Here is an 89,999-nt window from a genome sequence, read left to right as displayed (position 1 = left end):
CCGATCTGCACCGCGGCCGCCGCCCGCATCGCCCGCGCCATCACGAGGCCGCCTCCCCCGCGCCCGCAAGCGACGCGCCCGCGTTGCCCGCCGCGTCGAGGCCCTCGGCCGCGCCGAACGAGCCGCCGCCGAGGAAGGCGTCGTCGCGATCGTGCACGAAGTCGTAGAACGCCTGCTCGATGCGCACCCAGCCGCGCCACCCGGGATGCACGGTGTCGCAGAGGAAGTACTTCTCGTACTCGCAGGTGGAGAAGTCGGCGTAGGCCGTGCCCGCCGCGTCGGCGATGCCGCGCACGCGCTCGTAGTACGCTTGCCGCTCGTCGGCGGAGACGCCCTCGCGATCGTACCAGGCCCCGTGCACCGGCAGGATGACCACGAGCGGCTCGATCCCCGTCTCGCGGCACACCTGGAGGAAGCACGCGAGGTCGGCGTACTCCTCGTCGGCCTGCGAGAAGGTCTGGCCGCGCTCGGCGTCGTAGCCGGAGTTCTTCTGCCAGTACGCGTCGTAGACGCCGTAGTCGTTCGTGGTGCAGGCGGCGTCGCCCGACGCGTCGGCTTCCTCGAGCAGCGCGTCCCAGTCGGGCTCGCCGGTGGGCTCGCCCGCGGCGCGCACGGCGCTCTTGAGCGGCGCCTGGTTCACCACGCTCGGCAGCTCGGAGCGCAACCGCAGGTCGTCGGCCGCCGTGCGCACCGCGTCGTTCACCGCGTCGAGCGGCGTGTCGCGATGCGCCGACGCCGTGGTCTTCGCGTCCACGCCCAGCTGCTCCACGCGCGAGCGCACGTAGGCCTTCGTCTCATCCGAGATGCTCGGGTTGTCCGCGAACTGGCGGTACAGCGCGTAGGAGAACTTCGAGGCGAACTTGCCCTGGTCGCCGTTGCCCTTGAAGAACCACTGGGGCGACACGACGATCATCGCCTTTTTGTTCTTTACCTGGCTGCCGTACGCGCCGACGGCGATGGCCTGCCACAGGCTCTGGTCGTACGCCTCGCCGACGTAGGTGAGGTCGACGCCCGTCACGTTCTCGCCGAGCACCTGCTGCGGGCATTGCGCCACCTTGTCCTTCGAGATGTAGAATTCCGACGACCCGAACGCCAGGTAGCCGTCGTCGCTCATGGTGGCCAGCGTGAACGCCGTGCTCTCGGACTTCATGCCCGAGTACACGTAGTCGTACAGGCGCGCGGGGTCGTGCGCGGTTTGCGCGGGCAGCAGGGCGTTCGCGCCCGCCAGCACGAGCGCCGCCGCCAGCAGCCCCGCCAGCACCGCGCGCAGGAGGCGCATGCCCGACGGAGCCGCGCCCGGGGTGTCCGACCGGTTCGCCATGGTCGCCTACAACCTGATCTCCACCTGGTGGATGATGAGGTTCACCGTGTTCATCTCGGCACGCTCAACCTCGGTGGGGGCGATGAACACGCCGAACTCGTCCTCGATGTCCACGAGCAGCTCGATGGCGCCCATCGAGTCGAGCAGCCCGAGCGCGAACAGGTCCTCGTCGCGGCGCACGCGCACCTCGTCGTCGCCGCACACCTCCTCGAGGATGTCGAGCATCTTCCCCTCGAGCTCCTCGTGCGTCGTATCAGCCATGGAACGCTCCTTTCACGAGCATCGTGATCTGCCCCGAGAACAGCGCGAACCCGAACATCACCAGCTGCAGCGTGACGAACCAGGACAGCGCCTTGAACGCGGGGTCTTTCCTATGCGCCTTGTAGAACTTCGACTTCTTCTGGAACGCCTCGGTGCCGGCCAGCAGCAGGCCGTGGAACAGGCCGTACAGCAGGTAGTCCGCCGTGAGGCCGTGCCAGGCGCCCATGAGGGCCATGTCGAACACGAAGCCCCAGCATGCGACAGCCAGCCGGCTGTCGAACCAGCGGCGCTTCAGCGCCAGGCGCGAGAAGCGCATGAACACGAAGTCGCGCAGCCAGAACGACAGGGTGATGTTCCACCGGTTCCAGAAGTCCTTGATGTCGACGGAGGCGAACGGGGCGCGGAAGTTGCGCGGCGTCCGGATGCCGAAGCAGTAGCTGGCCCCCATGGCCATGAGGCTGTATCCCGCGAAGTCGAAGAACAGGTACAGCCCGTACACGTACGCCGTCTGCACCTGCGCGCCCAGCTCGGCCAGAAACGGGCCCGAGCCCCAGGCCGCCGGCGCGTAGAACCGATGCAGCCACGCGGCCACGACGAAGGTGTACACGAGCCCGACCAGCAAAAGCAGGATGCCGCGCGCCAAGAGGCCCGCGTACTCGTCGCGCGAGCGCACCGCGTGCGCATCCTCGGCGAACCGGCGCGACCGGTCGATGGGGCCCGAGGTGAACACCGGGAAGAACAGGAGGAAGTACAGGTAGTCGAACAGGCCGAGCTCCTCGATGATGCCGTCGCGCACCTCGAACAGCACCTGCAGCGCCTTGAACGTGATGTAGGACACGCCCATGAAGCCCAGCAGGTTCTGGTCGAACACCGCGCCGACCTTCGCCGAGAGAAGCGGCGCGAGGATGAGCGCGAACGCAACGGCGAAGCGCTTGTTCGAGCGCGGGCTCGCCAGCACCCAGCGCGTCGAGAGCACGGCCACCGCCACGAAGCACAGCGCCACGGCCAGCCCGGGCAGGTCCTTGCAGAACAGGCACGCCAGGAACGCCACCGAAGCGGCCATGCCGTAGCGCGCGAGCGGCTTCTCGCGCAGGCCGAGGAAGGCGGCGCCCGCCACAGCCAGCGCCAGCAGCGCGAAGAAGCTCGGATCGGCGTAGAACGTCATCGATGCTCGCCATGCCTCATGCCTCGGCCAGCGCCTTGCGGTCCACCTTGCCGTTGCAGGTGAGCGGCAGCTCGCCCACGAGCGTCACCGCGCGCGGCACCATGTAGCCGGGCACGCGCTCGGCGAGCCGCGCCTTGATGAGCCGTGCGATCTCGAAGTCGGTGCCGGCCGGGCGGTCGCGCAGCACGACGCACGCCTTCAGGTACGCCACGCGCTCGCGGCGGCGCACGGGCACCACGGCCGCCTGTTTCACGAGCGGCAGCGCGCCGAGGTTCTCCTCCACGTCCTCCAGCTCGATGCGGAACCCGTTCACCTTCACGAGCGAATCGAAGCGGCCGTCGCAGTACAGCATGCCGCTCTCGTCGAGATGGCCCGCGTCGCCCGTGCGGTAGGCGCGCGCGGGCGAGCCGTCGGCGAGCGTCGCGTCGAAGAAGGCTGCGGCCGTCTTCTCGGGGTTGCGGAAGTAGCCCTTGGCCACCGTGTCGCCCACGATGACGATCTCGCCGGTCCGCCCGGCCTCGCACGGGGCGCCCGTCTCGGGGTCGACGATGCGCAGCTCGGTGCCGGGGCGCGCCGCGCCCACCGGCAGCGGGCGCTCGCCGGCGAGCTCGGCGTCCCCGATCTCGACGTAGGTGACCGCCACCGTGGACTCGGTGGGGCCGTACGTGTTCGCGATGCGGGCGCGGGGGAAGCGCTCGCGCAGGGCGGCGGCCGTGGAGCGGCGCAGGGCCTCGCCGCAGAACAGGAACAGGCGCACGTCGGGCAGCAGCCGCTCGTCGAAGCTGCGGTCGACCAGGCACAGGTCGGCGAACGACGGCGTGGACGTCCACACCTCCACGCCCGAGGCGCGCAGGTCGGCGAACAGCGCCCGCAGGTCCTCCGTTTCCTCGCGCTCGACGGCGTGCAGGCAGCCGCCCGTGGACAGCGCGCCCACCACCTCGTACTCGGACAGGTCGAACGAGTACGGCGGTTGGTCGAGGAACACGCGCCCGCCCTCGCCGATCACCGGGAAGGTGCGCACCCAGTCCATGAAGCGCGCGACGTTGCGCGCGCTCACCTCGATGCCCTTCGGGCGGCCCGTGGATCCGGACGTGAAGATGAGGTACTGCGTCTGCTCGCCCGCCACCCAGCGCCCGCGGTCGGGCGCGCGCACCGGGCAGGGGGCCGACGCGATCGCGCGCACGTCCACGATGCGGCCGACAGGCACGCAGCCGCGCAGCGCCTCCGGCAGCGGCACCGTCGCCGCCAGCAGCGGCGCGCCCAGCTGGGACACGATGTCCATGAGGCGCGCGACGGGCATCTCCGTGTCCACCGGCACGAACGCGTGCCCGCTCTTCAGGCAGCCCAGGAAGCCGGCCACCATGAGCGGCGCCTTGTGCCCCAGCACCACGACCGGCTCGCGGTCGTCCGTGCGCGCCGCCAGCGTCGCGGCGATGGCGTCCGACAGCTTCCACAGCTCCCCGTACGTCATCGTCGTCCCGTCGGCCGCGCGGTAGGCGGGCGCCTGCGGACGCAACCGCACCGCTTTCTCAACCGAAAGCAAGAATCCGTTCTCCTCTGCCATCTACCACCGCCCCGTCTCTCTCGTCGTGGTTGAAGCCCGGCTGCGTTCCTCAAGCGGGCGGATCAAAGATAGGACCCGATTATGGAAGCGCTGTTGCGGCCACAGACTCCTGACAGAACGGTCACCGGCCCGTTACGGAATGCACGCAAACCTCACGGTTCTCAGCCCTATACTGGTTGGGGGTTCCGAAAGCGACGGAGGTGCCATGAAACCCACCATCTACCTGGATGCGGACGCGTGCCCGGTCACGGCCGAGGCGCTCGCGGTCGCGCGCGCGTGCCAGGTGCCCGCCGTCATCGCGGGCAACTCGACGCAGAACCTGGCGCGCCATCTGCGGCGGGGCGACCCGCGCACGCCCACCGGCGGGTTCTGGGTCGACACGCTGCCCGTAGGCGTGGGCGCGGACGCGGCCGACTTCGCCATCATGCAGGAACTCCAGCCCGGCGACATCGTGGTGACGCAGGACATCGGCCTGGCCGCCATGGCGCTCGGGCGTCGCGCGCGGGCCATCGGCGTGCGCGGGCGCGTGTTCACGCTGGCCACCATCGACCTCGACCTGCACATCCGCCACGAGGAGAAGAAGGTGCGCCGGCAGGGCGGGCGCACGCGCGGCCCCGCCCCCTTCGAGGACGACGACCGCGAGCGCTTCGCGGCGAACCTGCGCCGCCTCGTGGAGGAGTCGCTGCGCGACGGAGAACGAGAGCACTAGCTGGCGAAGGTTCCTTCTGCAAAATCACCGATTTCGGCGCATCGACGGGATCTCGAAAGGCCCGTCGCAAAACCATTCCCCTCGATACCGTTTCCACCAGGACTTTCGACTAGGGCTTCCGAATCAATACGAGGCACGGGGCGTTCCCCGACTTGCCACAACGCCGAAATCGGTGATTTTGTAGCGCACATGCGCCTCAGTGAAGGCCGGGAGCCCTTCGGGTCCCGAGAGCCGGCGCATCATGCGGCGGGCATGTTCTCCCCAGTAGCCCGACGAGGCGTCGTCGTTGCCGACGATCGCCTTCGCGCGCAGCACGCCCTCGGCCGGCAGGTCGAAGAACCCGATGACCGCCCCGCCCATTCCCCGCTGCAAGCCCTTCATGCCGTGCGAGCGCCGCTCGACGAACGCTTTCCGATACGCGCGGTCCGGTGCCGTCCTCGACGAAGCCGCCCTAGTTCGCGCAGAGCGGGAACCCGCCCTCCCCGACGCCCGAGGCGACCGAGCCGGCGATGCCGCGAGCACTGCGACGAGCGCGCCTGCCAGCGCGGGGCACGCGCAGGCGGGCGGCTGCATGCCGACTTCCCCGTCGTTACGACTCGTCGCCGTCTTGATCGGCTTTCAACGCCTCGAACGCCGCCTTCATGGTGGGGTTCTTCCTGGTCAGGCGCTTGATGGTGAGGTCCTGGGCCTTGTTGTTCGCCAGGCGCAGGTTGTTCTCGGACGACACGAGCGCGTCCTTGGTCTTCTGCAGGTGCAGGATGGTCTTGTCGATCTCGTCGATGGCCGTTTGGAACTTGCGACTGGCCAGGTCGTAGTTGCGCGCGAAGCCCGCCTTGAACGACTCCATGGACTCCTCGAAGTTCGTGATGTCGATATTCTGGTTGCGCACGACGGCCAGCTCCGCCTTGTACGCCATCGAGTTCAGCGCCGCATTGCGCAGGATGGAGATCATCGGGATGAAGAACTGCGGCCGGATGACGTACATCTTCTCGAACCGGTACGACACGTCCACGATGCCCTGGTTGTACAGCTCGCTCTCCGGTTCGAGCAAGGTGACCAGCACCGCGTACTCGCACCCCTTCTTCGTGCGGTCGGCGTCGAGCTTCTTGAAGAAGTCCTCGTTCTTGTGGCGGTAGGCCGACTCGTCGGACTCGTTCTTCATCTCGAACATGATGGAGACGATCTCGTTTCCCTCCTCGTCGCGCTCGCGGAAGATGAAGTCGCCCTTCGAGCCCTCCGACGCGTCGTTGTCCTTCTCGAAGTACGCGCGCGGGAACGCCGTGGCGCGGATCTTGTTGAACTCAACCTCGCAATGCTGCTCGAGCGACTCGCCCACGAGCTTGGTGGACAGACGCGCCTTCATGTCCTTGTAGCGCTCGATCTCGCCCTCCTTGTAGGCGATGATGTCGTCCTTAGCCTTGAGCTCGATGGCCAGCTGCTCCTTGAGGGCGCTGGCAACCTGGCACTTCTCGGCATCCTTGAGCTTGACCTGCGCCGCAAGCTCGTCGCGCTCGCGCTCGAGGGCCGAGCGCGCCTGCTGGACCGCCAGCTGCTTCTCGGCCTCGTTGGCGCGCTGCTGCGCGGACAGGCGCTGCTCGAGCTCGGCGATGCGGGCGTCCTTCGCCGCCGCCGCGTCGGCCAGCGCCCGCTCGCGCTCGGCCTGGGCCAGGCGCGCCTCGCTCTCGCGCTCGCGCGCCGCCGCCTCAAGGCGGGCCTCCAGCTCGGCGATGCGCGCCTCCTTCTGCGCCGCCGCTCCCTGCGCATCGCCGAGCGCTTGGGCCACGGCGAGCTCCACCGCCTGGCGCTTCTCGGTTTCCAGCAAGTCGGCGTGGCGGCGCACCTCCTTGTCGAACTCGGCGTCGCGCACCTGCTTGAGGATGGCCGCGAAGCCGGCCTCGTCGATGGTGAACATCCCGCCGCAATGGGGGCACTTGATCTCGTTCATGCTCTCTCCTTCTCGCGTCCCGACGATTCTACCGCATCCGCCCGCCCCTGGCAGTCCCACGTCCGGAACACTCGTCGAAGCCTCCGCCGTCGGGCGCGGCGGGAGGGGCGGGAGCGCATCCCGCATGCGCCCGTCCGGAGCGGATTTGTTTCAAAACGTTTAAATAATCATTGTCATCACCCTTCGCACCTTATAATGAGGGCATGTGAAAATTCCCCGAAGGAGGTTCCCCCACCATGAGCTACGTCGATCGCGTCATCGAGCAGGTGAAGGCCAAGGATGCCGAGCAGCCGGAGTTCATCCAGGCCGTCACCGAGGTGCTGAAGTCCCTGGAGCCGGTCATCGAGTCCAACCCAGCCTACGAGAAGGCGGGGCTGCTCGAGCGCATCGTGGAGCCCGAGCGCGTCATCATGTTCCGCGTGCCGTGGGTCGACGACGAGGGCAACGTGCACGTGAACCGCGGCTACCGCGTGCAGTTCAACAGCTGCCTCGGGCCCTACAAGGGCGGCCTGCGCCTGCACCCGTCGGTGAACCTGGGCATCATCAAGTTCCTGGGCTTCGAGCAGATCTTCAAGAACAGCCTGACCACGCTGCCCATGGGCGGCGGCAAGGGCGGCTGCGACTTCGACCCGAAGGGCAAGTCGGACCTGGAGGTCATGCGCTTCTGCCAGAGCTTCATGACGGAGCTCTACCGCCACATCGGCGCCGACACCGATGTGCCGGCCGGCGACATCGGCACGGGCGCCCGCGAGGTGGGCTTCATGTTCGGCCAGTACAAGCGCATCAAAAACGTGTGGGAGGGTGTGCTCACCGGCAAGGGCCTGTCCTACGGCGGCTCGCTCGCCCGCACCGAGGCCACGGGCTACGGCCTCATCTACTTCGTGCAGGAGTACCTGAACTGCCATGACGACTCCTTCGAGGGCAAGACCGTTGCCGTGTCCGGCTCCGGCAACGTGGCCATCTACGCCACGCAGAAGGCCCAGCAGCTCGGCGCGAAGGTGGTCACGCTCTCCGACTCCACCGGCTGGATTCACGACCCGGCAGGCATCGACGTGGACCTGGTCAAGCAGATCAAGGAGGTCGAGCGCGGCCGCATCAGCGAGTACGCGAAGCGCAAGGAAGGCGTGGAGTACCACGACGGGCGCGGCGTGTGGAGCGTGCCCGTGGACATCGCGCTGCCCTGCGCCACGCAGAACGAGCTCTTGCTCGAGGACGCGAAGCAGCTCGTGGCGAACGGCTGCCAGATCGTGGCCGAGGGCGCGAACATGCCCACCACGATGGACGCCACCGACTACCTGATGGAGAACGGCGTGGTGTTCTGCCCCGGCAAGGCGGCGAACGCCGGCGGCGTTGCCACGTCCGGCCTGGAGATGTCGCAGAACTCCGAGCGCCTCTCCTGGTCGTTCGAGGAGGTCGACGCCAAGCTGCAGGGTATCATGAAGAACATCTACCACGCGGCCGACGACGCGGCCAAGGAGTACGGCCACGAGGGCAACTACGTCATGGGCGCGAACATCGCCGGCTTCAAGAAGCTCGCCGACGCCATGATGGCCCAAGGCATCGTGTAGCGCGAAGCACGAACCTCGCAAGCGAGCGCCCCTGTCCGAGGACGGGGGCGCTCTTGCATTCGGGAGTGCGACCGGAGCAATCCGGCCCCTACGCCCTACGAGGCCTGCAGCACCTTGGCGGACACGACGTTGCTAGGGGATATGAGGATAGCGCCCACCGAGCCGACGGCCGGGGCGTCCACGTAGAACGTGCCGTCGATGGTCTCGCCCATGACGAACAGGTCCTCGTCCTGGGTGGACACCACGATGTCGATGCCCGAGACGTCTTCGGCGTACTCCTTGTCGGGCGTGACGAGCACGATGAAATCGACCTTGTGGCGCTTGAAGTAGGCGATCTGCTTCTCCAGCACGATGGTGGACGTGGGCTCGGCGATGCCGAAAACGCCGAAGCGGTGCCCGCCCTTCTTCAGGATGACGCCCTCGCGGTACGCGTCGAGGTCGACCGTGTCGAGCGAGAACACCGTGGCGCCCTTCTCCTCGTAGCCTTCCTTTGCCTCCTGGGCGCTGAGCGTCTTCTTCTTCGAGCCGAGCAGGCTCTCCCCGGCATCCGTTCCCGGGGCGGACGCGGTCCCTGCCGTGCCGGTGGCGTCTTTGCCGCCGGACGACCCTGGGGCATCCGGCGAGCCGGCATCGGCCTCCTTGCCGGCAGCCGCGCCTTCGGCCGATTCCTTGCCGTCGGCCGCGTCCCCAACCGCATCGCCCGCGCCCTTCCCGGCCACCGGTTCGACGGCAGTCCCCGGGTACACGATGGCGGTGTAGCCGTCCATGCTTCCGAACGTGTCATCCAGGTTCGATGCCGCCACGTTCCAAGAGTGCCCTGCCACCAGGTACCATCCCAAGCCGCACAGGCTAAGGACGATAAGGGCCAGGAACACGAAGAGCGCTATTTTCTCGCGAGATTTCACCGACATAATGCTCAGCATTATACCGTGCCGCATTGAGGCCGTCCCCCAGATGGGCAACCGACAGAATTTCGACAGCTACGCGCTCCCGCCGACGCGGGCGCTGCAAGGGACGACGGCGCGACCGCTCGCCCGCCTACACCAGCTTCTCGTAGGCGATGCGCTCGGGCGTGCCCGCCTCGGCATGCGCGATGTAGATGACGCCGCATTCGGCGTAGCCGCTCTTCTCCAGCAAACGGCGCATGGGCAGGTTGCCAGGATGCGTGTCGATGCGCACGCTCTCGCATCCTCGATCGCGCGTCAGCTCCTCGGCGCAGGCCAGCAAGAACGAGGCGGCGCCGCGCCCCTTGCACGAGGCCGAGACCGCCACGCGGTGCACCACGCCGTAGCACGCATCATCCGAGCGCGTGTTGGTGAGCCATGAGCCCCGATCGATCAAGTCGTAGTCGCGTTCGCCCGAGAAGCCCACCATAGCCGTGGCCACGACGTCGCCTTCGTCGCCGACCACGACGTAGGACTCTCCGCGTGCACGATCGGCTTCGATAGCCTCGCGATGCGGGTACCCGCCCTGCCACTGGTCGATGCCGAGCTCGGCGAGCGCGCGCCGGCCGTCGGCGAGGATGTCCATGATGCGGTCGACGTCCGACGCGCGGGTTGAGCGGAATTGCACGGGGATGTTCTCTTTCTTCTCAAAGGAGCCGTTCGAAACAAAGCGTCGACCCGCAGGTCGCAGGGGCGCCTTGGGGCGCGGTCAGAGGATTGCACGGCCGGCGGGGTCGCCCGCCTTCACCACAGGCGCTCGAACGCGGCGCGGCGTCTCTCACGGCCCAGGCGGTCGCGCAGGACAGCGGTGCCGCAGGACGAGAAGCCGTACTCCATGAGCAGCGCGCGCATGGGCTCGTTGCCCTCGTACACATCGCAGCGAAGGCTGCGCTTGCCGGCAGCCTTCGCGAGGCGCTCGGCCTCGCCCAGGATGAACATGCCCACGCCGCGGCGGCGCGCCTCCGATGCCACGCACACCCAGTGTAGGGCCGCATACGGGGCCTCCCCGGCAGGAGGCTCGGCAGACTCGGTGAGCCAGTCCGCGCCCGAGGAACGGCCATAGGCCTCGTCTCCGCGCGGATCGACGGCAAACACGCCGATTATGCGCTCGCCGCCGGCCTCCTCGTCGCCGGTGCGCTCGGGCACCGTGACCACATGGGCGGTGCCCCAGTCGATGGCGCGCATGACGCGGCGCTCGGAGGGGTACTTCTTCGACCCCTTCTCCTCGATGCCCAAGGCGGCCAGCGCCTCGTGGCCGTCTTCCAGCACCTCCTGGAAGCGCACGAAGTCGTCGTGCGTGGCAGGACGGGAGCGATAATAGCCCAGAAGCGAGGCGCGTCCCTCGAAGGGCGGCAGGTCGTCGGGCGAGCCGTCCAGGCCGCCCTCGCCCTTCGCGGGCGCCTCCTCGCGCTGCGTCACCAAGAGCACCATGACCACGATCATGGCGATGCCCGCCACGTCCACCGGCGTGGCGGGCGTGCCCAGCCACACGGCCGAGATGACCGTTGCCGACACCGGCTCGACGCAGCCCACGAGGCCGGCACGCACCGGGCCGGCATCGGTGATGCCCTGCAGGTAGAACAGGTACGCGGCGAACGTGCCGATGATCACCATGGCACCCATGACGCCCACGAGCTCGGGCGTGATGTCCACGGGGATGCTCCACGGCTGCACGAACACGGTGGCCACCGTGCCCCCCAGGAGCATGGCCAGGCCCGTGACGATGAAGCTGCCCCACTTCGCCAGCACCTTGCCGGGAAGCAGCGTGTAGGCCGCCAGCGCGAATGCCGACACGACGCCCCACATGAGCCCCTCGGCCGGTATGGCGAGCGCGCCGATGTTGCCCTTCGTGGCGATGAGGAACGTGCCGCCCAGGGCGAACACGAGGCCGAACAGCTCGCGCGGCTTCGGCCAGCGCCGCACGCGCACGCACACGATGAACATGATGACCACGAGGCCCAGGCGTTCCAGCACGGTGCCCGTGCCCGCATTCGTGTAGGAGATGGCCGACAGGTAGCTCATCTGGGTGAGCAGCACGCCGAACATCGAGAAGGCCGCGATACGGAGCAGCGAGCGCTTGTCGCGCAGCACGGCGCGCAGGCTGCGCCAGTTCTTGAAGAGGCACGCCACGAGGAAGATGAGGGCTCCCAGCAGCAGGCGCACGCAGGTGATCCACGCCACCGGCACCCCGAGCTCGCTCGTCATGAGCTGGGCGCAGGTTCCCGAGAACCCCCAGCAGATGCCGCCGAGCGCCGCGAACGCGATGCCGCGTGCCACATGGCTTTTCCTGGGCGCCGCCTGCGCGATTGCCGCCTGACCGGCCATGGCCCTCCCCCTCTCCTTGTCTCGCGGGGCTTTGCCCCCCTTGCATCCATCAGCGCATTGTCCCACGGAAGCCCACCACGGTAAAGAGGTTTGGCGAGCCTTTTGCGTCGTTTTTGATCATGCGCCCAAAACCGGGCGCAGACGGCCCTTGCCTACAGAAGGCGCTCGTAGGCCACCCGGGTTTTCCGGCGGCCGAACACGTCCCTCATGGAGAGGATGCCGCAGCGCGCATAGCCGTGCTTCTCCAAGAGCTTCTGGATGGGCACGTTCCGCTCGTACACGTCGGCGCGGATGCTCCGGCGCCCGCCTGCGCGCGCGATGCGGCCCGCCGTCTCCAGGATGAACTGACCCACGCCGCGCCGCCGCGCCGCGGGCGCCACCGAAACCCAGTGCAGTTCGGCGTAGGGTTGGGGCTGTTCGTCCGTGTCGGTGAGCCAGGCGCCGTCGATGCCCGCCGCATAGTTCTTGTCGGGCGAGAACGACACGGCGAACACGGCTATCATATGCCCATGCGCGTCCTCCACCACGTGCGTCGTGCCGTTCTTTATGCTGTGCATGAGGCGGCGCGCCGAGGGGTACTTCTTGCGCCCCTCGTCGATGCCGAGCGCGGCGAACGTCTCGTGCCCGGCATCGAGCAGGGCCGACACCTGGTCGAAGTCCTCGCGCACGGCGGGACGGCTCGTGTAGTAGCCCAGCACCGAGGCGCGGCCGGCGAACAACGGCGGATCGTCGTAGGCGACCATGCCGGCGGCAATCGGCTCCGCGACCCCGTCTGCGGCCCGCGGCTTCTTCTCCCGTTCGGTCACGAGGAAGATCATGGCCACAATGAGGCCGCAGCCCGCCAGGTCCCACACCGACACGGGCGTATGCAGCCAGAACAGGGCCAGCACCATGGCCGACACCGGCTCGACGCAGCATAGCAGGCTGGCCTTCACCGGGCCGGCGTCGGCCACGCCCTGCAGGTACAGCATGTAGGCGCCCAGCGTGCCCACGAGCACGATGGCCACGAGCGCCGCCAGCGCGCCGCCCGAAAGCTGCACCGGAACGGCCCACGGCTGCACGACGGCCGACGCCGCCGAGCCGCCGAACAGCATGGCCAGCCCCGTGACCAGCATGGCGCCCCATTTCTTCAGCACGCGCACGGGCATGAGCGTGTAGAAGGCCAGCGCCACGGCCGACACGAGCCCCCATCCCAACCCCTCGGGCGGGATGGCCAGCTGGTCGATCTCGCCCTGCGTGGCAATGAGCAGCATGCCGCCCAGGGCGCACGCCAGCCCCAGCGCCTCCCGCACGCGCGGCAGGCGCCGGGCGCGCACGCACACGTAGAGCATGATGAGCACGAGGCCGATCTGCTCGATGGTGGTGCCCACGCCGGCGCTCGTGTACCTGATGGCGTTCAGGTAGCTCATCTGGGTGAGCAGCACGCCGAAGACGGCGAACAGCGCGATCTGCACGAGCGAGCGGCGGTCGCGGAACACAGCCACGAGGTCGCGCCAGTCGCGCACTGCGGTTAGGAACAGGAAGAACACGGCGGCGATGACCATGCGCACGCAGGTGATCCACTCCGCCGGCGCGCCGTAGTCGTTCATGAGCAGCTGCGCGCAGGTGCCCGAGAAGCCCCAGCACACCCCGCCCGCCAGCGCGCACACGATGCCACGCGCCATATGCCGGCCTCCCGCCGGAGCCCCTGCCGCCTCTGTCACCTGCACCCGCTCCCCTCGTTGTCCGCTGGATTCCCGGCCGGAAAAGGCCGCAGCGCATTGTCGCACGAGCACGCGGGCAGGTAAAGGAGGCATTCGGTAAGATTACCGTAAATTAGCGGGCGCTACGGGAAGCCCCCGTCACCGTCCCCCCGCTGCACCGATCTTCTCGACCAGGTCCTTCCGGTTGTTCACGCCCAGCTTCAGGTATATCCTCTTGCGGTGCGTGTCGACGGTGTTGATGGACACGCACAGGCTCTCGGCGATCTGCCGGTTGCTGTAGCCGAGGGCGAGCAGCTCGCAGACCTCGCGCTCGCGTGCCGTCAGGGGGCTGCGGTCGCGCCGTTCGAGGCGCCATGCGGGCTCCGGGATGTTCAGGTCGGCGATCTCCTGCGTTATCCTCTGCGCAAGGGCGTCCAGGCCGTCGCCCACGAGCCTCCTTTCGCGCATCCCCCCGAGCAGGCGCGTCATGGAGATGCCCTCGTTGACGAACGCCTCTATCTCGCCGGTGTCCCGGGCTAGCTCCAAGGCACGCAAGACCGCATGCGAGGAAGGCCCCTGCAAGCCCTGGGCGTAGAGGACCATGCCCTTGGCGACGAGCGCGGAGAGGAGGAGCCCGTAGCGCCCGCTCTCCTCGAACGCCCCGGCAAGCCGGTCGAGCGATTTCCCCGCCTCCTCCACCTGGCCGCTCGCGAAACGGAAGCGCGCAAGGGCGAGCGCGATCAGGTCGCCGATAAGATCCGCCGAAGCGGGGTTCGCGCCCCTCAGCGCCCGGACATGGTCGGCGGCCTGGTCGATGTTCCCGGCGTCTATCTCGATCATCGCCAGGTACACGAGGGCTATCAGCCGCGGCCGCTCTGCATGGCTCCTGTCGCAGAGCTGCAGGATCGAGCAGGCCGTGTCGGCGGCCTCCCCCATCCTGCCCTGCGCGCGCAGCGCCAAGGCGAGGCCGCACCCCGCCTCGGCGAAAAACTCGATCCCCGAAGAGGGGCCGAGGGAGCCGAGACAGCGAGAGTAAGTCTCCTCAGCGCGTGCGAACTCCCCTCTTTTCCGCATGACCGTCGCCTCTATCACCTCGGGGAGGACCTCGAGCTCGTCCATGCTGGAGAAGCCGAGGCCGTCCCTTGCCCTCCAAGCGGTCTTCTCGGCACTCCGCAAGTCCCCCGCATCGATGCGCTGTCGCGCTGCGAAGTAGCAAAGCACCGAGCATGCGGGCCTGTTACCCTGGCCCGCGGCTACCTCCAAGCAGTTTTCGAGGTAATCGATTACTCTTGCGGGCTCCTTCTCCCTCGCCACGATGCACCCCGCCGCGTTGTACACCAGGCTGGCGAGCACTCCCGGGTCGCCCTGGCCGCAGCTTAGAAGCTCGGCCACCATATCCTTCCCCGCCCGGATATCGCCGCTGTGACCGCAGCAAAGGGAGAGCACGGCCAAGCGTTCCGCCTCAAGCTGGGAAGCATCGGGGGAATCCACATCGGTAAGGCTTTCCGACATCTTCACGAAACGTACGGACTCCTCGACCGAGCCGGCCTTGGCGAGCACCCATGCCTGGGCTATGCTCAGCTTCGGGGATGATTCGAGGACGTGACGCGGCAGCTTCGAGAGCACCTCGCCGAACACGTCGAAGCGGTTGTCGAACATGAGCGAGAGATGATGCTCGCCGACCAGGTCTTCGAGCTCGTTCCAAAGGGCCGCCTTGCACAGGCAGTCGATCGCCTGCCCCACATGGTTATGGTTCTTCAGGTAGGCGCTGGCCCTCTTGCACAGCCCCCTCACCTCGGCGCGATCGAGTTTCCTGAACTTCGATTGCAGGTACTGCGACCAAGGGCCCTGCGCCTTGTACCAGCGCCTCTTGCCGTCCACGGTCACGAGGACGCCGGTTTTCGCCGCGATCGACGCCAGGACGCCGTCGCACCCCTCGGCTTCAAGGACATCGTCGCAAAGCGGCGGGCTCACTAGGTCGAGGAAGGACGTTTTCACCAGAAGGTCCCGCTCCCGTTCGGAGAGCGCCGCCAAGAGCTCGTCCAGCAGCGAGAGCCGGCCGCATGCAGCAGAATCGGGAACCTCGCCCATGCGGGGCCGCGCCTCGGCAAGGCAGCGCACCGCCACGTTCAGGGCCGGAAGCCGGCCGCCGGCCGCCCGGACCGCCGTGTCGAGGATGCTTTCGGGCACCCTTGCGTCCTCCCCGAGAGAGGAACGGAGGAACCCCGCGGCCGCCTTATCGTCCAGCACGAGCTGCTCCGCAGTGACGAGCGCGGCCATGTCGTCGAAATCCGGAACCGGGCTCGCTGCTGAGAGAGAGGGCGCTTCCTGGCTGCACACGACGAGCTTGTACCCGGCCGGCATGTAGGCGATGAGATAGCTGACGAGGCGGTCGACCGGGCCGTTGCTCGCAGCCTCAAAGTTGTCGAGTACGAGTACGTTCCTGCCGCAAGCCGCCGGCAGGCCGGCACGTTCGATGGCGACTACCAGGGCGCCCGGAACCGCATCCGGCCCGCCGTCCCCCAGCACCTCGCAAAACTGCTGCCGCACGTCCGGGACGAAAGCCTCCAAACCGGCAAGGAGCAGGCTGCAGAACCGCGCGTAATCGCTGTCGTCGGCATCGAGCCTGACCCACGAGACGCTCGTCGGCGTACCGTCCTCGGACTGCCTCGCATGCCTTTCCCAGGCGGCGACGAGCGAGGTCTTGCCGCAGCCGGCAGGGGCCGCGAGGATGAGCGAGTTCTTGTCTAAGGCCCTTTCCACCAGCTCGTAAAGCTCGCCAAGCGGGTAGAGGCGGTTGGGAAGGCGCGGGGCGCGGAGCTTCGTCGAAGGGAATACGCCGGGATCCGTTCGCAATGCGGAAAGGTTCTCCATAAGCCGAGCCTCGCTGACTCCTTCGTGCAAACCCTGCGTTTCCCACCGGCTTTCCCCGACATGCCGGGCATTCACTTCATAGCGGCGGAAAGGCCGTTCGTCTTTACCCGAACCTCTTTTCAGGATTCTACCACACCTTTTGCCGCGTATTTCGGTCATGGATAGAAAAGGGCGGGTGCCGCCCGCAAGTCGGCGACACCCGCCCGCAACCGCTGCGCGAGGTTGTTGGATGGAAAGCGCGCCGGCCTACGCCCTCTCTCCCAGCTCCTTGACGGCGTCCTCCTCCATCTTCGTGAGCTCCTTGCTCTTCTTGGCGCCGAACAGCATAAACGCAGCCGACACGAGGATGAACGCGGCGCCGACGATCAGCGCGCCGTCCCAGCCGAAGGCCGAGCCGCCCACCGCTGCGAGCGCGGGGACGCCGATGGCGTCCATGACGGTCTTCGCCAAAAACGCGATGCTGTAGAGGGCGGCGAAGTAGGCGGGGCCCAGGTACTTGGACACGGCAGACGTGAAGCACACGGGTGCCGAGCTCAGGGCGGCGCCGAAGAAGAAGCCGCCGATGTAGAGCACCGCGACGTTGGCGCCGAAGAGCACGATGAGCAGGAGGCCGCAGGCGGCGAGCACGTTGACCACGACGTAGGTGATGCGCGGCCCGATCCGGTCGATGAAGTAGCCAGACAGGAGCTTGCCCACACAGCCCGCGATGGAGAGGAACGTCATGAACACGCCGGCCGTCGCCAAGTCGAACCCGGTGTAGACGATGTAGGTGGGAAAGTTCTGGAACACGCCCTGCTCACCGATGCCGATCAGGCCGAAGCTGAATATGATGGCCCAGAACGTGAAGGTCTTCACCGCCTGCGAGCGATTGAGTCCGACCACCTTGACCGCGCCGGCGGTCTCCTCGCTCTTCACCTGCGCCGCCTCCTCCTCGGTCATCCCATCGGGGTACAGGCCGACGTCCTGCGGGCGGAACTTGATGAGGAACGCCGAGACCAGAAGCACGACGAACGAGATGAGACCTAAGATCAGCGGGGCGTTCTGCCAGCTGCCGGCGGCGGCCAGCACGGCAACCAGGTTCGTGGTGATGAGCGAGGCGGGGAACGTCGCGCAGAGCGTGATGCCGGTCGCGAGGCCGCGGCGCTTGACGAACCAGTTCGCCGGTATCGACGTGATGAGCACGAAGCCGCCGCATCCGTTGCCGATGCCCATGACGGCGTACGCCAAGAACACCATCCACAGCGAGTCGACGAAGCCGAGTATCAGGAACCCGCCCGAGTACATGACCGCGGCGATCAGCAGGCATCCCTTGATGCCGATACGGGAGACCAGGCCGTTCACGGCGAGACCAGCGACCCCCGACACCACGAGGTACACCGAGAATCCCAAGCTCACGACGGAGGCCTCGGCTCCCAGCATCTCCGTCATGGGAATGCGGAGCATGCTGAACGAGTACAGCCCGAACCCCTGAGTGACGATGCACACAATGAAAACGAGGAACACCTGGATCCAACCTTGGGTAAAGAACTTCCCCTTTGCTTTTTCTGACACGATATCATCCCCTCTCTGGGTGAGCACTATCCTGACAAGAGGCCCGATCGCACACGCACGACCTCAGAAGGACCAGGATGTTTCGGTAAAAATCGGATTCGGCCGTAGCGGACGCGCGGTCGCAGAAAAAGGGGACCCATCTGTCCAGATGCCCCTCTTTGAACGCCGAGGCCTCCGACAGCGCCCCGTCCCTCTCCGCGTCTCGCCCCGCCTCCTGGGCGAGGCGTGCCCGATCGTACAGGAAGGCGAGAAAGCGCAGCTCGTTCGAAAGATGGTCCTCCGGCTCGCCGTCCTCCTGCCCCGCAGCGTAACCGCCCGCTCGATACAGCTCGCGCACCTCGTCGCGGGCCCCCTGCATGAGAAGGCCCCCTCCGTCGGCATACAGCGACTCGTAGGGCAGGGGCGCGCCCAGCCGCGAGCTCGCGAACAGGGCCGTGTACTCCACCCTCAGGTCGCGCGCCGCGCCGTCGTCGGCGAGCGCGCGCCTCCGGTCCCGCTCGACGGCCTCCCTCGCCCGCTCGACGGCCTCGCCCATGCCGTCGAACGGGGCGAAATCGAGCGATTCCAGCGCCTCGCGGTCGGCGACGTTCCAGAATATCCGGGCGAGCAGGCGCAGACGCTCGGCCTGAGCCTTGCAGAAACCTTCCCCGAGGGCATCATGGTTCTCCATCGAAGCCCCTCCTTCCCTGTTTCCGGCAGGCCGGGGGCAGAGGCCCCGGCCTGCCGGCGTGCCTGCTAGCGGGCGCGCAGCCCGTCCATGTCCTGCCACCGCTTCGAGCTCAATAGGTAGTAACAGGAGGGCTCGTTGCCCGTCTCCAGCTTGAGCTGGTGGACGCTGTCGCCCATCGCTGCGAGAACCTGCGATATACCGCTCTCGGGATCGTCCACGTCCCCGAACATCCACGCGTTCGAGTTGCAGGCGAACGCGCAGGCGGGAGCGAGCCCCTGATCCACGCGGGAAGCGCACATATCGCACTTCCCCACCGTGTTGTCGCGCTCGTTGTAGCTGATGGCGCCGTAGGGGCAGGCGTCCATGCACTCCTTCCCCCCGCAGGCGGCGCAAGGTGCCGTGTCGATGACGACGATTCCGTCCTCGCGCTTGCGTATCGCCTGCTCGGGACAGGCCGGAACGCAGGAGGGCTTTCTGCAATGCTGGCACATCACCGGGATGAAGTACGTCTCCGCATCGGGGAACCCGCCGGTGGTGGAGGTGTACGTGCGTACCCAGAACGCGCCGAGGTCGACGTTGTTCTCCTGCTTGCACGCCCCCATGCAGCCGCGCGTGTCCATGCAACGGTCAAGGGATACGACCAAACCTAGCTGCGTCATTTTGCACACTCCTCCGGGGTCATGGGCATGAGCGCCTCGAGCTGCTCGCGCGTGATCTCGGGCCGGTAGCGCGCGATATCCTCCTCGGTTGCCTTGTAGATACGGCATATCTGCGAGCGGTACCCGCCCGATCCGGTCTCGGGGCAGTTGTTCTCCACCTCGATCAGGGCCTCGGTGTTCCACTCGAAGGCACCGTGCAGCTCCTCCTCCACGGTCTTCTCGGGACGCCACCACGCGTGCTGGGAGTACGAGACGATGCCGGGGGCGACCATGAACCTGAACGACACCTTGCCCATGATCTTGTTGTAGGGGGCGCGCCCTCCCGTGGGCGGGGACTCCACCCATATCCAGTCGTTCTCGGCGACGCCGAACTGCGCGGCCGTCTCCGGGTTGATGAACACGTCGGGCGTCCTCGTCATCTCTCGCGTCCAAGGCAGCTGGCGGAACTCCGAGTGGAAGAAGCCCGCCTGCCGCTTGCCGTACGATCCAACCAGCGGAAAGTCCTTTGCGAGGTCGGGGCGCGACAGCGGGGACTCGGCCGGCTCGATGTACACCGGCAGGGGCGGGTAGCCGCACTTCTGGTGGATCGTCGAGAACAGATTCGCCTTGCCCGTGTCGGTGGGGAACTTCCCGGCTATCAGGAAGCGCTCCGTAGACGGCGGCGTGTCGGCACCAGGGACCGCCACCACGCGACGCTTGAGCACGTCCTCGAACGGCATGCCCAAAAACTCGCGGGACAGGAGGTCGCGTTGTCCGTCGATGGTGTCGGCGGGCCAGAACTTCCCGTACTCCCCCGCCCAGTGGTTGGTCCACTCGTGGTTGAGGCGGCCCTCAACGTAGCGCTTGTCGTACTTGCCAAGCGCCTTGGAGAGCATCGCGCCGAAATCGTAGTCGTGGCGCGCCTCGCAGAGGGGCTCGACGGCCTTGTTGTAGGCCTGGTGCAGCGGGCTCGAGCCGCCGCCGGTGCCGAAGTTGAGGAAGTTGCGCTCCATCCAGGTGACAGCGGGCAGCACATAGTCCGCCATCTCGGCCGTCGGGGTCATGACCACGTCCGTGACCACGTGCAGCTCGATCTTCGTCTCGTCCTCGAGCAGCTTGAGCCAGCGCGCGAGGGTGGGATCGTGCATGAGCCAGTTGGACGAGATGGCTATGATACCGTGCACGGGATAGGGACGGCCCGTCTCCGCCGCCTCCATGACGCTCGTGAGGTCGGGGAACAGCATGGCGCCGTCGGCATTCTGCGGACGGATAGGCTGCCACTTCACCATCTCCTCCCAAGCGTAGCCGCAGCCCACCCGGTGCGTGTAGTAGCCGAGGCGCTTGCGTTTCTGCTCCAAGGGCAGCCCATCGGCCCAGGAAAGATCGAGCTCGCTGGGGAAGGCATGCGGCGTCACCGGGTAGAAAGCGCCGAGCACATTGCCGCCCGCCACATCCACGCTGCCGGTGATGATCTTCAGCACGTTGATGGCGTTCACGTACTGCGAGACGTTCGTGGACATGTACTGCATGCCCTGGTTGATGTCGACGGGTTTGAGCGTGCCGATCATCGTGGCCACGCGCTCCACCTGGTCGGCGGGAACGCCCGTGATCGACTCGGTGTGCTCGGGCGTCCATTCCGCGACGTTGTTCGCGAGCATCTGGAAGGCCGGGATACAGGTGATCTTTCCTCCGCGCGTGCAGAGCTCCACTTCGTGCTCGCCAAACAGCGCGGGCATGATGGAGTCGGGCAGGTCGGCCGCCGGCGACTTCTCGGTCGAGGTCTTGTTCTCCTCGAACAGCTCCACCAGATGGTCGTAATGGGCCTTGCCGGAGGGGCCGCCCTCCCACTGGATCTCCTCGGCGTCCCAGTACTTCAGGCGGTCCTCCTTCTCGTCCCACACCATGAAGCGCTTGTCGCTGCCGCCCTCCACGATGTCGCTCTCGAGCAGCAAACCGCCCGTGTCGCCCCGCACTAGGAAGGGGGCGTTGCTCCAGCGCACGACGTAGTCCTTGTCGTAGAGACCCTTGTCGATGATCACCTTCGCCATGCCCATGATCAAGCCGACGTCGGTGCCGGGACGCACGGGGACCCACTCGTCCGCCTTGCTGGCATAGACTCCCTGGACGGGATCCACAACGATGAGCTTCATGCCGTTCTCTTTGTTCGCCATGATGGTCTGCGCCTGGATCGGCCACGCGTAAGCCTGCTCGGCGGAGAAGCTCACGTGGCATTTCGTCGCAGCCGAGCCGCCGCCGGTCGCCGTGTAGAACCCGTAGTTGACCTGCTCGTGGAACTGCGGCAGGTAGCAGACCTGGATGGCCCCGTAGTAGTTGTTGGGGGTGCCGATGGTCCGAGCGATGCGGTGGGCGACCCATCCCATGTCATGGCGCCCGGTGCGTCCCGGGAGCACGAACGTCTCCGCGCCGTGCTTCTCCACCATCTCGTGTATCTTGGCCGCGATCTCGTCGACGGCCTGATCCCACGAGACGCGCTCCCACTTCCCCTCGCCGCGCTTCCCCGCTCGTTTCAGGGGGTAGCGCAGGCGCGTCGGGCTGTACTCGAACTGGATGGCCTCCGAGGCCCTCACGCATGCCTTGCCCATGTTGGGCGGGCCGAGCTTCGGGTCGCCTTCGACCTTGACGGCGCGCCCGTCCTTCACCGTCACCCACACAGGGCAGTTCAGGTGGCAGGATCGGCAGCCGGCGTAGACTTTCCTCGTCTCGCCGTCGATGCTTGTCTGAGCATTCTCCACGTTCTCATCCTCCGTTCCTCGTGTTTCGATCGCTTGCCTTGCGATGCGGCGCCCCGCAGCGGGCCCTCGCCGGTGCTATGCCGACAGGCCTTCCGAGGCGGACTGCAATCACCCCATCGGAGCCGACGGCGCGCCCGGTGCCTTCGGGGCGCTCGGCGCTTTCGGCGCGCCTGGTGCCTTGGGTGCACCTGCCGGGGCGGCGAACCCCGGGGCGGCGGCGTCGGGTCCTTCGAGCTCGGCCCCGCACTTCTCACAGATAGCCGCATACTCCAAGTTGTCCGCGCCGCACTTGCGGCAGGTATTGGCCTGGGCCTTCACGTCTGCAGGTCTGAAGCACATGGTCTCCTCCTTTCTCGATTGCTGTCCTCCTGTCGAGAAAGTATAGGAAGCGCCCGGGCATCTGAAACCACCGGAAACACGTGACAAGGGGTGGTGATCTTTCCTTGGAGACGACGGGGCCCCTGCGGAAGCGTTGCTGCGCCGCAGAAAACGAAGCGGCGAGCGCCAGGCGCTCGCCGCTTCGTTTTCTTCTGTTGCCAGCGTGCCGTCCGAACGGGGACGGCGTGCGCCGGGGAGCCTACGCCTCCAGCATCCTCTTCACGAAGGCTCCCGTGTAGCTGCCCTCGACCTCGGCCACTTCCTCGGGGGTGCCCTGGGCCACGATGGTGCCGCCGCGGTCGCCGCCCTCGGGTCCCAGGTCGATGATGCGGTCGGCGCACTTGATGACGTCCAGGTTGTGCTCGATGACGAGCACCGTGTTGCCGGCGTCCACGAGGCGCTCCAACACCTCCAAGAGCTGGCGCACGTCCTCGAAGTGCAGGCCGGTGGTGGGCTCGTCCAGGATGTAGAACGTCTTGCCGGTCTGGCGGCGCTGCAGCTCGCTCGACAGCTTCACGCGCTGCGCCTCGCCGCCCGAGAGCGTGGTGGCGGGCTGCCCCAGGCGGATGTAGCCCAGACCCACGTCGTGCAGCGTCTGCAGCTTGCGCTTGATGCCGGGGATGTTCTCGAAGAAGGCCAGCGCGTCGTCCACGGTCATGTCCAGCACCTCGGCGATGTTCTTGCCGCGGTACGTGACCTGCAGCGTCTCGCGGTTGTAGCGCGCGCCGCCGCACACCTCGCAGGGCACGTAGATGTCGGGCAGGAAGTGCATCTCTATCTTGATCTGGCCATCGCCCTTGCAGGCCTCGCAGCGGCCGCCGTTCACGTTGAAGGAGAAGCGCCCCGGCCCGTAGCCGCGCGCCTTCGACTCCTGCGTGCTGGCGAACAGCGCCCGGATGTCGTCCCAGAGGCCTATGTAGGTGGCCGGGTTCGAGCGCGGCGTGCGCCCGATGGGGCTCTGGTCGATGTTGATGACCTTGTCGATCTTGTCCAGGCCGGTGATCTTCTTGTACTTGCCGGAGCGGCGGTGCGCATGGTTCACGCGGTTCGCGAGCGCCGGTGCCAGCGTGTCGGTGACCAGCGAGCTCTTGCCCGAGCCCGACACGCCCGTGACCACGGTGAGCGTGCCGAAGGGAACCTCCAGCGTCAGGTTCTTCAGGTTGTTCTCCGAGGCGCCCGTGAGCTTGAGCGACCCGCGCCGCGGCTTGCGGCGCTTCTCCGGGACGGGGATGGTGCGGCGGCCCGAAAGGTAGTCGGCCGTGAGCGAGCCCTCGAACCTCACGATCTCGTCGGGCTTGCCGGCCGCCACCACCTCGCCGCCGTGCTCGCCCGCGCCCGGGCCCATGTCGATGACGTAGTCGGCGCTGCGGATGGTGTCCTCGTCGTGCTCGACCACGATGACGGTGTTGCCCAAATCGCGCAGGCGCTCCAGCGTGGCGATGAGCCGCTCGTTGTCGCGCTGGTGCAGGCCGATGGACGGCTCGTCCAAAATGTAGAGCACGCCCATGAGGCCCGCGCCGATCTGCGTGGCCAGGCGGATGCGCTGCGCCTCGCCGCCCGAGAGCGTGGCCGTGGCCCGTTCGAGCGTGAGGTAGTCCAAGCCCACGTCCACCAGGAAGCGCAGGCGCGCCTTGATCTCCTTCACGATGGGACCGGCGATATGCTCTTCGGAGCCGTGAAAGGCCAGGCCCTCGAAGTAGTCGAGCGAATCGGCCGCGCTCATCTCGGTGACATCGTGGATGGACTTGCCGCCCACCGTCACGGCCAGGATCTCCGGCTTCAGGCGCTTGCCGCCGCACGTCTGGCACGGCACGATGGCGAAGTACTCCGACAGCTTCTCGCGCTGGTTGTCGGACTGGGCCTCCTGGTAGCGGCGCTGCACGGCGGCGAGCGCCCCTTCCCACTCGATGTACCAGTACGTCTCGCGCCCGTCCACGGTCACGTAGTCCACGCGCACCTTGTCGTCGCCCAGGCCGTAGAGCAGCGCGTCGGTGGCCTTCTTCGGCATGTCCTCCCACGGCGTGTTTTCGTCGGTGCCCATGTGCTTGGCCACGGCGCGCAGCACCTGCGGGTAGTAGTTGCCCGTCTTGAACGGCGCGATAGCGCCCTCGGCCAGCGTGAGCGAGGGGTCGGGCACCACGAGCGAGGGATCCACCTCCTCGCGGCTGCCGATGCCGAGGCAGTCCGGGCAGGCACCGTAGGGGGCGTTGAACGAGAAGTCGCGAGGCTGCAGCTCGTCCATGGAATGGCCGTGCTCGGGGCAGGCAAGCGCGAGCGAGAAGATATGCTCGCCGGCGCCGAGGCCGCCCGTAGCGCCGCTCGACTTGCCGCCGCCCTCGCCGAGCGGTTGCCCGTCCTCGCCCAGCACCTGCACGAGCACGCGCCCGTCGGCCAGCTTCGTGGCCAGCTCCACCGCCTCGGCGATGCGGCTCGTGGCGCTCTCCTTCAGCTGCACGCGGTCCACCACCACGTCGATGAAGTGCTTGATCTTCTTGTTGAGCGTGAGCGGCTCGGCCTCGAGCTTCACGATCTCGCCGTCGATGCGCACGCGGCTGAAGCCCTCCTTCTGCAGGTCGGCGAACAGCTTCGTGAACTCGCCCTTGCGTCCGGTGACGACCGGGGCCATGATGATGGCCTTCGCATCGGGAGCGAGCGCCAGTATCTCGTCGGTCACCTGGTCGGTGGTCTGCTTGCGAATGACGCGCCCGCACTCAGGACAGTGAGGCACGCCCACGCGAGCGAACAGCAGGCGCAGGTAGTCGTATATTTCGGTGGTGGTGCCCACGGTGGAACGCGGGTTCTTGCTCGTGGTCTTCTGGTCGATTGAAACGGCCGGTGACAGGCCGTCGATGCTGTCCAGGTCCGGCTTGCTCATCTGCCCCAAGAACATGCGCGCGTAGCTGGAGAGGCTCTCCACGTAGCGGCGCTGGCCCTCGGCGTACATCGTGTCGAACGCGAGGCTCGACTTGCCGCTGCCTGACAGACCCGTGATGACCACGAGCTCGTCGCGCGGGATGATGAGGTCGATGTCCTTGAGGTTGTGCTCGCGGGCACCCTTGATGACGATGGCGTTCTGTCCCATGTGGCTTATCGCTCTTTCTCTTGCGCATCCGCAGCCGGCAGCCGTGCCCCGGCATCGCGTGCCGTGGGTCGCAAATTAGGCTACCGGGAAACTATCATTTCCGTGCAATCGTTCATTCTAGCGCAGCGCGCGGAAAGAGCCAGCGAAAACATACGTTCGTGTTCCAGCGTTCAAACGATGCGCACAATTCGTTCGCTTTCCTACGCTGCAGCGTGCCGGAGGGGGGCAGCGGCACTGCCCTCTAGTTCAGCCGCGAGGGTGACGCAGGACGCGGGATGACGCATCATCCCGCATCATTTGCCCCGAAAGAGAAGCTCCCTCTAACGGAGCGTTCCCGTCAGCCGTGCGCGCTCCACCATCTCGTCGAAGGGCAGCGCGGGCGCGTAGAGGTAGCCTTGGAAATAGGAGCAGCCGAGCGTCTTCAGCACGTCGCGCTGCTCGGCCGTCTCCACGTACTCGGCCAGAACCGTGAAGCCCAGGTGCTCGGAGAGGTCGGCGATGGACGAGACGATCTCGGCGTAGCGCTCGTTCTCCATGACGCCCTTGGCAATGGTCCCGTCGAGCTTAACCACGGAGAACACGCTCGTCTCAAGGTACTGGAACGAGGTGCGGCCCATGGAGAAGTCATCGATGGCCAGCGGCATGCCCGCGTCCGCAACGCGGCGCAGCAGGTCGTGCGCGCCCGCGTCCCACAGCAGCGCCTCGCGCTCGGTGGCCTCCACCACCACGCGGCCAGCATCGAGCCCGCGGGCGCGGAAGGCGTCGATGACGAAGCCGACGGCCTCCTCGTCCTGCAGCATCGTGGCCGTGGCGTTCACGCTCACGCTGAAACCCGCGTCGAGCTCGCCCGCATGCGCGAGCGCCTCCGCAGCCTGCGCGTCGGCCAGCGCCCGCTCGAACACGGCGCGCTCGAGCTCGCCGCCCGCACCGGCCTCGCGTGCCAGCTCGATAACGAGCGGCGGGTAGAGCCAGCCGTACACGGGGTGCTCCATGCGAAGCAGGGCCTCCGCGCCAACCGCGCGGCCGTCAGCGTCGAACTGCGGCTGGTAGCGCAGCTCGAAGGCCCCCGCGTCCACGGCGGCCCGCACGTCCTCGGCGAGCGAGCGGGCCACCGCGCCCAGCGAGCCCGCGGCCGTCACGAGCTCGACCGAGCGCCCGGCGCGCTCGTCGTCCTGGAACGACGAGAGCAGGGCATCGTACTGCACCCGCGCGTGGGCGTCGGCCAACCGCTCGTAGCGGCGTAGGAACGGCAGGTAGAGCACCGTGCCCAACGCGATGCACGCAAGCTGCAGCACCGCGCCGGCGGGCGAGCCCGTGGCCACCCAGCCGCCCACGAGAGGCGGCGTGGTCCACGACACGTCCACCACCACGGGCGGCACGAGCCCGGCCGCCATGGCTGCGTACGACACCACCATGTTCACCAGGGGCACCGCGATGAACGGCGCGAACAGCGCCGGGTTCCACACCACCGGCAGCCCGAACAGCATGATCTCGGATATGTTGAAGCACATGGGCACGGCCGCGAACGCCGAGAGCCGCCGCGCGCTCGTGCGGCGGCCGAACAGCAGGATGGCCGCGAGCAGCGACAGCAGCGCGCCGGCCCCGCCGATAGAGGCGAACACGTCCAGGAACGTCTTCGTCACGATCTGCACTGGCTCGCCGCCCGCCGCGAGCGCCGCCGCGTTGGCGGCCATGCCGGGCACGAACACGCTCTGCGCCACGCCGTCGAGCATGTTGCCGCCGTGGATGCCGAAGAACCACATGACGTTGTTCAGGAAAAGGTACAGAAGCCCGCTGCCCAACGTGGCCGTGGCCAGGGGGAAGAGCGCGCTCACGCTGTCGAAGAACAGCTGCTCGATGCAGCTCGAGCCCGAGAGCGCCGCCACGGCGGCGTTCGCCGCGCCGAAGAGCGCGATGACGGCCGCGATGGGCAGGAGGCCCGACACGGCCTGGTTGAACACGTTGTCCAGGCTGTCGCCGTACAGCCGCCGGGTGCGGCGCAGGCGCACGAGCCGGCAGTACAGCACCGACGAGGCCAGCCCGCACACGATGGCGATGAACAGCGAGCGCGTGCTGAGCACGATGGGATCGAAGCCCTCGGTGCCGAAGCCCACGGACATGAGGTAGGCCGCGAGCGCGGCGAAGGGCGCGCCCTGGACGAAGAAGCCCCCGAAGCGCTCGGCGCAGGCGTTGGCGTAGCGCAGCGCCACGGCCACGGACACGTAGAGCGAGAAGATGCCCATGGTACCGTCGTACACGAGGTCGAGCAGGCCCTCGACGCGCGGCGCGCCGGCGAGGGCGTCCTGGTAGGGCGCGAGCGGCAGGTTGAGGAAGATGAGGCAGAACGACCCCACCAGCAGAACGGGGATGGTGAGGATGAGCCCTTGGCGGATGGCCTGGAACGCCATGACGTCCTCCAAGCGCGCGAACAGCGCGTCAACCTTGTCGAGCATGCCCGCCCTTCCGTCCCGTCCTCACCGTTTCGTCGAGGCCATTGTACCCCGAACGGAGACAACGGGCGGCGTGAACGGATACGTTCGGGAAACAGATCCGCGGCGCACGCGGACGTTCAGCGGCCCAGCAGGTGCCGCACGGCCGCCACCGGGTGCCTCCCCAGCATGCGCGGGCCGGCGTAGCGCATGACGGCACGGATCTCGTCGCGCTTCTCGGGGGCATAGCAGTGGTTGCCGCATTCCTCACAGGAGGTCTTGACCTCCATCTTGCGGCAGCGCTCGGTACGCAGCACCGCGTAGGCATCGATGGCCGCGCAGTCCGCGCACACGGCCTCGCCGCAATGGGCGCGCTCGGTGCGAGCTGCGGCGTCGTGGTTGCCCGCGCAGTAAAGCGCCACCATCTGCGAGATGGTGCGCTTCTCGCGCACGCGGCGCTTGGCGGTTTTCGGCGAGTCACCCATGGCGAACATGGTAGCAGAACCGCCGCCGCGCCGCGAGCGGGATTTCCCCGCGACGCGACGGGCGGCGGCTCGGGCGGAGCAGCGCGCGGCGGCCCCGCCCTACCCCACGAGCTTCTTGCCCAGCGAGGCGCGGATGATGCCCTTGCTGGCGAAGTACGTGACCGCGAGGTACGCCCCGTACACCACCGCCACCAGCACGGCGGTCATGAGCGCAGGCTCGAGCACCGACACGCCCAGCTGAGAGATGACGGAGTCGCTGATGACGCCCACGGCGCACACGGTATGGCACACGGCCACCGCCAACGGCACGAGGAAGTACACGAGCACCTGCGCGCGCAGCGACCGGACGATCATGCGGCGGTCGCAGCCTATCTCGGCGAGCACCCGGTAGCGCGGCAGCGAGTCGCTCGCCTCGGACAGCTGCTGGATGGCCAGGACGGCCGCCGTGGCGATGAGGAACACGAAGCCGATGTAGAGCGCCAAATACGAGATCATGAGGTTCATGCCGCCCGACTGCACGAGCACCTCCTCGGCCGTGAACGACAGCGTCACGGGCCAGGGCTTCGGGCTGAACTTCCAGCCGGATGCCGCCACCTCCGGGTTGGCGGGCGACGCCTCGGCGAGCACCTGCTCGAGCAGCTTGTCGCCCTCGGCCCGGTCCGTCCGATACATGAGGTTGAGGATGCTCTGCTCGGGAACGGCGCCTTGGGCGCGCAGGCCGGCGATCACCGCATCGGGCACGATGAGCTCTGCCCCGCTCGCGGAGAATGTGGTGTCCTCCATCGGTTGGCTGCGCAGCTCGCCCGAGGACTCGAGCACGCGCCCGCCTGCGACCACCGTCTCGCCCTTGCGCGCAAGCGACTCGGAAAGCGCCTTCATGGCGTCGAGCGTGTTGTTCACCGCGTAGCCGTCCTCGCCCACGTCCACGGTCGGCCGGCCCGCAAGCTCTGCGAGCGCGTTGAACTGCGAGACGCCGATGAGGGTGACGCCCTGGTTGTGCAGGGCCTCGTTCTGCTTCGCATTGCCCGTGTCCTGACCGTAGCGCCCCATGAGCTCGCCGTAGGACGTCTCGTCGCTCACGAAGGCGTCGATCTGAGCGGACTTCGCCACGAGCTCGTCCCACGTCGGCGAGGCGTCGGCCAGCTTCGCGGCGATATCCCAGCCGTAGGCCTCCGCGTCGGCCTCGATGGCGGCCGCCTTCTCGTCGGCCACCTTCTGGTACTCGCGGTCCTCCTCGGTCATCTGCGCGAGCGCCTCGGGGTCGTGCGTGCCGCCCTGGTTCAGGTACACGTTGGCCGTGAGCGTGGCGTCGTAGACCGTGCCGTCCTCGATGTTTCCGCTGAAGGCGCGCGCCAGCCCCATGCCGGTGGAGAACACGGTGAGCGAGAAGAACAGCATGACGCACACCACCGAAAGCGACACGAACGCCGTGTTCACCTTGCTGGCTATCTGGCGCATCGTGAACATCATGAGGCCCTTGAAGTACACGCCGCGCGTGCGCTCGATCACCGCGATGGCGAAGCCGGCAAGCGACCAGAAGAGCAAAAACGTGCCGACCACCATGAGCGCCGTGGCCTTCCAGAACCCGTCGTCGAACTCCAGAAGGCCGTTTTCGACGAGCGTGGCGTACGCCCATGCGATCAGGCCCACGGCCGCAACGAACCCGGCGAGGCTGATCCACGGGTTGCGCACGCGGAAGCGCGCGTTCTTCGAGCGGGCGGAGAGCAGGTCGATGAGCTTGTAGCGGCGGATGGACACGGTGTTGAACAGGGCCGTCACCGCGAAGATGAGCGCGAAGCACACCAGCGTGAGCAAAAAGGCGTCGAACGAGAATATGAAGCGGTACTGCGTCATCTCGATGTTGAACAGGCCCGCCGTGACGAACGACATGCCCTGCGAAAGCGCGAACCCGAGCGCCAGGCCCACCACGAGCGACACGAGGCCCACCACCGCCGTCTCCATGAGCACGATGGCCGACACGCTGCGGGGATTCATGCCCAGCATGAGGTACGTTCCGAACTCCTGCTTGCGCCGCCTGATGAGGAAGCCGTTCGCGTAGAGCACGAGGAAGCCGAGCACGCAGGCGATGAGCACGCTGAACATGCCGAGGAACTGCCCCGTCAGCGAGAAGACGCTGGCCGAGGCCGTGTCCTCGAGGTCGAAGAGAATGGACTGGCTCGACACCGAGTTGAACGCGTAGAACACCGCCACGCCGAAAACGAGCGTGACGAAGTACACGCCGTAGTCCTTGACCGAGCGGCGGATGTTGCGGAAGGCGAGTTTAGCGAGCATCGCGCACGTCACCGCCCAGGAACGTGACCACTTCCATGATCCGGTTGAAGAAGTCCTTGCGCGAGGTGTCGCCCTTGCGTATCTCGTTGAACACGGCGCCGTCCTTGACGAACAGGATGCGGCTCGCGAACGAGGCGGCGTAGGAATCATGCGTGACCATCATGATGGTGGCGCCGAGCGAGGAGTTCATCATCTCGAGCGTCTCCAGCATGACGGTGGCGCTGCGCGAGTCGAGCGCGCCCGTGGGCTCGTCGGCCAGCACGAGCTTCGGATCGGCCACCATGGCGCGGGCGGCGGCGATGCGCTGGCGCTGGCCGCCCGACATCTGGTAAGGGTACTTCCCCAGCACCTCGGACACGCCGAGCGTGGCCGCGATGGCGTCCACCTTGGGTTTCACCCGGCCGGTGGGCTCGCCCTTCACCGTGAGCGCGAGCGCGATGTTCTCGAAGCCGGTGAGCGTGTCCAGCAGGTTGGAGTCCTGGAAGATGAAGCCCAGGTCGTCGCGGCGGAACTTCGCGAGCGCGCGGGAGCGCAGCCCCGTGACGTCGCGCCCGTCGACGAGGATATGGCCGCTCGTCACGGTGTCGATGGTGGCCACGCAATTGAGCAGCGTGGTCTTGCCGGAGCCCGAGGGCCCCATGATGCCCACGAACTCGCCCGGCATCACGTCGAAGCTGATGTCGCGCACCGCCTTGGTGACGGAATCTTTGCTCCCGTACACCTTCTCTATCTGGCGAACCGACAGGATGGGCCGGGAGCCGGACGCATAGGCAGCCGGCGCCTGCTGCGCGCAAGCCGCCGACGGGGTCGCGTAAACTTCGGTCATGGCAAATCTCCTTCTCTCGGGGTCTGCCAAGATAGTACGTCCGCGGCGCCGCACCCGCCATCGAAGAGGCTTACCGCAACCTTACGAATTTGCAAGGGTGGGGCGCCCGTGACAGGGTGCGACAGGGGGATGGGGGTAATATCACGTCCCCTGATGCCTTCCAAAGACGCCAGGAGCAGGGGGAATGCGACATTGTCCGCGTCCCTCTGCCACGCCAAACGAGACATCATCCCCGTCCCCGCGTCTCACCAAACGGAGACGTCATCCCCGTCCCCGCGTCTCACCCGACGTCCCTGCGCCTGCGGTCGTGCGGAAACGCGAGCATGACGCGGGTGCCGGTGCCCTCCTCGGAGGCCAGGCCCACGCCGAGGCCCATCTTCTCGCAGAGCGTGGCCACCAGGTACAGGCCCATGCCGGTGGCCGAGCCCTGGGCGCGGCCGTTCTCGCCGGTGAAGCCGCGGTCGAACACGCGCGGGACGTCCGCAGCGGGAATTCCCCGCCCGTTGTCGGCGATCTCCAGCACGGTGCGCGCCGCGCTCGTGCCCGCGCCCTCCTCGCGCGCGGTGAAGCGCACGGCAGTCGCGCCGTATTTCGCCGCGTTCACCACGACCTGCCCCAATACGAAGGAGAGCCAAGAGGCATCGGCAAACACGGAGACATCGTCCCCCACCTCGATGGACGGGATGGCGCCGTGCTCAATCAGGTAGCGCGCGTTCTTCTTGCAGGCCGCTCGCACGGCCTCGGCCAACGGCAGCTCGCGAATGGCGTAGTCGCGCGCGAGCGAGGTGGAGCGCGCATAGTAGAGCGCCTGCTCCACGTAGGACTCGATACGGTCCAGCTCGGCCTTCAGCTTCGCAGCCACGCCCCCGTGCAGGTCGGCCGCCATGAGATGGGCGGCGGCTATGGGCGTCTTGATCTCGTGTATCCACAGCTCGATGTAGTCGCGGTACGACTCGGCCTGCCGCCGATGGAACGCCACATCGTCGGCCGCGGCCTTTCCCACCGCCTCGAGCGCCTCGTGGGCCAGATGCCCCTCGAGGAAGCCGGGATCCTCCACGAGCTCCGAGGCGAAGTAGGTGCTGTCGAGGCCCTCGACGATGCGCGCGAGCTCGGTATAGAAGCGGCGTCTGCGCACGTAGCCGATGCCGAGCACCACCGCGCCGCACAGCGCCACGAAACACGGCACGAGCACCGTGGCGTCCGTGCCCACGCCCAGCACCGCCAGCATGCCGGCCACGCCCAGGCAGCACAGCACGCCCACGCCGATGGCCGCGAGGTTGTCGCGCAGGTAGGCGGACAGGCTCATGGCAGCGCACCGCCCATCAGACGAGGTAGCCCTGCCCCCGGCGCGTGGCCAGGAAGCCTTCGGGCACGCCGATGGAGGCCAGGCTCTTGCGCAGCCGGTTCACGTTCACCGTGAGCGTGTTGTCGTCGATGAAGGCGTCGGACTGCCACAGCTCCATCATGAGCTCCTGGCGCGAGATGATGGCGCCCTTGTTCTCCATGAGCAGGTGCAGCACGCGGAACTCGTTGCGGGTGAGCTCCACCCCGCGGCCCTCGTACTCCACGCGGCTTTTCGCCACGTCCAGCACGACGCCCTTGTGCTCGATGCGCGCAGGCGGCTCGGTGCGCGCCGCGCGGCGGAGCACCGACTGGATGCGCGCCAGCAGCACGGCGGGGTTGTAGGGCTTCGTCACGTAGTCGTCCGCGCCCAGGTTCATGCTCATGACCTCGTCGAACTCGTTGTCCGACGAGGTGAGCATGACGATGGGCACGTCGCTTGCGCGGCGCAGGTCGCGGCACACGGCATGGCCGCCGTCGCCGGGCAGCTTGAGGTCCAGCAGGACGCAGTCGGGATCGGCGGCCAGCGCCTCGTCGGCAATGCGGTCGAACGCCGTGCTGGCCAGCGCAACGTGCCCCTGCAGCTCCAGCAGGCGCATGAGCTCGCCGCGCAGCGCCGCGTCGTCCTCCACGACGAATATCCGGGCCACGGGGCCTCCTTCGCACTCGGTTTCTCGCACCGCGCCTCGGGGCCGATGCCATGGTTCGCCCCTCATACTATGGCAAGGGGGCGCGAACGCCCCCGAGCCGTAACCGTTTCGTCAACGTGCCGGCAGCGAACCCGTTGGTTTCGGGCGGTGCCGGCACCGCTTCCTCCGAATGGCGCAACGATGCGCGCCGCAGCAGCTCTGGCAGACCGGCCGGTCAGCCGCGCTTCGCGTAGGTGCGCGGCAACAGGGGGCACCCCGGCTCCACGTTCATGAAGTAACGCAGCAGGAAGGTGAGGCCCGCCACCGTGAGCGCGATGCCCAGGCCCGTGTAGAAGAACGCGATGAACCAGTCGGGCACGAGCCCCGACATGCGCAGGCCGATGCCGCCGCCCATCATGATGGCCATCATGATGTAGCCCTTCTTGTCGAAGAACTTCAGGATGTTCGTCTTGGCCTCCTCGTAGCCGCCGATGCGCTTGGCGTGCTTGCCCACCATCTTCTGGAAGATGCGCGAGTGGAACAGCACGAAGATCACCGCCGAGCCCACGAGGAGCGCCCAGATGACCCAGCCCCAGTCGTGCCGGTAGGCCGTGAGCCCGATGTTGGCGATGTTCGCGCCGGCTATGGCCCACACGATGCCCGCTACGAGCATGAGCTTGTTCGTTGAGATCTTGAGCATTGCCATCACCTTTCCCCGGCGGCCGCCGCGGCCGCCCCTTCCGTGCTGCGCGCGGGGGGCTCCAGCCTTCCCGCGCCGTCTGCCGCATCTTCCGCACCCAGCGCGTCCGGTCCATAGAGCCCCGCGCGCAGCAGCGCCGAGAGCACGCGGCAGTCGGGCTCGCCCGCGCACAATCCGGCGATCATGCTCTCGAGCACGAATGCCACGAGCTCGGCCGGCTCGATGCCCGCGCGCCCGGGGTCGGCCTGCGCGTCGGCCTCCAACATGCCCCGCATGCCGGCGCGTATATGGTCGAACGTCGCGGACTCGCGCATCTTGCCCTCGTCGCGTCCTTGGATGGACAGCGCGCTGATCTGGGGCAGCCAGTCCGAGCGGAACGCTGCGAGCGCCGAGGACATAGCCGCGTAAACCCGGCTGACGAAGGCGTCGAAGCGCTCCCCCTCCACGATGAGGCACAGGTCCTCGTGGAAGGCGCGCTGCCAGAACGTGCCGATAACCTCCACCAGGAGGTCGTCCTTCGTCGGAAAGTAGTTGTAGATCGTGCCCACGGACACGCCGCAGGCCTCGGCCACGCTGCGGATACCCAGGCCCGCCAGCCCGCGCTCCTCCGCCAGCGCGTAGGCCGCCTCGGCTATCGCCGCCCGATCGATGCCCTGCCGCGCCATGGCCGCACCTCCCATCATTCTTTGAACCTCGTTCATTTTGCTTATCCCATTATAGCGGGGCGCTAGAACAAGGCAAGCGGTTTATGAACAATGTTCATAAACCGCTTGCGAAAGGTGGGGCGCCCCGCTGCGCGAGAGCAAGAGGGCCGCACGGTGCGAAAAGGCGGCCCGTTGCGCGGCAGGTCGGCACCGGTACGAGGCCGAGCGGCCTCGCAGAACCAGCACGGGCCCGCTCGGAGCCGGGCCATCGTGCTGCCGGCTGGGAGCTGCGCAGGCCGGCACGAACCGCGGATGCAGGCTGCCGCTCCCGACGGGGTCGTCCTTCGCGGCAGGCAGGAGAGCCGCTACTGGTCCAGGCCCTGCTCCGCGGCCGCGGAGCTCACGGCGCCGTCGGCGTTGGATTGGAGTATCTCCAGCTTCGAGGGCCGGAAGTCGGGACCGTCGCCCGAGCCGCTCATGACCACGATCTGGTCGGCCGAGACGGTGGGGTCGTCGACGACGGCGCCGGACTCGTCCACGATGACGACGTCGCCCTTGTTGAAGGTGACTTCGTCCTCCTGGGCCTCGAACTTCTGCAGGCCCTCGCCGTCCGCGGCGCTCAGGTCGCCCAGGACAACGGTGATCTCGTCGCCGTTCACGCCCATGACCTGGCCATAGTAGACGACGTCGCCCTGGCTGCCCGTGTTCTGCTGCTCGGATCCGTTCTGCTCCTGCTGCTCGGTCGAGTTCTGCGAGCCGTTGTCGTTCGAGGAGCCGCCGTCGTCGGTGGCGCACCCGTGCAGAAACGGCGTCATCGCCAGCACGCCGGCCAGAACCATGCCCATCATTCTCATCTTGCGCTTGTTCATAATCGTGTCCCTTCGACGCAGGTGTCCGCGCGACGAGGCGCGCGTGGTATCGGGTTCCGATTGTGAGGGACATCGGCGCCGTGCGCGAGGGGTTCCGGGCAACCGTCAGCCGTCGGTCACGGCGCTGCAACCTTCGCGCAAGGAGCGTCTCGCGGAGCGGAGAACCGCTGCGCAAGGGGCCGTGCGATCAGCCGCGCGGGTGGGCGCGACGGTGCACCTGCTTGAGGCGCCCCGGCGAGAGGTGGGTGTAGACCTGGGTGGTGGACAGGCTCGCATGCCCCAGCATCTCCTGCACGCTGCGCAGGTCGGCCCCGCCCTCCAAGAGGTCGGTGGCGAAGGTGTGGCGCATGTCGTGCGGCGAGAGCGTCTCGTCGAGCCCGGCCGCGCGCAGGGACTCCTTGAACATCTTGCGGATGGCATCGGTGGTCATGCCGTTGCCGCGGGTGGACACGAAGAAGAACGGGCACTCCTTCTCCTTGAGCAGCCGGGGGCGCCCGAGCAGCTGGTAGGTGCGCATGGAGGCGAGCGCCAGGTCGTGCAGCGGCACGATGCGCTCCCTCGCCCCCTTGCCGAACACCTTCACCTGGCCACGCTCGAAATCGACGTTGTCTGCGAGCAGGCCCGACGCCTCGGACACGCGCGCGCCGCACGCGTACAGGAACTCCAGCAGCGCCAGGTTGCGCAGGTCGGCGGGCGACTGCTCGCGCGGGTTGCCGACTCCGTCCCGCTTGCCGTGCACCGAGAGCAACCTCGCCATGTCGGCTGGGCGGATGACGTGCGGCAGGTCCTTCTGCTTGCGGGGGCCCGAGAGCACGCTCGCCGGGTCGCTGTCGCACACGTCCGTCACGTTGAGCCAGCGGAAGAAGCTGCGCAGCGCCGAGAGCCGCCGGTTGACGGTGGTGCGCGAGTACTGCGCGCTGTCGAGCTCGCCCAGGTAGCGGCGCAGCTGTCGATGGGTGGCCGCAAGGGGGTCGATGCCCTCCCGGGCAGCCCAGCGCACGTAGTCCATGAGGTCGATGCGGTAGGCACGCACCGTATGCACCGAGGCGTTGCGCTCTACGCGCAGGGCGTCGCAGAAACCCTCGACGAGGGATGCGGCGCGCGGATCGCATGCGGGCATGCCGTCGTCGGGCACGGGCACGGCGTCAGGCACGGGAGCTGCCTTCTGGCAGGCCTTCGACCGGCGCATCAGCGGCGGGAGCCGTTTTCGGCATGAGGCCGCGGTCCGCAAGCTGGGCACGGTAGGCCGCGAGCGCGTCGGCGCCGCGGGCGGCGTAGGCGGCGTAACGCTCGCGTTTGTTGCGCACATGCTCCGCCAGCGGCTCCATGATGCCGAAGTTCACGTGCATCGGTTGGTAAGCCCTCGTCTCGGGGCTCGTGGCGTAGGCCAGAAGCGCGCCGAAGGCCGTCTCGCGCGGCAGCGGCGGCAGGTCGGTCCCCGAGAGCTCGGCCGCCACGGCCAGCGCGGCATGCAGGCCCGAGCGCAGCGCCTCGCAGTACCCCTCGGTGCCCGCGAGCTGGCCCGCCACGAACACGGGCGCGCCCAACGCGGCGGCCCCGGAAGCCGTGAGGCGCAGGCTGGCGTCGAGCAGGCGCGGTGCGTCCAGGAACGTGTTGCGGTGCATGACGCCGAAGCGGGCGAACTCCGCATGCTCTAAGCCGGGGATCAGGCGAAACACCCGACGCTGCTCGGAAAACGTCAGGTTCGTCTGGAAGCCCACCAGGTTGTAGCACGTGCCGTGCGCATCCTCGGCGCGCAGCTGGAGCGCGGCCCAGGGGCGCCTCCCTGTGCGCGGGTCGGTGAGGCCCACGGGCTTGAGCGGGCCGAAGCGCGGGGCGTCGAGGCCCTTGCGCGCGATCTCCTCTATGGGCTGGCAGGCCTGGAACAGCTCGCGCGTCTCGAAGTCGCGCAGCACGACGCGCTCGGCGGCCACGAGCTCGGCGGCGAAGGCCTCGTACTCCTCGCGCGTGAAGGGCGCGTTCAGGTAGTCGCCCGCCCCGTCGGACCCGTCCTCGTAGCGGCTCTGCCGGAACAGGCGCTCCCCGTCCAGCGAGTCGGCCATGACGATGGGCGCGGCGGCGTCGTAGAACGCCAGGTGGCCGGCGCCGGCGACGCGGGCGAGGTCGGCGGCGAGGGCACCGGACGTGAGCGGCCCCGTGGCCACCACGAGCGCATCGGCGCCGCGGGCCTCCTCGGCCAGGCTTGCAGCCTCCCCGCGCACGAGGTCGACCAGCGGGTGCCCTTCGATGAGCGCCGTGACGTCGCGGGCGAACGCCTCGCGGTCCACGGCCAACGCGCCCCCGGCGGGCACGGCGTGCCGGTGCGCGGCGGCCAGCAGGTGCGATCCCAGCGCCTCGAGCTCGGCCTTGAGCATGCCGGCCGCGCTCTCGGGCTTGGTCGACTTCAACGAGTTCGAGCACACGAGCTCGGCGCACGCGCCGGTGGCGTGCACGGGCGTGGGTGTGCCGGGGCGCATCTCCACGAGGCGCACGCGGAAGCCGCGGTCGGCAAGCTGGAGCGCCGCCTCGCTCCCCGCAAGGCCGGCGCCGAGTATGGTCACGTTGTCAGACATGCCTGCAAGGATACCAAACCTCGGAGCCGCGGGAAACGGCAGGCGAGAAAAACCGGCGGATCGCCGGAGGGGCGCAGCGCACCGGGCGCGCCAGGCAGGCGCCCGGTGCAGCCGGCCAGAAGCGGATGCCGCCTGCGCCGCTACCCGACAGGCGTGCTGAACTCGTACAGATCGTCCGGCCCGAGGTCTTGCCCGCCCGGCCATCCTACAAACCAGCCGTCGTATTCCAGGCGGGCGGTCTTGAAATAATCGACATCGGCGAGCTTCCCCATGAAGGTGCCTGAAATATAAGGCTTCACGTCGAAGCGCTTTCGCTCCCCCGTCTTGTATTCGAGCAACAGAGAATAATCATCAAGCGGCGTCACGGCCGCGAGCCGCGGCTCGCTTGGTTTCGGTCCCACAACCAAGCCGTCAACGATAACGTCATCCCACATGGCATCCACCACCTAACGAAGCGGATCGATCCTGAACACATCTTCCTTGCGCATCAAGAGGAGCCAATCGGCTTCGAGCTCTTCGCGATGCAGCACCATCCAAGCGCGCAGCAACGCCATCTGGCGCCGAGGAAGGCTTCCGGCCAGCACCTCGCCGTCGAAGTCGAGAGCAGCACTGCACTCGGCATAGCTCGCATGCACGTGGGGCACATGATGCCGCTCGTCTTTCTCGCAGTGCATCATGACTATTATACCGAAGAACATCGAAATCGTGGGCATAGCCTCATCATCCCTTCGTCCGCGATCACAATCCGAGGTTGACCCGATGCCCCTCACCCTGCCGGCCCCCAGCGGCCGTCGGGATAGCGGGCGACGAGGCCCATGCGCTCGGCCTCCACGAGGCGCTCCATGAGCCAGGCGCGCGGCTCGGCGGAGCCGCAGGACGCGCGGGCCACGGCATAGAGGTCCTCCATGCCCAGCGGCTGGGCGGCGAGGGCCGCGGCCACGGGGTTGGCAGCGAGGGCGGGCGGGCGCATCCCCGCACGGCCCGCGGCGCCGCCCGCCGACGCGGCCGCCCCGCCGCCGGCATCGCCCGGGCCCCCGACGCCCGCGCCGGCGGCTGCCGCATGCTCTCCCGCAGGCGGCCACTGCTCCTGCCTCAAACATCCGAATAGGGAGAACAGGGCGTCCTCGAACGTCTCGTCGTCCACGACGGGCAGCGCCCCCTGGTACAGCAGGCGGTTCGCGCCGCGCGACGAGGCCGCCGTGATGGCGCCGGGCACCACGAGCACGTCGCGGTTCGCCGCGAGCGCCTCGTCGGCGGTGGAGAACGTGCCCGACGGCAGCCCGGCCTCCACGATGAGCACGGCCCGGGCGAGTCCCGCGATGAGGCGGTTGCGCTGCCGGAACATATAGGGCCGCGACTTCCGGTCCCACGGCTGCTCGGACGCCACCGCCCCGCCGCCGTCCACGATGCGCTGGAACAGGCCCGCGTGCGCCGCCGGGTACGGCTCGTCGCAGCCGCCCCCGAGGAACGCCACCGTCGGCGAGCCCTCCGCTAGCGCGGCCTCGTGGGCCGCCGCGTCGCATCCGCGCGCACCGCCCGATATCACCACGACGCCCCGCCGCGCCGCCGCGCCGGCGAAGCGCCGGGCGCAGCCCGTGCCGTAGGGCGTCGCCTTGCGCGCGCCCACCACGGCCAAACCTTCTTGGAGCGCCGCCGGGTCGCCCACGACGTAGAGGCGCCGCGGCGGGTCGGGAACGCGCGCGAGCGCCGCAGGGAAGGCGCCGTCGCCGGGCAAAAGCTCGAAGCGGGGACCCCTCAGCCGCATGCTCCCACCCCCTCCCGCAAGCGGAACGCCAGCGCCTCGCACAGGTGCCCCCGCCCCACCGACGCCGCCTCCTCCATATCCGCGATGGTGCGCGCCACCGCGAGCGTGCGCATGATGGCGCGCCCGCTCATGCGGGCAGCCCGCGCCGCGTCCTCGAAGAAGGCCTCGTCGGCCGGCGCGAGGGCGCACGAGCGCACGAGCGTCTCCGGCCCCTCGCCGCCGCCGGCGCGCGCCCGCCGCCACGAGGCGTACTCGCGCGCGCCCCGCACGGCGGCGCGCATGTCCTCCGACGATGTTCCGCCGCCCGTCCCCAGCACGTCGCGCGGCGCCGAGCGGCGCACGTCGACGTGCAGGTCGATGCGGTCCATGAGCGGCCCTCCGATGCGGTTCTGATAGGCGCTCACCTGGGCCGGCGTGCACGTGCAGGCATGCTCGTCGTCGCCGAAGTAGCCGCAGGGGCACGGGTTCGCAGCCGCCACCAGCATGAAGCGCGCCGGGAACGACACGTTGCCGTCGGCCCGCGTGACGGTGACGCGCCCGGACTCCATGGGCTGGCGTATGCCCTGCAGCACCGAGGGCCGGAACTCGGGCAGCTCGTCCAAGAACAGGACCCCTTGGTGCGCGAGCGATACCTCGCCCGGCCGCGGCGGCGTGCCGCCGCCCACGAGCCCGGCGGTCGTGGCCGAGTGGTGGGGGCTGCGGAAGGGTCTCACGCCGCCGAGCAGGGCGCCCATCTCCTCGCCCGCCACCGAATGGATGAGCGCGGCCTCGAGCGCCTCGTCCTCCTCGAGCGGCGGCAGGATGGAGGGCAGCCGCGAGGCAAGCATCGTCTTGCCCGAGCCGGGCGGCCCCATCATGAGCACGCCGTGGCGGCCGGCGGCGGCCACCTGCAGCGCACGCTTCGCCATGTCCTGGCCGGCCACGTCGCGGAAGTCGGGCGCAGGCAACGTTCGGGAGGGTCGCCGGGGAGCGAGGGCGGGGAACTCGCCGGTGCGGAAGTCGGCGATCGTGCGCACGGCACGCTGCTCGAGGCCGTCGATGGCCACAAGGCGCTCCGGCGCGTCCGCGCAGACGAGCGCGCATCCCAGGTCGCGCGCGCACAACGCATAGGCCAGCAGGCCGTCCACGGGCCGCACGGCCCCCTCCAGCGAGAGCTCCCCCACGATGAGCGCGCCCTCGGCCAGACGCGGGTCCACCTGCCCCGTGGCCGCGAGCAGGCCCACCGCGATGGGCAGGTCGAACCCCGACCCCGTCTTGCGCAAGGCACCGGGCGCCAGGTTCACCACCACCCGCTCGTTCGGCATGGAGAAGCCGCCGGCCCGCAGGGCGGCGCGCACGCGCTCGCGCGCCTCCTGCACGGCGGCGTCGGGCATCCCGACGATGCAGAACGCGGGCATGCCGCTGCCCACGACCACCTCCACGTCCACCGGCACGGCCTCCACCCCGCGCAGCGTCGCGCCCTGCACGGCAAAGCGCCCGAACACGCCGCTCACCCTGCCGAGAACGCGCCGATATGGTGCCGTATGAACGCCCGGTCGGGCGGCACCACCACGATCGACACCACGTCGAAGCGCACCGGCACGTCCACCACGTCGTAGTCCACTAAGAACAACGCCGCGATGCGCTCGTAGCGACGGCGCTTGCCTGCATCCACCGCCTCGGACGGCAGGCCCTTCTCGGTGTTCGAGCGCGTCTTCACCTCCACGAACACGAGCGCCTCCCCGTCGCGCGCGATGATGTCGGCCTCGCCCGCCGCGCATGTCCAGTTGCGCTCGACGATGTCGTAGCCGCGCCGGTCCAGGAATCGCGCCGCCGCATCCTCGCCGCGTCGGCCAAGCTCCCGGTTACGGCAGCCGATCGCCTCGGCGCCCCCGTCGTCCTCGGACCGCTCCCGCTTCGGCTTCGCCTTCGCGCGCGGCTTGCGGCGCTTGGCGGAAGCCCCCGCCGGGCGCTCCCCCTCCCCCTTCACGGCGCTCGGTTCCTCCTGCAGCCGCTCCTGCACAGCCGCCGTTCCGTTCTCGTCCATTCGTCGCCCCTTTCTTCTCTAGGGGCATCATAGGGCCGCAACCTTGCCGGGGAACCGTCGCGAAGGCCCGCTCGGAACCGCCCCGATCATGCACGGCCCTTGCACGGCAGCCGCACGAACCTGGCGCGCTTCTTGCGCGGATATGGCAGAAAACCGGCGGAAATTCGGCAGCCGGCCGATGCGGGGACAACTCCGCAGGTGGAACACGCAGGAGCGCTGGCCGGCACCTTGTGCGCCGGCGGCAAGAGGGGCGCGCACGATGGTGGAAAACCGCGGAGCGCGGTAAGGGCCGCCGGAGCGATATGCGCGGGAGCGTCGGCTCGGCGAGTATCCGGGCAGGATGCGGGCGCCCTAGAACAGGGTCGGCTGCGTGAAAGCCGTGCAGAATGTGGCGCGGTGGAGGGGGGTGAGGCCGAAGCGCTTGATAGCCTCGATATGGGCGGGGCTCGCATAGCCCTTGCAGGAATCGAAGCCGTACTCGGGGTAGTCCTCGGCGTAGCGGCACATGAGAGCGTCGCGCTCCACCTTGGCCACAATGGAGGCCGCGGCGATCGACGCGCAGCGGCAGTCGCCTTTCACCACGTTCACCTCGCGGTCGTCGAGGCGCAGCGGGTTTCCGTCGAGCAGGACGACGTCCGGGCGCACGCCCGCGGCCTCGATGTGCGCCACGGCCCGCCTGAACGCGGTGACGAGCGAGGCCGTCATGCCCGCGGCATCTATGTCGGCCGCCTCCACGTACTCCACCGTCCACGCCACGGCCACCCGCTTGACCTCGAGGGCGATGCGCTCGCGCACCTCGGCTTTGAGCTGCTTGGAGTCGTTGAGGCCCTCCACCGCGGGCTCGAGGGGGAGCACGACGGCGCCCACCGCGAGCGGGCCGGCGAGCGGGCCGCGGCCCACCTCGTCGAGCCCCACGACCACGCCGGCGCCGCGCCCCTCGGCGAGCGCACGCTCGAACGCGTACAGCGAGGCCAGCCTCTCGCGCTCGGCCTGCTCGGCCTCGATCCGACGCCGCGCCACCTCAACGGCGTCGCGCACGCCCTTGCGCGTGTCGGCCACGAGCGCGCGCTCGAGCACGGCGAACTCCCGTGCATCCGCCTCCTGCAACCGCTGCCTTATCTCGGCGACCGTCGGCCCCATGCGCCCGCACGTCCCTTCTCTTCCGCGCGCCCGCCCCCGCGGCCGCGCCCGATCCCGTCTCCCCCATGATAGCAAAAGCCGCCCAACCGGACGGCAGAAGAACACGGCGAGCACAAGCACCCCCCCCCTTTCGCGCGCAGCGCGAAAGCAAAACACCCAGGTTGGCGTGGCAAGACAGCGAGAAGCCCCCTCGTGCCGATAATCGGCCCGTTTCGCGGCTGAGCGTACTTCGGTACGCGAAGGCAAGCGAAAAAGGGCCGAGGATCGGTGCGAGGGGGCTTCGCAGCGTCGAGCAGTTACGGCGGCCGGAGGCCGCCGTAACCTTACCTGAAGGACTTCTCCTTGATCTTGGCAGCCTTGCCCACCTTGTCGCGCAGGTAGTACAGCTTGGCGCGGCGGACGTCGCCCTTGCGCATGACCTCGATCTTCTCGATCTTCGGGGAATGCACGGGGAACGTGCGCTCCACGCCGATGGAGAAGCTGACCTTGCGCACCGTGAACGTCTCGCGGCTCGAGGCGCCGTGGCGGCGGATGACGTCGCCCTGGAACACCTGGATGCGCTCGCGGCTGCCCTCGACGATGCGGTAATGGACCTTCACGTTGTCGCCCACGTTGAAATCGGGGAGGTCCTGCTTGATCTGCTGCTGTTCGATAGCGCGAATGATGTCCATGTTCGTTATCCTTCTATGCGTTCAGATTGAATCTCGTATCGTGTTCTGTGGAAAGACACAATTGGACAGTATACTGCCCCACGCCCGCTCGCGCAAGGAAAAAAGCGCTGTCTTCCTGCATTTTTTCCCGAAACCGCCCCGTACTCCACGCAAATCCCAGATTCGGCGCGCCCTGGGCTCATCGTTTCACCGCGGGCACCGCCGAGCCGCAACCCGGACGCGGGGCGCGGGACGTCCCCGGCGGAGGCCGCCGGGCGGGCCCGCGCCGCCTCACACAAGCGAGAGCAGCGCATAGGAGGCCACGCCCGACACGGCGCACCACAGAAGCGACTTCGTCCTCCATGCCACGAGCGCCACGACGCCGGCAGCCAGAAGCGGGGCGGCGGCCGGCCAGAGGCCCGCGTCGAACATGCCGGGCGTCAGCAGGTCGTTCGCCACGAGCGCGGCGAAGGCGGCCGGCGGGATGAACCCGAGCGCCCTCTCCACCCCCTCCGGCAGCTGCCTGCCCTTGAGCGCGAACAGCGGCACCGTGCGGCACACGAGCATGGTGACGGCGCAGCATGCGAACACGACGAGGAAGTCGCCCCAGCCCATCGGCTCCATCAGCCACGCTCCTTCACCCAGGTGAACGCCAGCGCAGCCGCAACGCCCGCGAGCGCGCCCACGAGGATGGCCGGCCCCCCGAGCCCCACGGCCTTGCAGGCGAACACGCCCGCGACGGCCACGGCAGCGGCCACGAGGTTCGCCGGCGTGGGCCTCTGGGTGACCAGCAGGCAGACGAAGATGGAGGTCATGGCGAACGCCGCGATGGCCAACGGCACGCCGATGGCGTTGCCCACGAGCACGCCCGCCACGTTCGAGAGCGCCCAGGAGCTCTGCGAGAACAGGTTCACGAGCGTGGCGCGCCCCACCGACCAGTCGCCCGCCTCGAACCTGGCCGTGTTCACACCGTAGCTCTCGTCGGTCACGGTGGCGGCGAACAGGAACGCCAGGCGCTTCCTCACGCCCTTGCACGCCGGCGCGAAGGCGGCGGAGTACAGCATCTGGCGCGTGTTCACCAGCGACACGCTGGCGACGATGGAGGCCAGGGGCGAGCCCGCCAGCCACATGTTCGGGATCATGAACTGCCCGGCACCCGAGTAGAACAGTGCCGAGAGCAGGAACACCTGCAGGGCGTTCAGGCCGATGGAGGCGCACAGGATGCCGCAGGGAATGCCGATGGCCACGTAACCCAGCATGATGGGCAGCGCGGCTGAGAGCGATTGTCGTATGTGGTCCCCGGAAAGCACAGCCTCCCGATTATACAAGTTCCGCGCCCACGATCAACGGGTATCTTGATCGCGGCAGGGCGTGGCAGAGGGCGTGGCAGAGGGACGGGGATAATGTCACGTTCGCGGGAGCCTCACCGCCTCCGAGCGCGTCGGGGAACGTGGCGTTATCCCCGCCCCTCGCCAAACCGGGACGAGCCCCGGGCAAACGCCGGCAGGCAGGCCCGATCGGGGCCGCGGCGCCTAATAATGCACGGAGTGCGGGATGAACAGCTGCTGGAACAGGTTCTTGGCGAAGCGGTCGGTCATGCCGGCCACGTAGTCGGTCACGGCACGCAGATCGTCGCCCTCGGCGATGGCGCGGTACTCCTCGGGCACTTCCTCCGTGTGCGCCACGTAGTAGTCGAACAGGGCGCCCACGAGGCGCGTGGCCTTGTCCACCTCCGCCATCACGACGGGCGCCGTGTACACGCGCGCGAACAGGAACGCCCTCAGCTCCATCATGGCATCCCACACCGAATCGCTCATGCGGATGTCGTCGCAGGCGGCCGACGTCTCAACCATGTCCATGACGAGCGTCTGGATGCGCGAGGAGTGGTCGGGGCCGAGCACCGCGTGCGTCGTGTCGGGCAGGTCGCCCTCGGACAGGATGCCCGCGCGGATGGCGTCGTCGATGTCGTGGTTCACGTAGGCGATGCGGTCGGCCGTGCCCACGATGCGCCCCTCGAGCGTCTCGGCCCGCAGGTCGCCGGTGTGGTTGAGGATGCCGTCGCGCACCTCGGGCGTGAGGTTGAGCCCCTTGCCGCCGTTCTCGATGCGTTCCACCACGCGCAGGCTCTGCTCGTTGTGCCGGTAGAGCGCCTCCGCCTCGGGCGAGGCGGGGTCGATGCCCCGATGGCGGGCGATGCTGCGCGCGAGCGCCTCCTCGCCGGTGTGGCCGAACGGCGTGTGCCCCAGGTCGTGCCCGAGCGAGATGGCCTCGGTAAGGTCCTCGTTCAGCCCGAGCGCCCGCGCGATGGTACGCGCGATCTGCGCCACCTCGAGCGTGTGGGTGAGCCGGGTGCGGAAATGGTCTCCCTCGGCGGCCAGGAACACCTGCGTCTTATGCGACAGGCGTCGGAACGACTTCGTATGGAGGATCTTGTCGCGGTCGCGCTGGTAATCGTTGCGCAGGATGTCGGGCTCGGCCGAGCGGGCGCGGCCCTCGCTCTCGTCGGCGAACGAGGCGTCCGGCGAAAGCGCCTCGTGCGCCTGCTCCTCCTGGTCTTCGCGATGGATGATGCGCATGGCGGACCTCCTTGCTCGTCGTAGGCGCCCTCAGTATACCAGCTTGCCCGGCTCGAACACGCCGCGCTCCGTGACGATGCGGGTGATCAGGGCGGCGGGCGTGACGTCGAATGCCGGGTTCCACACCTCCACGCCCGGCAGCGGCCGCGGCAGGACCTCGGCGGGATCGCGCTCCTCGATGGGGATGCCCGAGCCTTCCGGAAGCGTCGGGTCGATGGTGGACGTGGGCGCGGCCACGTAGAACGGGATGCCGTGGTGCCGCGCGAGCACGGCCACGCCGTACGTGCCGATCTTGTTGGCGGCGTCGCCGTTGGCGGCGATGCGGTCGGCGCCCACGAGCACGGCGTCCACCCGACCGGCGGCCATGAGGCTGGCAGCCATGTCGTCGCAGATGAGCGTGCAGGGGACGTTCGCCCGCGACAACTCCCATGCCGTGAGGCGGGCGCCCTGGCCCACCGGGCGCGTCTCGTCGGCGTACACGCGCTCCACCTTGCCCTGCGCTGCGGCCGCGTACACGATGCCGAGCGCCGTGCCGTAGAACGCGGTGCCCAGGCTGCCGGCGTTGCAGTGCGTGAGGATGCGGGAGCCGGGCGCAAGCAGCTCGGCGCCGTGGGCGCCGATGGCGCGGTTCACGGCCTCGTCCTCGGCCTCCATGTGCTTGACCTCGTCGAAGAGCTCGTCGGCGACCAAGGCGGACGGCGCCCCCGACGCCACGGCCCGGCGCGCCCGAGCCACGGCGCGGCGCACGCCCCAGGCCAGGTTCACGGCGGTAGGACGTGCGGCAGCCACCTCGTCGGCCACGGGGCCCAGCTCCTCCAGGAAGCATGGCCCTTCCCCTGCGCATCCGCGCGACGTGGCGTGCGCGGCGCCGACGTTGCCCGCCCACAGCGCCACGGCGGCCGCGCCGGCGATGCCGAGGGCGGGGGCGCCGCGCACGGCGAGCGACTTGACGGCGTCCACCACGACCCGCCAGTCGCCCGTGCGCTCGAAGGCGAGCTCGCCGGGCAGGCGCCGCTGGTCGATGTAGGCGAGGCGGGGCCGCCCATCGCCGTCGCGCTCGAGCTCGACGGTGCGCGGCAGATTCTCCAAGCAGAGGGGCTGGCTCATGGGGCATCCTTTCTTCATCGCTGCCATTCTAGCGCATAGAGCCTGCAAAGGGGCGCCGGCGCGCACGTAAAGGCTCCGTGACCGCGGCGTGACGGTTCGGCGGACGGGCGAGGGCTTCGGGTATCGTGGGCCCTGTGCGCGCCGAGCCGTGCGCACGCGGAAGCGCCACCGAAAGGAACCCTATGGAACCCCGCACCACGCCCTCCCCTGCCGCGCCCGAGGGCACGGCCGCCGCAGCAGCCCCCTCCCCGCGCGCAGAGGCCGCGGCAACCCCCTGGCACGCAAAGCCCACCGACGTCGTGCTCGCGGCGCTCGAGACCTCGCCGGACGGCCTGACGGACGCCGAGGCACGCCGCCGCTTGGCCCAGAACGGACCCAACGAGCTGGCCTCGAAACCGCCCAAGACGCTCGGCGCCATGGTGCGCGAGCAGCTGGGCGACCCCATGGTGCTCATCCTCGTGGTGGCGGCCGTGCTCTCGGCGCTTTTGCGGGAGTGGGCCGAGGCGGGCATCATCTTCGCCATCGTGGTGGTGAACGCCGTGATAGGCATCGTGCAGGAGCGCAAGGCGCAGTCGTCGCTCGAGGCGCTGCGGTCGCTCTCCGCGCCCACGGCCCGCGTCGTGCGCGGCGGCGCCGAGGAGATCCTGCCCGCCCGCGATCTCGTGCTGGGCGACGTGGTGCTGCTGGACGACGGCAGCATGGTGCCCGCCGACCTGCGCCTGCTGGACTCGGCGAGCCTGCGCGCGCAGGAGGCCTCGCTCACCGGCGAGTCGGTGCCCTCCGAGAAGGACGCCGATGCGGCGGTCGCCCCCGGCGCGCCGCTCGGCGACCGCTCCACCATGGCCTTCGCCACGTCCATCGTCACGGGCGGGCGAGGACGGGGCGTGGTGACAGCCACGGGGATGGGCACCGAGGTCGGCCAGATCGCGGGGCTTTTGGAGGGCGACGAGGAGCTGGACACGCCGCTCAAGCGCAAGCTGGCCTCGTTCGGCAAGCTGCTCACCATCGTGGGCGTGGCGGCCGCGCTGGCCGTGGTGGCCATCGGCCTGGCCTACGGCCGGCCGTTCGTGCCGCTTCTGCTGCTGGCCGTGTCGCTGGCCATCTCCGTCATCCCCGAGAGCCTGCCCGCCACGGCCACCATCGTCATGGCGCTGGGCGTGCAGCGCATGGCGCGGCACGAGGCGCTCGTGCGGCGGCTGCCCGCCGTGGAGACGCTCGGCGGCGCCACCGTCATCTGCACGGACAAGACCGGCACCCTCACCGAGAACCGCATGAGCGTCGTGCGCGTGGCGCTGGGCCCGGACCTCGACCGCGACACGGCCCAGGAGCCTGCCGCGGCGCTCGCGGCGCACCCCGCGCTCTTCGGCGACCTGGCGTTCGTGGCGGCCCTCTGCAACGACGCGAGCTTCGCGGAGGGCGAGGAGGCGCCCGGGGCCGCGGGGAACGGGGGCGCGGAGGGCGAACGAGGCCCGACCGAAGGCGGAAGGCCGCCTGCTGCTGCCGCCGACGGCACTGCCGCCCCGGACGCCGTGATAGGCGACCCCACCGAGGGCGCGCTGCTCGTCATGGCGCGCGATATAGGCGTGGACCCGGCGGCCCTGCGCGCATCCTACCCGCGCCTGGCCGAGCGCCCCTTCGACTCCGACCGCAAGCGCATGGCCACCGTGCACGAGCGCGAGGGCCAGGTGGTGGCGGCCGTGAAGGGCGCCCTCGACGGCCTGCTGCCCCGCTGCGCCTTCGTCATGGACGACGACGGGCCGCGCCCGATCACCGACGACGACCGCGCGCATGCGATCGAGGTGGCGGCACGGCTCTCCGACGAGGCCCTGCGCGTGCTGGCCTTCGCCACGCGGGCGCTTCCCGCCGTGCCCGGCGACGAGGAGGACATCGAACGAGAGCTCGTGCTCGTGGGGCTGGTGGGCATGATGGACCCGCCGCGCCCGGACGTTCGTGCGGCCGTGGACACATGCCGCACGGCCGGCGTGCGCACCGTCATGATAACGGGCGACCATGCCGCCACGGCCCGCGCCATCGGCGAGGAGCTTGACATCTACCGCCCCGGCGACCTCGTGGTCACGGGCGAGGAGCTGGAGGAGATGGACGACGCGGCCCTCGACGACGCCGTGCGTCGCGCCAGCGTGTTCGCCCGCGTGTCCCCCTACCACAAGCTGCGCATCGTGCGCGCGCTCAAGCACGACGGGGAGGTAACGGCCATGACGGGCGACGGCGTGAACGACGCGCCCGCGCTCAAGGCCGCCGACATCGGCGTGGCCATGGGCATCACGGGCACCGACGTGGCGAAGGACGCCGCCGACATGGTGCTTCTGGACGACCGCTTCACCACCATCGTGTACGCGGTGCGCGAGGGGCGGCGCGTGCACCGCAACATCCAGAAGGTCGTGCAGTTCCTCGTGGCCGACAACCTGGCCGAGATCGTGGTGCTGCTGGCCGCCGTGGCCCTGAACTGGAACGCGCCGCTCACAGCCGTCATGATCCTGTGGGTGAACCTGGCCACGGCGACGCTGCCCGCGCTGGCGCTCGGCGTGGAGCCGGCGAGCCGCCACATCATGGAGCACCCGCCGCTGCGCGCGGGCACGCTGCTGGAGGGGCGCCAGGCGCGCCGCGTGGTGTTCCAAGGGCTGTTCGTGGCCGCCTTCGCCCTGCTCGCGTTCGTGGTCGGGCGCGAGGCGGGCGGCGACGCGGTCGGGCGCACCATGGCATTCGGCGTGCTGGCCTTCTCGCAGGTGCTGCGCGCCGTGAACCAGCGCTCCGACACCGACCCCGTATGGGACCGCGAGGGCGGCCGCAACCCGCAGCTCGCCTGGGCCGTGGCCGCCAGCACGGCGCTCATGCTCGTCGTGCTGCTCGTGCCGCCCGTGCGCGAGGCGTTCGGCGGCGCGGCCATGGACGCGTGGCAGTGGGCAACGGTGCTGGGCCTGGCCTTCCTCTCGCTCGTGCAGACCGAGGCGGCGAAGGCCATCGGACGCTGGAGGGCGCGGCGCGGGCAGGGGACGGCCGGCCTGCGGGGCTAGCCTGCGGGCGGGCGCGACACGGGCGGCCCGCCGCCCCTCTCCAGCAGGCGCCCCGCATCCGGACGCGGGGCGCACGATCGTCTATACTGGGGCCTGACGGGCGCGGACGCCGCATGGCGGCCGCGCTTCCTGGGAAGAGGCGTTGGAAGGGGAAGCTGATGGACGGTACCGGGTTCTCGTGCTTGAGCTGCGCCGGCGAGGCGTGCGAGTTCCAGACGGGCGGCAACCCGCCGCAGTGCGTGGAGAGACTCGTAGACGAGGCCATCCACGATGAAGTGCACGCGCGCTACCGCGAGCCGGAGAACCACCGCATCATGCAGGCGGCGGCGCTCACGAGCGAGCGCTGCGCGAACCTCACCCGCGTGCAGGAGACCATGGAGTTCGCCGCGCGCATGGGCGCCCGCAAGATCGGCATCGCCACCTGCACGATGCTGCTCGACGAGAACCGCACGCTGCGCAAGCTGCTGGAGCGCGCAGGCTTCGAGGTGTTCGGCGTGGCCTGCAAGGTGGAGGGCAACCGCCGCGCCGACCTCGGCCTGGCGCCCGCCGCCGGCGGCGGGGAGGGACCGGTGCTGTGCAACCCCGTCATGCAGGCCCGCCTTCTGGAGGAGGAGGGCACCGACCTGAACATCGTCATGGGCCTGTGCGTGGGACACGACACGCTGTTCTACCGCCACTCGCACGCCCCCACGACCACGCTCGTGACGAAGGACCACGTCACCGGTCACAACGCCTGCGCCGGCCTCTACGCATCCAAGTCCGTGTACCGCCGGCGCCTGAACGAGACCGTCGACGCCTGCCGCGAGGGCGGCATCGCGCAGGTCTGACCCTGTTTCGACCTTACGGATGCGGCAAGGCGGAGGCTCCGGTACCGCTCGATGGCCCTTGCATGGGTTTTCGGCGAACCGCCTTCCCTCACGGTAGAATATCGTTTCAACGATGAAAGAATCCGAGACGGAGGAGGTGCGGAATGGAAGACGGCGGCGAGGACCTGGCGCTCGACTCCACCTTCTTCGTCGCGTTCGACCTCACCCACCGCGCGCTCAAGAGCGGCCTCGCGGCGGCGAGCCCGCTCAACGTCACGCAGTACCGCATGCTCGTGAAGCTGCTGGCCGCGGGCCCTGACGGCTTCGCGCAGTCCGACCTGGGGCGCCTCCTCGACCTCAAGCCCAACGTGGTCACGCAGGCGCTGAACGCGCCCGAGGAGGCCGGTTTCGCCGAACGCCTGCGCAGCGAGGGGGCCGACGGCCGCACGCGCACCGCGCGCGCCACCGGGGCCGGCGAGGAGCACGTCGCCCGCGCAAACGTCTCCATCGTCGAGCGCCTCTACGCACTCTTCCCCACCGAGGACGCCGACCACCGCGCCATCCTGGAAGCGTCCATCGCCGCCGGCGCGAGCATCGACCTGCCGCTCTCCGGCGACGTCGCCTCCCGCTTCGCCGCCTCGCGCGCCCTCGTGTCGCTCGAGCTGGTGAAGCGCGCGATGGAGGGCGCCCTGCGCCGCGCGGCGGGGGCGCCGCTCGCCGAGTGCCGCGTGCTCCAGCGCCTCGGCGAGGTGGACGAGCCCCTGCGCGTGGGAGACCTCGCCACGCAGCTGCAGATGAGCCCCGTGGCCGTGGCCCGCGCCGTGGACGGCCTGGCCGGGCGCGGATGGACGCAGCGCCTCGCCAGCCCGAGCGACCGCAAGGCCGTGTTCGTGGCAGCCACCGACGAGGGCGCGCGCAAGCAGAAGGTCATCGCCCGCACCGTCGACGCCCTCGCGCGCACGCAGCTATGGGCGCGCCTCGACGAAGACCGGCGGCGCGCCCTCGCCCGCACCTGGCGCGTCGTCATCGCCGACGTCCAGGCGCGCAAGGAGCTCGACCGCAAGGCCGCGCTCGAGCTCCTGCAGCCCATCGAGTGACGTCCCGAAGGGGGACGGTCCCCATTGGGACGTTTGGCATGGGACTGCTCCTTCTCTCCAAGCGCCCTCTTCCCGAAATCGGCAGGTTGAAGTCACCGTTTTTGCCGCTCTGAAGCTTTCGCACTCCCAGAGGCGAGGATCCGATTTTGCCGACCTGCGAAAACGTTCTTCGCCGTCGAAACAGGTCGATCAAAAAGGCCCCCTGACCCATCGAAACGCTTCACAGCGTTCAAAACGGTGACTCGGAGATACCGATTTCGGGAAGGATGCCCTGCCCGTTCGCGCGTGTCGGGGGGACCGCCCTCCCGACACGCGCAGAACAGCATCGGGCGCCTGTTCAGATCGAACGAGAAGCCTTCTTGACCAGGGCGTTCGCCCCGAAGAGAATGACCAGGTTCACCGCTATATCCGCTGCGAACCAGCCGCCGACGGCGGCCAGGTTGATGTTGGCGGTGTTGATGGCGGCGAAGGTGCCCACGGTGAGCGCCATCACCACGAGGCCGCACCCGAGCGCCGCGAGCACGAGCGCGCGGCCGGGGCGCTTGCGGGCGAGGCACGCGCACACCACCATCGAAGCCGCGCCCAGGAGCGTGCCAATGAACGCCGCGAAGCCCACGAGCGCGAGGACCAGCACCGGCATGCCCGGCAGCTTCGAGCTCATCGACGCCACCTGCACGGCGGACAGGATCCCGCTCACCGTGACCAGCAGGCACGCGATGGCCACGAGCGCCGTCGCCCAACCCCACAGAAACGCCGCTGCGGGCCGCGCAGGGGCGCCCTCGCCGCGCCAAACCAGGAAGCCGTAGAGCGCCACCCCCGCCGTGGACACCACCATCGCAAGCGACGCCGCGTACATGAACGCCACCAATGCCGAGCCCGTCAGGATGGAGCACACCACGTCCAAGATGGGCACGTTCGCCGCCGAGATGTAGTCGTAGGAGAGCGTGCCGGTCACGTCCATCACGGCCAGCCCCACGCGTCCTGCGAGCGCCACCGCGAGCGCGATCAGAAACAGCGTCCCGTACGGCCGGGCCATGGCCTTCATCTGCTCTTTCATGCTACTCCCCTCCCTTCATCTCGTTTTCCACCGCGAACGTGCCGCACAAATACCCGCCGCAGAACGCCAGGCTCACGTCGCCCAAGAGCGAGCCCAGGATGGGGTCGCCGATGTAGCTGTTCTCGCCGCACGCGCCGCCGGCCGTGTGCCAGCCGGCGTACAGGCCCGGGATGGGCCGCCCCTTCGTCGAGATCACCTGCATCTCGTCGTTGATCATGAGGCCCGCCTTCGTGCCGTACAGGTTGCCGCCGATGCGGCAGCCGTAGAACGGCGGGTCCTTGATGGCGTGCAGCCACTCGGGCGGCATGGGGTACATGAAGTCGTCCTCGCCGCGCTCGCAGCACTCGTTCCATTTCTCCACGGCCTCCACGAGCACGCCGGGCTCGAAGCCCAAGTCGCGCTCCAGCTCCTCGAGCGTGTCGCGCCTCTTCAGCACGTCGGCCTCGATGGCGTCCTCGACGCCGTGGTGCCAGTCGCGGTAGTGCTCGGGCACCTTGTCGATCTGCTCGAGGTCGGGCGTGATGAGCTTGCGGCAGTGCTCCTGCGCAAAGCCCGCCAGATGGTCCTCGTAGTGCGCGTCGAAGACGATGTAGGAGCGGTGCCCCGGCGGGGTCATCTGGATGGTGGCCAGGTCGCCCAGCGCGTAGATGGCGTTCGCGCCGTCCTCGCCCACGCGGCTGTCCAGGTAGCGCAGGCGGTTGCCGCAGCGGTCGACGGTGAACCACGGCTGGCGCGACAGCTGCGTCATGCCGTCGTAGAGGAAGCGCGCCCACTGGCCGCCCTCGGCCTCCCAGTCCACGCCGCCGTCGAAGCTCGCCGAGCTGTTGAAGCCCGACACGTCGGCGTTCACGCCCAGGCCCATGCGGAAGCACTCGCCGGTCTCGCCCGCCGTGAGGTAGCTCGAGGCGCAGCCCATGGCCGCCGTGGGGATGTAGCGCTGCAAGAGTGCCTTGTTGTTGCAGAACCCGCCCGCCGTGAGGATGACAGCGCGCTCGGCGTGGATGTACTTCTCCTCGCCGTAACCCTCGCGCACCACCACGCCCACGATCCTCCCGTCGCCGTCCTGCACGAGCGCCTCGGCCGGGCTCTGGAAGAGGTACTGCACGCCGTGCTTCTGGCCGAAGCTGAACATGGCGTCGGTGGCGTCCTTCATCTTCAGCACGTGGTGGTCGAGCGTCGAGTTCTTCGGCGCCACGTACACCGGCACCTCGCCCAAGCGCCAGCGCACGCCGCAGTCGGCCATCCAGTCGATGCACTTCCCGCCCGCCTCGGCGATGCGGTGGATGAGCAGCGGGTCGCAGGCGTAGTGGTACTCGTCGATGGCCCAGTCGGCCAGCTTGCGCGCGTCGAAGGGGTAGCTGGGGAAGGCGAAGCGCTTGGACTCCTGCAGCTTCGAGCCGCCGAGGATGGCGCACATGCCGGCCTCCTGGGCGTTGCCGCCGTGCAGGCCCAGGGCCTCGACGCAGATGGTCCGCGCGCCCTGCTCGGCCGCGCGTGCCGCCGCGTTCAGCCCGCCGCCGCCCGCGCCCACCACGCAGATGTCGCACTCGTAGTCCCACGTGGCGGGAACCGCGCGCGGCGGGATGGGACTCGCGTCGTCGGCCGGGAAGGCCGCGCCGTTGTGCTCGCGGTACGTGCCGTCCGACCACGAGGCGTTCGTGGCGGCGCTTGGCGGCACGGACACGTCTTTCGAGCCGTCGGCCGCCCAGTCGCCGATGACTCCCTCCTGCACGGCAAAGGCAGCCCCCGGCATGGCCGCAGCGGCCGCCGTGCCGCCCAGGGCGGCCGCCGCCCCCGCAAGGAAGCCGCGCCGGGTGAGGCCCCGCGCGCCCTTCTTCATGCTCTCGCTCATCTCGCCTCTCCTCCCTGGCTCGCGGTCGCGCCCGCAGCTGCGGCCTCCGCCTGCGAGAGCGCGTCCTCCACCGCCTGCTTGACGCCCGCCGTGGTGATGGTGGCGCCGCTCACCGCATCGATGTCGGCCCCCTGCACGGCCTCGATCATGGTCGCGAACTTGCCGTCGCGGATGGCCTCGTAGCCGCCGCGGCTCTGGCTCTCGCCCTCCTGGGTCGTCTCCAAGCACGAGATGCGGTTGTCCTGCACGAGCAAGGTGACGGTGATGGGGCCTTCCATCCCCTTGCCCTCGCCTGTGTACACGCCGTCGGCGAGCGTCCCTTCGGCCTTCGCCCGCGCGTCGGACGATGCCTCCTGCGCCCACGGGTCGTCGAGGCGCATCGCCAGTTGCTCGGCGCTCGCCGCGTCCTTCGACCCCGACCCCTCGAAGGTCGAGGCGCAGCCCGTCATGCCCATCGCGAGCATGGCTGCCCCGCATACGGCCGTTGCCGTCTTCCTCATCATCGCTTCCTCCTTCTCACGCACCCTATCGGGGGCTTTCCCAGCCGGCGGGCACGTCGTAGTCGTGGCAGGCGTTGCAGTACATATACGACGGGCCGTGGGCACCGTGGCAGTTGCTGCAGTCGATGGCCTCGCCCTGGTGGGACGCGTGCGGGTTCACGCCCGCCTCGCCGCCCCAGTCCTCGGTGGCCGCCTTCACGTCCTCCCAGTCATGGCACCCGCCCGTCGCGCACATCTTCTTGTCGGCCGTCACGCCCTGGACGGTCAGATGCCCCGACTCGTCGGTGGCGAAGTCTCCGCGCACCCAGGCAAGCCCTTCCGTCACCTGCTCCTCGATGTTCGCCTCGTGGCACTGAAGGCACGTGACGTCGGCGCGGGCGTGCTCGTTCGCCATGAGCGCGGCGTCTTCGTAGTAGCCCTCCACGTAGGCGTCCATCGGGTCGTGGCAGACGGCGTTGCAGAAGCCCGGCTGCTCGTGCCAGGCCCAGAACCCGGCCCCGGCGGCAACCAGCACCACCGCCACCACGCCAACGACGATCGGCCAGCGCCTCCCGCGCCGCCTGCCTGCCGGCTCTCCGGCCTCGTGCGATGCGCCGGCTCGGACCTCGGGCGTTCCCACTGCGTCCCTGCGGGCCTCCGCCCCCTGCTTCTCTTCCATGGTCTCCCTCCTCCGCTCCTTTTTTTGCTTCAATTGTGTTTCTTTTTTATTACATTTCTGAACTTCTTGGGCGCATGCTAGCACCTTTCGAGGGTATGCGGAAGCCGCCGTTGACGGCAGCGCGCCATCCGTCAGCAACCGCTCCGCGCCAGCCGCGCCGAGCCGCTCCCGTTGCCCTCCCAACGGGTTGACGAATCGTCGAAACTGTCTATTGACGCTCCGTCAACGAGGGGCGTATGCTGCGCTCATCAGGGGTCGGACAGATCAGGCGCGGAACGCCCGGCGCGCCGGGCAGCCGGTCCGCGCAGCGCAAGGAGGGCAGCATGGAAACCGCAGGCGACAAAGCACGCAACGCGGCATCGGCCGAACGGCGCGCCGACATCGTGGCCGCCGCCCGCGAGCTGTACGAGGAGCAGGGCCTCTCGAAGACCTCCGTCCAGGACATCACGAACCGCGTGGGCGTGACGCGCTCGCTGTTCTACCACTACTTCCCCGACAAGGAGGCCGTGACCTCGGCCGTGCTCGACGATTACGTGGCGGACTTCATCGAGGCGACACACTACTGGAACGCGCAGCGCCATCCCGGCGACATCGAGAGCGCGCTCGCCAGCGTCGTGAGGCTCATGCGGCTGGGCGTGTTCGAGCACGACGCCTTCCGCCGCTCGCTCGCCTCGCGCGAGAACGCAGCGCTCTACATCGACTTCGTGAACCGCGTGGCCGATCGCGTGGCCTCCTACATCGTGGAGACGACGGTGCGCGACTACGGTGCGCTCCACGAGATACGCATCGAGCACGTCTACGAGACGTTCTACGTGCTCATCCTGGGGATCGTGGGCTACCTGCGCACGCACCCCGACGCCAGCGACGAGGTGCTGAAGGACCTCATCGCCCAGACCCTGCACATGGACCGCGGCGACGCGAGCCCGCCCGGCGGAAGCTAGCCGCACGCGGCGCCTCGGGCACATCAAGGGCACGCGACCATCTCATCTTAGGAATCAGCAGGCCGGAAGGCGGCCTGTGCGAAGCATACCCGAACAAAGGAGGGTTTCCATGTTGTTCCAAGTTTACGGGGAGAACGCCCTGTACCAGTGGCTCGGCTGGGCCATGGTGTTCATCGGCCTCATCCTGATCAACGAGGTCGCGCGACGCTCGAAGATCGGCGGCACCGTCTGCTTCATCGGCGTGCCGCTGGCGCTCACGGCGTACTTCGTCGCCATCTACGTCGGCGCCGGCATGGGCGCCGACTGGGCGCTCAACAACCCCACGTACCTGCACATGAACAGCTGGTTCCACTACGCGAAGCTCTACGCCGCCACCATCGGGTGCATCGGCTTCATGGCGCTCAAGTACCGGTGGGGCAAGATCGGCAAGTCGCACTGGTTCAAGTGCTTCCCGTTCGTCATCGTGGCCATCAACATCCTCATCGCCGTGGTGAGCGACTTCGAGAGCGCCTTCCGCGCGTTCGGCACCACCTGGGTGTCCTCCGAGGGCGTCACGCTCTACGGCGGCTGGCACAACGTGTTCAACGGCGTGGCGGGCCTCATCAACATCGCCTGCATGACCGGCTGGTTCGGCATCTACGTGTCCAAGAAGAAGCAGGACATGCTGTGGCCCGACATGACGTGGGTGTTCATCCTGGCCTACGACCTGTGGAACTTCTGCTATACCTACAACTGCCTGCCCACGCACTCGTTCTACTGCGGCCTCGCGCTGCTTCTGGCCCCCACCGTGGCGGCCATGTTCTGGAACAAGGGCGGCTGGATCCAGAACCGCGCGTTCACGCTGGCCATCTGGTGCATGTTCGCGCAGGTGTTCCCCGCGTTCCAGGACTACATCGTGTTCAGCGTGCAGTCGGTGAACAACCCGAACGTGAACCTCGTGGTGTCGGTGATCGCCCTCGTCGCCAACGTGGCCGCCTTCGCCTACATCATGTACCGCGCCAGGAAGCTCAAGGTGAACCCGTACCTGAACGAGGTGTTCGTGGGAACGCGCGACTACGACCAGGCCATGGCCCGTCGCGAGGACGCGCCGCAGCTGCCGAGCGATCCCAAGCCCGACCTGGACGACGCCGCCCCGCAGGGAGCGTAAGCTCCTCCGGATCCGACCAGCGAACCGACCCGCTCCCTAGAGCCCGCCGTTCCCGGCGGGCTCCTTCTTTCGGTGGCACGGGACCGGTGAGAGGACCTCCTCGCCCTTGCCGCCCCCCTTACTGCCTGGCCGCGGCCCGCTGTCGGCAAGGCGCACGTGCGGGACACCGATCGGCATGCGCTCCGATCGGTCAGCGACGCCGCGGCACGAGATGCGGCGGGGCGCAAGGAGCATCGACCTGCTAGAATAGGGTGGTTGGATGCCGCGCTCCTGCGACGCCGGGCACCCCCCGCCCAGGAAGGAACCCATGCAGAACCTGCCGCAGCTCATCACCGACCTCGCCCTCATCCTCGCGGTGGCGGCGGTCGTAACCATCGCGTGCCGGCGCTTCAGGCTGCCGCTCGTGGTGGGCTACGTGCTGGCGGGCTTCCTCGTGGGCCCGGCCATCGTATGGGTGCCCACCGTGGTGGACACGGCCAGCATTACCACGTGGTCGGACATCGGCGTCATATTCCTCATGTTCGGCCTGGGGTTGGAGTTCAGCGTGCTCAAGCTCACCACCGTGGGCCGTCCTGCCATCGTGACCGCCGCCACCGAGATGTCGCTCATGATCGCGCTCGGGCTGATCGTGGGCACGCTTCTGGGCTGGCCGTTCGTCATGAGCCTGTTCCTCGGCGGGATGCTCGCCATCTCGTCGTCGTCCATCATCGTGAAGACGTTCACCGACCTGGGGATCAAGGGCCAGGGCTTCGCCGAGCTCGTGTTCGGCGTCCTCGTCATCGAGGATATCGCGGCCGTGTTCCTGCTCGCAGTGCTCTCCACGGTCGGCGCCGGCGCCGGCGCCGACCCGGCGGACGTCGCACTCAAGATCGGCCGCATGGCCCTCTACCTCATCGTATGGTTCGCGCCGAGCGTCATCGTGGTGCCGAGCGCCCTCAAGCGCATCCGCGACACGGTTAACGACGAGATACTGCTCGTCGCCTCTATCGCGCTGTGCTTCGGCATGGCGGCGCTCGCCGTGGGCATCGGGTTCTCCTCGGCCCTCGGCGCGTTCATGGCCGGGTCGATCCTCGCGGGAACCGTGCAGGCCCCGCGCATCGCAGCCCTGTTCAAACCGCTCAAGGACCTGTTCGGCGCCGTGTTCTTCGTTTCGGTGGGCATGCTGGTAGCGCCCTTGGCCGTGCTCGACAACCTGGGAGCGGTCGTGCTGCTGGCCGTCGTGACGGTGGCGGGCCGCTCGCTTTTCTGCTGCCTGGGCGCGCTCTTGTCCGGCCAGTCGCTCAGGACGGCGGTGAAGGCGGGCTTGAGCCTCGCCCAGATCGGCGAGTTCTCGTTCATCATTGCAGCGCTCGGGCTCTCGCTCGGCGCGACCGCGGATTTCCTCTACCCCGTCATCGTCACGGTATCGGTGGTCACTTCGCTCGCCTCGCCCCTGCTCGTGCGCAATTCCGAGCGCGTCTACCGCCTGCTCGTGCGCGCGCTGCCCGCACGAGCGCTCGCCTTCCTCGAGCGGCGCGCAGAGGCGGCCGAGGAAGATGCCGACGACGAGGGCGAGAACCTGTGGCGCGACTACCTGAAGCGCTGGTTCTTCAAGGCGGGGCTCGTGGTGCTCAGCGCCGTGGCCTCGGTGGAGGTGCTCGTGAGGATGGTGCCGCGCCTCTTGCACGGCATAGCGCCCGCGCCCTTGCTGACCGTGGGCATGGCGGTCCTCGGCATCCTCGTCACGGGCATCTTCATGGCGAACCTGTTCTACACGTGGCGCAAGAACGAGTTCGGCGCGCTGTGGATGCGCCGCCGGCGCAACCGCCCCGCCCTCGTGGCGCTCTCGACGGCGGGCATCGCCGTCTCGTTCGGGTCGGTCCTGTTCATCGCCTACGCGGCCGGAGCGGACAACCTCGCGTGGATGGCGCTCCTCGGCATTGCCTGCACCCTCGTGCTCGGCCGCTCGCGCACGCTGCACTCGCTGTTCCTCAAGCTGGAAACGAGCTTCACCGGCAACCTCAAGGAAAGCGTGCTGGCCGAGCGCCGGGCGAGCCTCTCCCACGAGGATCATGCCAACTGGGTGGAAAAGCACCTGTACGCCGTGGAGGTGGAGGCGTCCCGCACGCTCAGGCTGCTCGGCTCCGAGCGCTCCACCGACGTGATGTTCGGCATCGCGCACAACCTGGACCTCATGGCCATCGTGCGCGACGGCCGGCGGGTGGGAGAGGACGAGGTAGCACGCCTTTCGAAGGAGGAGCTGACGCGACGCATCAACGACCCGGAAGACCCCCTCGGCGTGCGCGAGGGCGACGTGCTGGCGTTCCTCGGCACCGAGGCCGAGGTGGACGCCTACCTGCAGAGCATGCTCAAGGACGGCTCGCTCGAAGAGGACGAGGCCGAGAGCGCCATGCTCGACACCTACCTCGCGCACGGCCCGGCGCGCTTCGACGCCGCCTGCTTCGCGCTCGACGTTGAGGCCGGCTCTCCCTTCGCAGGCAAGACCATAGCCGCGAATGACTTCAAGGGCACTTTCGGCAGCCTGGTCGTGGCCCACGAGCACGAGGCGCTCCTGAGGATGAAGCCCTCCCGCAACACGCGGCTGTTCGCCGGCGACCGCGTTTGGCTCGTCGGCGATCCCGCCCGCGCAGCGGAGCTCATCGGGCAGGCCGCCATCCTCCCGCAGCCTCCGTCCGCAAGGCAGGAGGAGGAAGACGACGTCCCCTTCGCCGGCAGGTGAGTGGTGAGCCACCGCTCCCCGGCCGGGCGAGCACTCCCCGCCTCCTTGGAGAGGCGGGGTCATCGGGAGTATAGCCTGGGCGCCCACGCGCCGCCGCACCCGGACGAAAGCGACCTCGCGGCCTTCGGAACCGGCCGCCCTCCCCGCCGTCCGCGCGCAGCTGCGTGGGCGCGCTTCCCGAAAACGGCGGAGGGCCCGCAGCTGCGGGCCCTCCGTGAGGTGCCGGGTGCTGGCGAACGGCCTACATGTCGCGGTGGTCGCCCATCTTCTCGGCCAGCGCCGCCTGGCCGGCGGCGAGGCGCGCGAGCGGCACGCGGTAGGGCGAGCAGCTCACGTAGGTGAGGCCGATCTTGTGGAACGTCTTCACGGAGTCGGGGTCGCCGCCGTGCTCGCCGCACACGCCCAGCTGGATGTCCGGGTTCGTGGCGCGGCCCTTCGTGCAGCCCATGTCCACGAGCGCGGCCACGCCGGCATCGACCGTCTCGAACGGGTTGCACGGCAGGATGCGGCGCTCCAGGTAGCGCGGGATGAACTTGGCTTCCACGTCGTCACGGCTGAAGCCGAACGTCGTCTGGGTCAGGTCGTTCGTGCCGAAGCTGAAGAAGTCGGCCTGGGTGGCTATCTCGTCGGCGGTGACGGCCGCGCGCGGCAGCTCGATCATCGTGCCGATGGGGATGTCCAGCTCCACGCCCTCGGCCTCGCACACCTCGGCGATGACGGCCTCAACCTCGCCGCGCAGCGTCTCCAGCTCGGGAAGCACGCTCACGAGCGGGATCATGATCTCGGGCTCGGGGTCCAGGCCCTCCTTCTTCAGGCGGGCGGCGGCGGTGGCGATGGCGCGCGTCTGCATGGCCGGCAGCTCCGGGTAGAGGATGGCCAGGCGGCAACCGCGCAGGCCGAGCATCGGGTTCGCCTCGGCCATGGCGTCCACCAGGCTCAGCAGCTGGCGCTTGTCGGCGAGCTCGGCGGCCGGCGTGCCCGACGCCTCCAGGCGCGCGATCTCCACCTCCAGGTCGCGCGGGCTCTCCAGGAACTCGTGCAGCGGCGGATCGAGCAGGCGCACGATGACCGGCAGCCCGTCCATGGCCTTGAACATGCCGTAGAAGTCGCCCGTCTGGGCCTCCAGCAGGTCGGCGAGCGCCTTCTCGCGGATGGCCGGCTCGTCGTTCAGGATGAAGGACTGGATGATCTGCTTGCGGTCGCCCAGGAACATGTGCTCGGTACGGCAGAGCCCGATGCCCTCGGCGCCGAAGCTGCGGGAGAGCTCCGCGTCCTCGGGGTTGTCGGCATTGGCGCGCACGCCCATGGTGCGGAACTCGTCGGCCCACTCCAGGATGGTGTCCAGGTCGCCGGTGAGCTCGGGCAGTACGAGATCCACGGCGCCCAGCACCACGGAGCCCGTCGTGCCGTCGATGGAGACCATGTCGCCCTCGCGGATGACGATGTCCGTGCCGGCCACGGCCGCTTCCTTCTTCTCGGCGTCGATCTTCAGGGCCTCCACGCCGCAGACGCACGGCGCGCCCATGCCGCGGGCGATGACGGCCGCGTGGCTCGTCTTGCCGCCATGCGACGTGAGGATGCCCTCGGCGGCGATCATGCCGGCCAGGTCGTCGGGGTTCGTCTCCCAGCGCACGAGCACGCACTTGCGGCCGGCCTCGGTGACGGCCACGGCGTCGGCGGCCGAGAACACGGCCTCGCCCACGGCGGCGCCGGGGGACGCGTTCAGGCCCTTGGCCACCACGTCGTAGGAGGCGTTCTTGTCGAACTGCGGGTGCAGCAGCTGGTCGAGCTGCTCGGGGTCGACGCGCATGACGGCCTCCTCCTTGGAGATGAGGCCCTCCTTCTCCATCTCGATGGCGATGTGCAGCGCGGCGGCGGCGGTGCGCTTGCCCACGCGGGTCTGGAGCATCCAGAGCTTGCCCTGCTCGATGGTGAACTCGATGTCGCACATGTCGCGGAAGTGGTTCTCCAGCGTGACGAACACCTCTTCCAGCTCGCGGCCGGCCTCTTCCAGGCCCTCCACGTGCTTGAGGTCGGCGATGGGGCTCGTGTTGCGGATGCCGGCCACCACGTCCTCGCCCTGGGCGTTCACCAGGTAGTCGCCGTAGAACTCCTTCTCGCCGTTGGCAGGGTTGCGCGTGAACGCCACGCCCGTGGCCGACGTGTTGCCCTTGTTGCCGAACACCATGGACTGCACGTTCACGGCGGTGCCCAGGTCGTCGGCGATCTTGTTCTGCTTGCGGTAGAGGACCGCGCGCGGGTTGTTCCAGCTGCCGAACACGGCCTCGATGGCCAGCTGCAGCTGCGCGCTCGGGTCCTGCGGGAACTGCACGGAGCCGTCCACCACGAGGCTCGGGTACTCCTCGGCGGACACGTTCTCGGAGAAGATCTGCTTGAACTCGGCCACGAGCTCCTTGAGGTCGTCGGCCGAGAGGTCGGTGTCGGAGGCGGCGCCGCGCACGTTCTTCATGGACGTGATGGCGTTCTCGAACAGGTCGCCGTCAAGCCCCATGACCACGTTGGAGAACATCTGGATGAAGCGGCGGTAGGAGTCCCAGGCGAAGCGCGGGTTCTCGGTCTGGGCGATGAGGCCGTTGATGGACTCGTCGTTCAGGCCGAGGTTCAGCACCGTGTCCATCATGCCGGGCATGGACATCGGCGCGCCGGAGCGCACGGACACGAGCAGCGGGTCGGCCGCATCGCCGATCTTCTTGCCCATGCGGGCCTCGAGGTCCTCGCGGTAGGACTGGATGGTGTCGAGCGCGCCCTCGGGCCACGTGTTGTCGGCGTTGGCGTACTCCATGCAGGTCTGGCACGTGATGGTGAAGCCGGGAGGCACGGGCAGCCCGATGTTGGCCATCTCGGCGAGGTTGGCGCCCTTGCCGCCCAGCTGCGCCTTCATGTGCGTGTTGCCCTCGGTTACGTTGTTGCCCTGAGCGTCTTTGCCGAATGCATAGACTCGTTTGACTTCTTCGGTCACCTTTTTCTCCTTAAACGCGACGTTTCAATCGTACAGAGTACCGAACCCCTTGCTGGTTCGCAGGCCTAGCCCATCATATCAGCGGATGGAGGGTGGGCGCGCTCATAGTAGCGCAAAATTTCTTGAGCCGTTTCCTCAACGGCGCGATTTTCGGTGTGGATGACAATACAGCCGAGTTTGCGCATGAGCGCACGGGCCTTCTCGAGATCCTGGTACACGTACTCGGGATCCGCGTAGCTCGACGCCACCACGCTCGCATTGCCCAGGCGGCGCTGGCGGATGCCGATGAGCACCTCGGCCGTGGTCATGAGCCCGAACAGCCTCGTGCGCTCCACGTCGAGCAGCTCGCGCGGCGGCTCGGTGGCGGGGTCGAGCGGAATGTTCGACACCTTGTAGCCCTGCTGCGCCAGGTAGATGGACGTGGGCGTCTTCGACGAGCGCGACACGCCCAAGAGCACGATGTCGGCCTGGGAGAGCTCCTGCGGGTTGCGCCCGTCGTCGTGGGCGATGGTGAACTCGATGGCCTCGATGCGCTTGAAGTAGTACTGGTCGGCCACGTGCAGGCCGCCGGGCTTAGTGGACGGATCGCGCCCCGTCATGCGCGCGATGGCCCCGATGGCGTCGGTCATGAGGTCCACCGCCACGATGTCGTCGCGAGCTGCCGCATAGGCAGCCAGCTGGCCCGCCAGATGACCGTTCACCAGCGTGTAGAACACGAGCATGCGCCCGTCGCCCGAGTTCTGCCGGTGGACGGCGCCGTGCTCGTCGATGAAGGACTTGATCTCCTCGAACGTGCGCACCTTCGGCAGCACTTCGATGGCGGGGTTCGTGACCCCGAACTGGGCGGCGGCCGCGCGGGCCACCGCCTGGGCCGTGAGGCCCACCGAGTCGCTGACCACGTGTATGGTGGGGAGGCCCCCGGGGCCGGCGCTCGGCGTGCCGTACGAGACGAGGTCGTCCATGGCGCTACTTGCCGCCCTTCGCCATCTTGCCGAAGTCGGCCACGTCCGTGAACACGCCCACGAAGCGGTTCAGCAGGCGCAGGCGGTTCGCCCGCACGGCCTCGTCCTCGTCCATGACGAGGACGTCGGCGAAGAAGGCGTCGATGGGCGCGCGCAAGTCGGCGAGCGCCGCGAGGGCCGCCGCGTAGTCGTCGGCGGCGAGCGCGGCGGCCACCTGCGACTCCACGTCGCGCGCGGCGGACGCGAGGGCGCGCTCGGCGTCGCCCATCAGGGCCTCGTCCACCTCCTCGCCCAGCTCCGCGTCGCGCAGGTTGTTGGCGCGCGCGTAGGCCGTGGCCAGATCGTCGAACGCCTCGCGCTCGCCGGTGCGGGCGGCCTCGAGGGCGCGCACGCGGGCGATGACCTGGGCCGGCTCCTCCACGCCTGCCGCCAGCACGGCGTCGATGGCGTCGGGGGACGCGCCGGAGTCGCGCAGCATGACCTTCGTGCGCGTGACGAAGAAGTCGGCCACCTGGGCACGCACGTCGTCGCGATCGAAGCCGATGCCGGCATCCGCGTACGTGGCGAGCGAGGCGTCCACGGCCCCCATGAGCGACACGGGCAGGCCGGCCTCCAGCATGGCCACGATGCCGATGGCGCTGCGGCGCAGCGCGAACGGGTCTGACGAGCCCGTGGGGCCCTGGCCCACGGCGAACAGGCCGCAGATGGTGTCCAGCTTGTCGGCCATGGCCACGACGCGCCCCACGTCGGACGCAGGCGGCTCGTCGCCGGAGAAGCGCGGGCGGTAGTGGTCGGCGATGGCGCGGGCCACCTGCTCGTTCTCGCCCGACGCCTCGGCGTAGTACGAGCCCATGACGCCCTGCACGCTCGTGAACTCCACCACGGCGTTCGTCACGAGGTCGGCCTTCGCCAGGTACGCGGCGCGCTCGGCATCGGCGGCGTCCGCCGCGCCCAGCTGCGCGTCGGCGGCCAGGTGGCGCGCCAGCGCCGCGATGCGGTCGGTCTTGTCCTTCATGGTGCCGAGCACCTCCTGGAACACCACCTCGTCCAGGCGGTCGACGTACGTCTCCAGCGGGTGCTTCAGGTCCTCCTCGTAGAAGAACTTCGCATCGGACAGGCGCGCGCGCACCACGCGCTCGTTGCCGTCGATGATGGTGGCGGCATGCGCCGGGTCGCCGTTCGTCACGACGATGAACTTGTTCGTGAGCCTGCCCTCCCCGTCGTACAGCGGGAAGTAGCGCTGGTGCATGAGCATGGCGTCCACGATGATCTCCTCGGGAACGCGCAGGAACTCCTCGTCGAACGTGCCCACGAGCACCGTGGGATACTCGGAGAGGTTCACCACCTCCAGAAGCGTCTTCTCGGGCAGCTCGGCACGGTAGCCCGTCTGGGCCTCCGCCTCCGCCACGCCTGCGCGGATGCGCTGCTCGCGCGCCTGCTCGCTCGTCACCACGAAGGCGCCCTCCACCACGGGGAGCAGGTCGGCGGCCGCGGCCACCTCGTGCGGGCCGGGGGCCAGGAAGCGGTGGCCGCGCGTGAGCCTGCCGGCCGTGAGGCCCGCGAACTCCACGGGCACCACGCGCTCGTCGAGCAGGGCCACGAGCCAGCGCACCGGGCGCGAGAAGAACTCGCTGCGGGTGCCCCAGCGGCACGACTTCGGCCAGGAGATGCCGGTGATCACGCCCTCCAGCACGCCGGGCAAAAGCTCCGCCACGTCGCGGGCGGGCACGCTGCGCTCAGCGAACACGTACTCGGCGCCGTTCTCCTCGCGGCGCTCGAGCGCTTCCACGTCCAGGCCCTTGCCGCGCGCGAAGCCGATGGCGGCCTTCGTCGGGTTGCCCTCGGCGTCGAACGCGATCTTGGCGGACGGGCCGCGGAACACCTCCTGGAGCGCCTCGGTCTCGTCGGCCACGTCCTCTGCCAGCACGATGAGGCGGCGGGGCGTGGTGTGCACGGACACGGTCCCGTGCGGGATGCGCACGGCGTCGAGCGCCTCGGGCACGAGCTTCTCCAGCTGGCCCGTGGCCTTGTGCAGGTCGAACGCGGGAATCTCCTCGGTGCCTATCTCGAAGGCGAGCGTATGCAGGCTAGCCACGGTCGGCCTCCTCCCCTTCCTCGGCGGGCTTCATGCCCACCACGTGCTCCATGTAGCTCGCGCACACGGCCTTTGCCAGCGTGCGCACGCGCAGGATGTAGGCCATGCGCTCCGTGGCAGATATCACGCCGCGGGCGTCCAGCAGGTTGAACGTGTGGCAGCACTTGAGCACGCTGTCGTAGGCCGGCAGCGGCAGGTTCGCCGCGAGCGTGCGCTTGCACTCCTCCTCGCGGTCGTTGAACTCCTGGAACAGGAAATCGGTGTCGGCCACCTCGAAGTTGAACGTGGAGTACTGGCGCTCGTTCTCCAGGTACACGTCGCCGTACGTGAACGTGACGCCGTCGGCGCCGCGGCTCCACACGATGTCGAACATGGAGTCCACGCCCTGCACGAACATGGTCAGGCGCTCCAGGCCGTAGGCGATCTCCACGGGCACGGGGTTGCACTCGAAGCCGCCCACCTGCTGGAAGTAGGTGAACTGCGTCACCTCCATGCCGTCGATCCACACTTCCCAGCCCAGCCCCCACGCGCCGAGCGTCGGGCTCTCCCAGTCGTCCTCCACGAAGCGCACGTCGTGCGCGTCCACGTCGATGCCGATGGCGCGCAGCGACCCCAGATACATCTCCTGGATGTCGTCGGGCGAGGGCTTCATGAGCACCTGGAACTGGAAGTAGTGCTGCGTGCGGTTCGGGTTCTCGCCGTAGCGGCCGTCCGTGGGACGGCGGCAGCCCTGCACGTAGGCGGTGCGCCACGTGTCGGGGCCCAGCGAGCGCAGCGTGGTGGCCGGGGCGTTCGTGCCGGCGCCCACCTCGTTGTCGTAGGGCTGCAGGATGACGCAGCCCGCGCCCGCCCAGTAGCGCTGCAGGCTCATGATGACGTCTTGGAACGTGGGCGGCAGCGCCTCGGCGGCCGCCTGCCCCGCCGCACGGGCGGCGGGCTCGGTTTCGGTTGGCATGGCTCTCCTTGTCTTCCCTATCCTATGCAGTCGCGCGAGGCGGCTTCGATCCCTGGGTGCGGGCCTGCTAGTCCAGCAGGCCGAAGTTGTTGAACGGCCAGTACACGAGCGCGGCGCGTCCGGTGAGCGTGTCCTCGTCGACGGCGCCGAAGTAGCGCGAGTCGTTGGAGTTCGTGCGGTTGTCCCCCATGACCCACAGGTGCCCCTCGGGCACGGTGTAGGGGTAGGACACCTCCACGCCGAGCGCCGTCTTGAGCGGCTCGGAGGGCAGGCCGCGGGTGTAGGGCTCGTCGAGCGCCACGCCGTCCACCACCACGCGCCCGTCCACGAGGTCGACCGTCTGGCCGCCCACCGCGATGCAGCGCTTGATGAGCACGCGGCCGGGGATCTCCGGGTCCTGGAACGTCACGATGTCGCCGGGCTGGGGGTCGCGCAGGTAGTAGCTGATCTTCTCCGAGAACACCATGTCGCCGGTCATGATGGTGTTCTCCATGGAGCCGGAGGGTATCTCGTAGGGCTGGAATACGAACGTGCGCAGCGCCCATGACAGCCCGAAGATGAAGGCCACCATGACCAGCAGGCTGAGGATGGTCCTGAACGCGCCCGATCGGCGCGGCTCGGCGTGTTGCCCGGAGTCCATGAAGGTTGTCTATCCTTTCCGAACGGGCGCGGAGGGCGCCCGGATGAAGTCACGAGCGTATATGATAGCGCTTCGCGCCAGCACGCCCGGCGCGTTCGATAAACTCTTCAGAAATTCCCGATCAGCGGGCGAAATCCGGGCGGACGGCCCGCGCGCGCCCGTTGCTCCGCCCGCAGGCGCCCCTACCCGATAAGGGCGGCGTCCTCCAGCGGCCAGATGACGGCCACGCCGCGCGCGGTCACGGACGAGCGCCCGACGGCGCCGAAGTAGCGCGAGTCATTGGAGTTCGTGCGGTTGTCCCCCATGACCCACAGGTGCCCCTCGGGCACGGTGTAGGGGTAGGACACCTCCACGCCGAGCGCCGTCTTGAGCGGCTCGGAGGGCAGGCCGCGGGTGTAGGGCTCGTCGAGCGCCACGCCGTCCACCACCACGCGCCCGTCCACGAGGTCGACCGTCTGGCCGCCCACCGCGATGCAGCGCTTGATGAGCACGCGGCCGGGGATCTCCGGGTCCTGGAACGTCACGATGTCGCCGGGCTGGGGGTCGCGGAACAGGTAGCTCACCTTCTCAGCGTAGACGCGGTCGCCGGTCATGATGATGTTCTCCATGGAGCCAGAGGGCACGGCGAAGGCCTGGTGCACGAACGTGACCTGGAGCCACGCCAAAGCAACGACGAAGGCTGCCCACCAGAGCGCCGCGACGATCCTGCGCGGCGCCCTCGGCGCGCCCGTGCGCGCATGCCGGCCGTGGTCCATGATCCCGCCTTCCCTCTGTTCCGTGCGGGCCTAGCGCCCGCTTCCGTCCGCCAAGTGTAGCAGAAACCTGCGGTCGGCGTCCGAGAGGTCGGCCGCGTCCAGCAGGTCGGGGCGCAGGCGCGCCGTGCGCTCGAGGCTCTGCTCGCGCCTCCAGCGGGCCACGGCGCCGTGGTCGCCCGAGAGCAGCACGGCGGGCACGTCCCTGCCCCGGAACGTTGCCGGACGCGTGTACTGGGGGTATTCCAACAGGCCGTCGGCGAAGCTCTCTCCTTGGGCGCCGGTGGGCGCCCCCAGCACGCCGGGCAGCTTGCGCACCACGGCGTCGATGACCACCATGGAGGCCAGCTCGCCGCTCGTGAGCACGTAGTCGCCCAGCGAGACGGTGCGGTCGGCCAGCGCATAGGCGCGCTCGTCGATGCCCTCGTAGTGGCCGCACACGAACAGAAGGCGCTCCTCGCGCGCCAGCTCGCAGGCCAGCGCGTCGTCGAAAGGCCGGCCGTGCGGGGCCAGGAAGATGGTGCAGGGGCACGGCAAGGCCTCGCCGTCAGCGCCGGCTCCGCAGGTCAAGTCGTCGTAAGCCTCGAACAGGGGCTCGCACTTCATGACAAGGCCGTCGCCGCCGCCGTAAGGGTCGTCGTCGGTCGTGCGGTGCCGGTCGTGCGTCCAGTCGCGCAGGTCGTGCGCCTTGAACGAGATGATGCCCTTCTCCTGGGCGATGCGCATCATGGACGCGCCCATGACGGAGTCGTACATGGAAGGGAACGTCGAAAGCGTCTCGATGATCATGGGAAGTCCAATCGGTAGGCGGTACGGCGGCGCTGCTGCTACAGCTCGAGCAGGCCGTCGGGCAGGTCGACGTCGATGCGCCGCGCCTCCTCGTCCACGCCGGCCACGAGCGCGTCGACGAGCGGCACGAGCACCGTCCGGCCTCCGGCCGCTGGGACGACTTCCAGCAGGTCCTGGCCCGGCAGCTCCTGGATGCCCGCCACCGTGCCCACGAGGCCGGCGCGCGCGTCGTGCACCTCCCAGCCGTCCCAGGTGCCGGCATGCGCGTCCAGCGCCCCCTCTGGCAAGTCTGCGCGGCGCACGAGGCAGTGGCAGCCTACGAGGGCCTCGGCCGCGTCGATGCCCTCCACAGCGTCGAACGCCACGACGGCCGTGCGGTCATCGATGGCAGACACGGTCGTCACCCGCGCGCAGCGCGGGGCGTCCGACACGGGCGGCACGAAGGCCACCTCCAGGCCCTCCGACAGCAAAAAGGGAAGGCCCGCCGCGCTCTGCGCGACGAACCCTCCCTGCAGGTTCTTCGTTCTCGCCAGTACGGCGACGTCCGTCCAAGCGCGCATCTAGTCGATGAGCTCCACTTCGACATGGGTGTTCGTGCGCGACGCGGCGGCACGGGCGAGCGTGCGGATGGCCTTGATGACCCGCCCCTGGCGGCCGATGACCTTGCCGGCATCCTCCTCGTTCACGCGGAGCTCCACGAGGATGGAGCCGTCCTCGGCATCGCTCGCCTCGATCTGCAGCTCATCGGGAAACTCGATGAGCGGGCGCACGACGGACTCGACGAGGCCGACGATGTCTTCCGTCTGCTCGGCCATGGCGCTTACGCGTTCTCGCGGGCGTTCTTGAGCAGGCGCGCCACCGTGTCGGTGGGCTGGGCGCCGTTCTTGATCCACTGGTCGACCTTCTCCAGGTCGAACTGCACCATCGTGGGGTTGGCGCAGGGGTTGTAGCGGCCGACCTCCTCGATGAACTTGCCGTCGCGCGGGCAGCGCGCGTCGGCGACGACGATGCGGTAGTACGGGCGCTTCTTGGCGCCGTGGCGGGCCAGGCGAATTTTGACTGCCATGAAGGTGAACTCCTTTTGCTTCTTACGTCAGGTCGGGCGGGTTGGGCGGCGCCTTCTGGGCGCGCGCACGATTCCCGCAAAACAGCAATTGCTTATGATACGGCGTAATCTTCCGTTTGACAAGCGATTGTCGTCTCGTAGTGCCCGCTATTGTACGCGAACCCCCGCAAAGCCAGCATCCCCGACCCCCCACGTCCTCGAAAAGCCCACGTTTCGGGCGCTCCCCCTGCGCTCGGCACGTGGGGGGCTTGGCGAACCGGGCGAGAAGGCCGCGGCGTGCCACGACCGGGAGGCTGCCCGCTGCTCGGGACGGCAGGCAGCCCGGGAGGGCGGTTCGGGGAGCCGACGCCATTCCCTCCCCCTGGCAGCCCCGACCGGGGCCTTCCTAGCCTCAGCAGGGACGGCGCGTGTCGACGCAGTCGCGGTAGTAGATATGGATGTCCTCATAGCCGCCCATGAAGTTCACGAAGCCGCCGGGCACGGTGCCCACGCGGGTGAAGCCCAGGTCCTCGTACAGGTGGATGGCACCGGCGTTGTCGGCCACCACGGCGTTGAACTGCAGGCCCCGGAAGCCCTTGCGCGCAGCCTGCGCGAGCGAGTCCTCAACAAGGGCACGACCGAGTCCCAGCCCGCGCACGCTCGAGGCCACGGCGTAGCTCGCGTTGCCCACGTGCGCGCAGCGCCCCACGTTGTTCGGGTGCAGGATGTACAGGCCCATGACCTTTCCGTCGAGGTCGGCCACCACGGAAAGCGTCTGGGCCGCGAAGAACTCCGCGGCGGTCTCCAACGTGAGCGGCTCGATCTGGGGGAAGGCCTCGCCACCCTCCACAACCTCGTTCCACACCTTGAGCATTCCCGCGAGGTCCTCCTCGCGGTACGGCCGAATCTCCAGGCCCATGGGCGCATCCTTTCTCGCGGGCTTCACCATGCGGCGCCAGTATAGCAGAGGGCGCCGCGCCCTGCCTCCCCGTCCACGCGACGCGGCGGCAACCGTCGAGAGCAGGAGGAAGCAAGATCCGGCGAGGTTGGCGCAGCGAATCAGCGACGGCGGCCGTGATGCGGCAGATTCGCGGGGTTGCGAAGGCGAAACGCACAACAGATATGCGGGTCTCCGGGATCGCGCGAAGGCGGAGCGCCACGGCCGGCCGCGGCATCGAGCGGTTCCGACGGCCGGCAAGCCGACGGAGCAGGACTATTCCGCCACTAGCTTGCGCACGTCCACGCGCTTCACCTTGCGGGCGCTCGCGTAGGCGGCGATCAGGAACAGCGTCGAAAGGCCCAGCGTGAGGCCGCCTACCATGAGCGGATTCGTGTCGATGGCGAACCGCGAAACGCCGAAGAGGCCGAACAGCTGCCCCATGAGCCAGCTGCCGCCGAGCGCCGCCAGCGTTGCGCCCGCCGAGCAGCCCGCGAGCGCCACGAGGAAGAAGCGCAGGGCGAACTGCACGCGAAGCGCGCGCGTCGTGAACCCGAGCGCGCGGTACACGCCCAAGTCGTGACGCTCGGCCGTGAACATGCGCCCGATGATGAGCGACACGGCGAGGAACACGAGCGTCGCGGCGACCGTCGCCATGGCGAAGCCCATGATGGTGAACAGCTGCTGGATAAGGCCGACCATGCCCTCGGTATCGCTGAACATGCCGGCAGGCCGCGCGTCCACCGCATCGCCGAAGCGCGCCTCGATGGCCGCACGCGCCTCGTCGGCCTTCTGCGGATCGGCCAGGACGTACTGCCGCGCCGTCTCGGCGACGTCCGCGCCTTTTCCGGCCAGGTCGCACACCCCGTCGTAGGTGAGGATGGTGCCGTAGCCGGCATTGAACATGGCGGAGAGCAGCCCGCACACCACGAAGCGGCGCTCCTCGCCGTCCGCCCCGTCGACAGCCAGCTCGTCTCCAATGCCAAGACCCATCGACTTCGCAAGGTTTCCGCCGATGAGCGCCTCGTTGTCGTGAATCGGCAGACGCCCTGCCACCACACCCGTCACCAGCGAAAGGTCGCTCAAGCCCGCGAACGAGTGGCTCTCGCCCCCGAAGCTCACCATGGCGAACGACTCCTTCCACGACTTCTCTATGGGGCTGACCTCTTCGATGACCCGCTCCACCTCGTCGAAGCTCGCGTCGGGCGAGACGAGGGTGGCCGACACGTCGCTCGTCCACATGCCGAAAGCCTCCTTCGCCGCATTCGGGCCGCCGAGCGCGCCGCCTATGCCGAACACGAGCACGATGAATGCACACATGACCAGCGCGCATCCCGCAAGCCCCACGTAGCGGCGCTTCGCCGACACGATAGCGCGCACGGCCAACCCCAAACCGAGATGGGAGCCGCCCAACGGGCGGGCAGCCCGGCTGCGGAACGTCACGTCGGCCGCGCCGCCCCGGAAAGCGACGAGCGGCGAGATGCGCGAGAGCTTGTGCGTCTTGCATACGACGACGGCCGCGACCAGCGCCAGCAGCGCCGCCAAAAGGAGCAGCGCCGCCGCAGGAGGCGCTGCGTTCGTCGCCAGCACGCCGGTGAATTGCGCGAAGAACGGCAGGACGGGAGGCACGAGCGCCCAGCCCAACCCGAGGCCGGCCGCGAGTCCCAGAAGGCTCACGCCCACGTACTCCACGCCCAGCATGCCGCGCAGCGAGCGGTTCGACAAGCCGAGGGCCTTGAGCGTGCCGTAGTCCGCGTAATCCTCCTCGATGGACGTCGCGATGGCGTGCGTGCAGATGACGAGCGCTATCACGAACAACAGCAGCGCGAACACGCCCAGGACGGCACCGCCGATGACCACGACCATCATCGCATAGCCGGCAAGCGTGTCGGCGGCGAACATGCCCGTTGCCGTGTTCGCCCAGGCCACCTCATCCGCGATGAGCCGGGCGAGGTCGGTCGAGGTCGTGCCCGTCGCGCGGGCCTCGTCCGACAAGCGCACGTTGATCTCGGCCATGCGATACGCCGACATCTTCGACGAGGAAGAAAGAACGTCGGCCGGTTCGCCGCCCTGCGCGACGGTCGCGTCGACGAGCGAGCCCACCTCGTCGTAGGCTCCCTGCGCCACCACGTAGCGTTTCATCTCCAGAAACGGCGTGCCAAGCTGAGGATCCTCGAAGAATCCCGCGATGGTGAAGCGGCGTGCCTCGTCGCCCACCAGCACTTCCAGCTCGTCGCCTACCTGAACGCCAGGAGCGACCTTGAGCGACGCCGGCACGTAGACCTCGTCGGGGCCCGGCTCGCGGGCCTCGTCGACGAGATGCGTCCCGTCGTCGGAGAACAGGCGGAAGCCGAGGGCGTCGCCCCAAGCCACAAGCGCGGTGCCCGAGGTGGGGTTCTTGTCCACGGCCTCGCCGCCCGCATCGTAGAACCTCACGGGAACGGAGAGGGCGCCGTTCACCCGCGCCTCGCTTACCTCGGACAGCGCCTCCACCTCGGCGGCCACCTCGTCAGTGAGGTTCGTCGCCATATCGACGGCATACACGTCGCCCGCCCCGATCTCGGCAAGCGCGGCCTCCTCGCGGGCGTTCAAGTCCGCGTACATGCTCACGGTGAAGGTGAGCGCAGCGGCGGTGAGGGCCATGAGCAGGAAGATGCCCGCGAACGAGCCCTTCCCCCGTTTGAGGCCGGCCGCGACGAGCGTGCGCATGAGCGCCATAACGTCCACCCCCCTACCAAGCCAGCGACGACAGCCAGGCGTTCACCTGGGCGTCGCGGGCCTTGAGGTAGGCGCCGCCGCCGTCGCCGCGGAAGGCCGGCAGCTCGAGCTCGCCTTTGATCGAGCCGTCCTCCAGGTACAGCACGCGGTTCGCGCGCAGGGCGCACAGCACGTCATGCGTGACCATGCAGATCGACTGGCCGCTGCCGTTCAGCTCGCAAAGCAGCGAGAGCACCTCGAGCGTGTTGGCACGGTTGAGCGCGCCGGTGGGCTCGTCGGCGAACACGATGTCGGGATCGTTCACCACGCTGCGGGCCACGGCGCAGCGCTGCTGCTGGCCGCCGGAGGCCTGGCTGGGAAGATGATGCGCGTCGGCATCGAGCCCCATGCGCTCGACGAACGCCTGCGCGACCGCGCGCGTGTCGGCAGCCGAGCGCCCGGCCTTCAGATAGCCGGGCACGGCCACGTTCTCGAACAGCGTGAGGTTCGACACGAGGTGAGCCTGCTGGAACACGAACCCGAAGCGCTGCGCGCGCAGCTCGGCCATGTCGCGCTCGCGCAAGCCGGTGATGGACGAGCCTCGATAGCGCACGTCGCCGGCCGTCGGGGCGTCCATGCCGGAAAGGCAGTACAGAAGCGTGGACTTGCCGGAGCCCGACGGCCCCATGATGGCGGTGAAATCGCCTTCGTAGAGCGTCAGGTCGACGTTGCTCAGCACGTGGGTCTGCACCCCGTCGGCCGCGTAGCTCTTGCACAGCCGCTCGGTTTGGATGATGGGATTCTTCATGATGCCCTCTCGTCTCGCCTATTCGTTGGAAGGCATCGTAGCCGCGCGAACATTAAGGCGTCCTTAAGATGCGAGGGGGAGTTCGAGGACGGCGGCGAGGCCGGGCTCGGCGTTCTCGAGGCTTAAGCCGCCTCCCATCTGCTCAACCAGGTAGCGCACGATGAACAGCCCGAGGCCCGCGCCCGGCGCATCGCCGGCGTTCGAGCCGCGGTAGAAACGGTCGGCGACGAACGGCAGGTCCTCGGGCGGGATGCCGGGGCCGCGGTCGCGCACGCGCACGCGATAGGCGCGCGCGGCGGTGTCGAGGACACCCTCCACCTCCACGTCCGCGCCGGGCGCGTACTTGGCGGCGTTCGCCAACAGGTTCCCGATCGCCTGCTCGAGGCGCTTCGGGTCGCAGCTCGCCTGCGCCTCGTCGAGGCGCCCGAGCGTCACCCTGCCGCCCGCGTCGAAGTCCGCGACCGCCCGAGCCACGACGCGGGCGATGGGCGCTTCCTCGCAGCGCACCTGGATGCGGTCGAGGTCGGCGAGCGCGTGGAGGAACAGGTCGTCGGTGAGCGACGTCACCTCGTCGCACTTGCGCGCGATGGTGCGCGCGTAGCCCTCGCGCTCCGCTTGCGTGCGCGCGAGGCCCAGCTCGAGCGCCTCGGAGTAGGCGCGGATGGACGCGATGGGCGTCTTTATGTCGTGCGACAGCGCGGCGACGGCCGTCTTGCCCCGCTCCACGGCCTCGGCCTCGGCGGCGCGGGCGCGTTTGATCTCTGCGCGCATGTTGTCGAACGCCCAGGTGAATCGGCCGAACGGGTTGCTGCGCTCATAGGCGAGCGGGGCGTCGAGGTTGCCCGTCGCCACGTCCTGCGCGAACGCCTCCAACCGCATGAAGGGACGCACGACACCGACGTAGAGGTAGGCGACGACGCCCCATGCGAATGCCGCGCCGAGCGCGGCGAGCGCCCAGACGAGCGCGACGGGGAGGCCGCCGCGCGCGTCGGCGGCCGCTCGCAGCGCATCCTGCGCGCGCGAGAGCGCGGCGTCGGCGGCCTCCACGTCCGCGCCTTCGGGCAGCTCGGCGCGGGCCGCGTTCAGCTCCACGGTCTGCGCCCGCATCTCGGCGGCCGGCCCGTCGCCCGCGAGCAGGGCCGTGGCCGCGAACGCCGCCAGGGCGAGGACGAGCGTCGCGGAGGCGGCGATGCCGACGAGCCGTCGCGCGATGCGCGCGCCCTCGCGCGAAGCCGCCGTCACGACGCGCCGCCCTCGGCGTCGAAGCGGTAGCCCCTCCCCCGCACGGTCTTGAAGTGGGCCGGGCGGGAAGGGTCGTCCTCCACCTTCGCGCGCAGCCAGCTCATGTGCACCGACACCGTCTGCGGCTCCACCTCCGAGAACGCGCCCCATACCTCGGCCAGCAGGCGCTCCTTCGACACTGTCTCGCCCTCATGCGCGATCAGGAAGCGGGCGAGCGCGAACTCCTTGGGCGACAGCGCCGCGACGACGCCGTCCTTCGCGAGCGTCCCGGCGGCTTCGTCGAGGGCGAACGGTCCCGCGACGAGCGGCCGTCCCGCGCCGCCGGAGCGCCCCCGAGAGCGCCTGAGCAGCGCGTTCACGTGCGCGAGCAGCTCGCGCAGAGAGTAGGGCTTGGGCAGGTAGTCGTCGCCGCCCGTGTCGAGCCCGACGATGCGGTCCGTCTCGCTCGTGCGCGCCGACGCGAACACGATGGGCACGTCGCTCGCGCGCCGAAGGGCCTCGCACGCCGCGAAGCCGTCGTCGCCCGGCAGGTTGATGTCGAGCAGCACGAGGTCGAACGGACGGGCGCCCAGCACGTCGTAGGCCTCTTCGGCGCTCGCAGCGCGCACGACCGCGAACCCCTCGCTTTCGAGGTAGCGCGCCACGATGGCGGACAGATCCGCGTCGTCGTCGACTATGAGTACGCTCGGCATCGCTCCCCTTCCCTCGCTCCCTTCCCCGCATCGGGCGGAACGCCTCCATTGTAGCAAGGAGCGACGCCGACCGCCCTCGCGGGACGGGGGTTTCGCGCGGATCCGGCGAGCCGTTCGCAGAACCTGTGTCGTTCGGGCGCAGCAGCGAGGGGCTGTGATACCATGCGCGCAGGAGGTGCCCCATGGCCCACATGCTGATCATCGAAGACGAACCAGCCATCCGCACCGTGCTCGCCGAGGTGTTCAAGAGCGCGGGCCACGACGTGGCGCTCGCCGCCGACGGGATGGAGGGCATCGCGGCGTTCCGCGCGCGGCCTTGCGACCTCGTCGTGCTCGACCTCATGCTGCCGAAGATCGACGGCTTCGCCGTGTGCGAGCTCATACGGCAGGAATCCGACGTCCCCGTCATGATGCTCACGGCGCTCGGTGCCGAGTCCGACGAGCTGCGCGGCTTCGAGCTTCTTGCCGACGACTACGTGACGAAGCCGTTCTCCGTGAAGGTGGTGCTGCGGCGCGCCGAGGCCCTGCTGCGCCGGGCGGCGCACGCCCCGGCCGACGGCGCCGACAGCCTGCTGCGCTGCGGCGACGTGGCGCTCGACCCCGCCGGCCGCACGGCGAGCCGCGGCGGAACTCCCGTGGAGCTTACCCGCACCGAATTCGACGTGCTCGAGCTGCTGCTCGCCCATCCCGGCCGGGTGTTCACGCGCGACGAGCTGCTCTCCCTCGTGTGGCACTACGAGTTCGCCAGCGATCCGAAGATCGTCAACATCCACGTCATGAACATCCGCAAGAAGCTCGGCGCCGGCCTCGTGGCCACCGTTCGGGGGATCGGGTACAAGCTTGGAGAGGCGTAGGCGGCATAGCGACGAGAGCAGGCGACGGCGCCGCCTCGGACTCAAGGTGTTCCTGGCCGTGGCCGCCGCGCTCGCGCTGACGAGCGCGCTCATCTACGCGCTCGTGGCCGTGGCGCTGCCCGCCAGCTACGAGAACGTGGCCACATCGCGCGTGCACGAACGCCTCGACGCGCTCGGCGCGCAGCTCGCCGAAACGCCCTACGCCGATGCGGCCCAGCCCATCTACGACTTCTGCATCGAGAACAACGCAACCGCCGTGCTCGTCGTGGGCAACGACTCGTCCCGTTTCGGCACCGAGCCGGACACGGGAAGCGAATCGGCCGTCGCCCTGTCGACCAACGTGCGGTTCGCCGACCAGGACAGCGGCTACCTCACCATCGTGGCCAACCTGCCCGCCGCCGGCGAGCTGCCTTCGGCGTTCTGGAGCATGCTGCCCGCCGTCGTCACGGCCATCCTCGCCGCGGCCGTGCTCGTGGCCTGGGGCGTGAGCCGCATCATCAACCGGCTCGTCGCCGACGTGGCCGATGCCAAGCGCGCCGAGCGGCAGCGCCGCGACTTCTTCGCCGCCGTGTCCCACGAGCTGAAGACGCCCCTGTGCGCCCTCAAGGCCCAGATCGAGTGCATGCTGTACGGTATCGGCGACTTCGCCGACCGCGACAAGCACCTGCCGGTGGCGCTCGAGACCGCCGAGCGCCTCGAAGGGCTCGTCGGCGAGATCGTGCTCGTCGCCGGCATGGAGGCCGACGACATCGACCGCGCCTGCGAGGACGTCTCGGCGGCCGCGCTCGTGCAGGAGGCCGTCGACGCGTGGGCGCCGCGGGCGGCCGAGCGGGGGCTCGCATTCGACGCCGACGTGCAGGGCGACGCCATCGTCCGGGCGAACCGCGCGCTCGTGGCCAAGGCGCTGGCGAACGTCATCGGGAACGCCGTGACGTACTCGCCGCCCGGCGCGCAGGTGTCCGTCCGCCTCGCCGACGGGACGCTCGTCGTGGAGAACACGGGCATCGAACTCTCCGACGACGAGCTGGCCCGCGCGTTCGAGCCGTTTTTCCGCGCCGAAGCCTCGCGCAACCGCGCAACGGGCGGCAGCGGCCTCGGTCTCTACATCGCGAAGACGGCGTTCGACCGCTACGGCATCCGCTTCGCGCTCGACAGTGCGAACGACCGCGTCACGTTCTGGGCGCGCTTCCCCAAGGGCCGCAGCATCTAAACCGAATCTAAACCGACGCTCAACCGGATCCTCGCCTTTCTGGCCGATAGTGGAATTCCACCGAACGGAAAGGAGTCTTCATGGGACTTGGCAAACGCGCCCTGCTGTACCTCACGCGCAAGCGGGGCAAGACGCTCATCCTGTTCCTGCTGCTGCTCGTCATCGCCACGATGGCGTTGTCAGGGCTGGCCATCAAACAGGCCGCGCAAACCGCGCAGCTCAACGTGCGCGAGGCGCTGGGCGGGTCGTTCGCCCTCAAGCAGAACACGAGCGACGCGAGCAAATGGGAGTCGGTCCAGCAGGGATCGAACGGCTCGAAGGGGTTCTATCGCGGCGAGCCCATCACGAAGGAATTGGCCGACCGCATCATGGGAAGCGTGGACGGTATCAAGGGCTACAACGCATCCTATCAGTCCACCGTGCTCATGAAGAAGCAGGGGGCCTATCTCGATCTCGTCGAATCGGACGCGGAGGACGGCGGAGGGCTGGGCGCGATGCTGGCCTCGTCGGGCGACATGAACAAGACCTCAACCGCCTTCGGCGCAACCGACACCGCTTTCGACTCTTACTTCGCCCAGGGCTTTCTCAAACTCGTGGACGGGCGGCACCTCGAGCACGGCGAAACCGGCAAGGCGCTCATCAGCAAGGAGCTGGCCGAGAAGAACGGCCTCGCGGTGGGCGATAGGCTCACTCTCCAGCAGAGCGAGACGAAAGCGCAGATGAACGGCATCGATCCCGAAGACACGAAGATAGACGTCGAGATCGTGGGGCTGTACGAGCCCACCGCCAAGGCGAGCGCCGTCATGAGCAACTGGTCCATCGACAACGCAGTGTTCACCTCGCTCGAGGTCATCCAGCACGTGCGCCCCGAGACGGGCGGCGAGAGCTACGAGCGCGTGGACTTCCACGTGGACGATCCCGCCGAGGTGAACCGCATCGTCGAGGAAGTGAAGAACCTCGACGGCCTCGACCCCATCGACTTCACGGTTGACGTGGACACGGGCAACGTCGATTCCGTCATCGAGCCGCTCGAGAACATGGACAGCCTCATGACCGGGCTCATCGCGGTCATGGTGGTCATCGGCGCGATCATCCTCTATCTCGTGCTGGCCGGACGGGTGCGCGAGCGCATCCATGAGAGCGGCGTGCTGCTGTCGCTCGGCGTGACCAAGCGGGCCATCGTCGCGCAGTACCTCGTGGAGATCGCCCTCGTGGCCGTGCTCGCGTTCGGCGCCTCGTACTTCACGAGCGGGCTCGTGGCCCAGACGGCGGCCGCGCAGCTGCTCGACTACGCCACCGAGCAGGCGGGCGACGTGGGCGGATCAGGCGCACAGGGGCCGACGAGCAGCGGAGACGGCATGATGGCAGCCAACTCAAGCTCGATGGCGCCGAAATTCGAGCAGAACCGCGACATGACGAAAATTGAGGTCGTCATCGATCCCGCAGCGCTCGTAGGCGTCTACCTGGCGGGCGGCGTGCTCATCATCGGCTCGGTGGCCGCGGCTGCGCTGCCGGTACTGCGCCTCAAGCCCAAAGAAATACTCACGAAGATGAGCTAGAAAGGACTCTGTCATGCACCTAATGGAACTAGAAAACGTACGTTACTCCTACGGCTCCGCACAACCCGTGCTGCGCGATGTGTCGCTGGCGCTCGAACCGGGAAAGCTCTACGCGATACTCGGCCCGTCCGGCTGCGGCAAAACCACGCTGCTGTCCCTTATGGGCGGACTCGACTCACCCGACGGCGGCACCGTCCGCTTCAGCGGCGAGGACATTGCCGACACGGGACTCGCCGAGCACCGCAAGCATCACGTGGCGTTCGTCTTCCAAAGCTTCAACCTTATCGACTACCTCACTCCGGCCGAAAACGTGGCGCTCATCACGCGCTCGTCGCCCTACCCGCTGCTGGAAGAACTGGGACTGACTAGCGAGGAGGCGCGCCGAAACGTGCTGAAGCTATCGGGCGGCCAGCAGCAGCGTGTGGCCATCGCCCGCGCACTGGCGACGGACGCGCCCGTCATCCTAGCCGACGAGCCCACGGGCAACCTCGACGAAGACACCGCCGCCGAGATAACCGGCATCCTGCGCAGCTGCGCCCACAAGATGGAGAAGTGCGTGGTGGTGGTCACCCACTCGCGTGAGCTGGCCCGCAAGGCCGACTGCGTGCTGAGGTTGAAGAAAGGTGTGGTGAGCCAAGAGGACGTCGGTTCATCCGTTGTCGGATCGACCTCCCGCCGAAATGCTCCGCGGGGAAGGAGCCGATCATGAGGGGCCGCGAGCGCGCAGGTCGCATCGGCGCTCGCGCCGTGCCCACCATCCCGGCCTTCACCATCGCCTCGTACGCAGCCAGCGGCATCCTCGCAGCCTGTTTTGTTCTCGCTGCGGTTGCCACCTGGACGAACGTGTCGGCGCAGCTGACCCAAGGTGTGCCCGTGGCAGGCAACGAGCTAGCCATAGCGAACGCCGTCCTGTCAGGCTGCGCGTCGTACGCAGCGTTCGCCTTCCTCGCCTTCGCGGCCGGGACGGTGTACCGCGGCTTCGGCCGATACTCGGCGGCAGGTGGCGATAGCAGCGGCGGTAGCGTCGGTGACGATGTTAGTGCTGGCGAACTGGGCGACCCAGAGACCGACGAGGACGCGTTTTGGGACGAGGACACTCAGGAGGCCGAGTCACCACAGGACAGTGGGACGCAAAGCACTGGGACACCCAGAGCGTCGAACGACTTAAGCGGCCAAGAGCGCGACCCACAGGATAAGAAGGACACCGAAGGCCGCAAGAACACCGGAGACGATGATACCTCCGTATACTGCGCCGACCTCAACCGGTTGTTCGCCGTGCGCCAGACCGTATCGCTCGACCAAGCGCTCAGAAGCGTGTACACCCGCTGACAGCGCAGCACGCAGAAGCGCGCGACCCTCGGGGCATCGCCCGACGTCGCTTAAACGCGCGCCTTCTTCCATTTGCGGATCTTGCTGCGGAACGATTTGAACGGCGCGACGGTGTTCGTGTGAATCCATTTCCACACCGGCCAGTTCGAAGGGGTCGACTGCGCCCAGGCCCTGCCGCCCGGCTCGAACAGCTCCTCGTCGGAGAACCCGTCGACCCACTGCACGAGCGCGTCCACGTCGTCCTCGAACGACCGCTTCAGGTGCTCGAACGGTTCCGCGCGATGCTCGTCGTAGAAGCCTTGGTACAAAACGCCCATCTGGTTCCACTTGCAGCCGGGCGCCGGCATGGCCACGTCCATGCCGGCCAGCTCGTCGGCGTCCCAGCCGCGCAACAGCCCCATCCACCCCAGCTGGTAGGCCAGCATCTCGCGCGGCGTGCGGTCCACGCCCTCGACCGTCGAGTCGGCGTCGGCCTCGGCCACGTCGTCGAACTCCGCGGCGAACAGCCCGGCCGTCTTCCGGATCTCGGCGATCAGCGCTTCCTTGCTCTCGTAACCCTGCATAGCGCCCCTCCTCAAACGAATGCGGCGGCCCCGTTGCCGCCGCATCATGCCTATTCGCCCATCATGTCTTGGAGCTTCTTGATGTCGGCCATGCTCATGCCGCCCATGCCGGGCAGGCCCATGCGACGCCGCCGGCCCTTCTTGCCCTTCTTCCCCTTTTTGCCGCCCTGCAGGTCCTCCACGGCGGGCATCATCTTCTTCATCATCTTCTTCGTCTCGTTGAACTTCTTGATCAGCTGGTTCACGTCCGAGACGGTCACGCCCGCGCCGGCGGCGATGCGCGCGCGGCGCGAGCCGTTCAGCAGGTCGGGCTTCTCGCGCTCGGCCTTGGTCATGGAGTTGATGATGACCTCCATGTGGTCGAGCGCGCCCTCGTCCACCTGGCCCTGCGACATGGCCTTGTCGCCGCCGGGCAATGCGCTGATCAGCTTGGAAATGCCGCCCATCTTGCGGATCTGGCGGTTCATGTCGATGAAGTCGTTGAGCGTGAGGTTCGCGCGCATCATGCGCTCGGCCTGCTCCTGCTCGACCTCCTCCTGTTGCACCTTCACGGCGCTCTCGATGAGGCTGACCACGTCGCCCATGCCCAAGATGCGCTTCGCCATGCGGTCGGGGTGGAACTCCTCGAGCGAGTCCGGCTTCTCGCCGGACGAGATGAACTTGATGGGCTTGCCCGTGACCTGCTTGATGGACAGCGCGCCGCCGCCGCGGGCGTCGCCGTCCATCTTCGACATGATCACGCCGTCGAAGTCCACGCGCTCGGAGAAGGCGGCAGCCACGTTCACGACGTCCTGGCCGGTCATGGCGTCCACCACCATGAGGATCTGGTCGGGCTTGACCGCACGCTTGATGGCCTCGGCCTCGTCCATCATCTCGTCGTCCACGTGCAGGCGGCCCGCCGTGTCCACGATCACCACGTCGCGCAGGTTGTCGATGGCGTCCTGGATGCCCTCGGTGGCGATGCGCACCGGGTCCTGGCCGTCACCGCGGTACACCCGCACGCCGATCTCGCCGCCGAGCGTCTGCAGCTGGTCGGCCGCGGCGGGACGGTACACGTCGCAGGCCACCAGCAAGGGCGAGTGGTTCTCCTGCTTCAGGCGGTAGGCCAGCTTCGCGGCGGCCGTCGTCTTGCCGGAGCCCTGCAGGCCCACGAGCATGATGACGTTGGGAATGCGGCTGGAGAGCACGAGCTTGCTGTCCGTGCGGCCCAAGAGCTCGGTGAGCTCGTCGAGCACGATCTTGATGACGTTCTGCGCCGGCGTGAGCGAGTCGAGCACCTCCGCGTCCAGGCAGCGCTCCTTCGTGCGGGCGATGAAGCCCTTCACCACCTTGAAGTTCACGTCGGCTTCCAGAAGCGCCATGCGGATCTCGCGCATGGCGTCGTTGATGTCGTCCTCGGTCAGGCGGCCCTTGCCGCGCAGCCCGCTGAATATGCCCTGAAGGCGTTCGGAGAGGTTCTCGAGCATGGAAGTGCGCTCCCATCGGTCGGTCATGTCGTACGCTTAATGGGAGATTATACTTGATCGACGCATGCGGACGCGAACTTCACCTTTTCAACGACTGGGGGTGGTCTTCCGAACAATTACGAATACGGCCTTCGCAGTGCCATGGTTCTACCGAGCACCAGACCCCATGCGCTCTTAGCCCCGCTCGTCGAAGTCGCCGACGAGGGCGCGCGCGAAGTCGTGCGCGTCGAAGTCCTTGAGGTCGTCGAGGCCCTCTCCTACGCCGATCTTGAGCACGGGCAGCTCCAGCTCGTGGCTCACAGCCAGCGCGATGCCGCCCTTCGCGGTGCCGTCGAGTTTCGTGACGATCACGCCGTCCAGATCGAGCGCGCGGTCGAACTCGCGTGCCTGCTGAAGGCCGTTCTGGCCGGTGGTGGCATCGATAACGAGCACGGTGAACACGGGCAGATTCGAGCGCTTGCGCACCACGGCCACCACCTTCTCCAGCTCGCGCATGAGGTCGGCCGACGTGTGCAGGCGCCCGGCCGTGTCCACCAGCACGAGGTCGGCGCCCTCCTGCTCGGCGCGCTCGAGGGTGTCGTAGCAGACGCTCGCCGGGTCGCTGCCGCGCTCGCGCGTGCACACGGGCACGTTCGCGCGCCGCGCCCACACCTCCAGCTGCTCGATGGCCGCCGCGCGGAACGTGTCGGCGCTGCCCAGGAGCACCGTGCGGCCCGCGTCCGTGGCCTCCTTGGCCAGCTTGCCCACCGTGGTGGTCTTGCCCGTGCCGTTGATGCCCACGAACAGCACCACGGCCGGCCCGCCGCCGAACACGTCCTCGCCGCCGGACGTGAACGTGGAGGCTATCTGGTCGTTCAGCAGGTCGAGCACGGCGTAAGCATCGGGCAGCGCCCGTCTCGTGGCCTGGTCGCGCAAATTCTCCACGATCTCGCTGGCCGCCGCGCCCCCGATGTCGGCCAGGATGAGCGTCTCCTCCAGGCCATCCCAGAACTCGTCGTCCAGATCCGGGCCGCGGTCCAGGAGGACGTTCATCTGCTCTTTGAACTTGTCGCGCGAGCGGGAGAGCCCCTCGCTGATCCTATCGAAAAATCCCATGTGCGGGCTCCTTTCTCAACAACCTGAACAGTGTATCCCAAATGGGGCCGCACGTCAGCAGCGCGGGTCCGCCTCCTGCTCGGCGTGGATCTTGCGCAAGGAACGCGTATACCCGACGAAGGGGAAGAGCGAGAAGACGAAGCCGGCCGCGAGGACCATGCACGCCGCGAGGCAGGCCCACGACGCCGGCTCGTTGCCCTGGGCCGAAAGCCGTGACTGGAGCACGAAGAGCAACGCCGCGGCAACCGCGCAGAGGAGCGCGCGCAGGCCCAGCCCCTTCCGGCTCTCCCGAAGCGTCTCCGCTTCCGCGTCGTCGTCGGTGTACAGCGGCGTGGTGCCGGCCTCGGCGCGCACGATCTGCCAGCCGGGCCCCAGCACGACGGGTTCCCAGCCGCCGAGGCCGTACAGCTCCCGCGCTTCCTCCGAGAAGTCGCGCTGGAAGTCCACCGCGTAGTCGAAGCCGTGCGGCTCGCCGCGCTCGAAACGGTACAGGAGCGCCCGGTTGACACCTGTCACATGCCAGCCCTTCGCGCTCATCCTCTTGAGCATCGCCATGTCATGGCCCGGCATCACCGCAAGGCCCCCGCACATTCTATAGGTCGTCTTCGCCATGCTCCCCCTCGCCCATCGCCCCGATGTCCGCGGTGCTCCCGTCCTTCCCGCCCAACAGCCCCTCGGCGAGCACCATCAGCCGTCGGCGCCGCTCGAAGTCGCGCCGCAGCACCGCGCGTCCCTCGTCGGTTGCCGCGTAGCGGATGCGGCTCTCCCCCTCGGGCCCCTCGGCCGCGTCGGCGATCTCCGCGATCCAGCCCGCGCCTTTGAGCTTCTTGAGCGTCGTGTACATGGTGGCCGGCCCGATATCCACCGTGCCCTGCGTGGACTCCTTGATGCCCTGCATGATGCGGTATCCATGCACCGGCTCGAGCGTGGCCAAGAGGATGAGGAAGATGCTGTCGGACAGCTCCCCCGTCTCGTACGGGCTCCTCTTCGCCATTTCGCTCCTCTACTATATCAATGATGGATACTATGCTACAATCAGCCTGCTTGCAAGCGAATACTTTCGGTTCCCACTATACTCTATCTGGAAATGGAGCGTCTCATCATGGCTGAAGAGCATTTGGAAGCTGCTGCAAGCGGGCAGGCGAAGGGCTGGTTCGAGCAGCGGAAGGACCCCGAGTTTCGCAAGCGGCAGGATGCGAGCCTGTTCCAGGCGATAACCCTGGTCATGCTGCCCTTCATATGGGCGGGTTTCGTCTACTCGCTGGCCACGGGCAACGAGGGCAACATGAACAGCTACTCGCTCATGATCCTCTTCTTCTCGTTGCTGAACGCGGACGTGCTGGTCAAAGGCGAGAAACTGTCGAACAAGGTGCTCAACGTGCTGGCGAGGGCCAACTGCGTGCTGTTCTTCGTCTGGGCGCTCGCCAACATCGTCTACCTGATCGCGAAGTAGGAATAGCGGCCGCGGCGGGGGCGCGGCCATCGCCCGCTCCCCGCACGCAGGCCGCTGCGCTATTCCGCGTGGCGCAAGGCGTGCTCGAGCTTCTGGCTGACCACCTTCGTCACGCCGTCGGCCTGCATGGACACGCCGAACAGCACGTCGGCCATCTCCATGGTGCGCCGCTGGTGCGTGATCATGATGAGCTGCGTGGTGTCGCGCAGCGATTCCAGGTACGACGTGAGGCGGCGCAGGTTCGAGTCGTCGAGCGCGGCCTCCACCTCGTCGAGGATGTAGAACGGCGTCGTGCGGATGCGGTACACCGCGAACAAGAGCGCGAGCGCCGTGAGAGACTTCTCGCCGCCGGACATGAGCATCATCTTCGTGATGCGCTTGCCGCGCGGCTGCGCCGTCACCTCCACGCCCGTGTTCTCCAGGTCGTCGGGGTCAACGAGCGAGAGCTCGGCCGAGCCGCCCGGGAACAGCACGGCGAAGATCTCGCTGAAGTTCTTGCTGACTGCGTCGAACGTGCGGACGAAGTCGTCCTTCATGCGGGCATCTATGACGCGCACGATCTTGCCGAGCGCACGGCGCGCGCCGTCGAGGTCGGCCAGCTGGGCGGCCAGGTAGTCGTAGCGCTCCTTGAGGCGCTCGTACTCGTCGGCGGCATCGGGGTTGATGGTGCCCATGTTGGCGATGCGGCGGCGCAGCTTGAACGCCTGGTCCTCCACCGCGCCCCGGTCGTCTAGCGCGGGCAGCGCGAGAGCATGGTCGAGCGGCACCTTGCAGTCGTGGACGATGGCGTTCACCGCCCCTTCCACCTGCACCTCCAGGCGGCCCTTGTCGACCCGGGCCTGGCCCATGCGGGCGTTGGCCTCGTCGAACGCGTCGTGCGCGGAGCGTGCGGCGGCACGGGCCTCGTTGGCCGCCTGGTGCATGCCCCCGGCGGCGTCCTGGGCGGCGTTCGCAGCCTCCTCGAGCGCGCGCGTACGGCGCCGGGCGCTGTCCGAGAGCTCCTCCATGATCGCGAGCAAGGGCTCGATGCGCCGCTGCGCCACGACTTTGCGCAGCAGACCCTCGCGGGCATCGGCGTCGGCCGCGGCCGCCTGCTCGATCTCGCGGGCGCGCGCATCCGCCACGCGGGACGTGTACGTCTCGCGCTCGGCGAGCGTGGCCGCCTTGAGCTTCGCCTCTGCCAGCGCGTCGCGCACCTGGGCCGCCTGCTTCCGCAGCGGCACCACGGCGTCCTGCGCCTCGGCGAGGCGTGCCGTATCGTCTTCCAGCTGCTGGGCCAGGCCGGCCAGGCGCTGCTCCAGGGCCTCCACCGACGGCCGCGCCTCGGCCACGGTGCGCTCGGCCTCGGCGCGCTGGCGCTCGATGTCCTCGAACTCGCGCCGCACGGCCGCCAGCTTCTCCTCGGCGCGGCGCGCGTCGGCGCGGGCGGCGTCCGTCTTGCCGCGCAGCTCGGCCAGCTCCTGGGACAGGCGCAGGCTCTCGCCCTGGGCCTGCCGCAGCGCCTCCTCGGCCGCGGCGGACGCCTGCTGGGCCGAGTCGCGGGCGGCGTCGGCCTCGGCGAGGCGGGCCCGCAAACCGTCGAGGCGCCGGGCGCGGGCGAGCACGCCCTCGGCATCGTCGGCTGCAGCGGCGCCGAGCGTCACCTTGCCCCCGGGCCACACCACGCAGCCGTCCTCCGTGACGAAGCGGGCGCCGAAGGCGTCGCGCGCATGGGCGGCGAGCGCAGCGTCCAGGCCGTCGCACACCACCACGTCGCCCATCAGCGCCTCCACGGCGCGGGCGGCCTCGGGCGGGTACGACAGCCCGTCCACGAGCGCGCGCCCGAGCCCGGCCGACGCGGCGGCGCGTGCAGGCAGCTCGTCGGCGGCGTGGCCGGGCCCGGCGGCGTCGTCGCGGGCCACGAGCACGACCTCGCCCTGCTCGTCGCAGGATGCGAGCGCGGCCGCCACGGCGGCCGCTCCAGCGGTCTCGTCCACGAGCAGCGCCGCCACGTCGCCGCCCAGCAGGCGCTCCACGAGCGCCTCCGACCCCGCCTCGGCCCGCAGCACGTGCGAGAGCGGTGCCAAGGCGCAGGACAGCTCGTCGGAGTGATCGAGCAGCCAGGCGCGGGCGGGCCCTGCGGCGGCGCTCGCACGCTCCACCTCCTCGAGCCCCTTGATCTCCGAGGCCAAAAGCGACGCCTCGTCGCGGGCCTCCTCGAGCGCGGTGCGGGCGGCCTCGCGTGCGGCGAACGCCGTGCTCACCGCCCCGCGCGCCGCCGCCTCGCGGTCGGCGAGCGCCTCCAGCGCCGCGCCGGCGGCCGCGGCCGCCTCGGCAAGCGCTGCGGCATCGGTCTGCGAGCGCTGGAGCTGCAGCTCCAGCTCCTTTCCGTGGCCCTCGATGAGCTTCACGTGCGCCAGGCCGCTGGCCAGCGACTCCTGCGTGGCCGCGAGCTCGCGACGCGCCTGCTCCTGCGCGCGCTCGGCACCTCGGCGCGCCTCGGTGAGCGCGGCCGCCTCGCGGTCGAGCGCGCGGTGGCGCTCGGTGAGCGACGCGTGCTCCTCGGCAAGGCGCGCCACGTCGGCGTCGGCGCGCTCGCGCTCGGC

General features: G+C 68.8%; 78 protein-coding genes. 14 read left to right on the top strand and 64 right to left on the bottom strand.

Annotated features, from left to right (window positions below):
* Positions 1 to 40 precede the first annotated feature (40 nt).
* The 4 genes from dltD to dltA are packed head-to-tail and all read right to left on the bottom strand — an operon-like array spanning position 41 to position 4,311.
* Entirely contained in the window at positions 41 to 1,321 is a 1,281-nt protein-coding gene (dltD, locus tag LB310_RS14560) for a D-alanyl-lipoteichoic acid biosynthesis protein DltD (protein WP_301155284.1), read from the bottom strand.
* 6 nt (positions 1,322 to 1,327) lie between these two features.
* Positions 1,328 to 1,582, bottom strand: a complete 255-nt coding sequence (gene dltC / locus LB310_RS14555) for a D-alanine--poly(phosphoribitol) ligase subunit DltC (protein WP_087191596.1) — start codon at positions 1,580 to 1,582, stop codon at positions 1,328 to 1,330.
* Entirely contained in the window at positions 1,575 to 2,747 is a 1,173-nt protein-coding gene (gene dltB / locus LB310_RS14550) for a D-alanyl-lipoteichoic acid biosynthesis protein DltB (protein ID WP_087191597.1), read from the bottom strand. The genes dltC and dltB overlap by 8 nt, the downstream gene beginning before the upstream one ends.
* 16 nt (positions 2,748 to 2,763) lie before the next feature.
* Positions 2,764 to 4,311: a D-alanine--poly(phosphoribitol) ligase subunit DltA gene (gene dltA / locus LB310_RS14545; RefSeq protein ID WP_087191598.1), complete on the bottom strand. Its 1,548-nt coding sequence runs from the start codon at positions 4,309 to 4,311 to the stop codon at positions 2,764 to 2,766.
* A 205-nt stretch (positions 4,312 to 4,516) separates the two neighbouring features.
* On the opposite strand from dltA, the gene LB310_RS14540 reads away from it, so the two are divergent.
* Positions 4,517 to 5,020 (top strand): DUF188 domain-containing protein, encoded by a 504-nt coding sequence (locus tag LB310_RS14540; protein WP_087191599.1) that lies wholly within the window; start codon positions 4,517 to 4,519, stop codon positions 5,018 to 5,020.
* Positions 5,021 to 5,143: 123 nt separating this feature from the next.
* Here LB310_RS14540 and LB310_RS14535 read toward each other — a convergent pair whose 3' ends face one another.
* Positions 5,144 to 5,380, bottom strand: a complete 237-nt coding sequence (locus LB310_RS14535) for a hypothetical protein (protein WP_087191600.1) — start codon at positions 5,378 to 5,380, stop codon at positions 5,144 to 5,146.
* 229 nt (positions 5,381 to 5,609) lie between these two features.
* Complete coding sequence (locus LB310_RS14530) at positions 5,610 to 6,965, bottom strand: DUF2130 domain-containing protein (RefSeq protein WP_157009665.1); 1,356 nt, start codon at positions 6,963 to 6,965, stop codon at positions 5,610 to 5,612.
* Between the two features lie 236 nt (positions 6,966 to 7,201).
* Here LB310_RS14530 and gdhA point away from each other — a divergent pair, with 236 nt between their 5' ends.
* Complete coding sequence (gene gdhA, locus LB310_RS14525) at positions 7,202 to 8,533, top strand: NADP-specific glutamate dehydrogenase (protein ID WP_087191602.1); 1,332 nt, start codon at positions 7,202 to 7,204, stop codon at positions 8,531 to 8,533.
* Between the two features lie 95 nt (positions 8,534 to 8,628).
* Here gdhA and LB310_RS14520 read toward each other — a convergent pair whose 3' ends face one another.
* From LB310_RS14520 to mtnA, 33 genes are all read right to left on the bottom strand, one after another.
* Positions 8,629 to 9,444, bottom strand: a complete 816-nt coding sequence (locus tag LB310_RS14520; RefSeq protein ID WP_087191642.1) for an alcohol dehydrogenase — start codon at positions 9,442 to 9,444, stop codon at positions 8,629 to 8,631.
* Positions 9,445 to 9,571: 127 nt separating this feature from the next.
* Positions 9,572 to 10,105: a GNAT family N-acetyltransferase gene (locus LB310_RS14515; RefSeq protein ID WP_087191603.1), complete on the bottom strand. Its 534-nt coding sequence runs from the start codon at positions 10,103 to 10,105 to the stop codon at positions 9,572 to 9,574.
* A 116-nt stretch (positions 10,106 to 10,221) separates the two neighbouring features.
* Positions 10,222 to 11,802 (bottom strand): GNAT family N-acetyltransferase, encoded by a 1,581-nt coding sequence (locus LB310_RS14510; RefSeq protein ID WP_301155283.1) that lies wholly within the window; start codon positions 11,800 to 11,802, stop codon positions 10,222 to 10,224.
* A gap of 152 nt (positions 11,803 to 11,954) precedes the next feature.
* On the bottom strand, positions 11,955 to 13,466 hold the full coding sequence (locus LB310_RS14505; protein WP_087191605.1) for a GNAT family N-acetyltransferase: 1,512 nt from the start codon (positions 13,464 to 13,466) through the stop codon (positions 11,955 to 11,957).
* A 177-nt stretch (positions 13,467 to 13,643) separates the two neighbouring features.
* The gene (locus tag LB310_RS14500; protein WP_301155282.1) at positions 13,644 to 16,358 is read right to left on the bottom strand and encodes a LuxR C-terminal-related transcriptional regulator; all 2,715 of its coding nucleotides are present in this window, start codon (positions 16,356 to 16,358) and stop codon (positions 13,644 to 13,646) included.
* Positions 16,359 to 16,604: 246 nt separating this feature from the next.
* Positions 16,605 to 17,909 (bottom strand): MFS transporter, encoded by a 1,305-nt coding sequence (locus LB310_RS14495; RefSeq protein ID WP_154270400.1) that lies wholly within the window; start codon positions 17,907 to 17,909, stop codon positions 16,605 to 16,607.
* 4 nt (positions 17,910 to 17,913) lie between these two features.
* Entirely contained in the window at positions 17,914 to 18,579 is a 666-nt protein-coding gene (locus LB310_RS14490; protein ID WP_087191608.1) for a molecular chaperone, read from the bottom strand.
* Positions 18,580 to 18,644: 65 nt separating this feature from the next.
* Entirely contained in the window at positions 18,645 to 19,238 is a 594-nt protein-coding gene (locus tag LB310_RS14485; RefSeq protein WP_162457440.1) for a 4Fe-4S dicluster domain-containing protein, read from the bottom strand.
* Positions 19,235 to 21,970 (bottom strand): molybdopterin-dependent oxidoreductase, encoded by a 2,736-nt coding sequence (locus LB310_RS14480; RefSeq protein WP_157006903.1) that lies wholly within the window; start codon positions 21,968 to 21,970, stop codon positions 19,235 to 19,237. The genes LB310_RS14485 and LB310_RS14480 overlap by 4 nt, the downstream gene beginning before the upstream one ends.
* Before the next feature lie 108 nt (positions 21,971 to 22,078).
* The gene (locus LB310_RS14475) at positions 22,079 to 22,309 is read right to left on the bottom strand and encodes a zinc-ribbon domain-containing protein (protein ID WP_154270404.1); all 231 of its coding nucleotides are present in this window, start codon (positions 22,307 to 22,309) and stop codon (positions 22,079 to 22,081) included.
* Between the two features lie 238 nt (positions 22,310 to 22,547).
* Positions 22,548 to 25,430, bottom strand: coding sequence for an excinuclease ABC subunit UvrA (uvrA, locus tag LB310_RS14470; RefSeq protein WP_157006906.1), 2,883 nt, complete (start codon positions 25,428 to 25,430; stop codon positions 22,548 to 22,550).
* Positions 25,431 to 25,750: 320 nt separating this feature from the next.
* Positions 25,751 to 27,883, bottom strand: a complete 2,133-nt coding sequence (locus LB310_RS14465) for a PTS sugar transporter subunit IIC/EAL domain-containing protein (protein WP_301155281.1) — start codon at positions 27,881 to 27,883, stop codon at positions 25,751 to 25,753.
* Between the two features lie 116 nt (positions 27,884 to 27,999).
* Complete coding sequence (locus LB310_RS14460; protein WP_224768033.1) at positions 28,000 to 28,353, bottom strand: nitrous oxide-stimulated promoter family protein; 354 nt, start codon at positions 28,351 to 28,353, stop codon at positions 28,000 to 28,002.
* Positions 28,354 to 28,443: 90 nt separating this feature from the next.
* Complete coding sequence (locus LB310_RS14455; protein WP_227153933.1) at positions 28,444 to 30,636, bottom strand: ABC transporter permease; 2,193 nt, start codon at positions 30,634 to 30,636, stop codon at positions 28,444 to 28,446.
* The gene (locus LB310_RS14450) at positions 30,626 to 31,462 is read right to left on the bottom strand and encodes an ABC transporter ATP-binding protein (RefSeq protein ID WP_096228458.1); all 837 of its coding nucleotides are present in this window, start codon (positions 31,460 to 31,462) and stop codon (positions 30,626 to 30,628) included. Before LB310_RS14450 ends, LB310_RS14455 begins: the two co-directional genes overlap by 11 nt.
* A gap of 280 nt (positions 31,463 to 31,742) precedes the next feature.
* Positions 31,743 to 32,768: a sensor histidine kinase gene (locus LB310_RS14445; RefSeq protein ID WP_227153935.1), complete on the bottom strand. Its 1,026-nt coding sequence runs from the start codon at positions 32,766 to 32,768 to the stop codon at positions 31,743 to 31,745.
* Positions 32,769 to 32,784: 16 nt separating this feature from the next.
* The gene (locus tag LB310_RS14440; RefSeq protein ID WP_096228456.1) at positions 32,785 to 33,453 is read right to left on the bottom strand and encodes a response regulator transcription factor; all 669 of its coding nucleotides are present in this window, start codon (positions 33,451 to 33,453) and stop codon (positions 32,785 to 32,787) included.
* 214 nt (positions 33,454 to 33,667) lie between these two features.
* Positions 33,668 to 34,132 carry a hypothetical protein gene (locus LB310_RS14435; protein WP_197702195.1) on the bottom strand — a complete coding sequence of 155 codons (465 nt, stop codon included), beginning with the start codon at positions 34,130 to 34,132 and terminating at the stop codon, positions 33,668 to 33,670.
* Between the two features lie 5 nt (positions 34,133 to 34,137).
* Positions 34,138 to 34,815, bottom strand: coding sequence for a TetR/AcrR family transcriptional regulator (locus tag LB310_RS14430; RefSeq protein WP_301155280.1), 678 nt, complete (start codon positions 34,813 to 34,815; stop codon positions 34,138 to 34,140).
* Between the two features lie 326 nt (positions 34,816 to 35,141).
* Positions 35,142 to 35,645 (bottom strand): hypothetical protein, encoded by a 504-nt coding sequence (locus LB310_RS14425; protein WP_087191619.1) that lies wholly within the window; start codon positions 35,643 to 35,645, stop codon positions 35,142 to 35,144.
* A gap of 187 nt (positions 35,646 to 35,832) precedes the next feature.
* Entirely contained in the window at positions 35,833 to 36,798 is a 966-nt protein-coding gene (locus LB310_RS14420; RefSeq protein ID WP_227153936.1) for a tyrosine recombinase, read from the bottom strand.
* Entirely contained in the window at positions 36,791 to 38,218 is a 1,428-nt protein-coding gene (trmFO, locus tag LB310_RS14415) for a methylenetetrahydrofolate--tRNA-(uracil(54)-C(5))-methyltransferase (FADH(2)-oxidizing) TrmFO (RefSeq protein ID WP_123674336.1), read from the bottom strand. The genes LB310_RS14420 and trmFO overlap by 8 nt, the downstream gene beginning before the upstream one ends.
* Positions 38,219 to 38,358: 140 nt before the next feature.
* The gene (locus LB310_RS14410) at positions 38,359 to 38,652 is read right to left on the bottom strand and encodes a DUF2442 domain-containing protein (protein ID WP_301155279.1); all 294 of its coding nucleotides are present in this window, start codon (positions 38,650 to 38,652) and stop codon (positions 38,359 to 38,361) included.
* Between the two features lie 12 nt (positions 38,653 to 38,664).
* Positions 38,665 to 38,931: a DUF4160 domain-containing protein gene (locus LB310_RS14405; RefSeq protein ID WP_278805044.1), complete on the bottom strand. Its 267-nt coding sequence runs from the start codon at positions 38,929 to 38,931 to the stop codon at positions 38,665 to 38,667.
* 53 nt (positions 38,932 to 38,984) lie between these two features.
* Positions 38,985 to 39,983 carry a DNA-processing protein DprA gene (dprA, locus tag LB310_RS14400; RefSeq protein WP_301155278.1) on the bottom strand — a complete coding sequence of 333 codons (999 nt, stop codon included), beginning with the start codon at positions 39,981 to 39,983 and terminating at the stop codon, positions 38,985 to 38,987.
* Positions 39,974 to 41,467, bottom strand: a complete 1,494-nt coding sequence (locus tag LB310_RS14395) for a YifB family Mg chelatase-like AAA ATPase (RefSeq protein ID WP_087191646.1) — start codon at positions 41,465 to 41,467, stop codon at positions 39,974 to 39,976. The genes dprA and LB310_RS14395 overlap by 10 nt, the downstream gene beginning before the upstream one ends.
* Positions 41,468 to 41,472: 5 nt before the next feature.
* Positions 41,473 to 42,009, bottom strand: a complete 537-nt coding sequence (locus LB310_RS14390; protein WP_096228450.1) for a YraN family protein — start codon at positions 42,007 to 42,009, stop codon at positions 41,473 to 41,475.
* 351 nt (positions 42,010 to 42,360) lie between these two features.
* Positions 42,361 to 43,149, bottom strand: a complete 789-nt coding sequence (locus LB310_RS14385) for a ribonuclease HII (protein WP_096228449.1) — start codon at positions 43,147 to 43,149, stop codon at positions 42,361 to 42,363.
* Between the two features lie 323 nt (positions 43,150 to 43,472).
* Positions 43,473 to 43,820, bottom strand: coding sequence for a 50S ribosomal protein L19 (rplS, locus tag LB310_RS14380; protein ID WP_015538852.1), 348 nt, complete (start codon positions 43,818 to 43,820; stop codon positions 43,473 to 43,475).
* A 270-nt stretch (positions 43,821 to 44,090) separates the two neighbouring features.
* Positions 44,091 to 44,423 (bottom strand): AzlD domain-containing protein, encoded by a 333-nt coding sequence (locus LB310_RS14375; RefSeq protein ID WP_087191626.1) that lies wholly within the window; start codon positions 44,421 to 44,423, stop codon positions 44,091 to 44,093.
* The gene (locus tag LB310_RS14370) at positions 44,423 to 45,109 is read right to left on the bottom strand and encodes an AzlC family ABC transporter permease (RefSeq protein ID WP_087191627.1); all 687 of its coding nucleotides are present in this window, start codon (positions 45,107 to 45,109) and stop codon (positions 44,423 to 44,425) included. Before LB310_RS14370 ends, LB310_RS14375 begins: the two co-directional genes overlap by 1 nt.
* 222 nt (positions 45,110 to 45,331) lie before the next feature.
* On the bottom strand, positions 45,332 to 46,375 hold the full coding sequence (locus LB310_RS14365) for a deoxyguanosinetriphosphate triphosphohydrolase (RefSeq protein WP_096228448.1): 1,044 nt from the start codon (positions 46,373 to 46,375) through the stop codon (positions 45,332 to 45,334).
* Between the two features lie 30 nt (positions 46,376 to 46,405).
* Entirely contained in the window at positions 46,406 to 47,482 is a 1,077-nt protein-coding gene (gene mtnA, locus LB310_RS14360; RefSeq protein ID WP_301155277.1) for an S-methyl-5-thioribose-1-phosphate isomerase, read from the bottom strand.
* 182 nt (positions 47,483 to 47,664) lie between these two features.
* Between mtnA and LB310_RS14355 the strand changes: the two genes are divergently transcribed.
* The 3 genes from LB310_RS14355 (at position 47,665) to LB310_RS14345 (ending at position 52,417) form a co-directional block, all read left to right on the top strand.
* Complete coding sequence (locus tag LB310_RS14355; protein ID WP_123674157.1) at positions 47,665 to 50,514, top strand: cation-translocating P-type ATPase; 2,850 nt, start codon at positions 47,665 to 47,667, stop codon at positions 50,512 to 50,514.
* A 158-nt stretch (positions 50,515 to 50,672) separates the two neighbouring features.
* Positions 50,673 to 51,341, top strand: coding sequence for a DUF1847 domain-containing protein (locus tag LB310_RS14350; RefSeq protein WP_161959753.1), 669 nt, complete (start codon positions 50,673 to 50,675; stop codon positions 51,339 to 51,341).
* Positions 51,342 to 51,484: 143 nt separating this feature from the next.
* On the top strand, positions 51,485 to 52,417 hold the full coding sequence (locus tag LB310_RS14345) for a MarR family transcriptional regulator (RefSeq protein ID WP_301155276.1): 933 nt from the start codon (positions 51,485 to 51,487) through the stop codon (positions 52,415 to 52,417).
* Between the two features lie 337 nt (positions 52,418 to 52,754).
* Here LB310_RS14345 and LB310_RS14340 read toward each other — a convergent pair whose 3' ends face one another.
* From LB310_RS14340 to LB310_RS14325, 4 genes are read right to left on the bottom strand one after another with little or no spacing between them, the layout of a single operon-like run.
* Positions 52,755 to 53,474 (bottom strand): hypothetical protein, encoded by a 720-nt coding sequence (locus tag LB310_RS14340; protein WP_123674154.1) that lies wholly within the window; start codon positions 53,472 to 53,474, stop codon positions 52,755 to 52,757.
* Position 53,475: 1 nt separating this feature from the next.
* Positions 53,476 to 55,326 carry an FAD-dependent oxidoreductase gene (locus LB310_RS14335; protein ID WP_123674153.1) on the bottom strand — a complete coding sequence of 617 codons (1,851 nt, stop codon included), beginning with the start codon at positions 55,324 to 55,326 and terminating at the stop codon, positions 53,476 to 53,478.
* Complete coding sequence (locus LB310_RS14330; RefSeq protein ID WP_123674152.1) at positions 55,323 to 55,829, bottom strand: FMN-binding protein; 507 nt, start codon at positions 55,827 to 55,829, stop codon at positions 55,323 to 55,325. The genes LB310_RS14335 and LB310_RS14330 overlap by 4 nt, the downstream gene beginning before the upstream one ends.
* A gap of 22 nt (positions 55,830 to 55,851) precedes the next feature.
* The gene (locus tag LB310_RS14325; protein ID WP_227153944.1) at positions 55,852 to 56,484 is read right to left on the bottom strand and encodes a cytochrome c3 family protein; all 633 of its coding nucleotides are present in this window, start codon (positions 56,482 to 56,484) and stop codon (positions 55,852 to 55,854) included.
* A 323-nt stretch (positions 56,485 to 56,807) separates the two neighbouring features.
* On the opposite strand from LB310_RS14325, the gene LB310_RS14320 reads away from it, so the two are divergent.
* The 3 genes from LB310_RS14320 (at position 56,808) to LB310_RS14310 (ending at position 61,291) form a co-directional block, all read left to right on the top strand.
* The gene (locus LB310_RS14320; RefSeq protein ID WP_096228440.1) at positions 56,808 to 57,425 is read left to right on the top strand and encodes a TetR/AcrR family transcriptional regulator; all 618 of its coding nucleotides are present in this window, start codon (positions 56,808 to 56,810) and stop codon (positions 57,423 to 57,425) included.
* A 109-nt stretch (positions 57,426 to 57,534) separates the two neighbouring features.
* Positions 57,535 to 58,572 carry a DUF5692 family protein gene (locus LB310_RS14315; protein WP_301155275.1) on the top strand — a complete coding sequence of 346 codons (1,038 nt, stop codon included), beginning with the start codon at positions 57,535 to 57,537 and terminating at the stop codon, positions 58,570 to 58,572.
* 307 nt (positions 58,573 to 58,879) lie between these two features.
* Positions 58,880 to 61,291 carry a cation:proton antiporter gene (locus LB310_RS14310; protein ID WP_301155274.1) on the top strand — a complete coding sequence of 804 codons (2,412 nt, stop codon included), beginning with the start codon at positions 58,880 to 58,882 and terminating at the stop codon, positions 61,289 to 61,291.
* A 241-nt stretch (positions 61,292 to 61,532) separates the two neighbouring features.
* On the opposite strand, the gene ppdK is transcribed toward LB310_RS14310, so the two are convergent.
* The 15 genes from ppdK to LB310_RS14235 form a co-directional block, all read right to left on the bottom strand.
* The gene (gene ppdK / locus LB310_RS14305; protein WP_301155273.1) at positions 61,533 to 64,271 is read right to left on the bottom strand and encodes a pyruvate, phosphate dikinase; all 2,739 of its coding nucleotides are present in this window, start codon (positions 64,269 to 64,271) and stop codon (positions 61,533 to 61,535) included.
* Between the two features lie 65 nt (positions 64,272 to 64,336).
* Positions 64,337 to 65,233 (bottom strand): pyruvate, water dikinase regulatory protein, encoded by an 897-nt coding sequence (locus tag LB310_RS14300; protein WP_087191639.1) that lies wholly within the window; start codon positions 65,231 to 65,233, stop codon positions 64,337 to 64,339.
* A 4-nt stretch (positions 65,234 to 65,237) separates the two neighbouring features.
* Entirely contained in the window at positions 65,238 to 67,328 is a 2,091-nt protein-coding gene (gene glyS / locus LB310_RS14295) for a glycine--tRNA ligase subunit beta (protein WP_123674150.1), read from the bottom strand.
* Entirely contained in the window at positions 67,321 to 68,283 is a 963-nt protein-coding gene (locus LB310_RS14290; RefSeq protein WP_087191641.1) for a glycine--tRNA ligase subunit alpha, read from the bottom strand. Before LB310_RS14290 ends, glyS begins: the two co-directional genes overlap by 8 nt.
* A gap of 67 nt (positions 68,284 to 68,350) precedes the next feature.
* The gene (lepB, locus tag LB310_RS14285) at positions 68,351 to 68,923 is read right to left on the bottom strand and encodes a signal peptidase I (protein WP_096228435.1); all 573 of its coding nucleotides are present in this window, start codon (positions 68,921 to 68,923) and stop codon (positions 68,351 to 68,353) included.
* A 182-nt stretch (positions 68,924 to 69,105) separates the two neighbouring features.
* Complete coding sequence (lepB, locus tag LB310_RS14280; protein WP_096228434.1) at positions 69,106 to 69,678, bottom strand: signal peptidase I; 573 nt, start codon at positions 69,676 to 69,678, stop codon at positions 69,106 to 69,108.
* A gap of 30 nt (positions 69,679 to 69,708) precedes the next feature.
* Positions 69,709 to 70,464 (bottom strand): tRNA (guanosine(37)-N1)-methyltransferase TrmD, encoded by a 756-nt coding sequence (gene trmD, locus LB310_RS14275; protein ID WP_096228433.1) that lies wholly within the window; start codon positions 70,462 to 70,464, stop codon positions 69,709 to 69,711.
* A 38-nt stretch (positions 70,465 to 70,502) separates the two neighbouring features.
* On the bottom strand, positions 70,503 to 71,024 hold the full coding sequence (locus LB310_RS14270) for a ribosome maturation factor RimM (protein WP_096228432.1): 522 nt from the start codon (positions 71,022 to 71,024) through the stop codon (positions 70,503 to 70,505).
* A complete protein-coding gene (locus LB310_RS14265; protein WP_087192342.1) occupies positions 71,025 to 71,279 on the bottom strand; it encodes a KH domain-containing protein in 255 nt (84 codons plus the stop codon). It lies immediately after the preceding gene.
* Between the two features lie 5 nt (positions 71,280 to 71,284).
* Positions 71,285 to 71,530: a 30S ribosomal protein S16 gene (gene rpsP / locus LB310_RS14260; RefSeq protein WP_087192343.1), complete on the bottom strand. Its 246-nt coding sequence runs from the start codon at positions 71,528 to 71,530 to the stop codon at positions 71,285 to 71,287.
* Between the two features lie 391 nt (positions 71,531 to 71,921).
* Positions 71,922 to 72,428 (bottom strand): GNAT family N-acetyltransferase, encoded by a 507-nt coding sequence (locus LB310_RS14255; protein WP_096228431.1) that lies wholly within the window; start codon positions 72,426 to 72,428, stop codon positions 71,922 to 71,924.
* Positions 72,429 to 72,722: 294 nt separating this feature from the next.
* Positions 72,723 to 75,164, bottom strand: coding sequence for an FtsX-like permease family protein (locus tag LB310_RS14250; RefSeq protein ID WP_096228430.1), 2,442 nt, complete (start codon positions 75,162 to 75,164; stop codon positions 72,723 to 72,725).
* A 13-nt stretch (positions 75,165 to 75,177) separates the two neighbouring features.
* Positions 75,178 to 75,951, bottom strand: coding sequence for an ABC transporter ATP-binding protein (locus LB310_RS14245; protein WP_096228429.1), 774 nt, complete (start codon positions 75,949 to 75,951; stop codon positions 75,178 to 75,180).
* Between the two features lie 63 nt (positions 75,952 to 76,014).
* Positions 76,015 to 77,193: a sensor histidine kinase KdpD gene (locus LB310_RS14240; RefSeq protein WP_301155272.1), complete on the bottom strand. Its 1,179-nt coding sequence runs from the start codon at positions 77,191 to 77,193 to the stop codon at positions 76,015 to 76,017.
* On the bottom strand, positions 77,190 to 77,885 hold the full coding sequence (locus LB310_RS14235) for a response regulator transcription factor (RefSeq protein ID WP_123674147.1): 696 nt from the start codon (positions 77,883 to 77,885) through the stop codon (positions 77,190 to 77,192). The genes LB310_RS14240 and LB310_RS14235 overlap by 4 nt, the downstream gene beginning before the upstream one ends.
* A gap of 182 nt (positions 77,886 to 78,067) precedes the next feature.
* Here LB310_RS14235 and LB310_RS14230 point away from each other — a divergent pair, with 182 nt between their 5' ends.
* The 5 genes from LB310_RS14230 to LB310_RS14210 all read left to right on the top strand — a co-directional run bounded on the left by LB310_RS14230 (position 78,068) and on the right by LB310_RS14210 (position 82,837).
* Complete coding sequence (locus LB310_RS14230; protein ID WP_301155271.1) at positions 78,068 to 78,739, top strand: response regulator transcription factor; 672 nt, start codon at positions 78,068 to 78,070, stop codon at positions 78,737 to 78,739.
* Positions 78,726 to 79,949, top strand: a complete 1,224-nt coding sequence (locus LB310_RS14225; protein WP_278805438.1) for a cell wall metabolism sensor histidine kinase WalK — start codon at positions 78,726 to 78,728, stop codon at positions 79,947 to 79,949. Before LB310_RS14230 ends, LB310_RS14225 begins: the two co-directional genes overlap by 14 nt.
* Before the next feature lie 80 nt (positions 79,950 to 80,029).
* Positions 80,030 to 81,508, top strand: a complete 1,479-nt coding sequence (locus LB310_RS14220) for an ABC transporter permease (RefSeq protein ID WP_278805437.1) — start codon at positions 80,030 to 80,032, stop codon at positions 81,506 to 81,508.
* A gap of 13 nt (positions 81,509 to 81,521) precedes the next feature.
* Positions 81,522 to 82,217 carry an ABC transporter ATP-binding protein gene (locus tag LB310_RS14215; RefSeq protein WP_301155270.1) on the top strand — a complete coding sequence of 232 codons (696 nt, stop codon included), beginning with the start codon at positions 81,522 to 81,524 and terminating at the stop codon, positions 82,215 to 82,217.
* Entirely contained in the window at positions 82,214 to 82,837 is a 624-nt protein-coding gene (locus tag LB310_RS14210; RefSeq protein WP_096228422.1) for a hypothetical protein, read from the top strand. Before LB310_RS14215 ends, LB310_RS14210 begins: the two co-directional genes overlap by 4 nt.
* A 50-nt stretch (positions 82,838 to 82,887) precedes the next feature.
* On the opposite strand, the gene LB310_RS14205 is transcribed toward LB310_RS14210, so the two are convergent.
* The 5 genes from LB310_RS14205 to LB310_RS14185 form a co-directional block, all read right to left on the bottom strand.
* Positions 82,888 to 83,400, bottom strand: a complete 513-nt coding sequence (locus LB310_RS14205; RefSeq protein ID WP_278805435.1) for a ClbS/DfsB family four-helix bundle protein — start codon at positions 83,398 to 83,400, stop codon at positions 82,888 to 82,890.
* Positions 83,401 to 83,450: 50 nt separating this feature from the next.
* Positions 83,451 to 84,866: a signal recognition particle protein gene (gene ffh / locus LB310_RS14200; RefSeq protein WP_087192109.1), complete on the bottom strand. Its 1,416-nt coding sequence runs from the start codon at positions 84,864 to 84,866 to the stop codon at positions 83,451 to 83,453.
* Positions 84,867 to 85,040: 174 nt separating this feature from the next.
* Positions 85,041 to 85,961 (bottom strand): signal recognition particle-docking protein FtsY, encoded by a 921-nt coding sequence (gene ftsY, locus LB310_RS14195; protein WP_278805434.1) that lies wholly within the window; start codon positions 85,959 to 85,961, stop codon positions 85,041 to 85,043.
* Positions 85,962 to 86,015: 54 nt separating this feature from the next.
* Positions 86,016 to 86,573: a DUF2812 domain-containing protein gene (locus tag LB310_RS14190; RefSeq protein WP_087192111.1), complete on the bottom strand. Its 558-nt coding sequence runs from the start codon at positions 86,571 to 86,573 to the stop codon at positions 86,016 to 86,018.
* Entirely contained in the window at positions 86,554 to 86,955 is a 402-nt protein-coding gene (locus LB310_RS14185) for a PadR family transcriptional regulator (RefSeq protein WP_278805433.1), read from the bottom strand. The genes LB310_RS14190 and LB310_RS14185 overlap by 20 nt, the downstream gene beginning before the upstream one ends.
* Before the next feature lie 108 nt (positions 86,956 to 87,063).
* Between LB310_RS14185 and LB310_RS14180 the strand changes: the two genes are divergently transcribed.
* On the top strand, positions 87,064 to 87,414 hold the full coding sequence (locus tag LB310_RS14180) for a hypothetical protein (RefSeq protein ID WP_087192125.1): 351 nt from the start codon (positions 87,064 to 87,066) through the stop codon (positions 87,412 to 87,414).
* Positions 87,415 to 87,473: 59 nt separating this feature from the next.
* Here LB310_RS14180 and LB310_RS14175 read toward each other — a convergent pair.
* Positions 87,474 to 89,999, bottom strand: a 2,526-nt coding sequence (locus LB310_RS14175; protein ID WP_301155269.1) for an AAA family ATPase, incomplete at its 5' end; no start/stop codon positions are given.

It is taken from the genome of Gordonibacter sp. RACS_AR49, assembly GCF_030418435.1.
Classification (GTDB): domain Bacteria; phylum Actinomycetota; class Coriobacteriia; order Coriobacteriales; family Eggerthellaceae; genus Gordonibacter; species Gordonibacter urolithinfaciens.
Note: the sequence above shows the minus strand (reverse complement) of the source record. Positions and strands in the feature narration are given on the sequence as shown.

Coding starts and splice junctions, on each gene's coding strand:
- dltD (WP_301155284.1), bottom strand. CDS start 1,321: ATGGCGAACCGGTCGGACACCCCGGGCGCGGCTCCGTCGGGCATGCGC.
- dltC (WP_087191596.1), bottom strand. CDS start 1,582: ATGGCTGATACGACGCACGAGGAGCTCGAGGGGAAGATGCTCGACATC.
- dltB (WP_087191597.1), bottom strand. CDS start 2,747: ATGACGTTCTACGCCGATCCGAGCTTCTTCGCGCTGCTGGCGCTGGCT.
- dltA (WP_087191598.1), bottom strand. CDS start 4,311: ATGGCAGAGGAGAACGGATTCTTGCTTTCGGTTGAGAAAGCGGTGCGG.
- LB310_RS14540 (WP_087191599.1), top strand. CDS start 4,517: ATGAAACCCACCATCTACCTGGATGCGGACGCGTGCCCGGTCACGGCC.
- LB310_RS14535 (WP_087191600.1), bottom strand. CDS start 5,380: ATGGGCGGGGCGGTCATCGGGTTCTTCGACCTGCCGGCCGAGGGCGTG.
- LB310_RS14530 (WP_157009665.1), bottom strand. CDS start 6,965: ATGAACGAGATCAAGTGCCCCCATTGCGGCGGGATGTTCACCATCGAC.
- gdhA (WP_087191602.1), top strand. CDS start 7,202: ATGAGCTACGTCGATCGCGTCATCGAGCAGGTGAAGGCCAAGGATGCC.
- LB310_RS14520 (WP_087191642.1), bottom strand. CDS start 9,444: ATGTCGGTGAAATCTCGCGAGAAAATAGCGCTCTTCGTGTTCCTGGCC.
- LB310_RS14510 (WP_301155283.1), bottom strand. CDS start 11,802: ATGGCCGGTCAGGCGGCAATCGCGCAGGCGGCGCCCAGGAAAAGCCAT.
- LB310_RS14505 (WP_087191605.1), bottom strand. CDS start 13,466: ATGGCGCGTGGCATCGTGTGCGCGCTGGCGGGCGGGGTGTGCTGGGGC.
- LB310_RS14500 (WP_301155282.1), bottom strand. CDS start 16,358: ATGGAGAACCTTTCCGCATTGCGAACGGATCCCGGCGTATTCCCTTCG.
- LB310_RS14490 (WP_087191608.1), bottom strand. CDS start 18,579: ATGGAGAACCATGATGCCCTCGGGGAAGGTTTCTGCAAGGCTCAGGCC.
- LB310_RS14485 (WP_162457440.1), bottom strand. CDS start 19,238: ATGACGCAGCTAGGTTTGGTCGTATCCCTTGACCGTTGCATGGACACG.
- LB310_RS14475 (WP_154270404.1), bottom strand. CDS start 22,309: ATGTGCTTCAGACCTGCAGACGTGAAGGCCCAGGCCAATACCTGCCGC.
- uvrA (WP_157006906.1), bottom strand. CDS start 25,430: ATGGGACAGAACGCCATCGTCATCAAGGGTGCCCGCGAGCACAACCTC.
- LB310_RS14465 (WP_301155281.1), bottom strand. CDS start 27,883: ATGCTCGACAAGGTTGACGCGCTGTTCGCGCGCTTGGAGGACGTCATG.
- LB310_RS14460 (WP_224768033.1), bottom strand. CDS start 28,353: ATGTTCGCCATGGGTGACTCGCCGAAAACCGCCAAGCGCCGCGTGCGC.
- LB310_RS14455 (WP_227153933.1), bottom strand. CDS start 30,636: ATGCTCGCTAAACTCGCCTTCCGCAACATCCGCCGCTCGGTCAAGGAC.
- LB310_RS14450 (WP_096228458.1), bottom strand. CDS start 31,462: ATGACCGAAGTTTACGCGACCCCGTCGGCGGCTTGCGCGCAGCAGGCG.
- LB310_RS14445 (WP_227153935.1), bottom strand. CDS start 32,768: ATGAGCCTGTCCGCCTACCTGCGCGACAACCTCGCGGCCATCGGCGTG.
- LB310_RS14435 (WP_197702195.1), bottom strand. CDS start 34,132: ATGCTCAAGATCTCAACGAACAAGCTCATGCTCGTAGCGGGCATCGTG.
- LB310_RS14430 (WP_301155280.1), bottom strand. CDS start 34,815: ATGATGGGAGGTGCGGCCATGGCGCGGCAGGGCATCGATCGGGCGGCG.
- LB310_RS14425 (WP_087191619.1), bottom strand. CDS start 35,645: ATGAACAAGCGCAAGATGAGAATGATGGGCATGGTTCTGGCCGGCGTG.
- trmFO (WP_123674336.1), bottom strand. CDS start 38,218: ATGTCTGACAACGTGACCATACTCGGCGCCGGCCTTGCGGGGAGCGAG.
- LB310_RS14410 (WP_301155279.1), bottom strand. CDS start 38,652: ATGTGGGATGACGTTATCGTTGACGGCTTGGTTGTGGGACCGAAACCA.
- LB310_RS14405 (WP_278805044.1), bottom strand. CDS start 38,931: ATGCCCACGATTTCGATGTTCTTCGGTATAATAGTCATGATGCACTGC.
- dprA (WP_301155278.1), bottom strand. CDS start 39,983: ATGCGGCTGAGGGGTCCCCGCTTCGAGCTTTTGCCCGGCGACGGCGCC.
- LB310_RS14390 (WP_096228450.1), bottom strand. CDS start 42,009: ATGGACGAGAACGGAACGGCGGCTGTGCAGGAGCGGCTGCAGGAGGAA.
- LB310_RS14385 (WP_096228449.1), bottom strand. CDS start 43,149: ATGGGGCCGACGGTCGCCGAGATAAGGCAGCGGTTGCAGGAGGCGGAT.
- rplS (WP_015538852.1), bottom strand. CDS start 43,820: ATGGACATCATTCGCGCTATCGAACAGCAGCAGATCAAGCAGGACCTC.
- LB310_RS14375 (WP_087191626.1), bottom strand. CDS start 44,423: ATGGAGCCGATGGGCTGGGGCGACTTCCTCGTCGTGTTCGCATGCTGC.
- LB310_RS14365 (WP_096228448.1), bottom strand. CDS start 46,375: ATGCGCATCATCCATCGCGAAGACCAGGAGGAGCAGGCGCACGAGGCG.
- mtnA (WP_301155277.1), bottom strand. CDS start 47,482: ATGAGCCAGCCCCTCTGCTTGGAGAATCTGCCGCGCACCGTCGAGCTC.
- LB310_RS14355 (WP_123674157.1), top strand. CDS start 47,665: ATGGAACCCCGCACCACGCCCTCCCCTGCCGCGCCCGAGGGCACGGCC.
- LB310_RS14350 (WP_161959753.1), top strand. CDS start 50,673: ATGGACGGTACCGGGTTCTCGTGCTTGAGCTGCGCCGGCGAGGCGTGC.
- LB310_RS14345 (WP_301155276.1), top strand. CDS start 51,485: ATGGAAGACGGCGGCGAGGACCTGGCGCTCGACTCCACCTTCTTCGTC.
- LB310_RS14340 (WP_123674154.1), bottom strand. CDS start 53,474: ATGAAAGAGCAGATGAAGGCCATGGCCCGGCCGTACGGGACGCTGTTT.
- LB310_RS14335 (WP_123674153.1), bottom strand. CDS start 55,326: ATGAGCGAGAGCATGAAGAAGGGCGCGCGGGGCCTCACCCGGCGCGGC.
- LB310_RS14330 (WP_123674152.1), bottom strand. CDS start 55,829: ATGATGAGGAAGACGGCAACGGCCGTATGCGGGGCAGCCATGCTCGCG.
- LB310_RS14325 (WP_227153944.1), bottom strand. CDS start 56,484: ATGGAAGAGAAGCAGGGGGCGGAGGCCCGCAGGGACGCAGTGGGAACG.
- LB310_RS14320 (WP_096228440.1), top strand. CDS start 56,808: ATGGAAACCGCAGGCGACAAAGCACGCAACGCGGCATCGGCCGAACGG.
- LB310_RS14315 (WP_301155275.1), top strand. CDS start 57,535: ATGTTGTTCCAAGTTTACGGGGAGAACGCCCTGTACCAGTGGCTCGGC.
- LB310_RS14310 (WP_301155274.1), top strand. CDS start 58,880: ATGCAGAACCTGCCGCAGCTCATCACCGACCTCGCCCTCATCCTCGCG.
- LB310_RS14300 (WP_087191639.1), bottom strand. CDS start 65,233: ATGGACGACCTCGTCTCGTACGGCACGCCGAGCGCCGGCCCCGGGGGC.
- LB310_RS14290 (WP_087191641.1), bottom strand. CDS start 68,283: ATGCCAACCGAAACCGAGCCCGCCGCCCGTGCGGCGGGGCAGGCGGCC.
- lepB (WP_096228435.1), bottom strand. CDS start 68,923: ATGGACTCCGGGCAACACGCCGAGCCGCGCCGATCGGGCGCGTTCAGG.
- lepB (WP_096228434.1), bottom strand. CDS start 69,678: ATGGACCACGGCCGGCATGCGCGCACGGGCGCGCCGAGGGCGCCGCGC.
- trmD (WP_096228433.1), bottom strand. CDS start 70,464: ATGATCATCGAGACGCTTTCGACGTTCCCTTCCATGTACGACTCCGTC.
- LB310_RS14270 (WP_096228432.1), bottom strand. CDS start 71,024: ATGCGCGCTTGGACGGACGTCGCCGTACTGGCGAGAACGAAGAACCTG.
- LB310_RS14265 (WP_087192342.1), bottom strand. CDS start 71,279: ATGGCCGAGCAGACGGAAGACATCGTCGGCCTCGTCGAGTCCGTCGTG.
- rpsP (WP_087192343.1), bottom strand. CDS start 71,530: ATGGCAGTCAAAATTCGCCTGGCCCGCCACGGCGCCAAGAAGCGCCCG.
- LB310_RS14255 (WP_096228431.1), bottom strand. CDS start 72,428: ATGGGCCTGGAGATTCGGCCGTACCGCGAGGAGGACCTCGCGGGAATG.
- LB310_RS14250 (WP_096228430.1), bottom strand. CDS start 75,164: ATGGCGCTCATGCGCACGCTCGTCGCGGCCGGCCTCAAACGGGGGAAG.
- LB310_RS14245 (WP_096228429.1), bottom strand. CDS start 75,951: ATGAAGAATCCCATCATCCAAACCGAGCGGCTGTGCAAGAGCTACGCG.
- LB310_RS14235 (WP_123674147.1), bottom strand. CDS start 77,885: ATGCCGAGCGTACTCATAGTCGACGACGACGCGGATCTGTCCGCCATC.
- LB310_RS14230 (WP_301155271.1), top strand. CDS start 78,068: ATGGCCCACATGCTGATCATCGAAGACGAACCAGCCATCCGCACCGTG.
- LB310_RS14220 (WP_278805437.1), top strand. CDS start 80,030: ATGGGACTTGGCAAACGCGCCCTGCTGTACCTCACGCGCAAGCGGGGC.
- LB310_RS14215 (WP_301155270.1), top strand. CDS start 81,522: ATGCACCTAATGGAACTAGAAAACGTACGTTACTCCTACGGCTCCGCA.
- LB310_RS14210 (WP_096228422.1), top strand. CDS start 82,214: ATGAGGGGCCGCGAGCGCGCAGGTCGCATCGGCGCTCGCGCCGTGCCC.
- LB310_RS14205 (WP_278805435.1), bottom strand. CDS start 83,400: ATGCAGGGTTACGAGAGCAAGGAAGCGCTGATCGCCGAGATCCGGAAG.
- ffh (WP_087192109.1), bottom strand. CDS start 84,866: ATGCTCGAGAACCTCTCCGAACGCCTTCAGGGCATATTCAGCGGGCTG.
- ftsY (WP_278805434.1), bottom strand. CDS start 85,961: ATGGGATTTTTCGATAGGATCAGCGAGGGGCTCTCCCGCTCGCGCGAC.
- LB310_RS14190 (WP_087192111.1), bottom strand. CDS start 86,573: ATGGCGAAGACGACCTATAGAATGTGCGGGGGCCTTGCGGTGATGCCG.
- LB310_RS14185 (WP_278805433.1), bottom strand. CDS start 86,955: ATGGCGAAGAGGAGCCCGTACGAGACGGGGGAGCTGTCCGACAGCATC.
- LB310_RS14180 (WP_087192125.1), top strand. CDS start 87,064: ATGGCTGAAGAGCATTTGGAAGCTGCTGCAAGCGGGCAGGCGAAGGGC.